Annotated in this window: 103 protein-coding genes and 1 tRNA gene (2 of these 104 only partly in view); 57 read left to right on the top strand and 47 right to left on the bottom strand. The window is 66.0% G+C overall.

Annotated features, from left to right (window positions below; genetic code table 11):
- From recO to ACQR1X_RS18525, 5 genes are all read left to right on the top strand, one after another.
- Nucleotides 1-109, top strand: partial view of a DNA repair protein RecO gene (gene recO, locus ACQR1X_RS18545; protein ID WP_434899335.1) — the final stretch only. Its footprint begins 632 nt before the window's first position; the window shows 109 of its 741 coding nt (coding positions 633-741); its start codon lies beyond the left edge, outside the window; it ends in the stop codon at nt 107-109.
- A 290-nt stretch (nt 110-399) separates the two neighbouring features.
- On the top strand, nt 400-2,148 hold the full coding sequence (locus ACQR1X_RS18540; RefSeq protein ID WP_434864195.1) for a phospholipase D-like domain-containing protein: 1,749 nt from the start codon (nt 400-402) through the stop codon (nt 2,146-2,148).
- A 30-nt stretch (nt 2,149-2,178) separates the two neighbouring features.
- Entirely contained in the window at nt 2,179-3,225 is a 1,047-nt protein-coding gene (locus ACQR1X_RS18535) for a DUF2278 family protein (protein WP_315803994.1), read from the top strand.
- Between the two features lie 154 nt (nt 3,226-3,379).
- Nucleotides 3,380-4,366, top strand: coding sequence for a glutathione S-transferase family protein (locus ACQR1X_RS18530; RefSeq protein ID WP_434899334.1), 987 nt, complete (start codon nt 3,380-3,382; stop codon nt 4,364-4,366).
- A gap of 9 nt (nt 4,367-4,375) precedes the next feature.
- Nucleotides 4,376-4,783 carry an ACT domain-containing protein gene (locus ACQR1X_RS18525; protein ID WP_315803992.1) on the top strand — a complete coding sequence of 136 codons (408 nt, stop codon included), beginning with the start codon at nt 4,376-4,378 and terminating at the stop codon, nt 4,781-4,783.
- A 21-nt stretch (nt 4,784-4,804) separates the two neighbouring features.
- Here ACQR1X_RS18525 and ACQR1X_RS18520 read toward each other — a convergent pair whose 3' ends face one another.
- Nucleotides 4,805-5,863 (bottom strand): LysR family transcriptional regulator, encoded by a 1,059-nt coding sequence (locus tag ACQR1X_RS18520; protein WP_316181916.1) that lies wholly within the window; start codon nt 5,861-5,863, stop codon nt 4,805-4,807.
- A gap of 155 nt (nt 5,864-6,018) precedes the next feature.
- Between ACQR1X_RS18520 and ACQR1X_RS18515 the strand changes: the two genes are divergently transcribed.
- The 3 genes from ACQR1X_RS18515 (at nt 6,019) to ACQR1X_RS18505 (ending at nt 10,018) form a co-directional block, all read left to right on the top strand.
- Nucleotides 6,019-7,680 carry an acetolactate synthase large subunit gene (locus ACQR1X_RS18515; protein WP_434899333.1) on the top strand — a complete coding sequence of 554 codons (1,662 nt, stop codon included), beginning with the start codon at nt 6,019-6,021 and terminating at the stop codon, nt 7,678-7,680.
- Between the two features lies 1 nt (nt 7,681).
- On the top strand, nt 7,682-9,283 hold the full coding sequence (locus ACQR1X_RS18510; protein ID WP_434899332.1) for an FAD-binding protein: 1,602 nt from the start codon (nt 7,682-7,684) through the stop codon (nt 9,281-9,283).
- Between the two features lie 111 nt (nt 9,284-9,394).
- Nucleotides 9,395-10,018 (top strand): glutathione S-transferase family protein, encoded by a 624-nt coding sequence (locus tag ACQR1X_RS18505; protein ID WP_434899331.1) that lies wholly within the window; start codon nt 9,395-9,397, stop codon nt 10,016-10,018.
- Nucleotides 10,019-10,021: 3 nt separating this feature from the next.
- Here ACQR1X_RS18505 and ACQR1X_RS18500 read toward each other — a convergent pair whose 3' ends face one another.
- The 6 genes from ACQR1X_RS18500 to ACQR1X_RS18475 form a co-directional block, all read right to left on the bottom strand.
- Nucleotides 10,022-10,810 carry an IclR family transcriptional regulator gene (locus ACQR1X_RS18500; protein WP_434899330.1) on the bottom strand — a complete coding sequence of 263 codons (789 nt, stop codon included), beginning with the start codon at nt 10,808-10,810 and terminating at the stop codon, nt 10,022-10,024.
- Nucleotides 10,811-10,841: 31 nt separating this feature from the next.
- Nucleotides 10,842-11,603 carry an SDR family NAD(P)-dependent oxidoreductase gene (locus ACQR1X_RS18495; protein WP_434893284.1) on the bottom strand — a complete coding sequence of 254 codons (762 nt, stop codon included), beginning with the start codon at nt 11,601-11,603 and terminating at the stop codon, nt 10,842-10,844.
- Nucleotides 11,600-13,333 carry an FAD-dependent oxidoreductase gene (locus tag ACQR1X_RS18490; protein ID WP_434893283.1) on the bottom strand — a complete coding sequence of 578 codons (1,734 nt, stop codon included), beginning with the start codon at nt 13,331-13,333 and terminating at the stop codon, nt 11,600-11,602. The genes ACQR1X_RS18495 and ACQR1X_RS18490 overlap by 4 nt, the downstream gene beginning before the upstream one ends.
- 10 nt (nt 13,334-13,343) lie before the next feature.
- On the bottom strand, nt 13,344-14,555 hold the full coding sequence (locus tag ACQR1X_RS18485) for an ABC transporter substrate-binding protein (RefSeq protein WP_434847099.1): 1,212 nt from the start codon (nt 14,553-14,555) through the stop codon (nt 13,344-13,346).
- A gap of 154 nt (nt 14,556-14,709) precedes the next feature.
- Nucleotides 14,710-14,928, bottom strand: a complete 219-nt coding sequence (locus tag ACQR1X_RS18480) for a hypothetical protein (protein WP_434893282.1) — start codon at nt 14,926-14,928, stop codon at nt 14,710-14,712.
- Between the two features lie 834 nt (nt 14,929-15,762).
- Entirely contained in the window at nt 15,763-16,593 is an 831-nt protein-coding gene (locus ACQR1X_RS18475) for an alpha/beta fold hydrolase (protein WP_316181554.1), read from the bottom strand.
- A 395-nt stretch (nt 16,594-16,988) separates the two neighbouring features.
- Here ACQR1X_RS18475 and parC point away from each other — a divergent pair, with 395 nt between their 5' ends.
- From parC to ACQR1X_RS18450, 5 genes are all read left to right on the top strand, one after another.
- The gene (gene parC / locus ACQR1X_RS18470; protein WP_315805841.1) at nt 16,989-19,241 is read left to right on the top strand and encodes a DNA topoisomerase IV subunit A; all 2,253 of its coding nucleotides are present in this window, start codon (nt 16,989-16,991) and stop codon (nt 19,239-19,241) included.
- An 83-nt stretch (nt 19,242-19,324) separates the two neighbouring features.
- Nucleotides 19,325-20,287 (top strand): cation diffusion facilitator family transporter, encoded by a 963-nt coding sequence (locus tag ACQR1X_RS18465; protein ID WP_315805840.1) that lies wholly within the window; start codon nt 19,325-19,327, stop codon nt 20,285-20,287.
- Nucleotides 20,288-20,331: 44 nt separating this feature from the next.
- Entirely contained in the window at nt 20,332-20,736 is a 405-nt protein-coding gene (gene arsC, locus ACQR1X_RS18460) for an arsenate reductase (glutaredoxin) (RefSeq protein WP_315805839.1), read from the top strand.
- A 37-nt stretch (nt 20,737-20,773) separates the two neighbouring features.
- Nucleotides 20,774-22,048 (top strand): adenylate/guanylate cyclase domain-containing protein, encoded by a 1,275-nt coding sequence (locus ACQR1X_RS18455; RefSeq protein ID WP_434899329.1) that lies wholly within the window; start codon nt 20,774-20,776, stop codon nt 22,046-22,048.
- A 62-nt stretch (nt 22,049-22,110) separates the two neighbouring features.
- Nucleotides 22,111-22,545, top strand: a complete 435-nt coding sequence (locus ACQR1X_RS18450; protein WP_315805837.1) for a universal stress protein — start codon at nt 22,111-22,113, stop codon at nt 22,543-22,545.
- Here the strand turns inward: ACQR1X_RS18450 and ACQR1X_RS18445 are convergent.
- Together ACQR1X_RS18445 and ACQR1X_RS18440 are read right to left on the bottom strand one after the other, a co-directional pair.
- On the bottom strand, nt 22,542-23,765 hold the full coding sequence (locus ACQR1X_RS18445; RefSeq protein ID WP_316181548.1) for an MFS transporter: 1,224 nt from the start codon (nt 23,763-23,765) through the stop codon (nt 22,542-22,544). The two genes, ACQR1X_RS18450 and ACQR1X_RS18445, sit on opposite strands and share 4 nt — an antisense overlap.
- A gap of 102 nt (nt 23,766-23,867) precedes the next feature.
- Nucleotides 23,868-24,659 (bottom strand): class I SAM-dependent methyltransferase, encoded by a 792-nt coding sequence (locus tag ACQR1X_RS18440; RefSeq protein ID WP_315805835.1) that lies wholly within the window; start codon nt 24,657-24,659, stop codon nt 23,868-23,870.
- A gap of 200 nt (nt 24,660-24,859) precedes the next feature.
- Here ACQR1X_RS18440 and ACQR1X_RS18435 point away from each other — a divergent pair, with 200 nt between their 5' ends.
- Nucleotides 24,860-26,242, top strand: coding sequence for an Nramp family divalent metal transporter (locus tag ACQR1X_RS18435; RefSeq protein WP_434899328.1), 1,383 nt, complete (start codon nt 24,860-24,862; stop codon nt 26,240-26,242).
- A gap of 82 nt (nt 26,243-26,324) precedes the next feature.
- Here the strand turns inward: ACQR1X_RS18435 and ACQR1X_RS18430 are convergent, their stop codons facing one another.
- The 3 genes from ACQR1X_RS18430 to hemB form a co-directional block, all read right to left on the bottom strand.
- Nucleotides 26,325-27,101, bottom strand: coding sequence for an arginyltransferase (locus tag ACQR1X_RS18430; protein WP_315720511.1), 777 nt, complete (start codon nt 27,099-27,101; stop codon nt 26,325-26,327).
- A 91-nt stretch (nt 27,102-27,192) separates the two neighbouring features.
- A complete protein-coding gene (locus ACQR1X_RS18425; RefSeq protein ID WP_434899327.1) occupies nt 27,193-27,726 on the bottom strand; it encodes an RDD family protein in 534 nt (177 codons plus the stop codon).
- A gap of 186 nt (nt 27,727-27,912) precedes the next feature.
- Nucleotides 27,913-28,974 (bottom strand): porphobilinogen synthase, encoded by a 1,062-nt coding sequence (hemB, locus tag ACQR1X_RS18420; RefSeq protein WP_434899326.1) that lies wholly within the window; start codon nt 28,972-28,974, stop codon nt 27,913-27,915.
- Between the two features lie 221 nt (nt 28,975-29,195).
- On the opposite strand from hemB, the gene ACQR1X_RS18415 reads away from it, so the two are divergent.
- The 13 genes from ACQR1X_RS18415 to ACQR1X_RS18355 all read left to right on the top strand — a co-directional run bounded on the left by ACQR1X_RS18415 (nt 29,196) and on the right by ACQR1X_RS18355 (nt 40,286).
- Nucleotides 29,196-29,663 (top strand): DUF6163 family protein, encoded by a 468-nt coding sequence (locus tag ACQR1X_RS18415; RefSeq protein ID WP_315711435.1) that lies wholly within the window; start codon nt 29,196-29,198, stop codon nt 29,661-29,663.
- Between the two features lie 359 nt (nt 29,664-30,022).
- On the top strand, nt 30,023-30,535 hold the full coding sequence (gene ldtR, locus ACQR1X_RS18410) for a transcriptional regulator LdtR (RefSeq protein ID WP_008962376.1): 513 nt from the start codon (nt 30,023-30,025) through the stop codon (nt 30,533-30,535).
- Nucleotides 30,536-30,750: 215 nt separating this feature from the next.
- Complete coding sequence (locus ACQR1X_RS18405; protein ID WP_315805831.1) at nt 30,751-30,975, top strand: hypothetical protein; 225 nt, start codon at nt 30,751-30,753, stop codon at nt 30,973-30,975.
- Nucleotides 30,976-30,993: 18 nt separating this feature from the next.
- Nucleotides 30,994-31,215: a hypothetical protein gene (locus tag ACQR1X_RS18400; RefSeq protein WP_006612770.1), complete on the top strand. Its 222-nt coding sequence runs from the start codon at nt 30,994-30,996 to the stop codon at nt 31,213-31,215.
- Nucleotides 31,216-31,395: 180 nt separating this feature from the next.
- A complete protein-coding gene (locus ACQR1X_RS18395; RefSeq protein WP_316181543.1) occupies nt 31,396-31,800 on the top strand; it encodes a hypothetical protein in 405 nt (134 codons plus the stop codon).
- Between the two features lie 186 nt (nt 31,801-31,986).
- Nucleotides 31,987-33,291, top strand: a complete 1,305-nt coding sequence (gene glyA, locus ACQR1X_RS18390) for a serine hydroxymethyltransferase (RefSeq protein ID WP_316181541.1) — start codon at nt 31,987-31,989, stop codon at nt 33,289-33,291.
- 14 nt (nt 33,292-33,305) lie between these two features.
- A complete protein-coding gene (gene nrdR / locus ACQR1X_RS18385) occupies nt 33,306-33,791 on the top strand; it encodes a transcriptional regulator NrdR (RefSeq protein WP_011927287.1) in 486 nt (161 codons plus the stop codon).
- The gene (ribD, locus tag ACQR1X_RS18380) at nt 33,788-34,939 is read left to right on the top strand and encodes a bifunctional diaminohydroxyphosphoribosylaminopyrimidine deaminase/5-amino-6-(5-phosphoribosylamino)uracil reductase RibD (protein ID WP_316181539.1); all 1,152 of its coding nucleotides are present in this window, start codon (nt 33,788-33,790) and stop codon (nt 34,937-34,939) included. Before nrdR ends, ribD begins: the two co-directional genes overlap by 4 nt.
- Nucleotides 34,939-35,547, top strand: coding sequence for a riboflavin synthase (locus ACQR1X_RS18375; protein WP_315805827.1), 609 nt, complete (start codon nt 34,939-34,941; stop codon nt 35,545-35,547). The genes ribD and ACQR1X_RS18375 overlap by 1 nt, the downstream gene beginning before the upstream one ends.
- A 182-nt stretch (nt 35,548-35,729) precedes the next feature.
- Complete coding sequence (ribH, locus tag ACQR1X_RS18370) at nt 35,730-36,221, top strand: 6,7-dimethyl-8-ribityllumazine synthase (protein WP_315711444.1); 492 nt, start codon at nt 35,730-35,732, stop codon at nt 36,219-36,221.
- A gap of 1 nt (nt 36,222) precedes the next feature.
- The gene (gene nusB / locus ACQR1X_RS18365; protein WP_316217821.1) at nt 36,223-36,732 is read left to right on the top strand and encodes a transcription antitermination factor NusB; all 510 of its coding nucleotides are present in this window, start codon (nt 36,223-36,225) and stop codon (nt 36,730-36,732) included.
- Between the two features lie 238 nt (nt 36,733-36,970).
- Nucleotides 36,971-37,963 (top strand): thiamine-phosphate kinase, encoded by a 993-nt coding sequence (gene thiL / locus ACQR1X_RS18360; protein ID WP_434899325.1) that lies wholly within the window; start codon nt 36,971-36,973, stop codon nt 37,961-37,963.
- A 202-nt stretch (nt 37,964-38,165) separates the two neighbouring features.
- Nucleotides 38,166-40,286: a sodium-translocating pyrophosphatase gene (locus ACQR1X_RS18355; protein WP_316181531.1), complete on the top strand. Its 2,121-nt coding sequence runs from the start codon at nt 38,166-38,168 to the stop codon at nt 40,284-40,286.
- A 74-nt stretch (nt 40,287-40,360) separates the two neighbouring features.
- Here the strand turns inward: ACQR1X_RS18355 and ACQR1X_RS18350 are convergent, their stop codons facing one another.
- The 3 genes from ACQR1X_RS18350 to ACQR1X_RS18340 all read right to left on the bottom strand — a co-directional run bounded on the left by ACQR1X_RS18350 (nt 40,361) and on the right by ACQR1X_RS18340 (nt 43,290).
- Nucleotides 40,361-41,443: a DUF2336 domain-containing protein gene (locus ACQR1X_RS18350; RefSeq protein ID WP_316237509.1), complete on the bottom strand. Its 1,083-nt coding sequence runs from the start codon at nt 41,441-41,443 to the stop codon at nt 40,361-40,363.
- A gap of 221 nt (nt 41,444-41,664) precedes the next feature.
- A complete protein-coding gene (locus ACQR1X_RS18345; protein WP_316217822.1) occupies nt 41,665-42,672 on the bottom strand; it encodes a Bug family tripartite tricarboxylate transporter substrate binding protein in 1,008 nt (335 codons plus the stop codon).
- A gap of 156 nt (nt 42,673-42,828) precedes the next feature.
- A complete protein-coding gene (locus tag ACQR1X_RS18340) occupies nt 42,829-43,290 on the bottom strand; it encodes an outer membrane protein assembly factor BamE (RefSeq protein ID WP_315805821.1) in 462 nt (153 codons plus the stop codon).
- Between the two features lie 129 nt (nt 43,291-43,419).
- Between ACQR1X_RS18340 and ACQR1X_RS18335 the strand changes: the two genes are divergently transcribed.
- The 9 genes from ACQR1X_RS18335 (at nt 43,420) to ACQR1X_RS18295 (ending at nt 50,466) form a co-directional block, all read left to right on the top strand.
- Nucleotides 43,420-43,956 carry a ubiquinol-cytochrome C chaperone family protein gene (locus ACQR1X_RS18335; RefSeq protein WP_315805820.1) on the top strand — a complete coding sequence of 179 codons (537 nt, stop codon included), beginning with the start codon at nt 43,420-43,422 and terminating at the stop codon, nt 43,954-43,956.
- Between the two features lie 4 nt (nt 43,957-43,960).
- Complete coding sequence (locus ACQR1X_RS18330; RefSeq protein ID WP_316237433.1) at nt 43,961-44,584, top strand: YceD family protein; 624 nt, start codon at nt 43,961-43,963, stop codon at nt 44,582-44,584.
- A 319-nt stretch (nt 44,585-44,903) separates the two neighbouring features.
- Complete coding sequence (gene plsX / locus ACQR1X_RS18325) at nt 44,904-45,965, top strand: phosphate acyltransferase PlsX (RefSeq protein WP_316181524.1); 1,062 nt, start codon at nt 44,904-44,906, stop codon at nt 45,963-45,965.
- Complete coding sequence (locus tag ACQR1X_RS18320; protein ID WP_434882651.1) at nt 45,962-46,936, top strand: beta-ketoacyl-ACP synthase III; 975 nt, start codon at nt 45,962-45,964, stop codon at nt 46,934-46,936. Before plsX ends, ACQR1X_RS18320 begins: the two co-directional genes overlap by 4 nt.
- A gap of 132 nt (nt 46,937-47,068) precedes the next feature.
- On the top strand, nt 47,069-47,425 hold the full coding sequence (locus tag ACQR1X_RS18315; protein ID WP_315740211.1) for an integration host factor subunit alpha: 357 nt from the start codon (nt 47,069-47,071) through the stop codon (nt 47,423-47,425).
- 132 nt (nt 47,426-47,557) lie between these two features.
- Nucleotides 47,558-48,121: a MerR family transcriptional regulator gene (locus ACQR1X_RS18310; RefSeq protein ID WP_315805816.1), complete on the top strand. Its 564-nt coding sequence runs from the start codon at nt 47,558-47,560 to the stop codon at nt 48,119-48,121.
- Nucleotides 48,122-48,346: 225 nt separating this feature from the next.
- Nucleotides 48,347-48,424 (top strand) — tRNA-Pro (locus tag ACQR1X_RS18305).
- A 183-nt stretch (nt 48,425-48,607) separates the two neighbouring features.
- The gene (locus ACQR1X_RS18300) at nt 48,608-49,483 is read left to right on the top strand and encodes a class I SAM-dependent methyltransferase (protein ID WP_434899324.1); all 876 of its coding nucleotides are present in this window, start codon (nt 48,608-48,610) and stop codon (nt 49,481-49,483) included.
- Nucleotides 49,484-49,584: 101 nt separating this feature from the next.
- On the top strand, nt 49,585-50,466 hold the full coding sequence (locus tag ACQR1X_RS18295) for an AraC family transcriptional regulator (RefSeq protein ID WP_434899323.1): 882 nt from the start codon (nt 49,585-49,587) through the stop codon (nt 50,464-50,466).
- 530 nt (nt 50,467-50,996) lie between these two features.
- On the opposite strand, the gene ACQR1X_RS18290 is transcribed toward ACQR1X_RS18295, so the two are convergent.
- The 8 genes from ACQR1X_RS18290 to ACQR1X_RS18255 all read right to left on the bottom strand — a co-directional run bounded on the left by ACQR1X_RS18290 (nt 50,997) and on the right by ACQR1X_RS18255 (nt 60,622).
- Nucleotides 50,997-52,556 (bottom strand): oleate hydratase, encoded by a 1,560-nt coding sequence (locus ACQR1X_RS18290; RefSeq protein ID WP_434838219.1) that lies wholly within the window; start codon nt 52,554-52,556, stop codon nt 50,997-50,999.
- A 114-nt stretch (nt 52,557-52,670) separates the two neighbouring features.
- Nucleotides 52,671-54,266 carry an oleate hydratase gene (locus tag ACQR1X_RS18285; RefSeq protein ID WP_434890251.1) on the bottom strand — a complete coding sequence of 532 codons (1,596 nt, stop codon included), beginning with the start codon at nt 54,264-54,266 and terminating at the stop codon, nt 52,671-52,673.
- Between the two features lie 302 nt (nt 54,267-54,568).
- Complete coding sequence (locus ACQR1X_RS18280; RefSeq protein ID WP_434874444.1) at nt 54,569-56,044, bottom strand: ABC transporter ATP-binding protein; 1,476 nt, start codon at nt 56,042-56,044, stop codon at nt 54,569-54,571.
- 50 nt (nt 56,045-56,094) lie between these two features.
- On the bottom strand, nt 56,095-56,778 hold the full coding sequence (gene biuH, locus ACQR1X_RS18275) for a biuret amidohydrolase (RefSeq protein WP_434899322.1): 684 nt from the start codon (nt 56,776-56,778) through the stop codon (nt 56,095-56,097).
- A gap of 14 nt (nt 56,779-56,792) precedes the next feature.
- Nucleotides 56,793-57,719, bottom strand: coding sequence for an ABC transporter permease (locus ACQR1X_RS18270; RefSeq protein ID WP_315775139.1), 927 nt, complete (start codon nt 57,717-57,719; stop codon nt 56,793-56,795).
- A 3-nt stretch (nt 57,720-57,722) separates the two neighbouring features.
- Entirely contained in the window at nt 57,723-58,832 is a 1,110-nt protein-coding gene (locus ACQR1X_RS18265; RefSeq protein ID WP_434899321.1) for an ABC transporter permease, read from the bottom strand.
- Nucleotides 58,829-59,938 carry a BMP family ABC transporter substrate-binding protein gene (locus ACQR1X_RS18260; RefSeq protein WP_434899320.1) on the bottom strand — a complete coding sequence of 370 codons (1,110 nt, stop codon included), beginning with the start codon at nt 59,936-59,938 and terminating at the stop codon, nt 58,829-58,831. The genes ACQR1X_RS18265 and ACQR1X_RS18260 overlap by 4 nt, the downstream gene beginning before the upstream one ends.
- Before the next feature lie 528 nt (nt 59,939-60,466).
- Nucleotides 60,467-60,622: a hypothetical protein gene (locus tag ACQR1X_RS18255; protein ID WP_315711478.1), complete on the bottom strand. Its 156-nt coding sequence runs from the start codon at nt 60,620-60,622 to the stop codon at nt 60,467-60,469.
- 224 nt (nt 60,623-60,846) lie between these two features.
- Here ACQR1X_RS18255 and ACQR1X_RS18250 point away from each other — a divergent pair, with 224 nt between their 5' ends.
- Complete coding sequence (locus ACQR1X_RS18250) at nt 60,847-61,815, top strand: SDR family NAD(P)-dependent oxidoreductase (protein WP_316181505.1); 969 nt, start codon at nt 60,847-60,849, stop codon at nt 61,813-61,815.
- 251 nt (nt 61,816-62,066) lie between these two features.
- On the opposite strand, the gene ACQR1X_RS18245 is transcribed toward ACQR1X_RS18250, so the two are convergent.
- The 3 genes from ACQR1X_RS18245 to ACQR1X_RS18235 form a co-directional block, all read right to left on the bottom strand.
- A complete protein-coding gene (locus ACQR1X_RS18245; protein WP_315799652.1) occupies nt 62,067-62,543 on the bottom strand; it encodes a GcrA family cell cycle regulator in 477 nt (158 codons plus the stop codon).
- 86 nt (nt 62,544-62,629) lie between these two features.
- Nucleotides 62,630-62,827, bottom strand: a complete 198-nt coding sequence (locus ACQR1X_RS18240) for a hypothetical protein (protein ID WP_006614936.1) — start codon at nt 62,825-62,827, stop codon at nt 62,630-62,632.
- Nucleotides 62,828-63,833: 1,006 nt separating this feature from the next.
- Nucleotides 63,834-64,775 carry an acetamidase/formamidase family protein gene (locus ACQR1X_RS18235; protein WP_316181504.1) on the bottom strand — a complete coding sequence of 314 codons (942 nt, stop codon included), beginning with the start codon at nt 64,773-64,775 and terminating at the stop codon, nt 63,834-63,836.
- 130 nt (nt 64,776-64,905) lie between these two features.
- Between ACQR1X_RS18235 and ACQR1X_RS18230 the strand changes: the two genes are divergently transcribed.
- Nucleotides 64,906-65,694, top strand: a complete 789-nt coding sequence (locus tag ACQR1X_RS18230) for a YdcF family protein (RefSeq protein WP_316181565.1) — start codon at nt 64,906-64,908, stop codon at nt 65,692-65,694.
- Here ACQR1X_RS18230 and ACQR1X_RS18225 read toward each other — a convergent pair.
- Nucleotides 65,691-67,538: a tetratricopeptide repeat protein gene (locus ACQR1X_RS18225; protein ID WP_434899388.1), complete on the bottom strand. Its 1,848-nt coding sequence runs from the start codon at nt 67,536-67,538 to the stop codon at nt 65,691-65,693. The genes ACQR1X_RS18230 and ACQR1X_RS18225 overlap by 4 nt on opposite strands.
- A gap of 186 nt (nt 67,539-67,724) precedes the next feature.
- Here ACQR1X_RS18225 and ACQR1X_RS18220 point away from each other — a divergent pair, with 186 nt between their 5' ends.
- Nucleotides 67,725-68,510: a DUF169 domain-containing protein gene (locus tag ACQR1X_RS18220; RefSeq protein ID WP_316181501.1), complete on the top strand. Its 786-nt coding sequence runs from the start codon at nt 67,725-67,727 to the stop codon at nt 68,508-68,510.
- Between the two features lie 125 nt (nt 68,511-68,635).
- Nucleotides 68,636-69,814, top strand: a complete 1,179-nt coding sequence (locus tag ACQR1X_RS18215; protein WP_434899319.1) for a saccharopine dehydrogenase family protein — start codon at nt 68,636-68,638, stop codon at nt 69,812-69,814.
- Nucleotides 69,815-69,846: 32 nt separating this feature from the next.
- Here ACQR1X_RS18215 and ACQR1X_RS18210 read toward each other — a convergent pair whose 3' ends face one another.
- From ACQR1X_RS18210 to ACQR1X_RS18200, 3 genes are all read right to left on the bottom strand, one after another.
- Complete coding sequence (locus tag ACQR1X_RS18210; RefSeq protein WP_434899318.1) at nt 69,847-71,085, bottom strand: O-antigen ligase family protein; 1,239 nt, start codon at nt 71,083-71,085, stop codon at nt 69,847-69,849.
- An 87-nt stretch (nt 71,086-71,172) separates the two neighbouring features.
- Entirely contained in the window at nt 71,173-72,702 is a 1,530-nt protein-coding gene (locus ACQR1X_RS18205) for an undecaprenyl-phosphate glucose phosphotransferase (protein WP_434874434.1), read from the bottom strand.
- Between the two features lie 153 nt (nt 72,703-72,855).
- Nucleotides 72,856-73,989 (bottom strand): glycosyltransferase family 4 protein, encoded by a 1,134-nt coding sequence (locus ACQR1X_RS18200; protein ID WP_315799658.1) that lies wholly within the window; start codon nt 73,987-73,989, stop codon nt 72,856-72,858.
- A 364-nt stretch (nt 73,990-74,353) separates the two neighbouring features.
- Between ACQR1X_RS18200 and ACQR1X_RS18195 the strand changes: the two genes are divergently transcribed.
- Nucleotides 74,354-76,651 (top strand): GumC family protein, encoded by a 2,298-nt coding sequence (locus ACQR1X_RS18195; RefSeq protein WP_434899317.1) that lies wholly within the window; start codon nt 74,354-74,356, stop codon nt 76,649-76,651.
- On the opposite strand, the gene ACQR1X_RS18190 is transcribed toward ACQR1X_RS18195, so the two are convergent.
- Nucleotides 76,648-77,886 (bottom strand): GNAT family N-acetyltransferase, encoded by a 1,239-nt coding sequence (locus ACQR1X_RS18190; protein ID WP_316237423.1) that lies wholly within the window; start codon nt 77,884-77,886, stop codon nt 76,648-76,650. The genes ACQR1X_RS18195 and ACQR1X_RS18190 overlap by 4 nt on opposite strands.
- Before the next feature lie 275 nt (nt 77,887-78,161).
- On the opposite strand from ACQR1X_RS18190, the gene ACQR1X_RS18185 reads away from it, so the two are divergent.
- Nucleotides 78,162-79,223 carry a polysaccharide deacetylase family protein gene (locus ACQR1X_RS18185; protein ID WP_434899316.1) on the top strand — a complete coding sequence of 354 codons (1,062 nt, stop codon included), beginning with the start codon at nt 78,162-78,164 and terminating at the stop codon, nt 79,221-79,223.
- Here the strand turns inward: ACQR1X_RS18185 and ACQR1X_RS18180 are convergent, their stop codons facing one another.
- Nucleotides 79,224-79,442, bottom strand: a complete 219-nt coding sequence (locus ACQR1X_RS18180) for a DUF2842 domain-containing protein (protein WP_316217837.1) — start codon at nt 79,440-79,442, stop codon at nt 79,224-79,226.
- A gap of 102 nt (nt 79,443-79,544) precedes the next feature.
- Between ACQR1X_RS18180 and ACQR1X_RS18175 the strand changes: the two genes are divergently transcribed.
- Complete coding sequence (locus ACQR1X_RS18175; protein ID WP_434899315.1) at nt 79,545-80,633, top strand: COX15/CtaA family protein; 1,089 nt, start codon at nt 79,545-79,547, stop codon at nt 80,631-80,633.
- An 859-nt stretch (nt 80,634-81,492) separates the two neighbouring features.
- On the opposite strand, the gene ACQR1X_RS18170 is transcribed toward ACQR1X_RS18175, so the two are convergent.
- Nucleotides 81,493-82,416 carry an amino acid ABC transporter substrate-binding protein gene (locus ACQR1X_RS18170; RefSeq protein WP_434899314.1) on the bottom strand — a complete coding sequence of 308 codons (924 nt, stop codon included), beginning with the start codon at nt 82,414-82,416 and terminating at the stop codon, nt 81,493-81,495.
- Nucleotides 82,417-82,588: 172 nt separating this feature from the next.
- Nucleotides 82,589-83,488, bottom strand: a complete 900-nt coding sequence (locus tag ACQR1X_RS18165) for a LysR family transcriptional regulator (RefSeq protein ID WP_434899313.1) — start codon at nt 83,486-83,488, stop codon at nt 82,589-82,591.
- 130 nt (nt 83,489-83,618) lie between these two features.
- Here ACQR1X_RS18165 and ACQR1X_RS18160 point away from each other — a divergent pair, with 130 nt between their 5' ends.
- Nucleotides 83,619-84,251: an RraA family protein gene (locus ACQR1X_RS18160; protein ID WP_434899387.1), complete on the top strand. Its 633-nt coding sequence runs from the start codon at nt 83,619-83,621 to the stop codon at nt 84,249-84,251.
- Nucleotides 84,252-84,368: 117 nt separating this feature from the next.
- Here ACQR1X_RS18160 and ACQR1X_RS18155 read toward each other — a convergent pair whose 3' ends face one another.
- Nucleotides 84,369-84,704 (bottom strand): hypothetical protein, encoded by a 336-nt coding sequence (locus tag ACQR1X_RS18155; RefSeq protein WP_434899312.1) that lies wholly within the window; start codon nt 84,702-84,704, stop codon nt 84,369-84,371.
- A 313-nt stretch (nt 84,705-85,017) separates the two neighbouring features.
- On the opposite strand from ACQR1X_RS18155, the gene ACQR1X_RS18150 reads away from it, so the two are divergent.
- Complete coding sequence (locus tag ACQR1X_RS18150; protein ID WP_315799668.1) at nt 85,018-85,212, top strand: hypothetical protein; 195 nt, start codon at nt 85,018-85,020, stop codon at nt 85,210-85,212.
- A gap of 229 nt (nt 85,213-85,441) precedes the next feature.
- Here the strand turns inward: ACQR1X_RS18150 and ACQR1X_RS18145 are convergent, their stop codons facing one another.
- The 3 genes from ACQR1X_RS18145 to ACQR1X_RS18135 all read right to left on the bottom strand — a co-directional run bounded on the left by ACQR1X_RS18145 (nt 85,442) and on the right by ACQR1X_RS18135 (nt 88,595).
- On the bottom strand, nt 85,442-86,725 hold the full coding sequence (locus ACQR1X_RS18145) for an O-acetylhomoserine aminocarboxypropyltransferase (protein WP_434899311.1): 1,284 nt from the start codon (nt 86,723-86,725) through the stop codon (nt 85,442-85,444).
- 225 nt (nt 86,726-86,950) lie between these two features.
- Nucleotides 86,951-87,535: a CoA-binding protein gene (locus tag ACQR1X_RS18140; protein WP_315799670.1), complete on the bottom strand. Its 585-nt coding sequence runs from the start codon at nt 87,533-87,535 to the stop codon at nt 86,951-86,953.
- A 238-nt stretch (nt 87,536-87,773) separates the two neighbouring features.
- Nucleotides 87,774-88,595: an enoyl-CoA hydratase gene (locus ACQR1X_RS18135; RefSeq protein ID WP_434846915.1), complete on the bottom strand. Its 822-nt coding sequence runs from the start codon at nt 88,593-88,595 to the stop codon at nt 87,774-87,776.
- 70 nt (nt 88,596-88,665) lie between these two features.
- On the opposite strand from ACQR1X_RS18135, the gene ACQR1X_RS18130 reads away from it, so the two are divergent.
- The 3 genes from ACQR1X_RS18130 to rpsI all read left to right on the top strand — a co-directional run bounded on the left by ACQR1X_RS18130 (nt 88,666) and on the right by rpsI (nt 90,201).
- Nucleotides 88,666-89,094 (top strand): PaaI family thioesterase, encoded by a 429-nt coding sequence (locus ACQR1X_RS18130; protein WP_315799672.1) that lies wholly within the window; start codon nt 88,666-88,668, stop codon nt 89,092-89,094.
- A 158-nt stretch (nt 89,095-89,252) separates the two neighbouring features.
- Entirely contained in the window at nt 89,253-89,717 is a 465-nt protein-coding gene (rplM, locus tag ACQR1X_RS18125; RefSeq protein ID WP_315799673.1) for a 50S ribosomal protein L13, read from the top strand.
- Nucleotide 89,718: 1 nt separating this feature from the next.
- The gene (gene rpsI / locus ACQR1X_RS18120) at nt 89,719-90,201 is read left to right on the top strand and encodes a 30S ribosomal protein S9 (protein ID WP_006611043.1); all 483 of its coding nucleotides are present in this window, start codon (nt 89,719-89,721) and stop codon (nt 90,199-90,201) included.
- A gap of 89 nt (nt 90,202-90,290) precedes the next feature.
- On the opposite strand, the gene ACQR1X_RS18115 is transcribed toward rpsI, so the two are convergent.
- Nucleotides 90,291-92,387, bottom strand: a complete 2,097-nt coding sequence (locus tag ACQR1X_RS18115) for a LamG-like jellyroll fold domain-containing protein (RefSeq protein WP_434899310.1) — start codon at nt 92,385-92,387, stop codon at nt 90,291-90,293.
- Between the two features lie 387 nt (nt 92,388-92,774).
- On the opposite strand from ACQR1X_RS18115, the gene ACQR1X_RS18110 reads away from it, so the two are divergent.
- From ACQR1X_RS18110 to ACQR1X_RS18090, 5 genes are all read left to right on the top strand, one after another.
- Nucleotides 92,775-93,998: a GGDEF domain-containing protein gene (locus ACQR1X_RS18110; RefSeq protein WP_316181459.1), complete on the top strand. Its 1,224-nt coding sequence runs from the start codon at nt 92,775-92,777 to the stop codon at nt 93,996-93,998.
- Nucleotides 93,999-94,067: 69 nt separating this feature from the next.
- Nucleotides 94,068-94,370: an antibiotic biosynthesis monooxygenase family protein gene (locus ACQR1X_RS18105; protein WP_315799676.1), complete on the top strand. Its 303-nt coding sequence runs from the start codon at nt 94,068-94,070 to the stop codon at nt 94,368-94,370.
- Nucleotides 94,371-94,406: 36 nt separating this feature from the next.
- On the top strand, nt 94,407-94,955 hold the full coding sequence (locus ACQR1X_RS18100) for an HD domain-containing protein (protein WP_434874423.1): 549 nt from the start codon (nt 94,407-94,409) through the stop codon (nt 94,953-94,955).
- A gap of 160 nt (nt 94,956-95,115) precedes the next feature.
- Entirely contained in the window at nt 95,116-96,285 is a 1,170-nt protein-coding gene (locus ACQR1X_RS18095) for a M20 aminoacylase family protein (RefSeq protein WP_434874422.1), read from the top strand.
- A gap of 273 nt (nt 96,286-96,558) precedes the next feature.
- Nucleotides 96,559-98,616, top strand: coding sequence for an acyltransferase family protein (locus tag ACQR1X_RS18090; protein ID WP_316181455.1), 2,058 nt, complete (start codon nt 96,559-96,561; stop codon nt 98,614-98,616).
- A gap of 41 nt (nt 98,617-98,657) precedes the next feature.
- On the opposite strand, the gene ACQR1X_RS18085 is transcribed toward ACQR1X_RS18090, so the two are convergent.
- Entirely contained in the window at nt 98,658-99,806 is a 1,149-nt protein-coding gene (locus tag ACQR1X_RS18085) for an AI-2E family transporter (protein ID WP_315799679.1), read from the bottom strand.
- Between the two features lie 240 nt (nt 99,807-100,046).
- Here ACQR1X_RS18085 and ACQR1X_RS18080 point away from each other — a divergent pair, with 240 nt between their 5' ends.
- Nucleotides 100,047-100,817 carry a gamma-glutamyl-gamma-aminobutyrate hydrolase family protein gene (locus ACQR1X_RS18080; protein WP_434899309.1) on the top strand — a complete coding sequence of 257 codons (771 nt, stop codon included), beginning with the start codon at nt 100,047-100,049 and terminating at the stop codon, nt 100,815-100,817.
- Between the two features lie 81 nt (nt 100,818-100,898).
- Nucleotides 100,899-101,510: a hypothetical protein gene (locus tag ACQR1X_RS18075; RefSeq protein ID WP_434840136.1), complete on the top strand. Its 612-nt coding sequence runs from the start codon at nt 100,899-100,901 to the stop codon at nt 101,508-101,510.
- A 56-nt stretch (nt 101,511-101,566) separates the two neighbouring features.
- Here ACQR1X_RS18075 and ACQR1X_RS18070 read toward each other — a convergent pair whose 3' ends face one another.
- The 3 genes from ACQR1X_RS18070 to ACQR1X_RS18060 all read right to left on the bottom strand — a co-directional run bounded on the left by ACQR1X_RS18070 (nt 101,567) and on the right by ACQR1X_RS18060 (nt 104,787).
- Nucleotides 101,567-102,481, bottom strand: coding sequence for an amidohydrolase family protein (locus ACQR1X_RS18070; protein WP_316217848.1), 915 nt, complete (start codon nt 102,479-102,481; stop codon nt 101,567-101,569).
- Entirely contained in the window at nt 102,474-103,760 is a 1,287-nt protein-coding gene (locus ACQR1X_RS18065) for an MFS transporter (protein ID WP_315799683.1), read from the bottom strand. Before ACQR1X_RS18065 ends, ACQR1X_RS18070 begins: the two co-directional genes overlap by 8 nt.
- Before the next feature lie 124 nt (nt 103,761-103,884).
- Complete coding sequence (locus ACQR1X_RS18060; protein ID WP_434899308.1) at nt 103,885-104,787, bottom strand: helix-turn-helix domain-containing protein; 903 nt, start codon at nt 104,785-104,787, stop codon at nt 103,885-103,887.
- A 200-nt stretch (nt 104,788-104,987) separates the two neighbouring features.
- Between ACQR1X_RS18060 and ACQR1X_RS18055 the strand changes: the two genes are divergently transcribed.
- Nucleotides 104,988-105,590, top strand: coding sequence for a hypothetical protein (locus ACQR1X_RS18055; RefSeq protein ID WP_315779418.1), 603 nt, complete (start codon nt 104,988-104,990; stop codon nt 105,588-105,590).
- Nucleotides 105,591-105,888: 298 nt separating this feature from the next.
- Here the strand turns inward: ACQR1X_RS18055 and glnA are convergent, their stop codons facing one another.
- Nucleotides 105,889-107,298 (bottom strand): type I glutamate--ammonia ligase, encoded by a 1,410-nt coding sequence (glnA, locus tag ACQR1X_RS18050; RefSeq protein WP_316181446.1) that lies wholly within the window; start codon nt 107,296-107,298, stop codon nt 105,889-105,891.
- Between the two features lie 223 nt (nt 107,299-107,521).
- A complete protein-coding gene (locus ACQR1X_RS18045; RefSeq protein WP_009027873.1) occupies nt 107,522-107,860 on the bottom strand; it encodes a P-II family nitrogen regulator in 339 nt (112 codons plus the stop codon).
- Between the two features lie 539 nt (nt 107,861-108,399).
- Here ACQR1X_RS18045 and ACQR1X_RS18040 point away from each other — a divergent pair.
- Nucleotides 108,400-109,899 (top strand): NAD(P)H-hydrate dehydratase, encoded by a 1,500-nt coding sequence (locus ACQR1X_RS18040; protein WP_434899307.1) that lies wholly within the window; start codon nt 108,400-108,402, stop codon nt 109,897-109,899.
- Nucleotides 109,900-110,077: 178 nt separating this feature from the next.
- On the opposite strand, the gene ACQR1X_RS18035 is transcribed toward ACQR1X_RS18040, so the two are convergent.
- Both ACQR1X_RS18035 and ACQR1X_RS18030 read right to left on the bottom strand, forming a co-directional pair.
- Complete coding sequence (locus ACQR1X_RS18035) at nt 110,078-111,160, bottom strand: enolase C-terminal domain-like protein (protein ID WP_434899306.1); 1,083 nt, start codon at nt 111,158-111,160, stop codon at nt 110,078-110,080.
- A 24-nt stretch (nt 111,161-111,184) separates the two neighbouring features.
- Nucleotides 111,185-112,342 carry the 3' portion of a multicopper oxidase domain-containing protein gene (locus ACQR1X_RS18030; protein ID WP_434899305.1) on the bottom strand. 153 nt of this gene lie beyond the right edge of the window, so 1,158 of the gene's 1,311 nt are visible here — the last part of the coding sequence; the start codon falls outside the window, past its right edge; the stop codon is at nt 111,185-111,187.

Here is a 112,342-nt window from a genome sequence, read left to right as displayed (position 1 = left end):
CGGCCTGTTCCTTCTGCGTCATGTGCTGGAGCCGCGCGGGCAGGGCCATTCCGACGCCCGCGAGGGCTTCATCAACGCGGTGACGCGGGCAAGGCCCGCCTTGCGATAGGGCTCGTTTTCGACGTTCGTCGTCATGTGCCCGCGCGCTCGTTCGCCAACGTCGAGACTGACGACACCACGGGCATCGCGGCAAAGCTGATCCCGATACCGTCTCCGATTGTGACGTCATTCACATCCGTCTTCACACGACCGACGCAGGATCATGCAACAATCCTGGTTGATGATAGTTCTCAGATCATTTTGAGGTTGCGTCGGCCGCGGGTCCTGGCGAAGATTACAGCCCTTCGACGAGATGCGTTTCGTGCGCGCCTTTTTTCATCATCGTGGGGCATTTCGATCATGAGCGATTTCGAGAACCGCAAATCCAGCAACGGGTTCACGTCCAAGCTGTGGCGTGGCGAGCGCATGACGATGATCGGCTTCGACGTTGCCGAGCCCGAACCCGACCTGGTCGGATTCTCGATCGAGGTGAAGTCGCCGGGCGCACGGGATTTTTCTCAGTTGCGCAACAGGATCGCGTTTTCCTACCCGGCCGGGGCCGACGCGGCGGTCGACGGCAACCGCAATTTCCCGTCGACCGAGGCGCCGTTCCAGAAATTCCGCTGGATCCATTTTCCCTACAGGCCCAAGGATGGAGTCTATACGTATCGTGTCGCCAAGCAGCACATGCGCAACGACGGCACGCTGGTGGCGGGGACCAGCCTCACGCTCGACATCACGCAGAGCGCCGTGACCTATGACGGCCTGGTCGACGTCGGTTTCACCCGCAACTTCGCCTCGTCTCAGGCCTATCGCGATCAGTTCGGCAACAATGCCGAGATCATTCCCGTCGAGAGCCGCGACGGGCCGGGCTTCGACAAGCTCGACCTCACCAACGAGGCCGGCGACAGCGTCTATGAGTGGCTGGGGTTCGAGGCCTACGACCTCCTGTTCGGCTTCTTGAAAGAGGCCCTGGCGGATCCCGGGCTCACGCTCGACGTGATGGCCTATGACCTCAACGAGCCCGATGTGATCGGCCAGCTCGAGCAGTTCGGTCCGCGGCTGCGGGCGATCATCGACGATTCCAATGCCAAGGATAACAGTCACAAGCTGCCGGGCAGCGCGGAGTCGCGCAGCGCCAAGCGCTTCAAGCAGGCGGGTGCTGCCGTGCTGCGCACGCATTTCAGCAACCTCCAGCACAACAAGGTCCTGATCACGCGCCGCGACGGCAAGCCCGAGAAGGTGCTGTGCGGCTCGACCAATTTCACCTTCCGCGGCCTCTATATTCAGGCCAACAACATGCTGGTCTTTCATTCGCCTGATGTCGCCGGGCTGTTCGGCGAGATGTTCGATATCGCCTTCGAGGACCCCTCGGTCTTCCGGAAGAATGATTTCTCCAAGAAGTGGCACGCCGTCCATACCGAGGGAAAGCCGACCGTACAGCTCTGCTTCTCGCCGCACCAGGCCACCGATCTCTCGCTCAATCCGATCCGGGCCGCGATCGATCAGGCCACCTCGTCGGTGTTCTACTCGGTCGCGTTTCTGAGCCAGCTCGGCGACGGTCCGACCAAGGACGCGTTCGACCGCGTGATGGAGCGGCCGATCTTCAGCTACGGCACGGTCGACAAGCGCGGCGCCCTGGAGCTGCGCAAGCCCGACGGCTCGATCGGTCTCGTCGATTTCGCCTATCTCGCGAGCAAGGCGCCGGAGCCGTTCCGCAGCGAATGGTCCGGCGGCAAGGGCCGCAACATCCATCACAAATTCCTGGTGACCGATTTCAGCCTGCCGACCGCGAAAGTGTTCACCGGATCGAGCAACTTCTCGCCGAGCGGAGAGAAGGGCAACGGTGACCATCTTATCATGATCGAGGACAGAAAGATCGCCACCTCCTATGCGATCGAGGCCACCCGCGTGTTCGATCACCTGCAGTTTCGCAACCGGATGCGCGACGCGTTCAAGGGCAAGTCCGAGCGGCAGCGCTCCGCGTCCGCGCCTGCGGCGATCACGCTGCGCAAGCCGACGGCGTTGTCCGGCAAGCCGGCCTGGTTCGAGCGCTTCTACGTCGACGGCTCGCAGGCCGAACGCGATCGATTGCTGTTCTCGTCCTAGATATCGTTACGGACAGAGTTGGAGACGACCATGCCATTGAACGACTATTCGCTTCTCAAGGGTCGGCCCATCAACAATCGTCTGGCGTCGGGAAGCAGTCCGCACTATCAGGTGCAGGTCTCCGCCGACGGTGAGCTCTATCGCATCGCCATCAATGTCCGCTCCCAGGATGGCAGCGAGGTCGAGTTCCTGGTCCGCTCGCGCTTCGAACACCCGATCGTCGACGGCCTGAAGGCGTTTTCGGAGGGGCTGCATCCATTGGAGAGCAAGCCCGGCGGCGTGGCGCTCGATTTCATCCGGGGCAATCTGATGCAGCCGTGGGAGCTCAAGCCGCTGCCGCTGTCGGCCGCGGGCCCCGACAACGATCTCAACGAGAAAATCGACGCCTACGTTCAGCGCGCCATGTCCGACGAGACGGCTCTCATTTATGCCTTCGGCGTCGCATGGGGACCGGAGGAGAAGGCCGACCGCTATTTCGGCTTCAAGCCCGGCCGCGGTATCCACGATATCCATTTCAACCAGGGCAATCCGGCCGGCAAATACGCCGGGGACAACGGTCCCTGGCAGGACGGTGGACTGATCTTCGAGTTTCCCGACCAGCAGCAATGGGTCGCCATCTTCCTGAAGTTCCAGACCCAGGCCTGGCATTCGGACGATGTCAGCGGCGGGGTCATCCTGCCGCCCGATCCCGATCACCCGAACGCGCCGCATACGCCGCCCGACCGCGACCACATTCCGCCGCTCGACGTGCCCGACGGGCTGGTGCGGATCATCGCGGCCTATGTCAACGACGTGCGCACGCCGGAGCACGAGACGGTCACGCTGCTGAACACCGCCGATGTCGACGTCGATCTCACCGGCTGGCAGATCAAGGACAAGCAGAAGAACGCCATGCAGCTCAGCGGCACGATCGCGCGCGGCGCCACCTTGGTGGTGCCCATCGTCGCGCCGGTCGCGCTGTCGAACCGGGGCGGCATCATCACGCTGTTGAATGCCGCAGGCGTGAAGGTGCACGGCGTCTCCTATACGCGGGAACAGGCGGCGCAGCCGGGCCGCACCATCCCGTTCCAGTCGTGACCGCGTGTCGCGCGGCGGAGCCGTCTCGTCGAAGCGTGGGCTCTCTGCTGGCGCAGAGGCGGGGTGACGTGTACTCCTGTCACGTAAGGGCCAAGGCAAGAGGGCGGCACATTGCTGCGCCCCCGCGCAGGTCACGGCGTGAGAGGAGAGCGTCATGGGAGTGCTGGTCGACGGCGAATGGCACGACGTCTGGTACGACACGGTGGCGTCCGGCGGCCGTTTCATCCGCAAGGATTCTGCATTCCGCAGCTTCGTCACGGCTGACGGCCGTCCGGGCCCGTCCGGCACCGGCGGCTTCGCGGCCGAAGCGGGCCGCTATCATCTCTATGTCAGCCTGGCCTGCCCGTGGGCTCACCGCACCCTGATCATGCGCGCCCTGAAGGGGCTCGATGACATGATCTCGGTATCGGTCGTGCACTGGCTGATGCGCGAGCAGGGCTGGACCTTTGCCGAGGGTCCGGGCGTCGTGGCCGACAGCGTCAATCACGCCGGCCTTCTGCACCAGGTCTACACCGCCGCAGAGCCGCATTATTCCGGCCGCGTCACCGTGCCCGTACTGTGGGACAAGCAGAAGCGCACCATCGTCAACAACGAGTCGTCCGAGATCATTCGCATGCTGAACTCGGCGTTCGACGGCGTCGGCGCCAGGCAAGGTGACTATTATCCGCAAGCCCAGCGTGACGAGATCGACGCCATCAATGCGCGCGTCTACGACACGCTGAACAACGGCGTCTACAAATGCGGCTTCGCGACCACGCAAGGGGCGTATGAGGAGGCGATCGGCCCGCTGTTCGCCACGCTCGACTGGCTGGAGGAGCGGCTGTCGGCGCGCCGCTTCCTGCTCGGCAACACCTTGACCGAGGCCGACATCCGGCTGTTCACGATCCTGATCCGCTTCGATGCCGTCTATGTCGGCCACTTCAAGTGCAACATCCGTCGCATCGCCGACTATCCGCATCTCGCAGCCTACACGCGCGATCTCTACCAATGGCCGGGAATCGCCGCGACAGTGAATTTCGAGCACATCAAGCGGCACTATTACGAGAGCCATCGCACCATCAATCCGACCGGCATCGTCCCGGTCGGGCCGCGGCAGGATTTCACCGCGCCGCATGGGCGCGAGCGCCTGGCGACGAATTGACGAGGATCCATGGCGGGTGAACGCAACCTCGATACGCTGCTGCGCACGATGGCTCCCGAGCTGCAGGACGGCGTTTTCGTGTTCTGCACTGTCGACACGCATCAGGACATCCCGGCCGGGCTGACGCCCCTCATGCTGTTCCGGGAGCGCGAAGCGATCACGCTCATCGTGCGGCGCGAGGAAGCAGAGCGGGCAGGGTTGCCCTGCCGGTTCGCCTCGCGCCTGATCACGCTCTCGGTGCTATCAGCGCTTGATGCGGTGGGTTTCCTTGCCGCGGTGACGACGAAGCTCGCGGCCGCCGGCATCAGCGTCAACGCGGTCTCGGCGTTTCACCACGATCATCTGTTCGTGCCGGAAGCACGAGGCAAGGAAGCCGTGCTACTCTTGCATGAGCTGTCTCGCAGCGCCGCCACCTAGCGATGGCAGGACGACGATCAGTCAGGCTTTGCTTCTGCCGACGTGATGCGATCGGCCTCGCCGGAGTCCACTCGGTTTCTTGCGTGTCGTGGCCGGCGACCGCTTCGTGTCACGCGCGGCGCGGGGGGCCGGAGGCCGGCGTGGCGCGATCAGCGTTCGCTCGGCCTGCGCGCGCACCAGGTCCATCAACATCATCGCTGCGGGCGACGGGGTCCGCCCCTTCAGCCGCAGGATGCCGAACTGCGCCATCAGCAGATCCGATGCGCGCGGCTCTTTCAGCTCGGCCACGTTGAGGCGGATCAACTGACCGGAGGCCAGCTCGTGGGTGAGAACGGCGTCGCCCGCGACGAGCACGATGTCGGAGCGAATGGCCATTTGCACCAGCAGGCTCGCGTTCTCGGATTCGAGCGCGACGTCGAAGCCGCGGCCCTCCGGCGCAGCGATGAGCGCTTCCAAGCGCCTGCTGAATTCCGGCGGCAGCGCAACGGAGGCGAAGTGCTGGCCGGCAAGTTCGCGTGCCGAAAGCTCCCGTCGGCGCGCCAACGGATGAGTCGCCCGACAGTAGAAGTATCCCGGAAGGCCGCCGAGCGGCTCGATGTCGAGGCTGTCGTCGGCGCGGATGTCGGTGATGTGCGCGAGGAAGAAATCGAGCTTGCCTTGCTGCAGCACCTCCATCAGGGCGCGCCAATTGTCCTGCACCACGATGATGCGCACGGACGGGTGCTCCGAATACAGCCGCGCCATGGCATCCGGCAGAAGCGTCAGCCCGGTGAAGGCGCCGACGCCCACCGTCACCTCGCCGGCATCTCCCGAGCGGAGCAGGCGCATCTCGCGGCCGAGATCGTCGGCGCCAGACAACAGCGACCGGGCCCGTGCCACCAGCCGTTCGCCGACCGGGGTGATCTCCACCGAGCGCGAGCTGCGGTCGAACAGCCGCATCCCGGCGGCGTCCTCCAAGGTCTGCAAGCTGCGGCTCAGCGCCGACTGCGTGACGTGGGCGCGCTGGGCCGCCCGGGCGAAATGCCGCTCTTCCGCGAGGTAGACCAACTGCTGCAGCTGGCGCAGGGTGGGGGTGTACATCGATGAGCCGAAATCATTGATCCAGCCATAACAATTCATTGGATTTCTGAGACCGTCAATTCCAAAATGGCGCAAATACAAACAGGGGAAATGCCATGGCGGGGCCGGCCAAGTCGCCCCGCGCTGCGGCAGTCTCCCGGCAACAGGCTTTTCTCATGCCCAACGGCGCGCAAGCTCTGATACGGACCCTGGTCAATTCCGGCATTCGGGTCTGCTTCACCAATCCCGGCACCTCGGAGATGCATTTCGTCGCGGCGCTGGATTCCGCGCCGGAGATGCGCGCCGTGCTGTGCCTGTTCGAAGGCGTGGCGACCGGCGCGGCGGACGGCTACGCCCGCATGACCGGCACGCCGGCGGCAACGCTGCTGCATCTCGGCTGCGGCCTCGGCAACGGCCTCGCCAATCTGCACAATGCGCGCAAGGGCAAGGTGCCCGTCGTGAACATCGTCGGCGACCACGCCACCTACCATGTCCCGTATGACGCGCAGCTCCAGTCCGACATCGAGACCGTCGCGCGCAACGTCTCGCCGGAATTCGTCTGGACCTCGCAGGTGACGTCGGAATTGTGCCGCGACGCGGTGGCGGCCGTGAAGGCGGCGTGCTCCTGGCCCGGACAGGTCGCGACCCTGATCCTGCCGGCCGACGTGTCCTGGGGGGAGGGCGGCGTCGCCGAGCCGGCGCCGGTGATCGAGCCGCCGGCGGCCGCCGACGATGCGACCGTGCAGGCGGTCGCCGAGGCGATCAAATCGGGCGGCCGCAGCGCTTTTCTGCTCGGTGGCACCGCGCTGCACGAGGAGTCGCTGCTGGCGGCCGCGCGCATCGCGGCGGCCTGCGGCGTGAAAGTCTACGCCGAGACCTTTCCGACGCGCATGCAGCGGGGAGCGGGCCTGCCGGCCGTCGAGCGCATCGCCTATCTCGCCGAGATGGCGCAGATCCAGCTCAAGGAGATCGACACCCTGATCCTGGTCGACGCCAAGGCGCCGGTGTCGTTCTTCGCCTATCCCGGCAAGAAGAGCTATCTGCCGCATGACGGCTGCAGGGTGCTGACCTTGTCGACGCCGGCGCAATGCGCCGCGGGCAGCCTGGTCAAGCTTGCGGCCGCGCTGGAGGCCAACAGCGCCACGCCGGCATTGTCACCGGCCTCGCGGCCCGGGCGTCCGCGCGGCAAGAAGCTCACCGCGGAAAAGGTCTGCAAGGCCGTGGGTCATCTCCTGCCCGAGAACGCCATCATCATCGACGAGGCCATCAGCTCCGGCCTGATGCTGTCGAAGTTCACCGCGGGCGCGCCGCGCCACGATCTGATCACCTTGACCGGCGGCGCCATCGGGCAGGGGTTGCCGAACGCGATCGGCGCGGCGATCGCCTGTCCGGACCGGCCGGTAATCGCGCTGATCGGCGACGGCAGCTCGATGTACACGATCCAGTCGCTGTGGACGATCGCGCGCGAGCGGCTCAACGTCACCGCCATCATCTTCAACAACGCCTCCTACTCCGTGCTCAATGTCGAGCTGGAGCGGGTCGGCGCCGAGGAGATCGGACCGAAGGCGCGGGCGCAGCTCGATTTGCACGGGCCGGTCCTGAAATTCGCACAGATCGCCGACGGCATGGGCGTGCGATCGACCCGCGTCACCACGCCGGACGAATTCACCAGCGCGTTGCAGGGGGCGCTGGCACGGCCGGGGCCGCATCTGATCGAGGCGATGGTGCCGCCGGCGCTGACCGGCCTCAAGCTGAAGCTCCTGCCGCATCTCCTGGGATCGCTCGACCGCGTCCCGCTGCCGGTGGCGCGGATGCTCAAGCGCAAGATCGCGCCGTGACATGAGCGCGACGCTGCAATCCGACCTCGTCATCGCCGGCGGCGGTCTCGCCGGCATCGTCACCGCGCTGGAGGCACTGCGCGCCGGCAAGTCGGTAACCATCGTGGACAGGGACACGCCGGAGCGGTTCGGCGGGCTGGCGTTGTGGGCGTTCGGCGGCATGGCGCTGATCGGCACGCCGTTGCAGGCGCGCATGAAGATCCCGGATACGCCCGAGATCGCGCTGCGCGACTGGATCAGGTTCGGCGAGCTCGACGCGGCCGAGCATTGGCCGCTGCAATGGGCGCGCTATTACGTCGAGCATTCGCGCGCCGGGGTCTACGATTGGCTGCTGTCGCATGGCGTGACCTTCATGCCGGCCGTGAACTGGGTCGAGCGCGGCCGGCAGGGTGACGGCAATGCGCTGCCGCGCTATCACATCGTCTGGGGCACCTCGCAGCGGCTGACGCGCGTGATGATCGCGGCGATGCGCGCGGCCGACAGTGGCGGCAGGCTGACGGTGCTGCACCGTCATCGCGTCGTCAGCCTCGATCGCGCCGGCGGCGCCGTGGCGGGCGTTGTTGCCGTCAACGAGCAGACGGGCGCGGAAATCCGCATCGCGGCGCCGCTGACGGTGCTGGCGATGGGCGGTCTCAATGGCAGCCACGCGGAGGCCCGCGCCAACTGGGTCAAAGGTCGGCCGCTGCCGGCGGCGATGCTCAATGGCGCGCATCCGTTCTCCGACGGCAAGTTGCATCACCTTGCGGCCGAGGCGCTGGGCGCTGAGATCACGCATGCCGGCGAGATGTGGAACTACGCCGCCGGCATCCCGCATCCGTTTCCGCATTTCGACGGCCACGGCCTGTCGCTGGTGCCGTGCAAATCGGCGCTGTGGCTCGACCATCGCGGCGAGCGGATCGGGCCCGAGCCGCTGGTGACCGGCTTCGACACCCATGATCTGTGCCAGCGCGTCGCGGCGCAGGAGAAGCCGTATACGTGGCATCTGTTGAACTGGCGCATCGCCGCCAAGGAATTCGCCATCTCCGGCGCCGAGCACAATCCGCGCATCCGCGACCGGCAGATGCCGATGTTCCTCAAGGAGACGCTGCTCGGCAATCATCGCCTGGTGCGGCAGATGCAGCGCGAGAGCCGGCATTTCCTGGTCGACGAGACGCTGGCTGGCCTCGCCGCCAAGATGAATGCGCTGACCGGCACCGGCGACGTGAAGCCGGAGGTGCTCCAGGCCACCGCCGACGCCTTCGACGCGAACTTTGGGAATGGCGACAAGCTCCACAACGACGACCAGTTGCGCCGCATTCTGCATGCGCGGCAATGGGGGCCGGACAAGCTCCGCACCTGCAAGCCTGCGCCGCTGCAGGCGCCGGGCGCCGGGCCGTACATCGCCATTCATATGCAACTCATCACCCGCAAGAGCCTCGGCGGCCTCAAGACCGATCTGCAGAGCCGGGTCCTCGACACCACGGGCGCGCCGATCGGCGGCCTCTACGCGGTCGGCGAAGCCGCCGGCTTCGGCGGCGGTGGCGCCTCGGGCAAGCGCTCGCTGGAAGGCACGTTCCTGCCGGGTTGCATTCTCACCGCACGGGCGGCGGTGCGCGCGATGTGACGGCTACGGGAACCGTACGAGTCCGCGGAACCGCCGCTGAATTATTGCTCGGTCACTGTCGATCCGGTGCTGCTACGTTCGTCTTCGAGGCACAGGAGAGGGAGACCCGTCATGAAGATCTACTGGATCAAGGCTCAGGCGCCGCGCCGCGTGCTGGCGCTGGTGAAGCATCTCGGCGTCCCGGCCGAGTTCATCGACATCACCGGCCAAATGAAGACGCCGGATTATGCCGCGCTCAATCCCAACATGAAGGCGCCGGTGCTGGTCGACGCCGAGACCGTGCTGTGGGAGTCGACCGCCATCATGGCGCACCTCTGCATCCGCGAGAGCTGCGACATGTGGCCCGCGCGCGATCCGCAGGAGCAGATCGAGGTGCTGCGCTGGCTGGCGTGGACCGATTGCCACTGGGCGCCCGCGGTCGGGCCGTTCTATTTCGAGCACATCGTGAAGAAGACGTTCGGGATCGGTGCGCCGGACCGTGCCGCGCTGGTCGCGAAGGTGCCGAACCTGAAGACGTTCGCCGCCGTGCTCGACGCGCATCTCAGGTCGCATAGCCACATTGCTTGCGACCGGCTCACCATCGCCGATTTCGCGGCCGCTTCGATGGCGACCGACTGGCGCGAGGCCGAGATGCCGATGGAGACGTTTCCGAACATCGTGCGCTGGCTCGACGGGCTGATGCGGCTGCCGGCGTGGGCCGAGCCGTGGCCGGAGAAGCGCTCGGTCGCGGCCTGAGGCTCACGGCTGCGCGATGCCGTGGCCGAGCTGCTTGGAGATCTCGGCCGCGCAGGCGCGCAGGCGGTTGGCGAGCGGCGATTGCCAGTCGGCATCGAAGGTGCCGGCTGGTCCCATCGCGGTGATGACCAGCGCGACGTGACCGGCGTGATCGAACACCGGCGCGGCGAAGGCATTGACGCCGGGCAGGGGATCGCCGACGGCGCGCGCCAGGCCCTGCGCGCGCACCTCGGCCAGCATCTCCGCCACTTTCGGGCTCCTCAGTGCGCGCTTCGGATTGTAGCCGACACCGAGACGGTCGAGGCCGGCGTCGAGCGCGGCCTTCACCGTCTTCGGCGGCAGGAACGCCGCGAAGGCGCGGCCGGTCGCCGTCTCCAGCAGCGCCATGATCGAGCCGACGCGCATCACGATGTGCACCGGATGGCTCGGCTCCTCCAGCCGCACCACGGTGGGGCCATTGGTGCCCCACACCGCGAGCGAGACCGCGTGATCGATGGCGCCGGCGAGCGCCGCGATCTTCGGAGTGGCGATCCGCACCGCCGACAGTCGCCGCAGGCTGATCAGGCCGAGCTCGAGCGCGAGCGGGCCGATCTCGTAGCGTCCGGTGGTTTCGTCCTGCTCGATCAAACCGATGCGCGAGAAGCTGACGAGATAGGGATGCGCCTTGGCCGGCGGCAGCCCGGCCTCGCGCGCGAGGTCGCGCAGCATCATCGGCTCGCCGCTGCGCGCCAGCGCCTGCAGCAAGGTGCCGCCGACCTCGATCGATTGGATGCCGCGGCTCTCTCGTCCCATGTCTTGTTGTGCCCCTGGTTCGGCGCCGTGCCTACACCGCCAGGAAGCCGCCGTCGACCGGCAGGGTCACGCCGTTGACGTAGGACGCCATGTCCGAGACCAGGAACGCCACTGGGCCGGCGAGCTCCTCCGGCTGGCCGACGCGGCCGAGCGGCGTGCGGCTCATGAAGCCGGCGAGCCGCTCCGGATCGTTGCGGGTCGTCTCCGTCATCGCGGTGGCGATCACGCCGGGCGCGATGGCGTTGACGCGGATGCCGTCGGCGGCGAGCTCGCGCGCCAGCGCCTGGGTCAGCGACTTCACGCCGCCCTTGGAGGGCGAGTAGCCGAGCGTGTTGCTGATGCCGATGAAGGAGGCGACGGAAGCGATGTTGACGATCGTGCCGCGCGTCGCGCGCAACGCGCCGAGAAACGCGTAGGTGACGTTGAACACGCCGTTGAGATTGACGTCGATCACCCGCTGCCAGTTCTGCGCGGCCCGCGGCGAGTCGATATTCTCTCGGATGATGATGCCGGCATTGTTGATGAGAATGGAAATCGGTCCGACCTCGGCGCGTAGCTGCGCGGCCAATGCCGCGCAGCCTGCGGCGTCGGTGACATCGAGCTTGTAGGCCCACGCCTTGCGGCCATGGCCGCGGATCTCGGCGGCGCAGCGCTCCGCACCCTCCATGTCGATGTCGGTGATCACGACATCGGCGCCGCGGCCCGCGAGTCCCAGCGCAATCGCACGGCCATTGCCATTGGCGGCGCCGGTGACCAGCGCCAGCTTTCCGGCCAACATCTGATGGTCGCTCATGCGGCGCTCCTTTGGCCCGCGCTTTCCGCGAGGTGCCGACCGGCAATGTAGCCGAAGGTCAGCGCCGGTCCCAGCGTGATGCCGGCACCCGGATAGTTGCCGCCCATGATGCTCGCCATGTCGTTGCCGGCGGCATAGAGCCCCTCGATCGGCTGGCCCTGGGCGTCGAGCGCGCGGGCATGCTCGTCGGTGCGGATGCCGGCATAGGTGCCGAGATCGCCGATCACCATCTTGATCGCGTAGAACGGCCCGTCCTTGATCGGTGCCACGCACGGGTTCGGCCCATGCAGCGCGTCGCCCTGATAGCGATTGTAGGCGCGCGAGCCCTTGCCGAACGTGGGATCCTGGCCCAGCGCGGCATCGGCGTTGAACGCGGCCACGGTTGCTTCGAGCCCCCGCGGATCGATGCCCGTCGTGCTCGCGAGTTCGGCCAGCGTCGCGCCGCGCTTGAGATAGCCGGTGCTCAGATGATGCCCGAGCGGCATCGGGAACGGCGGCACGCAGCCGAGGCCATAGCGGCGCAAGGAGCGGTGGTCGGTGATCAGCCAGGCCGCGATCTCGCGTCCCGGCTTGGCCGCCTTGACCATCGCCTGCACGAAGTCGTGGTAGGAGTTGCCTTCATTGGCGAAGCGCACGCCATCCGCGGTCACCGCGATCACGCCCGGCTTGGCGCGGTCGATGAAGTGCGGCATCACGCCCTTGCTGCCGTCCTTGCGCGTGGTGACGGAGACCGGCACCCAGGCCGCCGCATGCGGCAGGCCATCCTCGACCCGGCCGCCGACGGCTTCCGCGAGCCGCAGGCCGTCGCCGGTGTTGCCGACAGGGCCGGGCGACACATGCTCCTGTCCGGTCGGCGCATGCGGAAACATCGCCTTGCGCCTGTCGACGTCATGCGGGAAGCCGCCGCAGGCCAGCACCACGCCGAGCCGCGCATTGACGCGGATACGTCGGCCCTGGCGCATCACCACGGCGCCGCGCACGGCCTCGCCGTCGCGGATCAGCTCGGCCACCGGCGACGACAGCCACAGCGGAATCCCGAGATCGAATGCCGACTTCGCGAGCCGCCCCGCCAGCGCATTGCCGTTGGTCAAGGTCATGCCGCGGCCGTGGCGCAGCACGTCCAGCGCATGCTTCGACAGCCGCTTGGCGACGTAGAACGCTGACGCCAGCGACTTGGTCGCGCGCATGAAATGGATGATCTCCTTGCCGGAGCCGAGCATCATGCCGAACACGGTGAGCTCGGGCAGCGGCTGGCCGAGATCCTTGATGTGGTCGCCGAGTTCGCGACCGTCGAACGGCCGCGTGACCATCGAGCGGCCGCCTTGCGTGCCGCCCGGTGCCTCGGCGTGATAGTCCGGAAAGGTCAGCGGCATGTCGAACTTCAGCGCGGTCTTGCTGGTGAAGAAGTCGACCGCCTCCGGGCCCTTGCTCAGGAACGCGTCGACCCGCGCCGCATCGTAGCTGTTGCCGGCCTCGTGGCGCAGATAGCTGCGCGCCAGCTCGGGCGGTTCGTCGATGCCCCAGGCCTTGGCCAGCGACGTGCCGGGAATCCACAGCCAGCCGCCGGAGCGCGCCGTGGTGCCGCCGAAGCGCGGCTCCTTCTCGGTGACGACGACCTTCAGCCCGGCCTGGGCGGCGGTGACCGCCGCCGACAGCCCGGCGCAGCCCGAGCCGACCACCAGCACGTCGCAATCATGGGTTTCGCCGGCCTGGTGATCTGCTCCGCTCATGCGCGCGCTCCTACTTCTTCAGCAGCGGGCACTTGGATTCGGAGACCGGCCGGAACGCATCCTCGCCCTTTACGGTCTTGACGATCTCCAGGTAGTCCCACGGCTCCTTCGACTCCGACGGCTTCTTGACGCGGGCGAGATACATGTCGCGGATGACGCGACCATCCTCGCGAAGCTTGCCGCCGTGAACGAAGGTATCCTCGATCGGCAGCTCGCGCATCTTCGCCATGACAGCCTTGGGATCGTCTGTACCGGCCGCCTTGATCGCCTTGAGATAGTGCAGCACCGAGCCATAGACGCCGGTCTGGATCATCGTCGGCATCACCTTGGCGCGGGCGTAGAACTTCTTCGACCAGGCGCGGGTGGCATCGTCCATGTTCCAGTACGACGCCGTCGTCATGTAGGTGCCTTGCGCCGCCTCGAGCCCGATCGCATGCACGTCGGTGTCGAACATCAGGAGACCGACCAGCTTCTGGCCGCCCTTGACCAGGCCGAACTCGCCGGACTGCTTGATGGCGTTGTCCGTGTCCTGGCCGGCATTGGCGAAGGCGACGACGTCGGCCTTCGAGCTCTGCGCCTGCAGCGCGAACGAGGAGAAATCGGCGGTGTTGGTCGGATGCTTGACGCCGCCGAGGATGGTGCCGCCGAGCTCCTTGATGAAGCGCGTCGCGTCCTTCTCCAGTTGCTGGCCGAAGGCATAGTCCGCGGTGATGAAGTACCAGGACTTGCCGCCCTGGCCGATCACGGCGGAGGTCGTCACCTTCGACAGCGCATAGGTGTCGTAGGTGAAATGCACGGTGTTCGGGCTGCACAGCTCGTCGGTGAGCGAGCTCGCGCCCGGACCGGACAGCAGCGCGATCTTGTTGCGCTCGCGCACCATGTTGTGCACGGCAATCGCGATGCCGGAGTTGGGGATGTCCACGACGGCGTCGACCTTGCCGTTGTCGAACCAGTCGCGCACGACCGTGGTGCCGACGTCGGTCTTCATCTGGTGATCGGCGCTGATGATCTCGATCGGCTTGCCGAGAACGGTGGGGCCGAATTCCTCGACCGCCATCTTCGCCGCCTCGACCGAGCCCGGCCCGCTGTTGTCGCGTCCCCAGCTCGAGAGATCGGTGAGCACGCCGATCCGCACCACGTCGTCGGAGACTTGAGCCGATGCGTTGGTCGCAATGAATGACGTCGTTGCCAGGAACGCGCAGGCGAGCCACTGCCGTCGCATGAAGATCCTCCCCGTTTGCCCCGCTCTGTCGGCGGTGGCAGCGAGTTAGACATTGACGAATTAGTTTGTCAATTACGAATGGGTGCGATGCAGCGCACAACGACTGTGGAGGTCGTCGCGGATATCGGATGGCGGCTGGGGAGCGCGATGCGCCCTACACGCGCGGCATGATCTGCAATTCGAGCAGCGCCAGTCGTTGCATCGCGGCAGGATCCCGCTCTCCGGTCTTGGCGGCACGCAGCACCGATTCGGCAAGCAGGGTGACATGGGTCGAGCTCACCGGCTCGGGCAGCGCGGCGATGGCACCGTCGAGGGCCTGCGTCATCAGCACGATGACATCAGGCGAAAACGCAGCGTCTGAAAAATCCTTCATGCAGAACTGTCCGCAGCAGGGGCTTCAGTCGAAAATCGGTTGACGCAACGCGTGTTGATGTTGTCGGCAACGCGCCAGCCGCGGCTCCGGTTCCGGCTCTTCCGAGCTTCGGATCAGCAGAATCGCTGATCTGCCATGCGCAAACTGCCCGTCGAGCCAATCTGCCGCAGGCCGATCAGCTTGTGTCGTCGGGCAAATCAGGACGATGCTTCCGCCCATCCCGCCTCACCGAAGGGGCGTTACGCGCGATCGTCACGATACGCGAGGCGGGGAGCGGTGGCCTGTCGGATCGCAGCGTGCTCTATGCGCGTGGACGAACGAGTCCGGCAGGACGATGAAATCGCAGCGTCCTGGCGCCCCGATGCTGGCGTCAAGCCGGCGATGGATGCCTCAGGCATCGCGCTGACGACGGTGGCTAACAAGCCCGGACACCGGGGAGACTGCGTATAAATCGTAAGCCCATCGCGCAGGGAGGGCCGGGTCGTCCGGCTGACCTGTGGTACCTGCCGCCTGCATTTTTTTCGCAGGCGGGCCACGGGCCTCAGTCGAGGTCCGGCCTTCCCTGCGCCCTCTGATTGGAGAGGGTGATCGATGTGATAGCTCGGACGCTGATCGCGTCGCGAGAAGGTTTGACCATGTCTTCAGCAAAGGCATTGAAGCGATGGTGGACGAGGAGCTGCCACGCACTCGTCATGCCCGGGCTTGTCCCGGGCATCCACGTCGTTCGGCGTGCGCGGTGCAACGTGGATGGCCGGGACAAGCCCGACCATGACGTGCAAGACGTGAGGTCTGTCGCCTCACCGGCCTCCGGCTGCTCATTCACCAGAGCGCGAGCTACCCCTTGATGAACGCCAGCAGGTCCGCATTGATCACGTCGGCATGCGTCGTCGCCATGCCGTGCGGGAAACCGGGATAGGTCTTCAAGGTCCCATGCTTCAGCAGCTTGATGCCGATGCGCGCGGAGTCGTCGATCGGGACGATCTGGTCGTCCTCGCCATGCATCAGCAGCACCGGCACGTCGATCGCCTTGAGATCCTCGGTGAAGTCGGTTTCCGAGAACGCCTTGATGCAATCATAGTGTGCCTTGGTGCCGCCCATCATGCCCTGGCGCCACCAGTTGCGGATCACGCCTTCGGAGATCTTGGCGCCGTCGCGGTTGAAGCCGTAGAACGGGCCGGTCGGAATATCGAGGAAGAACTGTGCGCGATTGGCGGCGAGCGCGGCGCGGAAGCCGTCGAACACCTCGATCGGCAGTCCGCCGGGGTTCTTGTCGGACTTGACCATGACCGGCGGCACCGCGCCGAGCAGGGCGGCCTTGGCGACGCGGCCTTTGCCGTGCTTCGCCACGTAGCGCGCGACCTCGCCGCCGCCGGTGGAGTGACCGACGTGAACCGCGTCCCTGAGGTCGAGCTTGGCGGCGAGCGCCGCAACGTCGGCCGCGTAGGTGTCCATCTCGTTGCCGGTCTCGGTCTGGCTCGAGCGGCCATGGCCACGGCGGTCATGCGCGATGACGCGAAAGCCCTTGTCGAGGAAGAACAGCATCTGCGCGTCCCAATCGTCGGACGACAATGGCCAGCCATGATGAAAGACGATGGGCCGGCCCGAGCCCCAATCCTTGTAGAAGATCTGCGTGCCGTCCGATGTCGTCACGAATCCTGAGCTCATGGGATGTCTGCCTTTCTCACTGGATGGAATCTGCCGCGTTCAAGGCGCGGCGTGATGGCGCTCCTCGTCGCGTCGATACGCAACCAAGGATGTCCGCTGCTACCTTAGCGACGGAGGGTGACGATCTCAGCAACACAGACTCGTGTGCGACATCGTTGCATCTCAACGGGACGCGCGATGGCTGCCCAATCCTGAGCGTAGCGGCATGCGTCGGCGGCGCATGACCTGCATGATTTGCGGGCTGCTTTGCGGTTCCGCGGCCGGACACCCGGTTTTTCCTCCTGGAACCGGGCAGGGCCGTCATTGCGCCCCGGCGCGTCATCGCATAAAGCGTGTTCCCAAATCGTTCAATTCAGCTCAAGCTCCTGGGCTAACCCACTGAAAGCTCAACGCTAATGGGAAAATCACTGATTCCGCCGGAGCCGGCGGAGATTCACGAGGTCGCGCTGCGCGAGGCGCTGGAGGAGCGCTATCTCGCCTACGCGCTCTCGACCATCATGCACCGGGCGTTGCCGGACGCGCGCGACGGCCTCAAGCCGGTGCACCGGCGCATCCTTTACGGCATGCGGCTGCTGCGGCTCGATCCCGGCACCGCGTTCAAGAAGTCCGCCAAGATCGTCGGCGACGTGATGGGCTCGTTCCATCCGCATGGCGACCAGGCGATCTACGACGCGATGGTCCGCCTCGCGCAGGACTTTTCCTCGCGCTATCCGCTGGTCGACGGCCAGGGCAATTTCGGCAACATCGACGGCGATAATCCGGCGGCCTATCGCTATACCGAAGCGCGCATGACCGACGTCGCGCGGCTGCTGCTCGAAGGCATCGACGAGGACGGCGTCGAGTTCCGGCCGAACTATGACGGCCAGTCCAAGGAGCCGGTGGTGCTGCCCGGCGGCTTCCCGAACCTGCTCGCCAACGGCGCGCAGGGCATCGCGGTGGGCATGGCGACCTCGATCCCGCCGCACAACGCCGCCGAGCTGTGTGACGCCGCGCTGCATCTGATCGAGAAGCCCGACGCCAAGTCGCGCGCGCTGCTGCGCTGGGTGAAGGGCCCGGACTTCCCGACCGGCGGCACCGTGATCGATTCAAAGGAATCGATCATCGAGGCCTACACCACCGGCCGCGGCTCGTTCCGCGTCCGCGCCAAGTGGAAGCAGGAGGAGGGCAACCGCGGCACCTGGATCGTCGTCATCACCGAGATTCCCTATCTCGTGCAGAAGTCGCGCCTGGTCGAGAAGATCGCCGAGTTGCTCAACGAGAAGAAGCTGCCGCTGGTCGGCGACGTCCGCGACGAATCCGCCGAGGACGTGCGGCTCGTCATCGAGCCGAAGTCGAAGAACGTCGATCCCGCGCTGATGATGGAATCGCTGTTCCGGCTCACCGACCTCGAGAGCAAGATTCCGCTGAACCTCAACGTGCTGATCAAGGGCAAGATTCCGAAGGTGGTCGGGCTTGCCGAGTGCCTGCGCGAATGGCTCGATCATCTGCGCGACGTGCTGCTGCGGCGCTCGAACTACCGCAAGAAGCAGATCGAGAACCGGCTGGAGATTCTCGGCGGCTACCTGATCGCCTACCTCAACATCGACGAGGTGATCAGGATCATCCGCACCGAGGACGAGCCGAAGCCGGTCCTGATGAAGACGTTCAAGCTCACCGAGGTCCAGGCCGAGGCCATCCTCAACATGCGCCTGCGTAGCTTGCGCAAGCTCGAGGAAATGGAGATCCGTACCGAGGACAAGAACCTGCGCGGCGAGCTGAAGGGCATCAACGCGCTGCTCGGTTCCGAGCAGCTGCAATGGGCCAAGGTCGGCGAGCAGGTCAAGACCGTGCGCGACCTGTTCGGGCCGAAGACGCCGCTCGGCAAGCGCCGCACCAATTTCGCCGACGCGCCCGAGCATGACCTCGCCGCGATCGAGGAGGCCTTCATCGAGCGTGAGCCGGTCACGGTCGTCGTCTCCGACAAGGGCTGGGTGCGTACGCTGAAAGGCCACGTCGCCGATCTCTCGAACCTGCAGTTCAAGACCGACGACCAGCTCGGCCAGGCGTTCTTTGCCGAGAATACGTCCAAGGTGCTGCTGTTTGCGAGCAACGGCAAGTTCTACTCGCTCGACGTCGGCAAGCTGCCCGGCGGCCGCGGCCATGGCGAGCCGATCCGCATGTTCATCGATCTCGACCAGGATGCCTCGATCGTGTCGATGTTCGTCACCAAGGGCGAGCGCAGGTTCCTGGTGGCGGCGTCCGACGGCCAGGGCTTCATCGTCAAGGAAGAGGATTGCGTCAGCAACACCCGCAAGGGCAAGCAGGTGCTGAACGTGACCGCACCGGCGGAAGCGCGCGCGATCACCACCGTCCAGGGCGATCAGGTCGCGGTCATCGGCACCAACCACAAGATGGTGGTGTTCGGGCTCGACCAGGTGCCGGAGATGGCGCGTGGCCGCGGCGTCCGGCTGCAGAAATACACCAGCGCGCAGCTGTCCGACGTCACGACGTTCGAGCAGAAGCAGGGGCTCGCCTGGAAGGATTCCGCCGGCCGCGACCAGGGCCTGAGCTGGAAGGAATTGGCCGACTACCGTGGCAACCGCGCCGATGCCGGCCGCATCGCGCAGGGCCTGCCGAAGTCGAACAAGTTCAACCGGCCGATCGAGTAGCGACGTAATAGTATCCGTCCGGCGGCCGTCTATATCAGACAGCGGGCGATCGCGAGGTGCGCGATCGCCCGGAGACATGTTGGATGGCGCACTCGCATTCTCATCATCCCGACCATGATCATTCCCATGATCATGGCTCCCCGCACGCCCATGGCCACGCCGGCCACAGCCACGCGCCCGCCAGCTTCGGCACGGCGTTCGCGATCGGCGTGTCGCTCAACACGGCCTTCGTCATCGCCGAGCTCATCTTCGGCTATGCCGCGCATTCGCTGGCGCTGATCTCGGACGCCGTCCACAATCTCTCCGACGTGATGTCGCTGCTCCTGGCCTGGGGCGCGCTGTGGCTGTCGGGCCGGCGGCCGACCGACCGCCACACCTATGGCTATCGCCGCGCCTCGATCCTGGCCGCGCTGATCAATGCCGGCCTGCTGCTGCTCGTGGTCGGCGGCATCGCCGTCGAGGCCTTCGACCGCCTGCGCAATCCGGACGAGGTCGCCGGCACGACCGTGCTGTGGGTGGCTGCGCTCGGCATCGTCATCAACGGCGCCACCGCGATGCTGTTCATGCGTGGCCGCGACACCGACCTCAATATTCGCGGCGCCTACCTGCACATGGCCGCCGACGCCGCCGTGTCGTTCGGCGTGGTCATCGCGGCGCTGGTGACGATCTGGACCGGATGGCTGTGGGTCGACCCGGTGGTCAGCCTGATCATCGCGCTCGTGGTGCTCCTGAGCGGCTGGGATCTCGCCCGCGACAGCGTCAATCTGGCGCTCGACGCCGTGCCGCGCGACATCGCCCTGCCGGCGGTACGCGATTATCTCGCCTCCCTCGACGGCGTCAGCGAGGTGCACGACCTCCACGTCTGGGCGATGAGCACCAACGAGACCGCGTTGACGGCGCATCTGGTAAGGGCAGGCGGAACGGATGATGCCTTCCTGCATCGCGTCTGCGCTGAGCTGTCCCATCGCTTCAATATCCAGCATCCCACCCTGCAGATCGAGGCCGATGGCTGCGCCTGCAAGCTCGCTCCCGCCGACGTGGTGTGAGCAGTACGCGAATGTGCCCTCGGCACGCAACGACTGGACAGCCCATGCCCGTGACGATCTTCCACAATCCCGCCTGCGGCACGTCGCGCAACACGCTCGCAATGATCCGCGCCTCGGGTGAGGAGCCCGAGGTGATCGAATATCTGAAGACGCCGCCGAGCCGCGAGCAGCTGATCGCGCTGATCAACGCGATGGGCGTCAAGGTGCGCGACGTGCTGCGCGAAAAGGGAACGCCCTATGCCGAGCTTGGGCTGGGCGATCCCAAATGGACCGACGACCAGCTGATCGAGGCGATGCTCGCGCACCCCATCCTGATCAACCGGCCGATCGTGGTGACCAGCAAGGGCGCGCGGCTCTGCCGCCCGTCCGAACTCGTGCTCGACCTGCTCGATCATCCCGTCTCCTCCTTCACCAAGGAGGACGGCGAGGTGGTGAGCCGGCCTGGCTGAAGCTTTCCGGATCGTGACGCGTTGGTGAGTTGAAACCATGGATACGGCGACCCGTCTCGAAGTGGCGAACTGGCTCGTGGCTCAGAGCCTGACCGGCATGCCGGAAAACGAGATCCTGCGCGGCTTCTGCAAGCGCTGCCGCGCGGCCGGACTCGAATTGTCACGCAGCCTCGCGATCATCGACACGCTGCATCCGATCTTCGAGGGGCGTGGCTTCCGCTGGAACGATTTCGACACGAACGAGGCCGACAGCTTCGAATATGGCTCCAGCAATGAGGGAGAGGCGGCACAGAACTGGCGGCGCTCGGTCTTCCACCACATGCTGGAGAACGGCCATGACGAGTTCAGCATCGACTTCCTGAATTGTGCGCATCTCGATTTTCCGATCATCGAGGAGCTTACCGCACAGGGGCATCGGCACTATCTCGCCTTCGTGCACCGGTTCGGCGAAGCCGGCACGCTCGGCCAGATGGACTGCTTCTATTCGAACTGGCTGACGCGGCGTGACGGCGGCTTCACCGACACGCAGGTCGGCGCATTGCGCGACCTTGTCCCGCTGCTCGCGCTGACGATCAAATCCGCGCAGCAGGTCGACATCGTGCGAACCCTTGGCCGCGTCTATCTCGGCCGCGATGCGTCGGAGCAGGTGCTGCGCGGCCGCATCTCCCGCGGTGTCACCGAGCGCATCAATGCCGTGCTGTGGTTCTCCGACCTGCGCAGCTCGACCGCGATCAGCGAGAGCATCTCGCCGGACGAGATCATCCCGCTGCTCAACGACTATGCGGAGGCGTCGATCGACGCGATCTACGAGTCCGGTGGCGACGTGCTGAAGCTGATCGGCGATGGCGTGCTGGCGATCTTCACCGGCGGCGACATGGCCTCGGCCCGTCACGCCGCGCTGCGCGCCGAGCATCGCTTTCGGCTGAACATCCTGAAGCTGAACGCACGGCGCGCCGGCGAGGGACGGCCTATCACCTCGGCCTATGTCGGCCTGCATGTCGGTGAGGTGTTCTACGGCAATATCGGCAGCGAGGACCGGCTCGACTTCACCGTCGTGGGACCGGCCGTCAACGAGGTCAGCCGCATCGCCTCGATGTGCCGCTCGGTCGATCGCGAACTGTTGGCATCCTCCGAATTCTGCGAGGGGCTCGACGGCGAAGGTCGGCGCTATCTGGTGTCGACCGGGCGCTACGCGCTGCGCGGCATCGGCCGCGCGCAGGATCTGTTCACGCTGGATCCGGACATTGCCGGCAGCGCCTCGGCCACGCGGGCCTACGAGAACTACCTGGCGGACGAGATGTCGCACCCTTGACCCACGTCAATGCCCAGCAGAAGCGAGTCTGCCCAGCATTCTCCGCCGGGAGATGAAAGCTCATGTACAAACATATTCTGCTGCCGACCGATGGCTCCGATCTGTCCAAGGCCGCGATCAAGCACGGCATCGCGCTCGCCAAGGCGACCGGCGCCAAGGTCACGGCGCTGGTGGTGTCGACGCCGCTGCATTCGCTGGTCGTCGATCCCCACGCTGCGACCAAGGCGCTCGCGCAATACAAGTCGTTGGTGGCCGATCAGACCGCGAAATATCTCGATCATGTGAAGGACGATGCCGAGCAGGCCGGCGTGGCCTGCGCCACGCTGTGCGTCGAGCACGACAAGCCCTATGAGGCGATCGTCGAGACCGCGCGCAAGCAGCATTGCGATCTGGTGCTGATGGCCTCGCACGGGCTGCGCGGCGTGTCGGCGATCCTGGGCAGCGAGACCTTGAAGGTGCTGACGCATTCGACCGTGCCGATCCTGGTCTATCGCTAGGCGGGCTGCGGCTCCGGCTGGCGCGCGATCGCGACGACCGGCGAGGCGAGGATGACGAGCGCCTGCAGGCCGAAGATGGCGGCGACGAGGTAGAGACAGATGTCGGCGCCGTAGCGGCCGCCGACGACCGCGCCGAGCAGCGAGCCCAGCGGACGGGCGCCGTAGCTCAGGATGTTGATGGCCGAGACCCGCCCGAGCAGGCCGGCCGGCGTCACCGACTGCCGCAGCGTCGTGGTCGAGATCACCCAGAGGATCGGCCCGGCGCCGAGCAGGAAGAAGCTGAGCGCGGCCAGGAGAGGCGAAGGGACGACCGTGGTGAGCGCCATCACCAGCGCTGCGGTGAAGCCGGTGACGGGGCCGAGCCCGATGACGGTGCCGAACGGCAGAAGCCGCATGATGCGCGTCGCCAGCAGCGCGCCGCACACCATGCCGATGCCGAACATCGACAACACCGTGCCGACGCCTCCCGCCGACAGGCCAAGCCGGTGCACGGCATAGGGCACGAACACCGCGAGCAGCAGGAAATGCGCCGTGTTGAAGATGAATTGGGTCACGAACACCGGCCGCAGCAACGGATGATGCAGCACGAAGGCGGCGCCTTCCCTGATGTCGGCGAGCGGATGGCGGCGCGGCACGGGCGCGCGAGCGGGCTCGGCGATGCCGGCCAGGCAGATGGCTGCGACCAGCGAGAGCGCCGCGGCGCAGCCGAAGGCGGGCGCGCCGCCGATCCAGCCGACCAGCACGCCGCCGAGCGCAGGCCCCGCCGCAAAGGCGATGGTGCGGGCAAGCTCGATGCGCGCATTGGCAGGCGCCAACTGGGCCGGGGCGACGAGGCTCGGCACCACGGCCGGCGCGGCGACGCTGAACACGACCGTGCCGCACACCGCTGCGAATCCGAGCGCCGCCAGCAGCGGCAGCGTGAGCACGCCGGCCGCCAAGGCGATGAGGATCGCGAGCAGCGCCAGCGCGCGAAGCGTCTCGGCCATGGCCATCAGCAGCCGTCGCGGCATCCGGTCGGCGAGCAGCCCCGCAGGGATCGCGAACAGCACGAAGGGCGCGGTCAGCGCCGTCTGCAGCAACCCGGTCTCGCCCTCGCCGACACCGAGCGCGAGCACCGCGACGATCGGTGCTGCGGCGAGCGCGATCTGCTCGGCCGATTGCGCGGTGAGGTTGGACCAGGCGAGGCGGTGGAAGGCGGCGGGCAGGGCGGAGGGAGACATGAACAGGAACCTGTTGTGATGATGCGGCCATCATCACTGCGCCGCCTCCTTGCGCCCACCCGCTTCCTGATCTCCTGCATCGCCCCTCGCGCGGCGGACGGCCTATGCCGCGGTCGGTGCCTCGGCCAATCCCCATTCCGGAGGCAGCGTGCGGAACGCCAGATGCGTGCCCGCATTCAGCGGCGCCGTCTTGAAGCCGAACCGGTGCCAGGCCAGCGCCAGCGCATGCTGGGTGTAGATCGAGATGTGGCCGTTGCGCGGCGCGACGTACCACCAGGACATGCCCTGGCTGTCGAAATCGTCCGGCTGGGTCAATGTGGAGTAGAACACCGCGCCGGGCTCGGCCACGCAGGCCGCCATGGCTCCGATCGTCGCCAGCGGATCGGGCACGTGCTCGAGGGTCTCGAAGCAGGTCACGAGATCGAACTTGCGATCGGGGCGGGTCGCGTGCTCGGCCACCATCGGATCATAGGTGACCGCTTCGGCAAAGCCTTGAGCGCGCAGGCCGGTGCAGAACAGGTCGTTGCCGCCGCCGAAGTCGAGCACCCGCATCCCGGCCTTGTGCGGCGCCCAGAAGCGGGCCACGGCCGCCGCATTGTCGGTTGGCCGCTTGATCCGATAGTCTGGATCCACGGCTTCGTAGCCGTCGTTGTAAATGTGGGTCTTGAACTGCTCGATGCCCCAGTCGTCGAAGGCGTCCGTAAACAGGAAGCCGCAATCCGAGCAGCGCCGGTAGTAGATCGGCACGCCGGCCAGCGGCGGGCGATGTGCATGGGCCGTCTGGCAGGGGCGGTTCATGTCGACCACGCCGTAGAGAGAGGCAGGACCGTCACAGATCTTGCAGGGCACGGGCGCGTTCGTGACCGGTCGGAGACCGAGTTGGGGGGAGAGCATGTTGGATCCCGTCAGTGGGGCAGTGGCACCCGTCGCCGGCGGCACGCCGCGAGGGCCGCGCGCGAATCGGCAGCAACAGGCTCTCGCGATGATGAAGCGGTATCGGAGGATTTCCAGCCTCTCTGCGAGGCGCAGCCATAGGCGGGAGACGCACTTGCAAATAAGTTGCATTAAAGCTCGGTTTCGTCCAGGATGATGTCATGGACGCAAAATCGTCAGACCTTTCGCAACTGCACGCCATGGTTCCGCCGAGCGACCGCCTGATGAACGCAGGCTGGCGCGGCGAGCGCGGCGATCCGTCGCTCGGCGACATGTTCGCGACGGTACGAACCGCAACAAAAGGGTCGCTCTGGCGGAAGCTGCTGGCCTTTCTCGGACCCGGTTACCTTGTCGCCGTCGGCTATATGGACCCCGGCAATTGGGCGACGTCGCTCGCCGGCGGTTCCAAATTCGGCTACGTCCTGCTCTCGGTCGCGCTGCTGTCCAACCTGATGGCGATCGTGCTGCAGTCGCTCTGCACGCGGCTCGGCGTCGCCACCGGCCGCGACCTCGCCCAGGCCTGTCGCGACTCCACCCCGCGCTGGGTCTCGGTGCCGCTGTGGCTGTCGGCGGAGATCGCGATCACCGCCACCGATCTCGCCGAGGTGATCGGCACAGCGATCGGTCTCAGCCTGCTGTTCGGGCTGCCGCTGTCGATCGGCGTCTGCGTCACCGCGCTCGATGTCTTCCTGATCCTGGCGCTGCAGGCGTTCGGCTTTCGCTGGATCGAGGCCTTCGTGGTCGCGCTGCTCGGCATCATCGCGCTGTGCTTCGCGATCCAGATCGCGATGGCCGAGCCCGACTGGGCCGAGGTGGTGAAGGGCTTCGTGCCCAGCGGTCAGCTGATCGCCAATCCGGAGATGCTCTATCTGGCGCTCGGCATTCTCGGCGCGACCGTGATGCCGCACAATTTGTATCTCCATTCGGGCCTGGTCCAGACGCGCGGCTACGGCGACAGCCCGGAGGACAAGCGCGAGGCGATCACGCTTTCCACGATCGATTCCACCATCGCGCTGTGCCTGGCGCTGACGATCAACGCCTCGATCCTGATCCTGGCGGCGGCAACGTTCCACCGTACCGGACAGCGCGACGTGGCCGAGCTCGACCAGGCGCATTCCTTCCTGGCGCCGCTCCTGGGATCGACGCTGGCACCGACGCTGTTTGCAATCGCGCTGTTGTGTTGCGGCCTGAACTCGACGATCACCGCGACCCTGTCCGGCCAGATCGTGATGGAAGGCTTCCTCCACTGGCGGATCGCGCCCTGGCTGCGCCGGCTGATCACGCGCATGATCGCGATCTTGCCGGCGGTGGTGGTGACGATCTGGGCCGGCGAGAAGGCGACCGGGCAGCTCCTGATCCTCAGTCAGGTCGTGCTCAGCCTGCAACTGCCGTTCGCCATCGTGCCGCTGGTGCTGCTCACCGCGAGCCGCGCCAAGATGGGGCAGTTCGTCGCGCCGCGCTGGCTGACGGCGATTGCGAGCCTGATCGCGGTGGTGATCATCGCGCTCAATGCCAAGCTGGTGTGGGATCTGGCGATAGGTTGATGGAGGCGAGTAGCGAATAGGGAGTAGCGAATAGCGGTCGTTCAAATCCCTATTCGCTACTCCCTATTCGCCATTCGCTTCTTCATTCCTGCGGCTCCGGCGCGGTGTCGCCCTCGGCATCCACGCGGAGCCATCCGGCCGCCGCGAGCCGCTGCTGCGGCAGATAGCGGCTCTTGTAGTCCATCTTTTTCGAGCCCTCGATCCAGTAGCCGAGATAGACGTAGGGCAGGCCCTGGCGCCGCGCCCGGGCGATGTGGTCGAGGATCATGAAGGTGCCGAGCGAGCGCGTGGTCTCCGACGGGTCGAAGAACGAGTACACCATCGACAGGCCGTCGCTGAGCACGTCCGTCAGCGCCACCGCGACCAGCTCGCCACCGCGGGCGTTCGGACCGTTGCTCAGATTGCGGCGGCGGTACTCGATGATTCGCGTCTCGACATGGCTGTCCTCGACCATCATTGCGTAATCGAGCACCGTCATGTCGGCCATGCCGCCATGGCGATGGCGCTGATCGAGATAGCCGCGGAAGATCGAATATTGCTCCGACGTCGGCACCGCGCTGCGCTGCTCGCCGACCAGATCGGAATTGCGCGCGAGCACCTTGCGGAAGTTGCGCGAGGGGCGGAATTCGTTGGCGATCACGCGGACGGACACGCAGGCGCGGCACTGGTCGCAGGCCGGCCGGTAGGCGATCGACTGGCTGCGGCGGAAGCCACCATGGGTCAGGAGGTCGTTGAGATCGGTCGCCTTGTCGCCGACCAGATGCGTGAACACCTTGCGCTCCTGCCGGCCCGGCAGATACGGGCAGGGCGATGGCGCGGTCAGGTAGAATTGCGGGGTGTCACGCGAATGCTGGGTCAAGGAACGTCGTGAGCCTCCAAGGCGATCATCAACAGAATTGCGCTCCGGAGGCGGCCGGTCAATCGCTTTTGCTGCGCCACCTGACGTCTCATCACATGCGAGCCGGTTCAACCAGCTGCGAGCGCACCGACGTGTTGATCACGACGGTGCCGAGCACGAAGTCGTGCAGCAGCCGGCGGCGGCCGTTGAACAGTCCGATCAGCAGCACGAGCGGCGACAACACCGAGACCGAGATCCAGAAGCAGACCGCATGCACGGCACCGAGCACAAAGTAGCCCGGCGCGCCGTACCAGGTCCGGAGCTCCAGATCCATCACCCGCATGCCGATCGTCGCCGAGCTCGGGCCGCCGATCGTGGCGCCGTAGTAGACGATCGCCCAGATCACCGAGGCCGGCGACACCAGCCAGAACAACGCCCAGCCGAGGCCCAGCGTGACCAGGCCGAACACGGCGATGAAGATCACCGCCAGGATCACCGGGACGGAGAGCACCAAGAGATCGATCAGGAATGCAATCATCCGCCGCGTCAGCACACCGCGAAACAATTCCGGCTGCTGATAGGGGTCGTAGGCGTGCGGCCGGGCACCGGCACCGCCATTGCTATCGCCTGAACCCATATACGCCATGAAACTGCCCTCCGGATTGGCTCAGAGGACATGGGAACCCCACTTCCGCTTGCAAGAGCCGTTCGTGCATGGGGCGCGGCAAATTTCCGGCGATTTCGCGATTTGCAAGCCCGCTTGTAAGCCGGCGCGCGCGCATAGTCGGCGCGCCCGGAAGACCGCCGCAGACCCAGATCCCGAGGCGCCCGCTCAGCGCTGCTGCCGCAGCCGCTCGGCAGCCTGCGGGGCGAAATAGGTGAGCACACCGTCGGCGCCGGCGCGCTTGAAGGCGAGCAGGCTCTCCATCATCGCCCGGTCGCCGTCGATCCAGCCATTGTTGGCGGCCGCCGCGATCATCGCGTATTCGCCCGACACCTGATAGGCGAAGGTCGGCATGCTGAAGGTGTCCTTCACGCGCCTGACGACGTCGAGATAGGGCATGCCCGGCTTCACCATCACCATGTCGGCGCCCTCGGCGATGTCGAGCTCGACCTCGCGCAACGCCTCGTCGGAGTTGGCGCTGTCCATCTGGTAGGTCCGCTTGTCGCCGGTGAGCGTCTTGGCCGAGCCGATCGCGTCGCGGAACGGGCCGTAGAAGGCGGAGGCATATTTGGCCGCATAGGCCATGATCTGCACGTCGAGGAAGCCGGCCTGATCCAGCGCCTGGCGGATCGCGCCGACCCGGCCGTCCATCATGTCCGACGGCGCGATGATGTCGCAACCGGCCTCGGCCTGCACGAGGGCCTGGCGCACCAGCACCGCGACCGTCTCGTCGTTGAGGATGCGGCCGTCCCGGATCAAGCCGTCATGGCCGTGGCTGGTGAACGGATCGAGCGCGACGTCGCAGAGCACGCCGATCTCCGGAAACTCCTTCTTGATCGCGCGCACCGCCTGGCAAACCAGATTGTCCGGGTTGCAGGCCTCGGAGCCGTGCTCGTCGCGCAGCGACGGCTCGGTGTAGGGGAACAGGGCGATGCAGGGGATGTCGAGCTTGGCGGCACGTTCGGCATCGCGGACGATCTCGTCGACGCTGAGCCGTTCCACGCCCGGCATCGATGCGACCGTGCTGCGGGTCCGATCGCCCTGCACCACGAACAGGGGCCAGATCAGATCGTCCGTCGTGAGCACGTTCTCACGCACCAGCCGACGCGCCCACTCGGCCTTGCGGTTGCGGCGGGGGCGGATGGTGAGATCGAGCGCCGGTGTCGGTGCAGTGGCCGGGTTGCGCGCGCTGTCGCGCAGGTCGATCGGGCGCCCGAATTTGATCGCCATGGGGTGCTGGCTCCTTGAGCTGGCCGGCGAGCCGGAGGATTTGATTTGTTGTAATTCCAACAATCTGTAGCACTTCGGCCGCCGCCCGTCACTTGACCTGACGCAAGCGGCCCGGTTGATTTCCGGTCCGGTTGATTTCACGGTGCCGGCCGGCCAAGAATCGCCATGCTCCTGGTCTTGAGAGGCCCTAATGACGACCTGCCTGTTCTGCTCGAGCTGCCATGGCTGAGATTCCCTCGGCGCGAGATCTGGCGCGTGACAACGCCGCCATGTCGATTGCCGCCATGTCCTCGGATCGGCGCGAGAGCGACGATAATGTCTGGACGCGGCGGCTGGTGCTGTTCCTGCGGGTCATGGCCATGCTCTCGATCGCCAAGGGCCTTTATCATTGGGCCCAGGTGACCGGCTTCATCGGCGGCGAGGACGACGCGTTCGAGAACCAGGCGATGGCCTGGCAGGCGGCGACGGTCTATTTCGCGGTGATCGAACTCGTCGCCGCGGTCGGCCTGTGGCTGGCGACGCCGTGGGGCGCGGTGGTGTGGCTCACCACGGTCGTGTCGATGGCGGTCATCGAGCTGATGTTCCCCGGCATCTATGGCGGCAATCTGCTGGTGGTCGCGGGCGAGGCGATCATGCTCGCCGCCTACCTCGTGCTGGCCTGGATGGCGGCCCGCGAGCGGCCACCGTAGGTGGTGAGGAAAATTCGTTGCACGCTGTAAATCCTCTCAGCGCGATGCAAGTAATGTTTCGAACACCTTAAGAGCGCCTGCCACAGCCGTTACACAGACCTTAGCGGTGGGAACTGCACCTGTTTTGGAATGTGACAGGGGGTGAAACAGAGCGCGAACATTGCCCGTCGTCCGTCAACGGACCCTTGCAAAAGCCCCTGTAATCACTGGATTAAAAGAGGATTCACTCTCCGCGATTCATTCTCTCTTTATGCTCTTATTTAAGGCGATCTTCAAAGCACGCCCCTTAAGTTCGTTCTATCAGACGGGACAAAAGTTTCGTCGAATAAGTCGACAAAAACGACGACAGGGGAAGTGTCATGATGAAAGCCGTTGCGACGGCCGTGGAGACTGCTGCGCCGGGCCAGGGCGGCACCGTCCAGTCGCTCTATCTGGAAGCTCTGACGCTGGTGGAGCGGCTGCATCGCCGCCTGCTCGACGTCATCAAGGACGAGTTCGACCGCCGTGGTCGTTCCGACATCAATTCGGTCCAGGCGCTGCTGCTCTATAACATCGGCGACAAGGAGCTGACCGCGGGCGAGCTGCGCACGCGCGGCTACTATCTCGGCTCCAACGTCTCCTACAACCTGAAGAAGCTCGTCGAGCTCGGCTTCCTTGATCACCAGCGCTCGCGCGTCGATCGCCGCTCGGTCCGCATCCGCCTGACCCCCCAGGGCCAGGAGATCCGCCGCATCGTCGACTCGCTGTATCAGAAGCACGTCAAGACCGTGGAGCAGGTCGGCGGCATTTCGAGCGAGGAGTTCTCAACGCTCAACAAGTCGCTGCACCGCCTCGAGCGGTTCTGGACCGACCAGATCCTGTATCGTCTCTGAGCCGGCTTCATCGTTTCGGCTGATCCGGCCTCAGACATCGAGAGCCAAGACCGGACAGCCCTCGATCCTCTGAGTTCGACCTTGCGTCGGCCCCTGCTGGGGCCGGCGCTTTTTTCTTTTGTCGTGGCTCACTTCGTTCGCTGTTGCGAAAAACATCCACTCCGAACTGGAACCAATATCGCCTCCTCGGACTTGTCTCCCGCGGAGGTCGGGTGATGCTGCACGATTACGGAATGCAGGTCATGAACGTGGAGCTGGTGAGCGACGCCTATGCGATCGCGGCCAACTACCTGCGGTTGTCGGGGGCGATGACGGATACCATCACGCCGAACGAGCAGCTCGTCGACATGATCGTACAGCTGATTCACCGCGGAGAATTCAACAAGCTCAGACTCGCGAACAAGGCGATCTCGATGTTCGAGATGGCCTCTGCGGCCTGACCATCAAGAGGGGATGATATGGAAGCTGCCATCGATCGGATCATGCATACCTACGACCTGCTGGCGAACCGCACCGCGGCGGCCAGCGAGGAAGCGCGGCGCAAGGTCAGCGCCTACATCCAGACCTTGTTCGAAGCCGGCGAGCGTGACCCGCATCGTCTCACGGTGTGCGGCCTGACCTACCTGCGCCAGCTCGACGGCCGCGTCGATCCGGTGAAGGCCGGCTACACCGGCCTCTGATGTCATCGGCGCGCGATGGCTCGCGCGCTTGCCTCATGATACCGACAACCTGTATGAGACCGTCAGGTTTCATGCAGGTTGTTTATTTTTGGGGGATCGATGCGTTTGGTGTCCCGAGTTATTGCCACGGTGGGACTCTTGGCCTTCGCGTGCGGCGAGCTGAGTCTGCCCACGAGGAGCATGGCTGAGACGGTCTGGCCCCAGAAGGGACCGAACAGTCGAGAAGCGCTGGCCAGAGTTGCAGCCTGCGCGGAGACGACGATCACGAAAATTGCTGGTCGGTTCGATGAGCCGCTGTCGCCGACCCCGTTCAAGCTCGGCGAGAAGCTCGACGAGTATGGTGAGCCCATAATGGATCAGGGCGTCCACGTGCTGTACCAGAACGGCGCCGAGCAGATCGACTCGGCATGGAATGCCGCCGTCGCGCATTCCAAACTGGGCGATCCCGTGCGGCTCTGCACCGTCTGGAAGCCGAAGAAATGCCCGCCCGGCGATGACCGGGGACGAATCTACAAGGCGACCAATCTCCGGACCAAGAAAACCTGGCAGATGTCGGAAAGCTGGCACTCCTGTGGCGGGGCCTGAGCAGGGGGCTTGCTCCAGCGGCCGTCCACCATATCTGGCGCAAATATCCGGTTTGACCCGCAACCGCTTGGTCTGTCCCTTGGCCTGCCGCCGCCCGTATGGTAAGGGCAGGGGTCTTTTCCGACCGCCTTCACTGAACCGACCGCCGGCCGCCCAAGGCCTTGCGGACGTGGAGATATTCCGCCGATGACCGCTTCCAGCGCCAAGCCCGCCTCGTCAGTCGATTCCTTCTTCTCCGCCACCCTGGCCGAGGCCGATCCCGAGATCGCTGCCGCCATCAAGGGTGAACTCGGTCGACAACGACACGAGATCGAGCTGATCGCTTCGGAGAACATCGTCAGCCGCGCGGTCCTGGAAGCCCAGGGCTCGGTGATGACCAACAAGTATGCCGAGGGCTACCCGGGCGCGCGCTATTATGGCGGCTGCGAATGGGTCGACGTCGCCGAGAACCTCGCGATCGACCGCGCCAAGAAGCTGTTCGGTGCCAATTTCGCCAACGTCCAGCCGAACTCGGGCAGCCAGATGAACCAGGCGGTGTTCCTGGCGCTGCTGCAGCCCGGCGACACCTTCATGGGCCTCGACCTCGCCGCCGGCGGCCATCTGACCCACGGTTCGCCGGTCAACATGTCCGGCAAGTGGTTCAAGGCCGCGCACTACACCGTGCGCCGCGACGACCACCTGATCGACATGGATGCGGTCGCCAGGCAGGCCGAGGAGGTCAAGCCGAAGCTGATCATCGCTGGCGGCAGCGCCTATTCGCGCCCGTGGGATTTCAAGCGCTTCCGCGAGATCGCCGACAGCGTCGGCGCCTATCTGCTGGTCGACATGGCGCACTTCGCCGGTCTCGTTGCGGGTGGCGTCCATGCCTCCCCAGTGCCCTACGCTCACGTCACCACGACCACCACGCACAAGTCGCTGCGCGGTCCGCGCGGCGGCCTCATCCTGTGGAACGACGAGCAGTTCACCAAGAAATTCAACTCGGCGATCTTCCCGGGCCTGCAGGGCGGCCCGCTGATGCACGTGATCGCGGCCAAGGCGGTGGCCTTTGCCGAGGCGCTGCGGCCCGAGTTCAAGGTCTACGCGAAGAACATCGTCGAGAACGCGAAGGCGCTGGCGGAATCGCTGCGCGCCCAGGGCTTCGACATCGTCTCCGGCGGCACCGACAACCATCTGATGCTGGTCGACCTCCGGCCGAAGAGCCTGAAGGGCAACGTCTCGGAGAAGGCGCTGGTCCGCGCCGGCATCACCTGCAACAAGAACGGCATTCCGTTCGACCCCGAGAAGCCGTTCGTCACCTCCGGCCTGCGACTCGGTACGCCGGCCGCGACCACCCGTGGCTTCGGCGTCGCTGAATTCCAGCAGGTCGGCAGCCTGATCGCCGAGGTGCTGAACGCGATCGCGCAGGCGCCGGACGGCAGCGCGCCGCTGGTGGAAGCTGCGGTCAAGGCGAAGGTGAAGGCGCTGACCGACCGGTTCCCGATCTATCAGTAAGGCTTGAAGCCACGATGCGCTGCCCGAGCTGCAACAGCCTCGATACGCAGGTGAAGGACTCCCGCCCCACCGAGGATTCCTCGGTGATCCGGCGGCGGCGGGTCTGCGTCACCTGCAACTTCCGCTTCACGACCTTCGAGCGGGTGCAGCTGCGCGAACTCACCGTCATCAAGCGCAATGGCCGCCGCGTGCCGTTCGATCGCGACAAGCTGATGCGCTCGGTGCAGATCTCGCTGCGCAAGCGCTCGGTCGATCCTGAAAGGGTCGAGAAGATGGTCTCGGCGATCGTGCGCGAGCTCGAGAGCGGCGGCGAGTCCGAGGTGTCCTCGGAGGCGATCGGCGAGATCGTGATGGAGCATCTGCGCGATCTCGACGACGTCGCTTATGTCCGCTTCGCCTCGGTGTACCGCAATTTCCGGGAGGCCAAGGACTTCGAGGCCGTGCTCGGCGAGCTCTCGGCCGAGGACGAGACGCCGCGGCTGGCGCCGGTCCGCAAATGATCTTCCGGGTCCTGGTCGATCAGGTCGGCGAGAAGCTGAAGGCGCAGAAGGACGCCGACCGCCGCTTCATGCAGCTCGCGCTGTCGCTCGGCCGTCGCGGGCAGGGGCGGACCTGGCCTAACCCGGCGGTCGGCGCCGTCGTGGTCAAGGACGGCGTCATCATCGGCCGCGGCTGGACCCAGCCCGGTGGACGCCCTCATGGCGAGCCCGAGGCCTTGAATCGCGCCGGCAAGGCCGCGAAGGGCGCCACACTCTATGTGACGCTGGAGCCATGCTCGCATTTCGGCAAGTCGCCGCCTTGCGTGGACGCCGTCATCGCAGCCGGAATCAGCCGCGTCGTGTCGGCGATCGAGGATCCCAATCCGGAGGTCGCAGGGCAGGGGCATGCCAAGCTCCGCGCTGCCGGTATCCAGGTTGAAGTCGGCCTCTGCTCGGCGGACGCCAAGCGCGACCATGCTGGCCATTTCCGGCGCATCCGCGATGGCCGGCCGCATGTGATCCTGAAGCTTGCCGTCTCGGCCGACGACAAGATTGCAGCCGCGGGCAACAAGCCGGTCGCGATCACCGGCGAGGCGGCGCGGACGCGCGTGCATGTGTTGCGTGCCCAGAGTGACGCGATCCTGATCGGCGTGCGCACCGCGATCGCCGATGATCCGCTGCTGACCTGCCGGCTGCCCGGCATGGAGGCCCGCTCGCCGGTACGCGTGGTGCTCGATCCGATGTTGCGGCTGCCCATGACCAGCCGTTTGGTGCAATCAGCGCGAACCACGCCGCTCTGGATGGTCGCGTCAGCGCTTGCCGAGCCCGCGGCGGCGACCAAGCTCGGTGCTGCCGGTGCCCAGGTGATCCGCGTGCCGCCGCAGGCCGAGCCCTCGGCGCTGGAGCCCCCCGCCGTGCTCAAGGCGCTGGCTGAGAAGGGCATCACCCGCCTGATGATCGAGGGCGGCAGCCGCGTCGCCTCATCCTTCATGGCGAGTGGCCTGGTCGATGAAATCTGGCTGCTGCGCGGTCCCGGCGAGATCGGGGCCGACGGCATCGCTGCGCTGGACGCATTGCCGCTGACCGCAATCACGCAGTCGCCGGCCTATCGCGTTCGTGCTAGCGAAACGCTCGATCCCGACACCCTTACGATTTACGAGCGCGCGTAATGTTTACCGGCATCGTCACCGACATCGGCGAGATCGCCAGCCTGACGCCGCGGACCGAGGGCAAGCTGCACCGGCTGCGCATTGCCTGCCATTATGACCAGGCCAGCATCGCCGATGGCGCATCCATCGCCAACAATGGCGTCTGCCTCACGGTCGTGCAGTCCGGCGTCACCGATGGGAAGACCTGGTTCGAGGTCGACGCCGCAGCAGAGACGCTGGCACTGACCACGGCCAAGCACTGGCGCGTCGGCACAAAGCTGAACCTCGAGCGGGCCCTGAAGATCGGCGACGAGCTCGGTGGCCACATCGTCGCAGGCCATGTCGACGGCATCGCGACCATCGTCAGCCGCGACGACCTGCCGGATATGGCGCGGTTCGTGCTGAAGACAACGCGGGATCTGGCGCGCTTCATCGCCACCAAGGGCTCAGTCACCCTCGACGGCGTCTCGCTCACGGTCAACACGGTCGACGAACTGGCCTTCTCGGTGCTGATCATTCCGCATACGCTGTCGGTCACGACGCTGTCGTCCTGGCAGGCCGGCGGCGAGGTCAATCTCGAGGTCGACCTGATGGCGCGCTATGCCGCGCGCCTCACGGAAATGAAGTAGCCTCGAAGGGGGCTTTCCGTCTTGGCTTTGCGGGCGCCCGCGCCTACAAGGCCAGCCCTCGTGGCGAGGAGGCGCCGATGTGTCGTCTCGCGGCATGAGGCCGATTTCATCTCGCCCTTCGCGACGCGGCCGGATCGCCGCTCCCTTGGGGCGAGGCACCTGAAGACAATGGAAACAGAACCATGGCAGACGCACGGCGCGCGCCGCTCAAAGACCAGACCGACATCTCCGGCGCCCGGGCGCTGATCGTCGAGGCCCGCTTCTACGACGACCTCCAGGACGCCCTGCTGGAGGGCGCCACCGCCGAGCTGAAGGCGGCGGGCGTGGGCTATGATGTTCTCACCGTCACCGGCTCGTTGGAGATTCCGGCGACTATTGCCATTGCGCTCGATGCTGCCGCCAAGAACGGCAAGCCTTATGATGCGGCGATCGCGCTCGGCTGCGTCATCCGCGGCGACACCATCCATTTCGAGATCGTGTCGCAGGAGTCCTCGCGAGCCCTGATGGATCTGTCGGTGGCGCGCGGCCTGCCGCTCGGCAACGGCATCCTCACCGTCAACAACGAGGACCAGGCGTGGGCGCGCGCCCGCGTCTCCGAGATGAACAAAGGCGGTGATGCCGCCCGCGCCGCGCTTGCCGTGCTGCGCATCAAACGCCGTCTGGCGCGAGGCTGACATGGCCGAGAGCAGCAACAGACCGTTCAAGGGCCCGGTCCGTGCCGGCGACCGCAAGGCCAACCGCCGTGGCGCGGCGCGGCTCGCCGCCGTCCAGGCGCTCTACCAGATGGACATTGCTGGCGCCGGCATCAACGACGTGCTGGCCGAGTTCGAGAGCCATTGGCTCGGCAACGAGGTCGAGGGCGAGCAGTATCTGCCGGCGGAGGCTGCCTTCTTCCGCGACATCGTCTCCGGCGTGGTGCGCGACCAGACCAAGATCGATCCGGTGCTCGACGCGGCGCTGGAGCGCGGCTGGCCGCTGCAGCGGATCGAGGCGATCCTGCGCGCCGTGCTGCGCGCCGGCGCCTATGAGTTGGAGCGGCGCAAGGACGTGCCGGCCAAGGTCGTCGTGTCCGAATATGTCGACATCGCCCATGCCTTCGTCGAGCGCGACGAGACCGGCATGGTCAACGCCGTGCTGGAGCAACTCGCCCGGCAATACCGCGGCGACGAGATGGGGCCGAAGTAGCGATGGGGGGCGCCGGAGCACGATCGCTGCGAACCGGTGCGATGCCAGTCTCTTTCCTCGACTGTCATCACCCGCCAAAGCGGGTGATCCAGCATTCCAGAGACGAGCGCGGCGTACTGGATCGCCCGGTCCCGCCTTCGTCTATCGGCTCCGGCGCGGCGACGAATGCAAGGGCGCGCCGAAGCTTTAGCGAAGGCGGCAAGCCGGGCGATGACAGCGGAGAGCGGGGAGGGGGGCTGTGACCCAAAACCCCTCCGGCGAAGACTCCCTCATTGCCCGCTATTTCAAGCCGCTGGCGACCGACCCCGGCGCGTTCGGTCTCGTCGACGACGCTGCGATCATTCCCGCCGATGGGGACGACATCGTCGTCAAGACCGACGCCATCGTCGAAGGCGTCCATTATCTCGCCGACGATCCCCCCGACACCATCGCGCGCAAGGCGCTGCGGGTGAACCTGTCCGATCTCGCCGCCAAGGGCGCCGTGCCCGCTGGCTTCGTCCTGACGCTCGCGCTGCGCGAGAAGGACGACGCCTGGCTGTCGCAGTTCGCGCGTGGCCTCGGCGAGGACGCCGCCGCGTTCGGCTGTCCGCTGCTCGGCGGCGACACCGTGTCGACGCCCGGTCCCGTGATGATCTCGATTGCGGCCTGGGGGCGGGTGCCCAGGGGCCGGATGGTGCATCGCTTCGGCGCGCGTCCCGGCGACCGGGTCATGGTCACCGGGACGATCGGTGATGCCGCGCTCGGTCTGCGCATGCTGACGGGCACAGCCGAGGCTACGGCGCTGGCCGACGATCCCGCCGCGCGGGATATGCTGATCGGTCGTTATCGCACGCCGCAGCCGCGCAATGCACTGGCGGCGGCCGTGAGAGACTGTGCGACCGCCTCGATGGATGTCTCTGATGGCCTCGCAGGCGACCTGACCAAGCTCTGCGCCGCCTCTTCCGTGAGCGCCGACATCGCGCTGTCCCACATTCCACGATCGCCGGCAGCGGCGAAGCTGCTTGCTGTCGGGGCCGCGCAGCTTGAAAGCGTGATCTCGGGCGGCGACGATTACGAGATCCTCTGCACTGTTCCCGCAGCGCGATGCGCAGCGTTCCGTGCTGCAGCCGAGACGGCGGGCGTTGCCGTCACGGACATCGGCGCCATCGTCGAAGGGGCGCGAGCCCCGCGCTTCCTGGACGGGCAGGGCCGTCCCGTCACACTGACGCGTTTGTCCTTCAGCCACTTCTGACACCTATTTGCACCGCACAATGCGACCAAAGAAGCGTCTGAATTTGGAGCGGTTCAGGCGTCGCGGCGTTGCGTCATCATGGCGATTTTGGCAAGCTTCATGATGTTCGAGGCGGCTCCGCCCGGAGCGGCCTGATAGGGGGCGTGCGTCGCACCATCGCGGCGTGACGTAGTTCAAAAAAGCAAAGAGCCGAGGAAACTAAATGTCAGCTTTATGGGTGATCGTGCTCTGCGGAGCGCTGTCGATCGTCTATGCGATCTGGGCCACTTCATCGGTCCTGGGTGCGGACGCCGGCAATGCGCGCATGCAGGAAATTGCGGCGGCCGTGCGTGAGGGCGCGCAGGCCTATCTCCGCCGCCAATATACGACGATCGGAATCGTCGGCGTCGTGATCTTCGTGCTCCTTGCGTATTTCCTCGGCATGCTCGTGGCGGTCGGCTTTGCGATCGGCGCGATCCTCTCCGGCGCCGCCGGCTTCATCGGCATGAACGTGTCGGTGCGCGCCAACGTCCGCACCGCGCAGGCTGCGACCACCTCGCTCGCAGGCGGCCTCGAGCTCGCCTTCAAGGCCGGCGCCATCACCGGTCTGCTCGTCGCGGGTCTGGCGCTGCTCGGCGTCACGATCTACTTCGGCGTTCTAACCGGCTTCATGAAGCTCGCGCCCGACAGCCGCACCGTGATCGACGCGCTGGTCGCGCTCGGCTTCGGCGCATCGCTGATCTCGATCTTCGCCCGTCTCGGCGGCGGCATCTTCACCAAGGGCGCCGACGTCGGCGGTGACCTCGTCGGCAAGGTCGAAGCCGGCATTCCCGAGGACGATCCGCGCAACCCCGCGACCATCGCCGACAACGTCGGCGACAACGTCGGTGACTGCGCCGGCATGGCCGCCGACCTGTTCGAGACCTACGCGGTGACCGCGGTCGCTACCATGGTGCTGGCTGCGATCTTCTTCGCCAAGTCATCGCTGCTCGCCAACATGATGACCCTGCCGCTCGCCATCGGCGGCATCTGCATCATCACCTCGATCGCCGGCACCTTCTTCGTCAAGCTCGGCGCCAGCCAGTCGATCATGGGTGCGCTGTACAAGGGCCTGATCGCGACCGGCGTGCTCTCGCTCGCCGGCGTCGCGATTGCCATTGCGTGGCTGATCGGCTTCGGCAAGCTCGATGGCGTCGACTACACCGGCACCGCGCTGTTCGTCTGTGGTGTCGTCGGCCTCGTCGTGACCGGCCTGATCATCTGGATCACCGAATACTACACCGGCACCGACTTCCGCCCGGTGAAGTCGATCGCTTCGGCCTCGGTCACGGGTCACGGCACCAACGTGATCCAGGGGCTCGCGATCTCGATGGAATCGACCGCGCTGCCCGCGATCGTGATCATCGCCGGCATCCTGGTCACCTACAGCCTCGCCGGCCTGTTCGGCATCGCGATCGCGACCACGACGATGCTGGCGCTGGCCGGCATGATCGTCGCGCTCGACGCCTTCGGTCCAGTCACGGACAATGCCGGCGGCATTGCCGAAATGGCCGGCCTGCCGAAGGAAGTCCGCAAGTCGACCGACGCGCTCGACGCGGTCGGCAACACCACCAAGGCGGTCACCAAGGGCTACGCGATCGGCTCCGCCGGTCTCGGCGCGCTGGTGCTGTTTGCGGCCTATAACCAGGACCTGCAGTTCTTCATCGCCGACTCCGCGAAGCATCCTTACTTCGCCGGCATCAAGCCGGACTTCTCGCTGAACAACCCCTACGTCGTGGTTGGCCTGCTGTTCGGCGGCCTGCTGCCATATCTGTTCGGCGCGATGGGCATGACCGCGGTCGGCCGTGCCGCCGGCGCGATCGTCGAGGAGGTGCGCCGGCAGTTCCGCGAGAAGCCGGGCATCATGCAGGGCACCGACAAGCCGGACTACGGCAAGGCTGTCGACCTGCTGACCAAGGCGGCGATCAAGGAGATGATCATCCCCTCGCTGCTGCCGGTGCTGTCGCCGATCGTCGTCTACTTCCTGATCTACGCGATCGCGGGCGGCGGCGCGGCCGGTAAGTCGGCGGCGTTCTCCGCCGTCGGCGCCATGCTGCTCGGCGTCATCGTCACCGGCCTGTTCGTGGCGATCTCGATGACCTCGGGCGGCGGCGCCTGGGACAACGCCAAGAAGTACATCGAGGACGGCCACTTCGGCGGCAAGGGCTCGGATGCCCACAAGGCGGCGGTGACGGGTGACACCGTCGGCGACCCCTACAAGGACACGGCCGGCCCTGCCGTGAACCCGATGATCAAGATCACCAACATCGTGGCCCTGCTGCTGCTTGCGATCCTCGCGCACTGAGCGGAGCAATTGTCCTGACGAATAAAGACCCCGCGGCGTGAGCCGCGGGGTTTTTCATGAGACTGTGTTGTTTGCTACTCGGCTGCGCGCTGCCGCGTGCGATACGACTGCAACGTGCTCTGAGCGGTTCGCGGCTGCATCTGCGAGAAGCTCGCCAGATGCTGATCGAGCTGTGGGCGTGCGCTGCCGCTGGCGCCGGCCTGCATGAACAGCAGCGTCGTCGTCGTAACCCAGGACAGGTCCAGCGCCTTGGCGAGCACCAGGAGCTGGTCCGGCTGCTTGCGCACGAAGGCGCGCTCGACCACGTCGAGCGGCAGCTTGCACATCAGCGCCAGCGCCAGCGTGACCTTGTCGAAGCTGCCTTCCTTGGCGAAACCGTGCAGTTGCGCCTCGTGGAGCTGGCCGGTCGCGTGCAGCAGCTCGACATAGTCCTTGGCGGTGACGAAATCGGCCGAGCGCGTCCGCGCTGCCGCCTGCAGTTGGTCCGATGCCTGCGCAACGGCGCGTTCGACGATCTCGGCGCGCGCCGCGTCGGCGCTGGCGAGCTGGCTGCGCACCGCGTCGGAGGCTTCGACGAACAGCCGCACCAGCACCTCGCGCGGACTGTCGGGCCGGCTCCAGAGTTTCAAGGCGAGGTTGGGATCGTCGGACGCCTTCGTCACCAGGCCGTAGAAGCCGTGATCGGAAAAGCGCGCGCCGCCATTGTTGGCGGTGTTCGACACCACGGCCTGATTGCCGCGATCGACCAGAACATCGGTGACGGACTCGGTCAGGATCTTGCGGTCGGAGATCGCGAGCAGATGCTCCTGGCCCCGGGTCTGCGCGGTCGCGACCAGGGTCTCCTCGTCGAGCCGATCGCTCTGGCGCAGCACGGGACCTGCCACCGCGATCGTCTCGTCGCTCGCGAGCAGTCGGAGCAGGCGTAACGGTGCGTCGGGCAGCCCCGCGAGCCGGCTGCCGAGCTGCGCCCGCGCCGCAATGGCGACGTTGTCGAGCAGCTTGAACAGCACGTGGTCGAACAGATCGACATGCTCTTCGTTGAACTTGCCCGAACCGAAGACGAACAGGTCGGTGACGCGCTCCAGAATCTCCGCGCGCCGCGAGACGTAGCGGCTGGCGAGAATGTCTTCGAGCTGGTGGAGGACGTCGTTGGGCAAGGCACGGCTCATGCGATGGACATCGCCGGCGCCTGCCCCTCGGACGGTGCTCGGACCGCATCCACGCGAAGGTGGTCGGCCAGGCATCCGCTTGACGGTATCTCAGGACCAGATCAAAGGCGCGCGGCCGCCATCTATCGCACCATCCCGCTTAAGGTGCCGTTACACCACGAGCCGTGTTGCAATACTCCGCTGCGACGTGGCCGGCCGGGCTCCGAGGGCTACTGCACATCCATCTGCAGGCCTTCCTTCTGGATGATCGAGGCGAATTTGGCTGTCTCGGCCTGGACGAAGTCGCCGAACTGCTGCGGCGTGCCGTAGTCGGCCCGCGCGCCCATGGCCGCGATGTTCTTGGCGATGTCCTCGCGCTCCAGCATCGCCTTGACCTGCAGGTTGAGCGCGCTGACGATCTCCGGCGGGCAGGCCTTGGGCAGGAATACGCCGAACCAGGACGACACGTCGAACTTGGCGAGCTCCGGCGCGCTCTCGCGCATCGTCGGCAGCTCCGGCGCATTGGCGCTGCGCTCCGGTGTCGTCACGCACAAGCCGGTGAGCTTGCCCTCCTGGACCTGCGGCAATGACGGAAACAGATTGTCGAACAGGATCTGGACGTCGCCCGCCAGGGCAGCCTGCAGCGCCGGGCCGGCGCCGCGGAACGGGATGTGCGTCATCTTCAGCCCGGTGAGCTGCAGGAACCAGGCGCCCGTCAGATGCGGACTCTGGCCGACGCCGGACGAGGCGTAGTTGAGCTTATCGGGATTGGCCTTGAGATAGGCGATCAGCTCGGGAATCGACTTGATGCCGGTGGAGGGATGCGCCGAGACGATGTTGGGGATGCGGATCATGTTGGAGACCGCCTGCAACTGATCCGGCTTGTAGGCGAGGTTGCGGAAGATCGAATAGGCGATCGCGTTCGGACCGGGGTTGCCGATCAGGACCGTATGGCCGTCGCCCTTGGTGTTGCGCGCGACCTCGGCGGCGCCGATCGTGCCGCCACCGCCGGAGCGATTCTCGACCACGGCCGACTGTCCCCAGGCGGTCTGCAGATGCGCCGCGAGCAGCCGGCCCATGACGTCGGTGCTGCCGCCGGGCGCAGCGGGCACGATCAGCTTGATCGTCTCGGTCGGGCGCCAGTCGGCGAGACTCGCGCGCGGCAGGATGGCGGCGGTGGACAGCGCCGCGGCGCCGGACAAGAGCTTGCGGCGCGACAGCGCGATGCGATGAGCCAATGATTCCTCCCTGCTGATGTTTTCCAGCAGGGTAGGGAAGATTGCAGCGCCAGAGCAAGCCGGCGAATTGCGCACGGGCTGCGCCAATCAGCGCAGCGGTCCGGCTTTGTGCCGTGGCCCGGAATCATATTCCGGGCTGCGGCGATCGGGTCGGGATCAGTTGAAGCTGAGCAGCTTGAACAGCGGCGTCAGGTAGCTGAGCTCCTGGCCGGAGGTCGGCGTGGTGCGGCTGACGAAGTCGAAGATCTTGCCGTCCTTCATGCCGTAATTGGCGAGCCGGCGGACCTGGCGGTTCTTGTCGAAATAGATCGCGATGACGCGCTGATCGACCACCTTCTGGTTCATGAAGGCGACCGGGCGCTCGGCGCGCTGCGAGATGTAGTAGAACACCTCGCCGTCGAGCGTCGCCACCGTCGATGGCGTGCCCATCACGATCAGCACCTGGTCCTGGCTGGCGCCGATCGGAATCTGCTCCAGCGCGCCCGGCGGCATGATGTAGCCCTTCTGGAACTGCTCGCCGGTGCAGGCGCCGAGCGCCAGACAGGTCAGCGCGATCGCACCAAGGGTGCGCAGACGGGGGCTCAGGCCACGGGTGAGCAGGCGGGCAGTCGTTCGCATTGTCTGGGTCATCTTCTTCAGATCGGATCCCGTCCCCTTGCGTCGGGCAGGGCGTTGACGTACCGGGCAAACTTGCGGATTGCAACATGCCCCTGAACAGGGTCAGGGAAACTCGACCGCGGAACCGTCATGCTCTGGCCATTCAACCATCTCAGGAAATCCCGACCGTCCCCGCGCGGGACCATCGAGCCGATCTATGGCGCGATCGTGGCACAAACCCGAGACCCGTTGTTTTATAGACACTTGAATGTCCCTGACACGGTGGAAGGACGGTTCGATCTGCTGATTCTGCATCTCTGGCTGGTGCTGCGGCGGCTGCGCGGGGTGGGGTCGGCGCTGTCGCAGGCCCTGTTCGACCGGTTCTGCGACGACATGGACGACAATCTCCGCGAGATGGGGGTGGGTGATCTGACCGTTCCGAAGCGCATGCAGAAGTTCGGCGAGGCGTTCTATGGCCGCACCGCCGCCTATGATCTGGCCTGGTCGGAGAGCGAGGCCCGGCTGGCGGAGGCGCTGCAGAAGAATATCTTGAACGGCGAGCATCCCGACAGCGCGGCCGGACTTGCCGCCTATGCGGCCCGGGTGGCGGCCGACCTCGCCGCCCTCGACGACAACAGGCTGCTCGGCGCCGGCTGGAGCTTCCCGCGGCCGGTTCAGCAGGACTAGCGACATGACCAGAGACAGAGACACGTCGCGCGAAACGGCGCGAGACCCTTCCAAGGACCCCTGGCGCGCGCCGCCGGTGATCGTGGCGCAAATCCCGGACGCCGGCCTGCATCGCGAGATCGAGGCCGATCCGGCCACGCGCCGGGCGTTGGCAGAGATCGCCGATCTGCGCGAGGTGCTTTCGGCCAAAGCCTCGTTCGACGTGGCCCTGAAGCGTGACGGCAAGGTGCATGTCGAGGGCCGGGTGCGCGCCCGGATCGGCCAGACCTGCGTCGTCACGCTCGATCCGATCGAGACCGAGATCGACGAGCCGATCGACCAGATGTTTGCCCCGCCGGAGCAGATTCCGGAGCTTGCCGACCTGGTCGAGGACGACCCGAACAGCGAGGTCGAGACGGCCGATCCGCCCGAGCCGATCGTCGGTGGGCAGATCGACCTCGGCCGGCTCGCCGCCGACGCGCTGTTCCTGGGGATCGATCCGTATCCGCGCAAACCGGGCGCGGTGTTCGAGCAGCCCGCCGAGGCCTCCGATCCGGCGGACCATCCCTTCGCCGCGCTGAAGGCGCTGAAGCCGGCAGATGCCGTCGGGCCGGGCGCGGTCAAAGCGAAGAAAACGGGTGAGGATTGACGCGCAATTGTGCAGGCCGCTGCCGCGCGATCCTGTCACAAAGCTTGTCAAAATTCTCTCAAGCCGCTGATTTCGAACGAAAAGACGGGGCGCTACCGGTCCCGGACCGGCGCGGCGGTTGCAAAATGCATCGCTCCCGGGAGGTTGTTTCGACACGGAGAGACGCTATTGTCGCGCCCGGGTCGGGGTGCGACGAAAAGGCCCGGACGGCCTCTGGCCTGTCCATCGGCCGCGCAATGCCTCTGAACGACCGCCAAACACGGCCAACCAAATCACGGCCAAGACGAGACAAAGCTCGAGATCAGGTTTCCGGGACGTCATGCCTCAAAAGGTTCGAATCGCGCTGGACGCCATGGGCGGGGATTTCGGCGCGGCCGTCGTCATCCCCGGTGCCGCGATCGCGCTGAGCCGCCATCCGGATGCGGAGTTTCTGCTGTTCGGCGACAGTGCCAAGATCGTTCCCGAACTCGACCGGCATCCGCGGCTGAAGGCAGTCTCGCGCGTCGTTCACACCGATGTCGCCGTCAGCATGGAGGACAAGCCGAGCCAGGCGCTCCGGCGCGGCCGCAAGACGTCGTCGATGTGGCTCGCGCTCGAGGCGGTGAAGAAGGGAGAGGCCGACGTCGCCGTGTCCGCAGGCAACACCGGCGCGCTGGTGGCGATGGCGCGCTTCTGCCTGCGCACGCTGGACGGGATCGACCGGCCGGCTCTGGCCGCGATCTGGCCGACTGCGCGCGGCGAATCGGTGGTGCTCGACCTCGGCGCGACGATCGGCGGCGACGCCCACCACCTCGTCGCGCTGGCAGTGATGGGCGGCGCGCTGGCGAGCGTGCTGTTCAACAAGCCCAGGCCGACCGTCGGCCTCCTCAACATCGGTGTCGAGGAGATCAAGGGCCATGAGGAGATCCGCGAGGCGGCCGAGCAGCTCCGTGCGATGAACCTGCCGCAGCTCGACTATATCGGCTTCGTCGAGGGCGACGGCATCGGCAAGGGCGCCGCCGACGTGGTCGTGACCGAGGGCTTCAGCGGCAACATCGCGCTGAAGACAGCCGAGGGCACGGTGCGCCAGGTCACGGATTTCCTGCGCGGCGCGATCCAGGCCAGTCTGCTGGCCCGGGTCGGCTACGTGTTGGCACGCGGCGCGTTCGCCGCCCTGCGGGCCCGGCTCGACCCGCGCAAATCCAACGGCAGCGTGGTGCTCGGGCTCAAGGGGATGGTGGTCAAGAGCCACGGCGGAACCGATGCCGAGGGCTTTGCCTCGGCGGTCAGGGTTGGCTATGAGATGGCCCGCTACGATCTCCTGACCAAGATCAATCAAACACTCAATCCCGACGGCGGCGCACCGGCGTCCGAACCCGTCGCCCAGGAGGCTGTCTCGTGACAATTCGTTCGGTCGTGCTCGGCTGTGGCTCCTACCTCCCGCAGCGGGTCGTGACCAATGCCGAGCTGGCAAGCCGCATCGAGACCTCCGACGAGTGGATCGTGCAGCGCACCGGCATTCGTGAGCGCCACGTCGCAGCCGACGGCGAATTCACCTCGCATCTCGCGATCAACGCGGCTCGTGCCGCGTTGGCCGCGGCCGATGTCGATCCGCAGTCTATCGATCTGATCGTGTTGGGCACCTCGACCCCGGACAACACCTTTCCGGCGACGGCCGTGGCGGTGCAGAACGGCCTCGGCATCCATCATGGCGCGGCGTTCGACCTGCAGGCGGTGTGCTCGGGCTTCGTCTATGCGCTCGCGACCGCGGATAATTTCCTGCGCAGCCGCCAGTTCAAGCGCGCGCTGGTGATCGGCGCCGAGACCTTCTCGCGCATCCTCGACTGGAACGACCGCACCACTTGCGTGCTGTTCGGCGACGGCGCCGGCGCGCTGGTCCTCGACGCTCAGGAGCAGGGGGGGGCCTCGGCCGATCGCGGCGTGCTCACGACTCACCTGCGGTCCGATGGTCGCCACAAGGCCAAGCTCTATGTCGATGGCGGACCGTCCTCGACCCAGACCGTCGGGCATCTGCGGATGGAAGGCCGCGAGGTGTTCAAGCACGCGGTCGGCATGATCACCGACGTGATCGTCGACGCCTTCGATGCCACCGGCCTGTCGGCCGAGACCATCGACTGGTTCGTGCCGCACCAGGCCAACAAGCGAATCATCGATGCTTCGGCGCACAAGCTGCACATCGCGCCGGAGAAGGTGGTGCTGACGGTCGATCGGCATGGAAATACCTCCGCTGCCTCGATCCCGCTGGCGCTCGACGTGGCCGTCAAGGACGGTCGCATCAAGAAGGGCGACGTGGTTCTGCTGGAGGCGATGGGTGGCGGCTTCACCTGGGGCTCGGCTTTGGTGCGCTGGTGAGCCTGCCGCGCGGCGGGATTACGCCTTAGATCGGCATGAGGGCCCGTACTTCTATTCACGCTGCTGTTGACCACCGCCGCTTAACCTCTTAATTTCCGGAGCGAATTATTCGCCGAGAGTTTGGGGCAGGCGATGGCGGGAACCGGAAAAACAGTCACACGCGTCGATCTCTGCGAGGCAGTCTACCAGAAGGTGGGGCTGTCGCGGACGGAGTCGTCTGCGTTCGTCGAGCTGGTCTTGAAGGAGATCACCGACTGCCTCGAGCGCGGCGAGACGGTCAAGCTATCGTCGTTCGGGTCGTTCATGGTGCGCAAGAAGGGTCAGCGCATCGGACGTAACCCGAAGACGGGCACGGAAGTGCCGATCTCGCCGCGGCGGGTCATGGTGTTCAAGCCGTCCGCGATCCTCAAGCAGCGCATCAACGGCCAGCAGGGCAACGGCAAGATGAACGGCGAGGCTAGCGCCGAGTTCGGCGCCGAGCCGGAATAGGGCCGGGCTAGCCCGCCGCATCGTCCGGCGAGGCCGTATCGACGCGTTACCTTCGTCCCGCGTGCAGTTCGTCCAGTCGAATCAGCGTAGTCTCCCACTTTCTTGGCAGCACGGTCGAAGGGGAACGGGCATTTGGACAAGGCGCCGGATGCGTTTCGGACGATCAGCGAGGTCGCGCAGGAGCTCGACATCCCGCAGCACGTGCTGCGGTTTTGGGAGACGCGGTTCGCCCAGATCAAGCCGATGAAGCGAAGCGGCGGCCGGCGCTATTACCGGCCCGACGACGTCGATTTGCTCAAGGGCATCCGCCGCCTGCTGTACGGCGAAGGCTACACCATCAAGGGGGTGCAGCGGATCCTCAAGGAGCACGGCGTCAAGTCGGTCCAGGGACTAGCCGACAGCTCCGCCGCGGTCTCGTTCGGCGCGATGGAGGAGACCCTCGGCCAGGCGATGATGGAAGAGGAGCCGATCGGCGAGGCCGAGGTCGAATCGGAGGACGAGGAGGAGGAGGCTTCCGACGAGGAGGGCATCGACTTCCGCTTCGTCGACACCGAGGACGACATCCTCGACACCTTCCGCGTCGGCCCGCCCACCCGCGCCGGGATGAAGCCGGAGGAGCGTGACAAGCTCCAGGGCGTGCTCAAGGACCTGCTCGACTGCCGCGCGCTGCTCGACCGCGCGATGAAGGACGTCTGAGGCGCACAGCGCGCGTCACTGAGAATTCGCCGGGCACGGCCGGTGATCCCGCGTTGTAACCCACCCCGAGAGCCGCAGGTCGGCTGCGCTCCCGTTCCCCTTGCGGGGAGGGGTTGGGGGTGGGGGTCCCCGGTCTCCGTTCAATCTGGCAGCCCCATGCCCCCCAACGAAACCCACCCGCCGTGCCTTGCATCGGGCTCGGATCACGGCTACAGGAACGGCCATCGGAGCGTGGCGCAGCCCGGTTAGCGCACTAGTCTGGGGGACTAGGGGTCGTGGGTTCGAATCCCGCCGCTCCGACCATTTCTCAAATCGCTGCATTTGACATTGGCCGATGCGTTTTTGCGTGCCCCTGCCGCGACCGCTTTGTCCGTGAGACTGGCTTTTCAAGCCGCAGACCGCCCCCTAAACTCCCGAACAGGGCCTGCTGGACGCTGATCGAGCCGGCTCGTTTCATTTGTGACCTTTGTTGTCGAGATTTCCCGCATGGACGCCGCCATCGCCGACACCTCCTTTGGGCATTTCGAGAACGCCGAGCAGATCGCCTTCTGGAACGGTGCGGGCGGCGGGCGCTGGGTCGCGCGCCGCGCCGAGATCGATGCGATGCTGGCGCCGGTGCAGGAGGCGCTGCTGGAGCGCGCGGCGATCCAGGCGGGCGAGCGGGTGCTGGACATCGGCTGCGGCTGCGGCGCGACCTTGATCGCGGCGGCCGAGAAGGTCGGCCCAGGCGGCAGCGTGCTCGGCCTCGACGTCTCCGCGGCCATGCTGACCGCGGCCCACGAACTCGCCCCGGCCGAGGCGCCGGTGAGCTTCGTGCAGGGCGACGCCATGGTGCACCACTTCAAGGCCGCCAGCGCCGATCTCGTGATCTCGCGGCTCGGCGTCATGTACTTCGCCAATCCGGTGCGCGCCGTGCTCAACATCCGCAATGCGCTGCATTCGGAAGGGCGCGTCGCGTTCGCCTGCTGGGGCGAGCTGCGCGACAACCCGTGGGCGCTGGAGCCGTTGCAGGCGGCCTATGACCACGTGCCGAAGCTGCCGGGCTTGCCGCCGCACGCGCCGGACGATTTCGCGTTCGGTGCTCCCGAGTGGATGGAGAAGGTGACGACCGATGCCGGGCTGCGCCGCATCCGGCTGGAGCGCCACGACATCGTGCTCGACGTCGGCGCGGGCGCCGGCCTCGACAGCGCGGTGCAGACGGCGCTCGCGATCGGGCCCGCCGGCCGTGCGGTGGCGGGGCAAACGACCGAGGCCATGGAGGCCGCGACGGCCGCGGTAAGGAAGGCGCTGGCGCGCTACGCCAAGGGGACGGGCGTCATGGTGCCCGCCTCGTTCTGGACCGTGACGGCCGTCGATCCGTGAAAGTCGGTCTTGATCGCTGAACCCCGTGACAAAGCCGCAAGATCGGTCGAGCGCGTCATGCCCGCCTGCGCTTAGCTGATGCCGCCACGGAGCACGGAACGATGAAGGCGGCGCTGCGAAACTACCATGCGCGGATGCAGCGGGTGCTGGATCATATCGACCGGCATCTGGAGGATGATCTCGATCTGGACGCGCTGAGCAGCATCGCGGCCTACTCGAAATATCATTTCCACCGGCAGTTCACGGCGACCTTCGGTCTATCAGTGCATCGCTACATCCAGCTCGCCCGCATGAAGCGGGCGTCCTATCAGCTGGCCTACAGCGATGCCCAAAGCGTCACCGAGGTCGCGATGGAGGCCGGCTACGATGCGCCCGATGCCTTCGCCCGCGCCTTTCGGCAACGGTTCGGGCAATCGCCGTCTTCGTTCCGGAAATCTCCCGACTGGGAGCCGTGGCTTGCGGCCTTCGGGCCTCTCGACGACGCGAGGAGCAAGCTGATGCGGACGACCTATACCCCTGACGACGTGACGATTCGCGAGGTGCCGGCCACGCCGGTGGCGATCATGGAGCATCGCGGCGACCCGGCGACGCTCGGCGCGACCATCCAGCGCTTCATCGCCTGGCGCAAGGCGGCCGGCCTGCACCCCAGGACCCATCCGACCTTCACGGTCTGGCGCTCCGAGCGGCGCCCCGCTTCGCCTGCCGACTACAGCGTGGATCTCTGTGTCGGGACCGATCAGCCGGTCGAGACGGACGACGCGACGATCAGAGCCGGCGTGATCCCCGGAGGACGCTGCGCCGTGCTGCGCGTCGTCGGCAACACCCACAATCTGGAGCCCGCCGCGCTGCTCCTCTATCGCGACTGGCTTCCAGCCAGCGGCGAGGAGGTGCGTGACTTCCCGATCTATTGCCAGCGGCTGAATTTCTTCCCGGAGGTTCCCGAGCACGAGACGGCTGCGGACCTGTTCCTGCCGCTGAAATAGCGCCCGGCGGCCGGATCCATCCTAAAACCTGCAGCCAGGAGCCTTCTCAACCTTGAGTTCCGCCAGGAAGGGGGCTCTGAGGGGGAGAGCGGCCTACTTTGGAGCGGTTCCAGTTCCCATCCGGGAACCACGAGCGGCCGTGTCCGTTAACAATGAAGCAGCTCAATCAGGGCCCCACACCCTGACATTGAACCTTTGCGCGCACGCGCGCACCAAACCTGTGTTCGGCTCGTTGTGGAGCCGGTTCCAGGAAATTTCAGACTGACATCGGGGTTCACCTCGATGTGCTGTTCATTGTCGTTGAAGGAGGCGCGTATGGTCCTCAGGACTTTGAAAGTTTCGCTGTCCGTTTTTGCCGCTGCAACCTCGGTCGTATCGCTGTTTGCCGTCAGCTGGGTTGGTCTCGCGCTGCTCGGCTACTGACAACTCACGCAAGACGCATGGAGGCGCCATCTGTGCCTCGCGAGACGGAAAGCGCGCCCGGATCGAGCCTGATCCGGGCGTGTTCGTTTTTGCGGATGCGAGAGGCGTCAGGCGAAGGCCTTCTCCATCGTCTCGATCAGCACGCGGAACGACTTGTCGTGCCGCGTGATCGGTGGAATCGCCCTGGTGATACCGAGCAACTGATAGACCGCCATCTGCGCGGCACGCACTGAATATTCCACCGTGAACACGACGTCGTCGGGGATCTCGACGAACTGGCTGACGAAGGCGAGGTTCTTCGAATTCGCCGGCACCGGCAGCGGCCGGTCGGCCTTGTTGCGCGGCATGAACATGCTGGTGATGTAGGGCAGGCGGCATGGCACGCAGGTCGCCTGGTCGAACACCGCAAGGTCGAAGTTGAGGTGGCCGCACAATTCTTTGAGGATGTCGGCGCCGCCGCAATCGGCCATCGCCTTGCCGACGAAATTGCCGATGCGGTCGGGATGCAGTGCATAGCCCCAGAACACCTGTACGTCGGCGGGCTGGCCGGCGAAATGCGGCTGGTGATACAGCACGACCGACATCAGCCAGTTCGACTCGGTGAAGGTGACGAGCCCGCCGGTGCCCGCGGCGTTGCCGCTGAACGCTTCCATCGCGTCGAAGAACCGCGGATTGCGGCAGGTGACGGTGAACGACTCCCAGCAGGATTCCGGGATCGATGAGTTGAACGCGGCGGGATTGCCGAATTCGGGGCGGCCCTTCGCGATTGTCTCCCACAGCGTCCAGCCCTGGCTGTCCTGCTTGGTGAGCCGCGGCGGCGGCGCATCCTGCGTGCCCAGGCTGGTCGCGTCCGTCATCGAGCCGTTCTGCAGGAAGACGAGATCGTCGCTCGACAGCGCGACCGTCTCCGGCTTTCCGCTGCGATCCAGCGTGAGGCGCTTGACCACATGCTTGCCGGCTTCCGTCGCGATCTCCATGTCGGTGACATCGACGCCGCCGGCGAAATTCACGCCGTGGCCTTCCAGCCATTTGACGAGCGGCACGACGATCGCATCATACTGGTTGAACACGGTGCGCTTGACGCCGGCCAGCGTCTCGATGCGAGGAAACTCGTTCATGAAGCGATGCAGATAGCGCTTGAACTCGACCGCGCTGTGCCAGGGCTGGAACGCGAACGTCGTCTGCCACATGAACCAGAAATTCGTGGTGAAGAACGGCGGCGACAGCCAGTCGGTGATGCGGGAGTTGCCGAGCTTCTCCTCGGAGGCCTCGGTCAGCCGCACCAGTTCGAGCCGGTCCTGCATGGTGAAGCCCATGGTGGAGACGTCGATCTTGTGCCGGTTGCGATCGACGAGGCGCGCCTGCGAATGCGCGACATGGGCCTTGTTGAAGGCAATCGTCTCGTCGCGCACGGTGCGGCGGGGATCGCTGGCATCGGGGATGGTGGAGAGCAGGTCCCACGTGCACTCGTAGTGATCGGTCGTCAGCATGCGGCCGCCGCGCAGCGAATAGGAGCCGTCGGGCAGCCGCGCGCCATCGAGACTGCCGCCATAGGGCAGGTGCTTCTCGTAGATCGTGATGTCGCGGCCCGCGACGCCGCCGTCGCGGATCAGGAACGCCGCGCCGGCCAATGCGCCGATGCCGCTTCCGATGAAATACGCCTTCATGATGGTTCACCCGGATCGTGTGTTACGATCCGGGGCTTAGCTGCTGGGTTCCCTCGTGGAACTGATCCAGGTCAAGCGCTGCGGCGCGCGGTGATCACGATCTCGCGTGGTCCGTCAAGCGAATGATTTCACCACCGACTGCAGCAGCATTTTCAGCGATTTGTCATACGGCGTGACCGGCGGAATGGCGCGGTCGATCTTCAAGAGCTGATAGACAGCATGCATGGCCGCGCGCACCGAATATTCGATCGTGAACACGGCATCCTCGGGCAGCTCGACATATTGGCCGATGAAGGCGAGATTCTGCGAGGTGAGCGGCACCGGCAACGGCCGGTCGCCATAGCTGCGCGGCATGAACATGCTCATGATGTAGGGCATCCAGCACGGCACGCAGGTCGCCTCGTCGAACACGTTGAGCGGAAAGCGCAGATGCCCGCACAGCTCCTTCAGGATTTCGGCGCCGCTGCACTCGGACATCGGCTTCCCCACGAAATTGCCGACGCGATCGGGATGGAGCCCATAGCCCCAGAAGATCTTGATGGTGCCGGGCTGGTCCGGAAAGTATGGCTGGCTGTAGAGCACGATCGACATCCGCCAGTTCGAATCCTTGAACGTGACGAGCCCGCCGGTGCCGGCGACGTTGCCGGTGAAAGTCTGCATCGCGTCGAAGAAGCGCGCATTGCGGCAGGTGACCGTGAAAGATTCGAAGCTCGACTCCGGAACCGATGAGTTGAACGCGGCCGGATTGCCGAATTCCGGGCGGCCCTGTGCGAGCTTCTCCCAGAGAGTCCAGCCTTGGCTGTCCTCCTTGGTGAGCTGCTTGGGCGGACTGTCGTGGCTGCCGAGGCTGGTCGCGTCCGTCATCGAGCCGGCGGTGTAGAACACGAGGTCATCCGCCGCGAGATCGATGCTGCGGCCGACGAAGTCATGTTCCAGATCGAGGCGCGTGGCGCGATGCTTGCCGTTCTCGGTGACGAGCGCGATGTCAGTGACGTCGGCGCCGCCGACGAAGTTGACACCGTGGCCTTTCAGCCAGCGCATCAGCGGCTTGACGATCGAGTCATTCTGGTTGTGCACCGTCCGCTTGACGCCGCCGAGCGTATCCATCATCGGGAATTCGTTGATGAAGCGGCGCAGATAGCGCCTGAACTCGACCGCGCTGTGCCAGGGCTGGAAGGCGAAGGTCGTCTGCCACATGTACCAGAAGTTCGTCGTGAAGAACGGCGGCGACAGCCAGTCCGAGATCAAGGACTTGCCGAGCTTCTCCTCCGAGGCCTCGGTGAGCCTGGTCATCTCGATGCGGTCCTGCATCGAGAAGCCCATGGTGGAGACGTCGACCTTGTGCCGGTTGCCATCGACCAGCCGCGCCTGCGCGTGGGTGACGTGGAGCTTGTTGAACGCCACGGTCTCCTGGAGGATGGTCTGCTGAGCGTCGGTTTCGCAGGGAATGGTCGACAGCAGGTCCCAGGTGCATTCGTATTGCTCGGTCGTCAGCATGCGCCCGCCGCGCATCGAGTAGGAGCCGTCCGGAAGACGCGCGCCGTCGAGGCTGCCGCCATAGGGCAGGCGCTTTTCGAAAATGGTGATGTCCGATCCGGAGACGCCGCCGTCGCGGATCATGAATGCTGCGCCGGAGAGCGAACCGATGCCGCCACCGATGAAATAGGCCTTCATGAGATCGACCTGTCGAGCAAGGGATTGAAACGAGATAAAGGAAAATGTCGCCAGGACGGCCAGGCGGCCGCAACCAGCACGCACTCGCCGCGATGTTACCTCAGCGGGATGAATTAGTCGTCAACAGCTTGAGGTCGTTTACCCCTGGTGTGGCGCAATGTCCCGCGGAGCGGGCCCAACTCCCTCCACCGTCATTGCGAGCGCAGCGAAGCAATCCAGTGCCGAGCAAGGATTCTGGATTGCTTCGCTGCGCTCGCAATGACGCGGTGAGAGCCGGGTTCGCCGTTAACCGCGCGGCAGCCGGCTTGTTTCGTTGTCCGGCGCAGTCGACGTCGGCCTCAATGCCCCGCCATGTGGCGGCCGATTTCGGTGAGATCAGCATCGCTGCCGCGGGTCTCGTAGACCAGCTGGCCGTGGAACATCACGACCAAGCGGTCCGACAGCTCCAGCAGCTCGTCGAGATCCTCGCTGACCAATAGCACGGCGGCGCCGCGATTGCGCGCGGCCATGATCTCGGCGTGGATCTGCGCCACCGCCGCGAAGTCGAGGCCGAAGCAGGGATTGGCGGCGATCAGCACCTCGACGTCGTGACCGAGCTCGCGCGCGAGCACGGCGCGCTGCACGTTGCCGCCCGACAGTGCCGAGATCGGCGTATCCGGCGTGCGGGTCTTGATCTTGTAGCGGTTGATCTTGGTTGTCGCGCCCTGGCGGAAGGCAGCCTTGTTCAGCCACCAGCCGCCGCGGGCGAACGGCGCGCGGTCGAACTCACGCAGCGCGATGTTGTCGGCGACGCTCATGCCGCCGACGCAGGCGTTCTTCAGCGGCTCCTCCGGCAGCAGCGACATCTTGTGCCGGCGCATCTCCTCGCGGCTCGCCACATAGGCCTCGCCGGAGACCCGGATTGCGCCGCTCTCGGCCTCGCGCTGGCCGGCGAGCACCTCGACCAGTTGGCGCTGGCCGTTGCCGGAGACCCCGGCAATGCCGACGATCTCGCCGGCGCGCACGGTGAGCGACAGGTTGTGCACAGCGAGGCCGCCGGAATCGTCGCGCGCCACCAGCTTCTCGACCTCGAGCCTGACGTTGCCGGCCTCGCCGGTGCGCGACGGCTGCACCGTGAGCTGCTCGGCGCCGATCATCATCCGTGCCATGTCGTCGGGCGTCAGTTCGGTGACCTTGCCGCGGCCGGCGAGCTTGCCGCGCCGGAGGATGGTGACGTCGTCTGCGAACGCCATCACCTCGCGGAATTTATGCGTGATCATCAGGATGGTCAGCTCGCCGGCCTCGACCATCTTGCGCAGCATGCCCAGGACCTCGTCGGCCTCGCCCGGCGTCAGCACCGAGGTCGGCTCGTCCAGGATCAGGAAGCGGCGCTTGAGATAGAGCTGCTTGAGGATCTCGCATTTCTGCCGTTCGCCCGCGGAGATGTCGGAGACCTTGGCGTCGAGCGGCACGCGGAACGGCATCCGCGCCAGGAAGGCCTCCAGCTCCTTCTTCTCCTTCGCCCAGTCGACCACGGCTGGCACGTCGTCACGCGCCAGCACCAGGTTCTCGGCGACCGTCATCGCCGGCACCAGGGTGAAGTGCTGATAGACCATCCCGAGGCCGAGCGCGTGCGCGTCCCTGGGATTGTTGATGGCGCGCTCGCGCTCGGCGATCAGCACGTCGCCCTCGGTCGGGCGGTAGTAGCCCATGATGCATTTGACCAGCGTCGACTTGCCGGCGCCGTTCTCGCCGAGCAGCGCGTGGAACGAGCCAGGCCTGACCTTCAGCTCGACATTGTCGAGCGCGGTGAACGCGCCGAAGCGCATCGTCATCGCGATGGCCTCGACGCCGAACGCGCCTGATGGCGTCGGATCGTCGCCGATCACGACAGCGCCTCGATCAGCGCCGCGGAGGTCGCGACCGCGCCGAACACGCCGCCCTGCATCTTGATCATCTTCAGCGCGTGATCGTGGTTGCCCTTGTCGGTGGCACCGCAGCAGTCCGACAGCAGCACGCATTCGAAGCCGCGGTCGTTGGCCTCGCGCATCGTGGTGTGGACGCAGACGTCGGTGGTGATGCCCGTCAGTACGATGTTCTGGATGCCCTTGAGGCGCAGGATCAGCTCGAGGTCGGTGGCGCAGAACGAGCCCTTGCCGGGCTTGTCGATGACGATCTCGCCCGGAGCCGGCGCCAGCTCGGGGATGATCTCCCAGCCTGGCTCGCCGCGCACCAGGATGCGGCCGCACGGGCCGGGGTCACCGATGCCGGCGCCGATCTGCTGCGAGCGCCAGCGCTTGTTGGCGGGCAGGTCGGACAGATCGGTGCGGTGGCCCTCGCGGGTGTGGATGATGCAGAAGCCCTGCGCGCGCATGACGCCGAGCAGGGTCTTGATCGGCTCGATCGGCGCCCGTGTCAGCGACAGGTCGTAGCCCATCTTGTCGACATAGCCGCCGACGCCGCAGAAATCGGTCTGCATGTCGATCACGATCAGCGCGGTGTTCTCAGGGCGAAGATCGCCGTTGTACGGCCAGGCATAGGGCTCGGAGCGGATGGTGCGCGCGGTCATGATGGACTCCGAAATCAGCGGGTGATGGACAGCTCGGCCGGCGCGCCGCTCAAGGTGCGCTTCGGCGAGCAGGTGATGATCATGATGAGCAGCGTCAGGATGTAGGGCGCGGCGTTGAAGAGATGATAGCCGGAGGTGACGCCGACCGATTGCAGCGCCGGCCCGAGCGCGGCAGCACCGCCGAAGGCCAGCGAGGCCCACAGGCACAGCATCGGGTCCCAGCGCGCGAAAATCACGAGCGCCACCGCGGTGATGCCTTGGCCCGAGGAGAGGCCCTCGTTCCAGCTGCCGGGATAGAACAGCGACAAAAACGAGCCGCCGATGCCGGCGAGGAAGCCGCCGGCCATGGTGGCGCGCAGCCGGATCATCAGCACCGAGTGGCCCATCGCGCGCGCCGCATCCGCGCTCTCGCCGGCGGTGCGGATCAGCAGGCCCCAGCGGGTGGTTCGGAATGCCCACAGCAATAGCGGCGCGAGCACGACGCCGAGCAGGAAGAGGACGTTGATGCGCAAGGCCGCGCGGACCTGCGGCACGTCGCTCCACCAGCCGAAATCGATCGCCGGAAGCCGCGCCGCGGTCGGCTCGATCAGCGGCTTGCCGAGGAAGAAGGCGAGCCCGGTGCCGAACAGCATCAAGGAGATTCCCACCGCGACGTCGTTGACGCGCGGCAGCGAGCAGATGCCGGCATGCAGGGCGCCGAGCAGCGCGCCGGTGAGGCCGGCGGCGAGCACGCCTGCCCACGGCGATCCCGTGAGATAGGAGATGCCATAGGCGCTCATCGCGCCCATCACCAGCGTACCCTCGAGGCCGAGATTGATGCGACCGGAGCGCTCGGTGATGCATTCCCCCAGGCTCACGAACAGGAACGGCGTGGAGACGCGGATGGCGCCGCCGAGCACCGCCAGCGGCACGGTCCAGAGCCCGATATTGCCGTCAGCCATGGATCAGGACTTTCCCTTGAGGACACCGATGCGGCCATAGAGCGCGTCGCTCGCCAGCACCGAGATGAAGATGATGCCCTGCAGCACCAGCACCGAGGCGTCGGGCAGGCCGAGCCTTCGCTGCAAGAGGCCGCCCGAGGCATTGATGCCGCCGAGCAGGATCGCGACCGGAATGATTGCCAGTGGATTCTGCCGCGCGAGGAAGGCGACGAGGATGCCTGTGAAGCCGTAGCCGACGGCGAGATTGGCATTGGTGCGCCCCTGGACCGCGGCGACCTCGACCATGCCGGCCAGGCCAGCGCAGGCGCCGGCGAGGAAGCAGACCGTCAGGATCAATTTGCCCACGGAGAGGCCAACGATCTTTGCGGCCCGGATGTTGCCGCCGGCGACGCGCGCGGCGAAGCCGAACGTGGTGTGATAGATCAGCACGTAGGACGCGATCGCCGCGATCAGGCCGAACACCAGGCCCCAATGCACGTCGGTGCCGGGAATGCTGCCGATCATGTTGGCGGCGCCGATCTCGCGCGTCGACGGCTTGTTGAGGCTCGCCGGGTCGCGCATCGCGCCTTCGACGAGATGGTTGAGGATCGCGAGCGCGATGTAGACCAGCAGCAGGCTGGAGATGGTCTCGTTGACGCCGCGATACTGGCGCAAGGCGCCGGACAGCAGGATCCACAATCCGCCGCCGGCCATGCCGGCGATCACCATCGCGATCTGCACCACCAGCGGCGGCATGCCCTGCAAGGCCAGCGCGGCCGAGGTCGCCGACAGCGCGCCGATCAGCAGCGCGCCTTCGCCACCGATGATCACCATGCCCAATTGCGCAGGCAGGGCAGTGCACAGCGCCGTCAGGATCAGAGGAGCCGCGCGCGTCAGCGTGTTCTGCCAGGAGAACCAGGTGCCGAACGCGCCGTAGTACATGTACCAATAGAGATCGAGCGGGTTCTTGCCGAACAATGCGACGAAGATGCCGAACACCAGCAGCGCGGCGACCAGCGCCGCGCCCGGAATGAGAATGTATTCAATGCTCGCGCCGTAGCGCTGCAGGAAACCTGCATCCGCGGCCGGCGCGATGGCGGCCGCATCAACCGGATCGGCCGCCTCCGTGGTCATGACGTCGCTCCGATCACGCCCTCGACCAGGTAGTCCATCTTCTCGAGCTCCGGATCCTTCTGGCCGCGCTCGGTGCCGGCGGTGATCACGGTGTTGCCCTTGTTGTCCTTGATCGGGCCCTTGAAGATCGTATAGCCCTCGCCGAGGAACTTGCTCTTGATCTCGTCGGCGTGCTTGCGCGCCTGCTCGGACACCGCCTCGCCATACGCCGAGATCTTGACCACCTCTTCCTTGAGGCCGCCGCGATAGAAGTTCGGAATGCTCTCGCCGGCCTGGAGCATCTTGACGAACTTCGGATACAGCGCTTCCCAATTCCACTCGGCGCCCGTCAGATAGGCCTTCGGCGCCAGCGGCGACTGGTTGACGTGATAGCCGGTGACGAACGCGCCGCGGCGCGCGGCGTTCTCGACCATCGTCTTCGGACCGTCGACATGGCAGGTCAGGACGTCGATGCCCTGGTCGATCAGGCTGTTGGTCGCCTCGGCCTCCTTGACCGGCATCGACCAGTCGCCGGTGAAGATCACCTGCGTGGTGGCCTTGGGATTGGCAAGCTGCGCGCCGAGGGTGAAGGCGTTGATGTTGCGCAGGACCTGTGGGATCGGCTTGGCGGCGACGAAGCCGAGCCTGCCGCTCTTGCTCGTGTAGCCGGCGACGATGCCGGCGATGTACTGCGCCTCGTCGATATAGCCGAAATAGGAGCCAGCGTTCTTCGGGTCCTTCTCGCTCCAGAGGCCGCCGCAGTGCTCGAAGCGCAGCTTCGGGTACTTCGCCGCCATCTTGATCATGTGCGGATTGTAGTAGCCGAACGAGGTCGGGAAGAGCAGGGTGGCGCCGTCGAGATTGATCATCGACTCGATCGTCTTCTCGACCGCGTCGGTCTCCGGCACCTTCTCCTCTTCGATCACCTTCAGCCCGGGCAGCTTCTTCAGCGCCGCCGCACCCTGCGCATGCGCCTGGTTGTAGCCGTAGTCGTCGCGCGAGCCGACATAGATGAAGCCGATCGTTGTCTCCGCGGCGAAGGCCGGCCGCAGGCCCGCGGCCGCGCCGAGCGTCAGCGCCGCGCCACCCTGCAACAGATGCCGTCGTGAAATCCTGCCAAAGTCCATTGGTGAGCTCCCTCGGCGGGTCGATCCGCCCGCGCTGTCATCTCGGCTTCACCGCCACACGGCGGAGCCTCGAAAGGGAGTGATCGCAAGCTTTGTGCCAGCGGCTTTCAGCGCGGCCGAGGAGCTAAGTCACTGAAGTGTTTGTGTTTTGTGGCTGACTGCAAACTGGGCAGTAGCGTGACACGGCAATCATTAGCCTATTAATTGATCAATCGACTGCAATTGTATGCAATGAGTTCGGCCGGGCGGGACCCCCAGACGGTCAGCCGCGCGCCTTCGCGAAGCGCGGCGGTCAGATCCCGGGCGTGAATGCCGACGTCTTGGGGGAGGCGCCAGGCTCTCTGGGAAACAGTCGGCTCTCTCCACGTCATTGCGAGGAGCGCAGCGACGAAGCAATCCAGTGTCCCGTCCACAGCGCTGGATTGCTGCGCTGCGCTCGCAATGACGGATGAGAGCGCAGAACGCAGCAGGGCTCAGAGGCCACGCTTTGCATGGCGTCCTATTGCATGAGAATTCGTCGCGCCGCTCTCAGATCCCGAGCAGCCAGACCGCGACGATGGTGCCGATCACGGCGAGCCCGCTGATCGTCCACCCCGTCACATAGGCGCCGTCGTCCGATCCCGCGGGATCGACCATCGTGTCGCGCCAGCCTTCGTCCTGCCAGTGCCCCTGTTGGTACGCCATGCGAACCTCCTCGAGCCTGCCTCCCCATGGAATAAGTCGGACGCCCCTCGAGAAGGTTCAACCCCAAGCTGAAATCTTCGTTGCATGCGCTGCAACGCAAATCTCCGACATCCCCTCTGGTCAGGCCGGCGAAACGTCCTAAGCTCGCAAACGCGTTCCACGAAGAGAACGAGCAGTCGCCGGGGCGGCATGGCCGTCCCGCAGCAGGGAAGGAAGATCATCCGATGAAGGATTTCGCCGGCAGGATCGCCGTGATCACCGGGGGCGGCACGGGCATGGGCCGCGAGCTCGCGCGCCAGCTCGTCGCCGAAGGCTGCAACGTCGCCATGTGCGACGTCTCGACCGAGGCGATGGCCGAAACCAAGCGGCTGTGCGAGGCCGAGAAGCTGCCGCAGGGCCTGCGCGTCACCACCCATGTCGCCGACGTCTCGATCGAGGCGCAGCTCCAGCGTTTTCGCGATGAGCTCGCCGAGCAGCAGGCCACCGACAAGATCCAGCTGCTGTTCAACAATGCCGGCATCGGCGGCGGCGGCAGCCTGTTCACCAATTCAAGAGAGCAATGGGAGCGCACCTTCAACATCTGCTGGGGCGGCGTCTATCTCGGCGTCCGCACCTTCCTGCCGATGCTGCTGAAGGCGGACGAGGCTCATATCGTCAACACCTCGAGCGTCAACGGCTTCTGGGCCTCGGTCGGCATGGGTGTTTCGCACACCGCCTACAGCGCCGCAAAGTTCGCGGTGAAGGGATTTACCGAAGCGCTGATCAACGACCTCCGCCTCAACGCGCCGCACATCAAATGCTCGGTCGTGATGCCCGGCCATATCGGCACCTCGATCGTGTCGAACTCGCGCAAGGTGCAGAGCGGCACCGAGTCCGACGAGCTCAGCGAGACCGAGATCGGGCTAGCGCGCCAGCGCATGAAGGGCATGGGCATCGATGTCTCCGCCATGAGCGACCAGGACATCCAGGCCGCCGCCCGCGAGCGCGCCCGCAGCTTCCTCGAAGACGCGCCGACGACGGCGGCGCAGGCCGCGAAGATCATCCTCGACGGCGTCAAGGCCGACCAGTGGCGCATCCTCGTCGGCGAGGACGCCAAGCTGCTCGACATGCGCGTCCGGCAGTCGCCGGAGCAGGCCTACGAGCCGGAGTTCTTCCAGCGCTTCGCGCAGGAGGCGGGCTGGAAGCTGGGGTAGGGTTGGCGTACGCACGCCTCGACGGTGCCAGTGATTGCGCCCTCTCCCCTTGTGGGAGAGGGCTACGCTGATATCAGCGTCGTGCTCACTTGGGTGAGGGGTTGTATCCACAGAATCGCCGCCCGTATGGAGAGAGACCCCTCACCCGGATTCGATGCTACGCATCGAATCCACCCTCTCCCACAAGGGGAGAGGGTGCACCGTCCGTGCGGCGAGACACGACTTTCAACTAATTAGTCGGCCGCTGAGTTTTACCTCGACGACGCCACCCGGTACGCCATCCGCGTGTGGCTCGGGCAATAGGGCAGGCCCTCGATCGGCTTGGAGCCGCAGAAGCAGAAATCGTCGGCGCCGGGGGTGGAGATCGGCCAGCGGCAGCGCTCCTTGGAGAGTTCGAACAGCGAGCAGCCGTTCTCGACCGTGCCGACCGGCTCCTCGACAACGATCGGCGGCGGATCGTTCTGGACCGCGCGCAGGATGCGGCGGCGCAGCTTCGGCACGGGACGGCGGGCGCCATCGCGTGTCGTCTCGGCGCGAACCACGCGCCTGGTGTCGCCGCCATTGTCGCGCGTCAGCGCCAGGCGGGAGATCTTGCCGATCACGGCGTTGCGGCTGACGCCGAGCTCGGCGGCGATCTCTCGGCAGGTCAGCCCGGCCTCAAAGTGCTGCTTCAGGGCCTGGAGCCGTTCCTCGGTCCAGGTGGGGAGTGTCTGTCGTTCGGCGGGCATTGTTGTCGCTTCCAAGTTTGATCCGTCCTGGATCGTCCTGGCCGACGGCTGCACCGAAACTGTTGTCCGCGCTGCGTGTCCCTAGCTTACGCCCGTCCGTTGTCGCGAATCGACAGCAGCCCATCCTTGATGGCGAGCCGGATGCCTTCTTCAATCAACGTTCTGCAGACACCCGGAACGCTGGTGCCGTGGGTTCCCTGTTTCACGAGCTTTTCGAGATAGCCGATGGTTGCCAGGGCTAGGGTTACGGGGATGCGGTCAGTTTCGGCTTTTTCCGTCGCCATGCCTAAAAGCTAGTCCGTAACCGATGTACAGAAAAGTAACTTTTTAGACTCTATTAGGAATCGGATTGGTTGTACAGCGGCTTGGGGATAACTGGTTAAGATATTGAATTTTATGGAAATATGACGAATCGGGCTGGTCGCGGCGGTGACTCTCCGCCCGCTCGGCGAGTCCGGGCCCGGAATGGTACGGGAAGCACGGGCCGGGAAGATTCGCGTGGGCCGCGGTGTCCGATGGTTTCTTCAACCGCCGCCGTGCCGCGGGGCACCTGATCGGGGAGCCCTGGCGGAATTGTCGGCTGAAGAGGCGGACGGTCGCTCGCGGCTTTTCCGGTCGGTGCGAGAAAATTCGTCATTCCAGAAATAACACTTTCGCTTTTCCGGAAACTGTGCTTTAGTGCCGCCATCCCGCCTCACTCGGAAGGGGCGTTGCGCGCGATCGTCACGACACGCGAGGCGGGGAGCGATGGCCGCGATGGAGCCGCAGCGTATCCGCGAGGATGCGCGGACGAACGGCTCGGCGCGGACGTGAAGTCGCAGCGTGCTGACACCCCGACGCTGGTGTCACGTTCGCGACGGCGCTTGCGCGCCGCGCGGGCAATGGTGGCCAACAAGCCCGGCGCACCAGGCAGACTGCGTATAAGCGTGAACACCATCGCGCAGGGAAGGCCGGGCGTTCTCGGCTGCACCTGTGGTACCTGCCGCCTGCATTTTTCTCGCAGGCGGGCCGCAGGCGCCAGCCGGCGCCTGGCCTTCCCTGCGCCCTCCGACTTTTGAGAGGGTGAGATGATGGCATGACTCGGCGCGAGCGGCGCGCGAGGATGATAGATCGTGTCTCTTGGAGTGAACGAGGGTTGCACTTCAAATTCGGTCGTCATCCCCGCGAACGCGGGGGATCCAGTACGCCGCGGCCTGTCGAGGACTTACGCCTGCCTCTGGATAATGGGTCGCCCGGTCGAGCCGGGCGACGGCAGCGGGGCGAGCCGCGCCAGCGTGCCCGACACAAACCTCACCCGTGCACGACGGCCTTCGCGATCATGCAATGAATGCCCTTGGAGCCGTTGACGGTCTGGGTCACCCGCAGGTCGGCGGCGAGGCTGCACAGCGTGTAGGCGTCCTCGCGCGACAGGTTGCGCTTCTCGCCGAGCAGCACGATCATGTCGCGCAGTGCCCGCACCGCGCATTGGTCGAGATCGGGGTCCATCGCCATCGTCATGTAGTGCGTGGCGGTCTCGGCGCGTGGATAGTCGAACTTGAGATCCTTGCGCACGGTGAGGCGGAAGCGGCCCTGCAGCGCGGTCTCGATCGCCGTGACGCAGACCTCGCCGTCGCCCTGCACGCCATGGCCGTCGCCGCAGGAGAACAGCGCGCCCGGCACGAACACCGGCAGATACAGCTTGGCGCCGGCACCGAGCTCCTTGTTGTCGAGATTGCCGCCCATCGCGCGCGGGATCAGCGAGGTGATGCGGCCCCAGGCGGGCGGCGGCGCCACACCCATCACGCCGAAGAACGGCGCCAGCGGCAGCTCGAGCCCCCACGGCAGCTTGCCGACCATCCGTTCCTTGTCGAGCGGGATGTTCATCAGCCGGCTCTCGTGGAAATCGTCGGGCAGGGTGCCGGCCAGCGGGCGGATGAAATTATAGCCCCAGTCCTGGCGCAGCTGGACGTCGAGAATGTCGACCTCGAGCACGTCGCCGATTTCGGCGCCGTTGACCGCGATCGGCCCGGTCAGGATGTGGCCGGGCACCATGCGCTCGCTGCGGGCGTGGACGTCGAACAGCTCCGGCGGCACGTGGAACTTGCTGGTATCCGGCACCACGTCGGGTCCGCCGCTGATCGAATCGATCGTGACCTCGTCACCGCTGTCAACCGTGAGCACCGGCTTCAGCCGGGATTCGAAGAAGCCCCAATGGCAGGTCTCGGGGCTGGCGTGCAGATGATGGTGGGCCATGATGCTCTCGTTATTGCCGGTTCGAGCCTGAGCATAGCGCATCACATGGCGTTCGCAGAGAGATGGCAACGCATGGCGGCTGTCGTGTATGAGGGCGGCCGTGGCACTTCACCCCGCGCCGGAGCTCGCAATGTTCTTTGTGCTGTCGAAGACGCTCGGCCTGCTGGCACTGCCGACCAATTTCATGATCGCGCTGGGCCTGCTCGGTGCCATCCTGATGCTGACCCGGTTTGCCGTGCTGGGGCGCAGGCTGGTCGTCTCGGCCATGCTGCTACTGGCGATCGTCGGCCTGACGCCGCTCGGCAGCCTGATGCTGTATCCGCTGGAGAGCCGGTTTCCGAAATGGGATCCGGCGAACGGTGCGCCGGACGGCATCATCGTGCTCGGCGGTCCGGTCGATTCCGATCTGTCGGCAATGTACGGCATGCCGGTGACGGTGGCGGGCGCGGACCGGGTGATCCAGGCGGCCGCGCTGGCGCGGCGCTACCCGACTGCACGCATCCTGTTCACCGGCGGCAGCGCCAATCTGATCGCGACCGAGGCCAAGGAGGCCGATGTCGGCGCCGAGATCCTGCTCAGCCTCGGCGTGCCCAGGGAGCGGCTGCTGCTGGAGCGGCAGTCGCGCAACACCTACGAGAATGCGATCTTCTCCAAGGCGATGATCTCCCCGAAGCCGGGCGAACGCTGGCTGCTGGTGACCTCCGCGTATCACATGCCGCGCTCGGTCGGGCTGTTCCGAAAAGCGGGCTTTCCGGTCGAGCCCTATCCGGTGGACTGGCGCGTCGGCCGCGTGCTGGATTTCGACGGCATCTCGCTGCTCGGCCTGCGCCGCGCCGACATCGCCGTGCGCGAATGGGTCGGGCTCGTGGCCTACCGCCTCCGCGGCCGCATCGACGATCTGTTTCCCGGGCCGGCCTAGGCGGTTGTTGTGCCGAAGCCCGCCGCTTTCGCTGCCAGCTCGCCGCGCACGCGCGCGACGACCGGCTCGTAGCGACAGCTCGAATCCTGCCGGAACAGGCGCGCGCTCGGATACCACGGGCTGTCGTCGCGATCCCTGAGCCAGCGCCAGTCGGCCAGGTAGGGCAGCATGATCCAGGTCGGCCGTCCGAGCGTCGCGGCGAGATGCGCGACGCTGGTGCAGACGGTGACGACGACGTCGAGGCAGGAGATCAGGGCGGCCGTCTCGACGAAGTCGGTCAGCTCGGCGGTGAGGTCGCGGATGCCGCTCTGCTGCGCCAGCATCGTCCTGTCCGCGGGCCGCAGCTCCTTTTGCAGGCTGATGAAATCAGCGTCGACATCGAGCAGCGGCAGCAAGGTCGACAGCGGCATCGAGCGGTTGCGGTCATTGCCCTGGTGCGGGTTGCCGGACCAGACCAGCCCGACGCGCAGCCGGTCATGCGACCCCAGCCGCTGCTCCCAGGCCGCGATGCGCTCGGCCGGGAGCGGCGGCAGATAGCCAGCGGGCGGGATGGTGGCGAGCGTGGTGCCGAAAGCGAGCGGCAGGCTCATCACCGGGCAATGCATGTCGAAGGCGGGTCGCTGCAGCTCCGGCGCGTACGCAAGACATTGCGACACGCCTTCGACACCGGCCAGCAGCGGCCGCAGCGCCTCGCGGACCACCAGGATCACCCTGGCGCCGCGCGCGGCGAGCATCGGCAGGTAGCGCGCGAACTGGATGGTGTCGCCGAAACCCTCGTCCTCCTCGATCAGGACGGTCTTCCCGGCGATATCCTCTTTGCCCAGCCATTTCGGCTCCGCAAAGCGCGGATATTCGGGCGAGAAATCCGGCATGTTCCAGCGCGCTTCGCGCCGTGCCCAGCCAGCGGCGTAGTCGCCACATTGCAGCTCGACATGGGCAAGCTGCCAGGCCGCCTTGGCGTTGCTGGGCTCGATCGCGAGGATCTCGCGGTAGACCGCGGCCGCCTCCTCGAAACGCAGCGCTTGCAGCAGCGCGAAGCCCTTGTTGTGCAGCACGTCGACAAAGCCCGGCCGCAGCGCCAATGCCTTGTCGAACCAGACCAGCGCCTCGTCGATCCGGCGCAGGCAGACGAGGGCGTCACCGAGATTGTTGCAGGTCAGCACATCGGTCGGCGCCAGCGCCTGCGCGCGTTCGCAATCCGCCAGGTAGTCGTCGTAGCGCTTCAACCCGCGCAGGCAGCGGGCGCGCATCTGCAGCGACTGCAGGTCGCCCGGCTGCTGCGTCAGGCAGATCGTGAAGGCCTGGGCGGCTTCCTCGTAGCGCTGCTGCTGATGCAGCAGCAGGCCGCTCTGGAACGCGGCCTCACGGTGCACGGGATCGATCGTCAGCGCGTGCTGATAGCTCAGCAGCGCCTCGGCGCCGCGGTCGAGCGCCAGCAGTACGCCGCCCATGTGCTTCCACAGCTCGGCGTCGTCGGGCTTGAGCTGGATCGCCTTGTCGAACACCGCGAGGGCGTCGTCGAGCCGGCCCATCTGCTTCAGGGTGAAGCCCAGGCTGGTGAGATAGTCGATCTTCGGCGTCTGCCGGATCGCGCGCGAGAACCACGCCACGGCATGGTCGTGCTGACCGGTTTGCAGCGCAATAATGCCCATCAGCGCAAGGCTGTCGGCATGGGTCGGGTCGGCGGCCAGCGCCTGCTCGCAGCACATCTGGGCATCGAGCAGACGTCCTCCGCCGAGGTGATGCAGTCCCGCCTCGTAGAGCGCGGCGGGCGACAGCGCGGGCGTTCCGCCGGGGCCGGCCGTTGCGCTCTCGGCGCCTTCCTTCCGGTCGCTGCGGGTCATCGTCTGGTCCTGTCCGAGGATCGAAAATTCATAAGTGATTCCCGCGATATCGAGAAGGATCACGGTATGGCGGGTGAGCCCGGACGGCGGAAATACTGGCATCATCAGGTGCGACGGTCTAACAAGCCGCCCGAAGCCGAACCACACGCGGCGCGGACGCCCGGTGCGGCAGGGAGGGAACGCCACATGCAACAGCCGAACGCGGCAGACAGGCTGGACCTGGCGGCCATGGTCGCCGATCTCAACAGCCTGCTGCGGCTGAAGACGACCGTGATCGGCATCAAGATGTTCGCCCGCGTCGAGGACATGGAAGCGATCGAGAAGATCCGCCGTCCCAACGCGGTGCACACCACCGACCAGATCGTCAGCATGGCGTCGCGGCTCGGCTGGACCGTCGGCATCACCGGAGATGATCTGGTCGGCGCGCAGTGCCGCGCGGTGATCGGGCTCGGCCCGCAGGACGAGGCCTGGCTCGACGGCGCGAACTATGTCGGCGTCTGGCACGGCACGGCGGAGGATGCGCGCAAGCGGCAGGAGGCGCTCGACGTGGTGCCGTTCGGCCGCTACCAGGCGATGGCCGTGAGCCCGCTGGCGAGCGGCCGGCTGGATCCGCCGGACATCTGCCTCGTCTATGCGACGCCGGGACAGATGATCATCCTGATCAACGGCCTGCAATATGTCGGCTACAAGAAGTTCGAATGGGGCGTCGTCGGCGAGACCGCCTGCGCCGATTCCTGGGGCCGCGCGCTGAAGACCGGCGAGCCGAGCCTGTCGCTGCCCTGCTTCGCCGAGCGCCGCTATGGCGGCGTGCCGGACGAGGAGATGCTGATGGCGCTGAAGCCGTCCGATCTCGCCAAGGCGATCGCCGGCATGAAGCAGCTCGCCAGGAATGGCTTGCGCTACCCGATCGCCCCTTACGGCATTCAGAACGACGTCCGCGCCGGCATGAGCGTGTCTTATGGAAAGAAATAGAACCACATCCGCCGTCATTGCGAGCGAAGCGAAGCAATCCAGAGTCCTGTCCGCAGCCCTGGATTGCTTCGCTTCGCTCGCAATGACGGAGCAACTGATTTGCAGCTGATCTCCAGGGAACACCAATGACCTCATCGAAATTCGATCTCGTCGTCTACGGCGCCACCGGCTTCACGGGCAAGCTCGTGGCTGAATATCTCGCCACGCAATATCGCGGCGACGCCTCGCTGCACTGGGCGATGGCCGGCCGGAGCCTGGACAAGCTCGCTTCCGTGCGGGACGAGATCGGCGCGCCCACCGACACGCCTCTCATTGCCGCCGACGCCTCCGATCCGGCGTCGCTGCAGGCGATGGTGGCGCAGACGAAGCTCGTGCTGACCACCGTCGGTCCGTATCAGCTCTACGGCAACGAGCTCGTCGCCGCCTGCGCCGAAACCGGCACCGACTACGTCGATCTCTGTGGCGAGCCGGTGTGGATGCGGCAGATGATCGACAAGCATCAGGCGACCGCCGAGAAGAGCGGCGCGCGCATCGTGTTCTCCTGCGGCTTCGATTCCGTACCGTTCGAGCTCGGCGTCTACTTCGTGCAGCAGCAGGCGAGACGCGTGCTCGGCGCGCCGGTCGCGCGCGTGAAGGGCCGCGTCCGTGGCATGAGCGGGACCTTGTCGGGCGGGACGGCGGCCAGCGCCAAGGCGACATTCGATGCGGTCGCCAAGGATCTGAGCCTGGTAGCGATCCTCAAGGACGCGTTCGCCCTGACGCCCGGCTTCAAGGGGCCGAAGCAGCCGTCAGGCAACAAGCCCGTCTATGAGGAGGATCTGCAGTCCTGGACGGCGCCGTTCATGATGGCGCTGATCAACACCCGCAACGTCCACCGCTCCAACATGCTGATGGGTTTCCCGTACGGCCAGGACTTCGTCTATGACGAGATGGTGCTGACCGGTCCGGGCGAGAAGGGCGAGGCCAACGCCAAGAAGGTGATGGCCGCCAATGCCGAGAAGACCGGACCGAACGCGCCGAAGCCGGGCGAGGGGCCGTCGAAGGAAGAGCGCGAGAACGGCTACTACAATCTTCTCTTCGTCGCGATCGCCCCCGACGGCCGCCAGGTCCGCGCCTCCGTGAAGGGCAACCGCGACCCCGGCTACGGCTCGACCTCGAAGATGATCAGCGAATGTGCCGTCGGCCTGTTGCGCGACGGAGCTGGCGTGAAGGGCGGTTTCTGGACTCCGGGCGCGGCGCTCCAGGACAGCCTGATCAAGCGGCTGGTCGACCATGCCGGCCTGACGTTCGCGGTGGAGGACTAGGAGGCTGCGATGTGCGGACCGATCCCTGCGGATCAGCCCGCGTCGACCTGGTGGGCGCGGGTGGCGGCGATCATGCCCCACATCGTGCCGAGCATCAGGAAGAAGTGCCGCCAGTGATCGGTATCGATGATGAAGCTTTCGCCGACGGTGCCGAGGAAGGCTGCGAAGATTGCGATGTAGGTGCGCTGCCAGGGCACGCGCACGAGCAGATAGCGGAAGCCGAGGACGACGGTGGTGAAGACCAGCGCAGGATAGCAGATGCCGGACAGCCAGCCGCCCGACATGAAGGCGTTCAGATAGGAGTTGTGGGTGTCCTCGGGGAAGTAGTTGTGGAATTGCAGCGGCCCGATCCCGAACGGCAGGTCGAGCGCCATGTCGGCGCCGAGGATGTGGCGGCCGAACCGGCCGAACCGGCCTTCGTCGTAGCTCTGGTCGAAGCTCGCCCGCTGCTTGAACATGTCGGCGATGGAATCGATCGAGAGCAGTACGCCGATCAGGACTAGGCCGGCCACGGCAGCCGCGAGCGTCATGACGATGATGCGGGAGCGCTCGCGGGGCGAGGTGCTGGTCAGTACCATCAGCGCCAGCATGAAGGCCGCCGTGAGAACGAGGCCGCCCCAGGCCGCGCGCGAGAAGGCGAGCAGGATGGCGAGCGCCATCACGCCGAGGGCGAAGCTGGCGCGCAGCGTCGCTGCGAAGCGGGCGGTGACGACATTCTGCAGCGCCAGCAGCGCCGGCAGGATCAGGAATGCGCCGAGAACGTTCGGGTCCTTGAACGTACCACGCGCGCGGCCATACAAGGTGAGGAGATCGTAACCGCCCGGCACCAGATGGAAGTAGCCGGCGACACCTGCAAGGGCCGCGATCGCGCCGCCCATCACGAGGCCGCGCCGGAGCATGTCGAGCCGCGCTTCGGTGTCGTCCGATACGAGCATGGCGATGAAGATCGCCGTGAACGCCATGTACCAGGAGGTGGCGATCCAGGTCGAGATCTTGGAATCGTCGAGCAGCGGTATGGCGCTGATCGTGTAGCCCAAATTGACCAGGACGAGCAGCAGCAGCAGCGGGACGAACACGAGACGCAGCCTCATGCCAGTCGCAATGAACACTGCTGCGGACGCGAGTGTCACGAGCTCGTAAGGGCTGGGTTCGATAAAGACGATAGCGCCGGACGCGCCGACCAGCCAGACCAACGCGCGCTGCAGGGCGACGACGCCCGGAGGGGCCATCGGCCTGGATGCGAACTCTCCGGCTGCCGCCGTCATGGCCATCGCGAACTCACACTCATACGCAACGCAGGGCGGGATCGGCCGGACACACGCGCGGAGAGGGCCTGCGCCCGCTCCGGATCCCCGCAATCAATAAGCGTTCTCGCTCTTGGTCATCAACGCCAGCGGCGTCTTGAGCAGGATGTAGAGGTCGAACAGCACGGACCAGTTCTCGATGTAGTAGAGGTCGAACTCGACTCGCTTCTGGATCTTCTCCTGGTTGTCGATCTCGCCGCGCCAGCCGTTGATCTGCGCCCATCCGGTGATGCCGGGCTTCACGCGGTGGCGCGCGAAATAGCCGTCGACGGCCTCGTCGAACATCCGGTTCTGCAGCTTGCCCTGAACCGCGTGGGGCCGCGGGCCGACCAGCGACAGGTTGCCCTTGAACACCACGTTGAACAGCTGCGGCAGTTCATCGAGGCTGGTCTTGCGGATGAAGCGGCCGACGCGGGTCACGCGCGGATCGTTCTTGGTGACGACCTTGGACGCCGTGGGATCAGCCTGGTGGTGATAGAGCGACCGGAACTTGAACACGTCGATGCGCTCGTTGTTGAAGCCGAACCGCTTCTGCCGGAACAGCACCGGTCCCGGGCTGTCGAGCTTGATCGCGAGCGCGACCAGCGCCATCACCGGCAGTGCGAGCAGCAGGATGAGGCCGCCGACCAATCGGTCAAACAGCATCTTCATCACCAGATCCCAGTCGGTGATCGGCGCCTCGAACACGTCGAGCGTCGGGACCGCACCGAGATAGGAATAGGAGCGCGGGCGAAAACGCAATTTGTTGGTATGGGCCGAGAGGCGGATGTCGACCGGCAGCACCCACAGCTTCTTCAGCATGTCGAGGATGCGGGTCTCCGCCGAGATCGGCAGCGCGAACAGCACGAGGTCGACGCGGGTTCGGCGCGCGAACTCCACGATATCATCGACCTTGCCGAGCTTCGGCGCGCCGGCACAGGTCTCGAGCGAACGGGAGTCGTTGCGGTCGTCGAACACGCCGAGGATCTCGATCTCGGAGTCGTCCTGCGCCTTCAGCGCACGTACCAGATCTTCGCCGCTCTGGTCGGAGCCGACGATGATGGTCCGTCGATCGAGGCGCCCTTGTCGGGCCCAGCTGCGGATCAGGTTGCGCAGTACGACGCGGCTCGCGATCAACGCGCCGAGTCCCACGAAGAAGAACGCGGCGAGCCAGAGACGGGAAACTTCGCTGCCGATCTTGGCGAAGAAGGACAGTCCGATGAACAGCAGGAACACGAAGCAGTAGGACGAGATCATCCGAGTCATCTGCCTCACCTGGGCGCGGAAGACCTGGATCTGGTAGATGTCGGCGGCCTGGAAGCACACCACCGCGCTCACGGCGAGGCCGACGATGGCAACGAGATACTCCCAATGGAAGCCGCTGAGCGGAACCACGTAGCCGAAATAGACGGCGCTACCGACGACACTCAACAGCACGAAATCGGTGATGCGGACGATGCCGGCGAGGACGATCGGAGAATAGGCGCGGTGAACCTTCTGATTGGCGACCGCCAGGGCCGCCGGCGACAGGCGACGACGGCGTTCAACGGCCGGCTTGCCTGCCGCGGCCGTGGATGCGGCCGCGGCCGCAGCAGCATCCAACATCGAGCGAGCGTTGATCGGTTCCACAGTCGTACAAGCCCGGATTATGTTTGTTAGTATTTGTGGTCATGTAAGCGCTGATAGCGCCGGGGGAAATTCCCTACCGGCGGGATTACGGGCCAAATCGGAAGAAACGGTTAGCGATGGTAAATGACGTCAGGTCTTGGTAAACGCCTCGCGGTAGCTGTCGAGCACGCCCTCGACCATCGCCTTCTGCGAGAAATGCTGGAAGACGCGCTCGCGCAGCGCCTTGGCGCGGAGCTGCGCGGTGGCCGGATCGTCCAGTGCGGCTGCAATTGCGTCGGCCAGCGCGGTCGCATTGCCCGGCATGAACAGCGCGTCGTTATGCGGTCCGAAGATTTCCGGAATGCCGCCGACTCTGGCCGCGATCATCGGAACCCCGGCGGCACCCGCTTCGATCACGACATAAGGCATGGAATCGCCACGCGAGGGAACGACGAGCAGGCTTCCCTTGGAAAATCCGTCGCGCGCCTTCACATGGCCGATGAAGCGCACCGCGGCCGTAAGACCGAGGCGTTCGACCTGAGCCTTGAGCTTCGACATCTCTTCGCCGTCGCCGCCCAACGTCAGCGTCAGCGGCCGGCCACGGGAGCGCAACAGCGCGACGGCGTCGATCAGCAGATCCGTGCCCTTGATGTGCCGGAATTCGCCGACATAGGCCAGGTCGGTCTGGTCCTGGGCCGGCGTGACCGGGTCGAATTCGCCTGCAGTGACGCCGTTGAAGACGCAATTCACCAATCCCCTGGGATGGCCGATCATGCGCTCATAGGTATCGCGGGCGAAGGCGCTCTCGAACAGGAAGAGGTCCGTCCGGTTCATCAGCGCACGTTCAAGCCGCCCGTACAGCGCGCCTTTGAGCGTGTCGAGCGGGTAGTGCAGCGAGCCGCCGTGAGGCGTGTAGATACGGATCGTTCCTGGCCGATGCGGCAGCAGGCGGACGAACGCGCCGGCCTTCGCGCCGTGGCCATGCAGCACGTCGGGGGCGAGCGCGCGGGAGAGGCGATGGAACCGGCTGAGTGCCAGAATGTCGCTCGGCCAAGGCTCCCGGTGAATGGGAATGCGGTGCACGCCGAGTGTCAGGCGGGGCGCGATCTGGGCCAGCGCGGCATCGGCGCGTTCGCCGCCGGTCAGGCTGTCCGCAATGATGCCGACGTCATGCCCGTGATCCACTTGACCGTTGGCAAGGTCAAGGATGTGCCGAAAGATGCCGCCGACGGGAGCTCTGACGGCGTGAAGGATTTTGAGAGGTTTGGTCTGCGACGGTGCCATGTCGAACTCGCCCGCGCCATCGGGTTGCGCGTGGTTTCGCCAGGCTCCGCCGCGGGTGCTCATCTCACGACTGGCGGATAGAGGAAGCACGGGCGCCTCTCGTCGCTGAATATTGATAGCTCCAACCTCGATAGAGGCTTGATGGTTAACAAAGTCTCACTTGTCGTCGCTGCCGGGCGAGCTCGCTCCAACATTGTGACGATCTGGCGCAAGCCTACTTGTAGCGAGCAGCATATGGCGAAGGATGACGATTGTTCGATAGGGCGAGGTTGCAGGCGCTCCGGTTAACCCGTCAGCAACCTTAATGGAGTGTAATTGTACCACGTATGGTAGCGGCGTGGCGTAGGTCTCGCGGGAGTGGATGATGCGGTTGGCGTTCTGGCGTGCCGGCAAGACGACACAGGTTGACGGAGCTTCCGTCCGACCCGTGACTGGCTCGCCATCGTCGGCCGAGCCGGGCCCGGCCGGCGATCTCGATCTCCGGCTGGTCGGCCGCGCCTTGGCACGAAAGCGCGGCTTCATTCTTTTGCCGACGCTACTCGCTCTCGTTCTGTCGATCACCGCGGTCAACATGATCACGCCGCGCTACAAGTCCGAAGCGCGGATCCTGATAGACGGCCGCGAAAACGTGTTCGTGCGGCCGAACGGCGAGCGTACCGAGGAGCGAACTGCACTCGATCCCGAGGCGGTCACCAGCCAGGTGCAACTGGTGCTGTCGCGCGATCTGGCGCGCGACATCATCAGGAAGAACAAGCTTGGTGAGCTGCCCGAGTTCGATCCAGTCCTGCGCGGCGTGTCGCCGCTGAAGTCGGTCTTGGCGATGGTCGGGCTCGTGAAGGATCCGCTTGCCATGACGCCGGACGAGCGCGTCATGGATGCCTATTACGAGCGCCTGACGGTCTACGCCGTCGACAAATCGCGCGTCCTCGTCGTCGAGTTCCAGTCGCAGGATCCGGCGCTCGCGGCACAGGTCGCGAATTCGATCGCGGACGGCTATCTCGTGGTTCAGCAGAACGCCCGCCAGGCGCAGGCGAAGTCGGCCAGCCAGTGGCTGGCCGGGGAGATCCAGGGGCTGCGCAAGAAGGTCGAGGAGGCGGAATCGCGGGTCGAGGAGTTCCGCGCCAAGTCGAATTCGTTCATGGGGACCAACAACACCTCGCTGTCCAACCAGCAGATGGGCGAGGTCAACACCCAGCTCAACAACGCCCGCGCCTTGAAATCGGACGCCGAGACCAAGGCGCGGCTGATCCGCGAGATGCTGCAGAGCGGCCAGCCGATCGAGGCATCCGAGGTGCTCAATTCGGAACTGATGCGACGCTTGTCGGAGCAGCGCGTGAGCCTGCGTGCGCAGCTCGCCGAGCAGTCGTCGACGCTGCTCGACAATCATCCGCGCATCAAGGAATTGAAGGCGCAACTGGCTGATCTCGATCGCCAGATCCGCGACGAGGCCGGCAAGATCTCCCGCTCGCTCGACAGCGACGCGCGCATCGCCGACGGGCGGGTGCAGATGCTGAGCCAGAGCCTCGAGCAGGCCAAGAAGCAGGCCACCTCCACCAATGGCCTCGATGTCCAGCTGAGGGCGCTGGAGCGCGATGCCAAATCGCAGCGCGACCTGCTGGAATCGTATCTCGCCAAATACCGCGAGGCGAACACCCGCGAAACGCTCGACACGCCGCCGGCGGATGGACGGATCATCTCGCGGGCGGTGGTGTCGAATACGCCGGCCTATCCGAAGAAGCTGCCGATCGTGCTGATCGCGACGCTGGCGACCCTGATGCTGACCTCAGGCGTGGTCATCACCGGAGAGCTGCTGCGCCTCACGGCGCCGCGCGCGGCGGGCCCCACCGCCCCGGCCATGGGCAGCATGGCCGACGTCATGGTGCTCGCGGCGCGGGTCGAGCCGATGATCGCCCCGCGGACGGTTTCCGCATCGCCGGCCGTTGCACCACCTTCGACGCCGGCGCCGGTTGAGGCCACGCATCCGGCTTTCGTACCGCCGCCCGTCACGGCCATGCAGGCGGTCGAGGCGCCGTCGGCCGAGCCGATCAAGCCAGCGCCGATGAACGAGCTCGAGCAGCTCGCATCCGATCTGCTCGCCGCGGGCGAGGGCGCCCGCAAGGTCACCGTGCTCGGCACGGCCGGCGGCGATGCCGTCACGTCCACCGCGCTCGCGATCGCCCGCACCATGGCGGCGCAGGCGCGCGTGGTGCTGGTCGACCTCGCCGGCAGCCCGCAATTGCTTGCAGGCGTCTCGGTCGATCCGGCCGCGCCCGGCCTGATCGAGCTGATGCTGGGCGAGGCGTCGTTCGCGTCCATCATCACCAAGGACCAGACCTCGCGGCTGCACATCGTCAACGCCGGCCGCCCGGGCGCGGACCGCAGCCAACTGCAATCGCCGCGGCTCGCGCTTGCGATCGACGCGCTGCTGCGGGTCTACGACCACGTCCTGCTCGACGCCGGCAACGCCTCCGACCTGCCGGCCGAGCTGTTGACCGCGGGCGCGCGCGCCGTCGTCGTGCCCGATCCCAACATGGCTGCCGAGGCGCGCAGCCAGATGAGCGATCAGCTGCGCGAGGTCGGCTTTGGCGCCGTGACGATGCTGAAGGCACCGGGCGGAGGCGCGAACCGCAACCAGCCGGGGCCGCGCGGCGTCGCCGCCTAGTCTTCAGCCTTCTCGTTCTCGTTGGCCTTGGCGACGCCGCCACGCGATTGCAGCGCGCCGCGCAGGCGCTGCGCCAGACGGAGCAGGGCAGGGCTGTGCTTGACGGCATGCTTGGCCCGGCTGACCGCAGCCATCGTCGTTGCGGCAACGCGGCCCCGCGCGGTCAACGGCATGAAGCTGTCGAAGATCGGCTCGTCGTCCTTGCAGAACATCCGCTTGTAGTCGTCCGATCCGATGCCGAGATCGAGGGCGCGAAAATCCTGTTGCGCGTAGTGATCGATGATCGAGCGCATCAGGATCAGCCCGGGGCTCCAGCGCGCATTCTCCGATAGCGTATAGGTGTTGAACATCATCGAGAAGCGCGCCCCGTCGGCGACGCCGGCAAACAGCGCGATGATCTCGGCATCGCAGCGCAGCGCATGGATATCGATGGCGCGATGTCCGCAGCCGAGCTTGGCCATGCAGGCGCTGCGCACGAAGGCCTCGACACCTGCTTCCGCGAACACGTTCGGAAGCTTCTGCTCGGCCATGCGGATCGGCTTGGTGCGGAAGAACCAGTCGAGCAGCTCGGCAATCTCGGCGTCGCTGCCCGCGACCATGTAGCGATAGCCGGGCAGCGCCTGCAGCTTCTTTTCCTTGCTCTTGAGCCGCTTGCGGAATGAATTCGACAGCAGCGCCGTCGGCGCGGCGCCCGGCGGCATCAGCAGCACCGGGCAGTCGTTCACCGACGGCTGGTGCGGCCATTGCGCCAGCGGATTGGCGACATCGCCCCAGCGCTGCGGCTGCTGCGTCAAGGCGAGCACGTCGACACCGCCGCGGTCGCGCAGCCCTGCGAGCAGGACGTCGAGATCGCCGGCGCCGGCGCGCGCGGCGAATTCGCCATCCATCAGTGGCATGTTGAAGGTCGTATGCTTGCCGCCCATGAAGCTGGCGATGCGCATGCCGCAAGCGTGCCGCAACGTCAAAGGCAACAGCAGCAGCGGACGTTGCTCGGCATCACGCCCGATGACGATGAACGGCGTCGCATGCTCGCGTGCGCCGACGTCGCGCTGCCATGCGCCGAGCAGGTCGAAGCGCTGGTAAGGCGTCGAGACATGGGCGGGATCTTCGAGCGCGCGCCAGACCGGCTCGGCGGCCGCCAGATCGGACACGATGTCGACCCGCGCGAGCCCCGACGGCAGCCGCCGCGCGGGCGCCTGCGCCGTCCGGCTCTCGATCACGGCGGCCATGGTCATCGCGCAGCTCGCGTTGTCGTGGAATTTTGTTGCTTGACGTCGGGAGACCCTCGCAAAGAAGTCTCAACAAAGGGTAATGGCAATGACTTCGTCCCAAATCGGGAATGACGCAAACAAAGACCTGTTCAAATCGGCAGCGGCCACGCGATCTTGACGGCGGATGATCGCTATCATCGGATGGCGGTGATCATGACGCGATCGCGCCATGGTCTGTCCGCATCAGGTGGGCGCAGACGGTCTGGTTTCAAGTGGGATTTTCGGAAGGGGCGCGGGAATTGTCGTCGGACAACAGGTGGCTGCGCAGCGCCCGGCTCGAGCTGGCCTATTTCAGCGGTCGCACGCTGCTCGCCTCGCGAGCCGCGGCCGGCGCCGGTGCCGTACTGCGGTTCGAGCGGGTGCGGCCGCGGCGCAAGGGCGCGTTCCAGCCGCTGACATGCGCGGAGATCACGCCCGTCTTCCTCGACAAGGTGATCCGGGCGCTGAAGCGCTGGGGCTACGAGATCGTCTCGCTCGACGAGGCCTGCGGCCGGTCGGTCCGGCTGCCCGACAGCCGTCGCTTCGCCTGCCTGAGCTTCGACGGCGCCGCGAAGGACCTGATCACGCACGCCTATCCGGTGCTGGCGCACCACGGCGTGCCGTTCACCGTCTACGTGCCCTCGGCCTTTCCTGACGGGCTCGGCGAAGCCTGGTGGCTGGCGCTGGAGGCCGTGATCGCGCGCGAGGCCCGCATCAGCCTCGTGATCGATCATCGTGAGCAGCGCTTCAACGTGTTTACGCCGGCGGAAAAATACGAGCTGTTCGCGTATCTTTCGGCGTGGCTGCGCAAGCTGCCGCCAGCCGAGTTGTCGATCGCGATCCGCGACCTCTGCTCGCGCCACTCGGTCGATCTCACCGCGCTGAGCCGCGAGTCCGCGATGGACTGGGCCGACATCGCCCGGCTCGCCGCCGACCCCAACGTCACGATCGGCAGTGCCACCGTGCATTATCCCGTGCTCGCCAATCTCAGGGATGCCGACGCCCAGCGCGAGATCACGATGGGCAGGGCGGTGCTGGAGACGGCGCTGCGCCGCCCGGTCCGGCACATGGCGTATCCGTTCGGCGACCGCTCCTCGTTCCGCCGCAGCGATGTCGTGCTCGCGGAGCAGGCGGGTTTCGTCAGCGCGGCCTCGGCGATGTCAGGCGTCGTGCAGAGCGAGGGCCGCACCCATCTGCACATGCTGCCGCGCATCGCCTGGGACGGCCGCTCACGCTCGCTGCGCGCCCTGAAGGTGCTGATGGCCGGGGTGACCCTGCCGCGGGAGAAAGTCGCGCAGCCGTCGAAGCTCGATCTCGGCTGATCAGCCCTGCTGCTCCCGATCGGGGCGCAGCATCCAACTGACGATCGGCATCGCCGGCAGCACCCAGCCCATGCCGACGACGACGTAATACACCGCCTGCAGCCAGCCGGAATTGGCGATCAGGGGAAATTGCGCCATCACCATGCCCATCATCGACCAGGCGAAGGCGAGCAGGAGCAGCGCGACGGCGCCGATCAGTTTGCGGGTGCGGATCGTCATGACGGGATTGTCAGCCTCGGCTGGGGGCGGCGCGGCTTGCGCGCGATTTCCCCGGGATTATAAGGGCCTGTCAGCCCCGGTTCAATCGAGCGTTCAACGTCCATGACCACGGTTCCCGCTACCCGCGATCTCGCTGCGATCCGCATCTGGCTTCTCGTCGTGGCCGGCCTGATCGCGCTGATGGTGCTGGTCGGCGGGGCGACGCGGCTGACCGAATCCGGGCTGTCGATCGTCGAATGGAAGCCGGTCACGGGCACCCTGCCGCCGCTGTCCGAGCAGGCCTGGAGCGACGCCTTCGAAGCCTACAAGACCATTCCCCAGTACCGGCAGATGAACGCCGGCATGACCCTGCACGAGTTCAAGACCATCTTCTGGTGGGAATGGAGCCATCGGTTGCTCGGCCGCGTCATCGGCATGGTCTATCTGCTGCCGTTCCTGTGGTTCCTGTGGCGTGGCGCGGTCTCCGGGCCGCTCGGCCGCAGGCTGTGGCTGATCTTCGGCCTCGGCGCGCTGCAGGGCGCGGTCGGCTGGTGGATGGTGGCATCGGGCCTCACCGAGCGCACCGAGGTGGCGCCGGTCCGGCTGGCGACGCATCTCGCGCTGGCGCTGCTGATCTACGCGTCGATCGTCTGGACCCTGCGGCGGCTCGCGCCGCGCGAGGAGGCCGAAGTGCCGGCGCGGCTGCGGCTGACGGCCTGGGTGCTGGTCGGAATCACCTTCGTGCAGCTCTATCTCGGGGCGCTGGTCGCGGGCCTGCGCGCCGGCCTCGTCTACAACACCTGGCCGGAAATCGACGGCGGCCTGATCCCGAAGGCGGCCAATCTGTGGATCCATTCGCCGTGGTGGATCAATCTGTTCGAGAACGATCTGACGGTGCAGTTCATGCATCGCATGACCGCCTACACGCTGCTGGCGCTGGCGGCGTGGCACGCCTTCGACGTGATGCGCGCGGGCGCCGGCCGCAACGTCGTGCGCGGCGCGCACCGGCTGCTGGCGGCGATCCTGGTGCAGGCGGTGCTGGGCATTCTCACCTTGCTGGCGCTGGTGCCGATCTCGCTGGCGCTGCTGCATCAGGGCACGGCCATCATCGTGCTGACGCTCGCCGTGATGCAGGCCGAACGCCTGTCGCCGCGGCGTGTGGCGGCGGTTGCCGTGCCGCAGGCGGCGGTCGCTGCGGGGCAGGTGGGGTAGAGGCGCACGGCCTCTTCTCCTTCATTGCGAGCGAAGCAATCCGAAGTCCGGCCTACGATCCTGGATTGCGTCGTCGCTACGCCTCGCAATGACGTGGAGACATTTGTGACTTTCGTCGTCCGCCATCGTGCTGCGCTCACGCGCCAATCTCCGTGGTCATTCCAGGCTCGCCCTGCGGGCGCCCCGGAATGACGCGTGGAGAGATCCGGGCAAGCCATTCCACTCATCGCGTGCAGGACCGTGAAGACATGAACTCTCATCCTCGCGCGCTTGCGCGCCGAGCTATGCCGATCAACTCACCCCCGAAAAACGCGAGGGCGCGGGGAAGGCCGGATGCCTGGCCGGCACCCATGGCCCGCGTGCAAAGAAAAAAGCACGCGGCGGTCACCACAGGTACGGCCTGGAAACACCCGGCCTTCCCCGCGCGATGGTTTTAACGCTTATACGCGATCTCCCCGGGGACCGGCTGTCTTGCCCCCGTCACCTCGCGCGATGCTGAAAGCACCGACACGAGACTTGGCGCCAGCACCGGGGCGCCAGGACCACGCGATTTCGCCGTCCATGACCGACCGCTCGTCCGCGCAGACTTTCGTCCACGCACGGCCCGCCACGTCCACCGCATTCCTGCCCTACGCAACTGGACGATCCGGAAGCGCCCCTCGGCTGGACAGGAACAAAGCCAGAATATGCTGATTTGCCGAAGTTGGCAAGGGTGACGTTGCGAGGAGCCGCAAGACAATCTGCCGTCAGGAGCGCCGTCGCCGCTGATTTTGGCAATATCCGATGGTCGTCTGTCGCAGGCGACCGCGGCGGATGAGGCCAGTCTCCGCCGTTGCTGTTGGCACGGATATCGCGAGCTTCAATCGGGCGCATACGCGTCCGGGTCGGGACTGCTGCTGGGCGACTTGAACGCCGCTCGTAAAGAGGCGGGCATCTGGTAGTTGAAGTTGATTCCGGTCGGCGGCACCGGTGATTCAAACCACTTCTTGTAGAGCGTCTCGATGGCGGGGCTCTGATAGAGCTCGGCCGTGACACGATCGGCGATGGCCTTGAACGGCGCATCGTCCTTGCGCAGCATGATGCCGAAGGGTTCGGGCTTGGAGAATGCGTCGTTGCTGATCATGAACGCCGCCGGGTCCTTCGACCGCGCGATGGCGACCGCGAGCTGGACGTCATCGAGCACATAGGCCTGGGCCCGGTCGGTCTCCAGCATCAGGAACGCCTCGGCCTGGTCCTTGGCCGGGACGATGTTGATGCCGAGCTTGCGTTCAACATTGACCTTGTTCAGCTGTGCGATGTTGGTCGATCCAGCAATCGCGACGGCCGTCTTTCCTTTCAGGTCGTCGATCGTCTGGAGCGAGAGCGACTTCTTGGCCGCAAAGCGTGTGGCGCTGAGAAAGTGCGTATTGGCAAAGGCCACGAGTTTCTGGCGCTCGGCGTTGTTGGTGGTGGAGGCGCACAAGAGGTCGATCGTGCCGTTCGTCATCAGCGGTATGCGATTGGAGGACGTCACCGGAACGGTTTCGATCGTGAGGTTAGGAAGCCCTAGCTCCTTTTTGACCGCATCCGCGATCCGGGCGCAGATGTCGAGCGCGTAGCCCACCGGCTTCTGGTTGCCGTCGAGATAGCTGAAAGGCACCGACGATTCCTGGAAGCCGATCGATATCCTGTTCGTCTCCTTGACCTTTTGGAGCGTGCCCGTCAGTTCCTCGGCGGCGGCGGCGGCGGCGGCGGCGGCGTTTGCAGCGAGCGCTGCCGTCAGCAGAAGTCCCCAAATGCGCATCAAAGCCTCTCCTCGCAGCAACCCTCTTCGCGCGTGCAGCGTTGCCCGCGCAGCGGTGATGCAGCCTCGCTGCGTACGGCCTGGATGAAAAGGGATAAAACCGCCTTCTTTCTCATTCCTGGAGGTGATGGATCGCCGCGCCCGGCGTCGTCGCCGGGTTCACCTGCCCGGTCTAACCTTCGAGTTGACGGCCGAAATCGCAGGTCTGGCGCGCCAGATCCGCTACGGCGGCCGTGAAGGCCGAGGGTCTGTCGTTGCGATACATGGCCGCATAGGGCACCGCCGGCAGCGTCGGCTTGACGGGCAGGATGACCAGCTTCTTCTGCTCGAAGAGAGGACGAAAACAGCGTTGCGGAAGATAGCTGATGCCAAGGCCGGCCACGGCGAGCCCGACCAGCGCAGTCAGATTGTCGACTGAGATGGCGCGCTTGAAGGAGACGCCGTTGGCCGCGAGCCATTTGTTGACGAAGAGGCCGGAGCCCGAGCGACGGCCCTGCATCAGAATCGTATGATGACCAAGCTCGTCGAAATCGAGGTTCCGGCGCGATCTGACCAGGCCGGGGCGCGCCGTCCACACGTTCTGCACTTCGGCAAGCCGCACGGACGTCACCTCCGGGTCAGAGAAGACGTCCGGGATGACGACGAGATCGAGGCTGCCCTCGATCAGCCGATCGTAGAGGCTTCGGGAGGTTTCGACCTCAGGCTCGATCATCACCGCCGGATAGGCTTCGCGAATGGTCGAAACCAGACGCGGCAGCCATGTCAGCGCTGACAGCTCCGTCGTCCCAAGCCGCAGACGGCGGGCCGGTGACTGCCGGCCGTCCTTCAACTCTAGGATCTGGTCCTGCAACGCCAACATCTGTCGGCCAAGAGCAAGAATCTGCTCGCCACGTTCGGTCAGACGAGCCCCGCGCTGGCTGCGATCGAACAGCGGAACGCGCGCGGAGGCCTCCAGCTCCTGGATGCGCTTCGAGATCGCCGATTGCGTCGTGTTCAGCTTGGCTGCGGCGCGTTCGAACGTGCCGAGCTCCGAGATCCAGTTCAAAGCTTCTAGCTGCTTCAGGGTGACCATTTTTCGCATTCAAAAAAGAGATGGATTGATATCTCCATTTATCGGTTTTCTGAATTCAAGACGAGTCCTACACCGCCGAGGCGGGTCGCTATCGGGCGACGCTCTGGACTGTGCAAGACGGGGAGCGAGAATGGGTGAGGGACAAGCGCAGCCTCGGGCGCCGATCGATGCCGCGGTCATCGCCGCGTTCAAGAGCGTTTCCACGGCTGTGATCAGTGACAATCTGCAACGGTTGGCTGGTGCGGCCAATCTGCGGCCATTCTATACGGGCTCGCCAATGGCCGGGATCGCGCTGACCGTGAATACGGCACCGGGAGACAACCTCTTCATTCATCGCGCGCTCGATCTCATCACGCCTGGCGACGTCCTCGTCGTCAATGGCGGCGGCAACGAGACACGGGCATTGGTCGGCGAGATCATCGCCGCCATCGCGAGGGAACGCGGCGCGGCCGGAATCGTCGTCGACGGTGCGATCAGGGATTCCGGCGTGCTGATGAATTCCGACTTCCCCGTGTTCGCGCGTGCGGTCAATCACCGTGGCCCCTACAAGAACGGTCCGGGTGCGATCAACGTGCCGGTGTCGATTGGCGGCATGATCGTCACGCCAGGCGATATCGTGGTTGCCGACGCCGACGGAGTGGTTGCTTTCGCGCCGGCGATCGCGTCCGAACTGCTCGAATCCGCCCGCGCGCAGGAGCAGCGTGAAGCCGAAATCCTGGCGAGCATCCGCGCGGGGCGCTATGGCGGTGCCTACGCAAAATAGGCGTCTATTGCGGTCATCCGTACGAGCCTTGGCGGTATGCGGGACCTCGTCCTTGTCGTCCCGGATGTCGCTTCGCTCATCCAGGCGACAACCATGCGAACAGAATCGCTCTCCCGCTCAGCAATACCCGTACACGCCACAAGCATACGGCAGGCGGAACATGTAGTTGGTGTAGCCCTCGCCGCCGTAATAGGGGCCTTGGTAGTCGTAGGAGAAGGCGCGGCCGTAATAGCCGGGGAGCTCCTGGCGGCCGAGCAGGAGCGGGGTCGAGGGCCACATTGGGGAGATCAGCGAGTCCTGGTCCTTGACGACGACGATTGCGGGCGGCGCCTTGACGGCGCGGCGGGCCTTATAGTGGACGAGCTTGTCGTGGACGGCCGGCAGGTCGGCTGCGAGCACGACGCCATTCGCCGCGATGGCCGCCAGCAGCATCATGATCACCAACGTTCGCATTCTGCTCTCCTTGCAGCTCCGGGACGGCCGGCGTGATGCCATGCGACATCGGTGCTGTTGGCTGCACCGGAGCGATTCCATGGCCGGCAGGATGGGCCCTGTATGGTTAACGAAAACCTTCCAGCGCGCGGAACGGGGCTGCAATCACCCGTAGAAGGACGGGCTTTTTCAGCTTTTGTTAAGTTCTGCGGGTGCAAGGTTACGGGTGCCGGCGATTTTGAAGGCCGGCTGGACGCAAACCAGCACTGTCTGCGTCCGGGATGAAAATCTCTGCTGCATTTCCATCAGAGTGTCAGACCAGAAGGGTTCGCGCATGTCGGTCATCGTGATGTCGGCGTCCGCACGTCTCAGGCTGCTGTCCAGGACTGAAGCGTCGCAACCGCATCTTGCCATCGCCGACGAGGTCGCCGCCTGTCGCCAGGCGCTGACGGCGCGCCGGTCGATCGCGACCGCCGCGCTTCCGCTGACGAGCCCCGCGCAGGCGAGCCTGCTGGTGCTGCTGAGCTAGATCCGGAGTTAACGAGGGCGCGGTCCGAGACGCCGGCAACGGCATGACCGTGGGACGAAAGAGAGCGCGGAAGGCCAGGGGAGGCCTGTCGCGCTCTCTTTTTTTTCGAGGCCCGGATCGCCATCTCGGTCTCAGCCGTTCGTCAAGCCCCGGGCATGACGTCGATGGCGATATGCGTGTGCAACTCGCGTCTGAGATCGCCGCACGTTCAGCGCAGCTGCCGACCCGCCTACGCGCTCAGCGCCTGCTCGAGGTCGGCGATCAGGTCTTCCTTGTCCTCGATGCCGACGGAGATGCGGACGATGTCGGGGCCGGCGCCGGCCTTGATCTTGGCGGCATCGTCGAGCTGGCTGTGGGTGGTCGAGGCCGGGTGGATCACCAGCGAACGGGTGTCGCCGACATTGGCGAGATGCGAGAACAGCTTCAGGTTCGACACCAGCTTGACCCCGGCATCGTAGCCACCCTTGAGCGAGAAGGTGAACACGGCGCCGGCGCCTTTCGGGCAGTATTTGCGGGCGAGCGTGTGATACTTGTCCTCGGGCAGGCCGGCGTAACTCACCGACGCCACGGCGGGATGCCTGCTGAGATATTCGGCGACCGCCTTGGCGTTGTCGCAGTGCTTCTGCATGCGCAGCGGCAGCGTCTCGATGCCCGTCAGGATCATGAAGGCGTTGAACGGCGACAGCGCGGGGCCGAGATCGCGCAGGCCCAGCACGCGGCAGGCGATCGCGAAGGCGAAATTGCCGAACGTCTCGTGCAGGCGGATGCCGTGATATTCGGGACGCGGCTGCGTCAGCATCGGATATTTGTCGCCACCGCCGGCCCAGTCGAAGGTGCCGGCATCGACGATGACGCCGCCGATCGAGTTGCCGTGGCCGCCGAGGAACTTGGTCAGCGAGTGCAGCACGATGTCGGCGCCGTGATCGATCGGGCGGATCAGGTAGGGCGAGGCCAAGGTATTGTCGACGATCAGCGGCACGCCCGCCTTGCGCGCGACCTGCGCGACCGCCTCGATGTCGGTGATGGTGCCGCCGGGATTGGCGAGCGACTCGATGAAGATCGCCTTGGTGCGCGGCGAGACCGCGGCCTCGAAGCTCGCGACGTCATCGGTGTCGGCCCACACCACGTTCCAGCCGAAACTCTTGAACGCGTGCGTGAACTGGTTGATCGAGCCGCCATAGAGTTTTCGCGCGGCAATGAATTCGTCGCCCGGGGCCAGCAACTGCTGCAGCGCCACGACCTGCGCGGCATGGCCCGAGGCAACGGCCAGCGCGGCGGTGCCGCCCTCGAGCGCGGCGACGCGCTCCTCCAGCACGGCGTTGGTCGGGTTGCCGATGCGGGTGTAGATGTTGCCGAACGCCTGCAGCCCGAACAGCGAGGCGGCGTGGTCGGCATCGTTGAACACGAAGGACGTGGTCTGGTAGATCGGCGTCGCCCGCGCGCCGGTGGTCGGGTCGGGCTGGGCGCCGGCGTGAATGGCGAGGGTGGCAAATCCCGGGGCACGTTCGGTCATGGTGTTTCCTCTTGGCTTGATCCGTTGCGCGCCGGCGCCGGCTGGCGCAGGGATCGATGATGGGAGACGGTGTCGATAGCGCGCATCGTGCGCCTCCGCGTCATCCCGGCGGAGGACATTTGCCAGCGGCCAGGATGGCGTCAAGGCTGCCGGCGCGGATCGCTCCGATTTGAAATGCGCTGCTGTGTCGCGCCGTCGTCGCGACACGTTCCTTTCGCAGATGCGTCAGGTGGGATCGCTTCTGTCCTTCGCGGCGCGGTCGGCCGCGGCCGTCGCGCCGCCGCCGACGCTGGTGCGGTTCAGCGACAGCCGCATGCCCTGGGTCGGGATTGGCGCGCGCTTGGCGCTGATGGTGCGGGAGTTGACGCCCATCCACGAGATCTCCGACGACAGCCGGCCATACTCGATCTTGGGGCATCGGTTCATCACGACCTTCAGCCCGGCGGCCTCGGCCTTCTCGGCCGCCGCATCGTCACGCGCGCCGAGCTGCATCCAGATCACCTTCGGCAAGGGTGAGAGCTTCAGCGCCTCGTCGACGACGGGCATGATGTGCTGCGAGCTCCGGAAGATGTCGACCATGTCGATCGGGCGGCCGATGTCGGCGAGCGAGGCGACGAAGGGGCGGCCCATCAGGCTCTTGCCGACATGGCCGGGATTCACCGGGATCATGTCGTAGCCGCGTTGCACCAGATATTTGAAGGCGAAGAAGCTCGGCCGGATCTCGGACGGCGAGGCGCCGACCATCGCGATCACCTTCACACCGTTGAGAATGCCGCGGATGTAGTCGTCGGGGTAGGTGTCGTGATTCATGGGCGTGCACTTCTATTAGTTGCCGTCATTCCAGGGCGCCCGGAGGGCGAACCCGGAATCTCGAGCTGAGTTCGACCAATTCGAGATTCCGGGTTCGATGCTTCGCATCGCCCCGGAATGACGAAGTTGCTGAAACCGTCATTGCGAGGAGCGACAGCGACGAAGCAATCCAGGGGCTCGGGTGGGACTCTGGATCGCGGCGCTGCGCTCGCGATGACGGCGGAGAGAGCGTCGGTGCTCACTCATCCCGCCACGTCGGCGTCCGCTTTTCGATGAAGGCGCCGATGCCTTCCTCCGCGTCGCGGGCGAGCATGTTCTGCGTCATCACCTCTGCCGCATAGCGATAGGCGTCGGCAAGGCTCATCTCGGCCTGGCGGTAGAATGCCTCCTTGCCGAGCTTGATCGTATAGGCCGATTTGCGCGCCACTTGTTGTGCCAGCGCAATCGCGGTGTCGCGCTCCGTGCCGGGCGTGACCACGCGGTTGACGAGGCCCAATTCGCGGGCGCGGACAGCGGGAACCGGCTCGCCGGTCAGCAGCATCTCCATCGCCTGCTTGCGGGGCACGTTGCGCGACAGCGCCACCATCGGCGTCGAGCAGAACAGGCCGATGTCGACGCCGGGCGTGGCGAACGAGGCGCGCTCGGAGGCGACGGCGAGATCGCAGCTCGCGACCAGTTGGCAGCCGGCGGCGGTGGCGATGCCCTGCACGGACGCGACAACGGGCTTCGGCAGATGCACGATCGCCTGCATCATCGCACTGCAGGCATTCATCAGTTTGGCGAAGAAGGCGCGGCCGCGGTCGGCGTCGCCGCGATGCGCGGTGAGTTCCTTGAGGTCATGGCCGGCGCAGAACGCCGGGCCATTTGCTGCGATCACCACGGCGCGCACGGCCTTGTCGGCGCCGATCTCGGCCAGGGCCTGATGCAGCTCTGCGATCAGCGGCTCCGACAGGCTGTTGCGCTGTGCCGGGCGGTTGAGCGTGAGCACGGCGACGGCGCCCGCCATCTCGCGCAACAAAATCGGCGTATCGGCGGCGTCGGCGAGGGCAGGGGCGGACATTGCGATTTCCATATGGGCGCGTCGATGCAGCTAATGTAACAGATGAGCGACGACGAGAGCAGGGGGAGACATGACGGCGAAGATGACCATCGCGGAGCTGGAAGCGTTCCTGCACGCGGAATTTCCCCAGGCGTTCCGCACCGGCGGCGACATTTCGATCGAGAGCGCCGATGGCAAGAGCTGCCGGATGCGCCAGCGCTTCAACGAGCGCATGTTGCGCCCAGGCGGCACCGTCTCCGGGCCGACACTGATGGCGCTGGCCGATTTCGCGATGTACGTGGTGCTCTTGTCGGCGATCGGCCCGGTCGGGCTCGCCGTGACCACGAATCTCAACATCAACTTCCTGCGCAAGGGCGCGGCCGGCGCCGACGTGCTGGCGGAGGCGCGGCTGCTCAAGCTCGGCAAGCGGCTTGCGGTCGGCGAAGTCACGCTGTTGTCAGGGGAATCGCCTGATCCGATCGCCCATGTCACGGCGACCTATTCCATTCCGAATGCGTAGGGTTTTTGAGGGTATTATTGCACCATATTTTTAAGTCGCTGTTTTTATTGCATTAATTTCGCGTGGATGGCGTTGACGAATGCAGGCCGCTTCTCTAGAAGCTGCGACCAGTTCGGCGCGTCACCCGCGCCGCATTCTCCCTGTCACGGATATCTCTCATGAAAACCTTTTCGGCAAAGCCGGCCGAGGTCCAGAAGAAGTGGGTCGTCATCGACGCCAAGGGTCTGGTCGTCGGTCGTCTCGCCACGCTGGTCGCGATGCGGCTGCGGGGCAAGCACCTCCCGATCTATACCCCGCACGTCGATTGCGGCGACAACGTCATCATCGTCAATGCCGCGCATGCCGTGCTGACCGGCCGCAAGCGCGAGCAGAAGACGTACTACAAGCACACCGGCTATGTCGGCCACGTCAAGGAGCGCACCGCGCGCCAGATCCTCGAGGGCCGCTTCCCCGAGCGCGTGATCGAGAAGGCCATCGAGCGCATGATCCCGCGCGGCCCGCTCGGCCGCGTGCAGATGGGCAATCTGCGTGTCTATGGCGGACCTGATCATCCGCACGAGGCGCAGAACCCCGAGAAGATCGACATCGCCAAGTTGAACCGCAAGAACACGAGGGCCGCATAAGATGGCCGAAAGCATCCAGTCTCTCGATCAGCTGTCGCAGCTCAAGGGCGCCGTCACGGCCCCGGACGCTCCGAAGTATGAGAAGAAGGTCGACAAGTTCGGCCGCGCCTATGCCACCGGCAAGCGCAAGGACGCGGTCGCCCGCGTCTGGATCAAGCCGGGCTCCGGCAAGGTCACCGTCAACACCCGCGACATCGAGGTCTACTTCGCCCGTCCGGTGCTGCGCATGATGATCGAGCAGCCGATGGTCGTCGCCGCCCGCAAGGGCCAGTACGACGTGATCTGCACGGTCGCCGGCGGCGGCCTGTCCGGCCAGGCCGGCGCGGTGCGTCACGGCCTGTCCAAGGCTCTGACCAATTTCGAGCCGGAGCTGCGCAGCGTCCTCAAGAAGGGCGGCTTCCTGACCCGCGACTCGCGCGTCGTCGAGCGTAAGAAGTACGGCAAGGCCAAGGCCCGCCGCTCCTTCCAGTTCTCGAAGCGCTGATCTCCTGGGTCCGGCTGCGGCCGGATCCGTCAGCTACCAATACGAACGGGCGCCCTCGCGGGCGCCCGTTTTGCTTGGAGGTTGTGTGATCAGGCGCTGGCGCGGCGCGCGGTCAGCCATTGGCTCGGCGCCAGCGGCTTCGACACCACGCGGACCTCGCCGATGCTGCCGATGAAGCCATCGGACGGCGCGCGGTCCCACCAGCCGCAGCCGAGCGCCCAGGGCTGGGACGCTGCGACGCTCGCGATGCCGTTGCCGCCGATCACGCTGCGCACGACCGGCGCGCCCTCGATGTAGAGCACGGTGGAGTTATCGGTGGGGTCGTTGACGATGGCGAGATGGTACCAGGTGTCGAGCATGATCTCGCCGGACCAGTCGGTCTGCGGCTGCGCGGTCGCGCTCGACGGCACGATCTCCCACTGCACCTCGCGGAGATTCGAGATCGCGAACAGGATCGGCGGTGACTCCGGGTCGCCGCCGGCATAGCCGGGCAGCCAGCCGCGGTTGCCGAAGCGGGTCAGGATGTTGCACCAGGCGTGATCGGCCGCCTTCCAGTTCGGATCGATCTTGATGAAGGCCTCGACCGTGTAGCCGGATGCGAAGGTCGCGGCATTGATCGGCGCGTTGGCCGCCGTCGTGAACCAGCTGAAGCGGCCGGCGCCTTGCTTGGTGGTGTTGAGGAACTGAACGCTCCCCGGCGCGGACGACAGGCGGTGCTTGTCGGCGGTGAAGGCCACATCGGCGACCTCCGCGGCACCGGCGAGCGATGCGCGCTGCATTGGGTTGGCGGCGGTGAGGTCCGACAGCGCGGTGCCGGCGGCCACCGCCTTGCCGATCGCCGACGACGCGATCCGCCAATGCGCTGTTGTCTCGGCGATCAGCGGATAGTCCTGTTCGTTCGCGGGTGGCACCACCACCGGCTCCGGCGCCTCGGTGTAGTTGGCATAGAGATCCTGCTTCACCCGCGGCAGGATCGGCGTGCCGGCGAAGGCCGGCAGATGGCAGAAATTGGTGAAGCGTGAAAAACGCCGGCGGAAGTCGATGGCAATCGAGAACTCGTGGTTGTCCTCCGTCAGCCAGGCGCGGTCGAACTGCTTGAGACTGTCCTTCGGCTTCTCGACCACCCAAGGCGAGAACGAGGCGACGTCGATCTTGTTGGCCGTGAAGTCGAACTCGTAGAGCCGCATCAGGCCGTTGCCGCCCTGATAGGCCATCTGATAGTCGACCACCATCTGGTGCACGGGGTTATGGAAGTCGTTGATCTTCGTCAGCAGCGCGCCGCCATGATAGTGGCCGTTGAGCGTCATGAAGATCTGGTCGTTGCTGCGGATCAGCTTCTCCCAGAGGTATTGACCGTAGGCGACCTCGAGCGGGCTCGTGCCGTCATTGGCGATGTTGAGCAACTGGTGGTTGGCGAGGATGACCGGCAGCATCGGGTGCCGCGCGATCATGCTGCGCGCCCAGGCGACGGCGTCGTCCGAGGCACGCCACGACAGCGACAGCACCATGAAGCTGACGCCGCAGGCGTGGAACACATGCGCCTCGTGCCAGCCGCTCGGATGCCGCTCCAGGAAGGTCCGCTGCTTCGCCGCGCGGCTGGCCGGAAACCAGGACAGATACGGCTCCGATGAACCGCGCTGCGCATCGGTGCCCGCGCTCTGGCTCGCCGCGCTCTCGAACTCCAGCGCCGACAGCACGTCGTGATTGCCGGCCAGCACCGAATACGGCCGGCCGGCATTCTCCAGCAGCTTCATTGCGGCGTCGGCGACGGCCCATTGCTGCGGATGCCTGGACTGGTCGACGACGTCGCCGAGATGGATCGTGAATGGGATGTGATATTTCGCGGCGTTGTCGACAATGAACTGGGTCTGCGCCGGATAGGGCGTGCTGCCATATTGCCGCTGATAGGCCTGGCCTTCCTCGGAGGTCGCATAGCGCGAGTAGAACTGCGTATCGGGGAGGACGGCGAGCGCGAAGCTGGTGGTGACGTGGTGATGACGGTGGTGCATGCGCCAATGCGCGTGCGCGGCCTGGCCCGGCAACAGGCTGGCACCGAGGCCGAGCGCCGAGACGCCCATGGCATTGCGCAGCAGCGTGCGGCGATCGACGCCCTGGGTTGCTTGCGGATCGCGCGACGGATGATTTGGTGCGGCCTGGCTGTCGTATGAATCGTCGTCGAAAGACATTCTCGTCCCCATCGCATGCGACCGATCGCGCTGCTGTCGCGCCGTGGTAGGGAGAGATGATCTCAAATTTGAGAAGGTTTCTTATCGTTTCCATGAGTGTTCGGTGCGGAGCGGGAAACGATTGATTCCACATGCTCAGTTCCGCAACTCTCAATAATGAGCTGCATTTCGTGCAATCAAGGCGGGCGCGCATGGTGCCTGGCGCGATCGGTTTTGAATCCTGTTTGCAGCATTTTGCGCAGCAATTTGCCGACGAGTTGTGCCGAGCTTTTCGAGAAAACTTGGTATCCCAGGCAAACCTCTTTCGAACAGACCGCTCGCTAGGTTGATCGCGACAAGGCCGCGCTAACCAAAGTCTCCGCGCCGCCGCAGCAACCGAGGTGACGGATGGCACTCGACAGCATGACGCTCGACATCGTAGCGACCATGGTCGCGGCGCTGCTTGGCGCCATGTTGCTGCACTTCGGACGGCAGGAGAACACGCCGGCGCTGCGCTGGTGGGGCGCGGCCTATGTCCTCGGCGCGGTCGCGATCGCGCTGTGGACGTTGATCGGGGAGCTCTATGGCGAGGTGGTGTCGCTGTTCCTGAGCTCGATCGGCCTGATCGCCACCGCCATGGTGTGGAACGCCGCGCGCGTGTTTCATGGCAAGCGGCCGAGCGTGCCCGGACTCGTGCTCGGCGCCATCGTCTGGATCGCCAGCGGCATGCTGCTCGATCCCTCGGCGCAGGCGCTGCGGCTGACGATCGGCGCCGCGATCGTCGTGATCTATGCCATGCTCACCGCGGCCGAGCTGTGGCAGGAGCGGCGGCGGTCTCTGCACAAGCGCTGGCCGGCGCTGATCGTGCCGGTGATGCACGGCTTCGTCCTGATGCTGCCGATCCTGCTCGGCAACATGCTGCGCGAGTCCGACGGCGCCTTCGCCGGGGCCTGGGTCACGATCTTCTCGATCGAGCTCGTGCTCTACGCTGTCGGCACCGTGTTCGTGATCTTCATGCTGGTGTCGGAGCGCATCGTCAGCGCCCACAAGCGCGCGGCGACCACCGACCCGCTGACGGGCCTGCTCAATCGGCGCGGCTTTGCCGAGTCCTGCGCGCAACTGATCGAGCGCGAGGCGCGCGAGCAGCGGCCGGTCAGCGTGCTGATCTTCGACATCGATCATTTCAAGTCGATCAACGACCGCTTCGGCCACGCCGAGGGCGACGAGGTCCTGAAGATCTTCGCAGACGTCGTGGTCAACAATCTGCGCCTCACCGATCTCTCGGGCCGGATCGGCGGCGAGGAGTTCGCAGCCCTTCTGCCCTGTTCCATCGAAGAGGCCATGGTCGCCGCCGAGCGTGTCCGCGAGGCGTTCGCGGCCTCCGGGGTGGTGCGCGAGGACCAGCCGGTGGACACCACCGTCAGCATCGGCGTCGCCGGCGGGCCGGGCGGGACCGAACTCGACGTGCTGCTCGCGGCCGCCGATACCGCGCTCTACAAGGCCAAGCGCTCCGGTCGCAACCGGGTCGAAGCGTCGGAGGAGCTGCCGCTGTCGCTCGACCGCTACCGCCGCCAGCGCGCCGCCGCTTCTGCCAGCCTGCCGCAGTCGGAACAGGCGGTATTGTCGAGCTGAGGCGCGGCTTTCGCTCTCCCGAGGTCTGGGCTAGACAAGCGGTCCAACGCCAGGGGAGGCCGACAGACCATGATCACGGAAATCGCTCAGATCGACGTCAAGCCGGGCACGGAGAAGGATTTCGAGGCCGCCGTCGCGAAGGCGCGCGCTGCCTTCGGCCGCTCCAAGGGCTTTCACGGCTTCGAGCTGCACAAGTCGATCGAGAAGCCGCAACGCTACCGCCTGATGGTGAAGTGGGAGACGCTCGAGAGCCACACGGTCGATTTCCGTGGCTCGGAGAACTTCACCGAATGGCGCGGCCTGGTCGGGCAGTATTTCGCCAGCCCTCCGGATGTCGAGCACACCGAGACGGTGCTGACCTCGGCCGGCTGAGCAGCGCGTAGCCGCTGCTGCCGACGGAACGCCACCATGACGCATGACGATCTGGTCGAAGCCTACTCCGCGGCGGGACGGCACTACCATGATCTTCGCCACATCCAGGACTGCCTGGCCCAGCTCGCTCGCGTTGCGGACCTCGACGCCCGCGACCGCGAGATCCTGACGCTCGCGATCTGGTGGCACGACGTCGTGTATGATCCGACGCGGTCCGACAATGAGGAGCAGAGCGCCGTCCTTGCCGAGCGTCATGTCGCGGCCGATCTGCGCGACGAGGTCGGACGCCTGATCCGGCTGACCCGCACCCACGATGTCGCGCCCGGCGATCGGCTGGGCGCGCTGCTCGTCTCGATCGATCTCGCCATTCTCGGCAGCGACGAGGCCAGCTACGACGCCTATGCCGATGCGATCCGGCGCGAATATGCTGATGTGCCGGACGACGCCTACCGCGCCGGGCGCGCGGCGGTGCTGGAGCGCTTCGCAAGCCGCCCCGTGATCTATCCGGATGCGGGCTTTGCCGCCGCGCTCGACCGGAAGGCGCGGAGCAATCTCGCCCGCGAGCTGCGCGGCCTTCGATCCTAAGCGGATCAGCTCAGGCGTTTTTGAACGGCCGCATCAGCGCGGCAATGCAGCCTGCGCAGCATCGCATGAGCGAATGTGGCTTGTGTTTTGCCGTCGCGCGACATGCAATGAGATGACACGCGCGTCGCCACGGCGTGCTCTCATTTTCCGGAACTCCGTCATGCCGATCATCAACCGCGCCGCCGAGCTCGCCGAAGACGCCAAGGTCTGGCGCCGCGACTTCCACCAGCATCCCGAGCTGCTCTACGAGGTGCATCGGACGGCCGCGCGCGTTGCCGAGCTGCTGAGGTCGTTCGGCGTCGACGAGGTCGTCGCCGGTATCGGCAGGACCGGCGTGGTCGGCGTCATCCGCGGGCGCGAGCCGTCGCAGCGTGTCATCGGCCTGCGCGCCGACATGGATGCGCTGCCGCTGCAGGAGGTCGGCGACATCCCGCACAAGTCCACCATTCCCGGCCGGATGCACGCCTGCGGCCATGACGGTCACACCGCGATGCTGCTGGGCGCGGCGCGCTATCTCGCCGAGACGCGCAACTTCGCCGGCACCGCCATCGTCATCTTTCAGCCGGCCGAGGAGGGCGGGGCCGGTGGCCGTGCGATGGTCGAGGACGGCCTGATGGAGCGCTTCGGCATCGAGGAGGTCTATGGCCTGCACAACGCGCCGGGTCTTCCGCTCGGGACCGTCGCGACGCGCACCGGCGCGGTGATGGCCGCCGCCGACACCTTCGAGGTGCGCCTGAAAGGCCTCGGCGGCCATGCCGCGCGGCCGAACAAATGCGTCGATCCGATCATCGCCGGCGCGCAGATCGTGACCGCGCTGCAGACGATCGTGGCGCGCAACGTCGATCCGGTCGAGAGCGCGGTGCTGTCGATCACGCGCTTCCACGCGGGGACGACCGCCGACAACATCATTCCGCAGACCGCGATCATCGGCGGCACCGTGCGCACGCTCGACGAGGACATCCGCCGTTTGATGGACGAGCGCTTCAAGGGCCTCGTGACGGCGCTCGCGAGCGGCATGGGCGTCGAGGCGGAGATCGATTACGAATGGGGGTATCCGGTCGTCATCAACCATGCGGAGCAGACCGCGTTCGCCGCCGACGTGGCGCGCAGCGTCGTCGGGCCGGATCAGGTCATCACCGACATGCCGCCCCGGCTCGGCGGCGAGGACTTCGCCTACATGCTGCAGGCGCGGCCCGGCGCGTTCGTCTTCATGGGCATCGGCGATGGCGCCGGCGTGCATCACCCCGAATATGATTTCAACGATGACGTGATCCCGCACGGCATCAGCTATTGGGCCAAGCTCGTCGAGACCGCGATGCCGGCCGGCTAGACTTCTTAGTTGATAGTTTGGGAAGTGTTCTGGCTGCGTTCGGACGTGAATTACGGCGCAATGGTGGCTTTGAAGCGGCGATCGTTCGCCGTCTCGCCTACGTTCGGTTCACGCACCGAAATTCGGTCATCAGCCACGAAAAGGCTGTTCAATAGGCTTTGGCGCGCTGGAGTGCGGCGACTTGGTCACACCATGTCATGCTTAGTTCCAATGATTGTTTCTGAATGTTGAGTTTCGTTTCCATGCGTGTCACCGGTAGCCCGGTAGGCCAAGTTGGCCTCGCCGATGCGGGTTGTCAGTGTGAGCGTTTCGGGGCGTTTGGAGTATCGCGCGGACATCGATTGTCTGCGCGCGTTCGCCGTCATTTCGGTGATCGGATTTCACTATGAGCTGCCGGGATTCGGCGGCGGCTTCGTCGGCGTCGACGTCTTCTTCGTCATCTCTGGCTACGTGATCTCCCGGTTGATCTGGGCGGGACTTGCCTCCGACTCGTTCTCGTTCCTGGCGTTCTACGAGCGCAGGGCAAGGCGCCTGCTGCCGGCGCTTTACCTGATGATCGGCGTGACGGGGATCGTCGGCTATTTCCTGGTGCCGCCGGGCGACTACCGAACCTTCTTCGGAAGCGCGATATCGACGCTGCTGTTTTCGTCGAACGTGTTCTTCTGGATGGAGACCGGTTACTTCGATCTCCCGACGATGGGCAAGGTTCTGATTCATACCTGGTCACTGTCCGTCGAAGAGCAATTCTACTTCTTGTTTCCGGTCATCACGTGGGTCTGGAGCAAGCTCTTTCGCGATCCGGCGTCGAAGTCCTCGCTCTCTCTCGTCATATCCGGCACGCTGGCGCTGTGTATTCTCGACGAGCTCCTGATCAAGAATTCGGCCTCCGCCGCGTTCTACCTTGCTCCTCTGCGCGCCTGGGAATTCCTGATCGGAAGCGTCGCCTTTTTTCTCCATCGCTGGTCGCCGGTCAGGTTCGTGGCGCGCTGCGTCTTTGGGGTGGTCGGCCTGGCGCTCGTCGTGATTCCGGTGGTCATGTTCCGGTCCGAGACCCGCTTTCCGGGGCTGCATGCCCTCATCCCTTGTCTCGGCGCGGCTCTCTCCATCATCGCCTTCAATCGGGAGGAGGGCCGGCCCCGGCTTCCGTTCGAGGATGCGGGGGCGCTTGTGGGGCGGCTGTCGTACTCGCTCTATCTCTGGCATTGGCCGGTGTTTGTTCTCGGGAGGGCGGCACTCCCGCTCGACGTCGCAAGTTCGAATGTCGGGACGGTGGCGTTGCTGGCGTCGGTCGTGCTGCTTGCGTACGTGTCCCATGTTGCGGTGGAGCGGCCCATCCGGGCGCGCATGACCTGGAACGGCCTGCGGGTCTCAGGATTGACTGCCGCCACGGCCGTCGTCCTGCTTGCGGTCGGGGTGCACGGCGTCATGCACGAGGGCTATGCAGGACGTTTCCCGCCGTCGCAGGAGCGGATGCTGCGCTACAATGCCCAGACTGTGACCCCGTTCTACCGGACGCACAGCTGCTTTCTGGGGCCCGAAGAACCGTTGTCGAGCTACGATTTCGGCGCGTGTCTCACGCCCGTGGCAGACAAGCGCAACATTCTGCTCGCCGGAGACAGCATCGCTGCCCATTATTCCTGGGGGCTGCGTGACTACCTTCCAGCGGACAACTATCAACTGATGCAGCTCACCACGGCTGCGTGCGCTCCCTTTGTCGAGTTGCAGCAGGGGTTTTCGCGAAACTGCAATGACGCCAATCGTCTGCTGCGCGAGCAGATCAAGGCGCGGACTCCCGCGGCGGTGATCATTTCGGGCAATTGGCGCTGGTACGTGGAAGCCTATGGCCGATCGGGCGCGCCGCGCTTCGACACCTATCTTGGTGCGTTGCTGAAGGAGGCGGAAGACGCGGGCGTTCCGGTTCTGTTGCTCGGGCCGTCGCTGGAATTCCCGGCGCCGCTGGCTGAGACCCTGTTCAAATACGAACGGACGCATCTGCCGGTGGGCAACGCGCTCACGCCCGTGGAGGCATCGTTCAAGGCCGACGACGTTCTCCGGGACATCGCGCGCGCTCATCCTGGCGTTCAGTACGTTTCGGTGCTCGATGCCATCTGCAGCGTGAGGAATTGTCCAACGAAGATTGATCCGGAAACGCCGATCATCTGGGACATCATTCACCTCACGCCGGAAGGCTCCAAGTTCGTGGTGTCGAAATTGAAGCCGCAACTGGATGCCTTCCTGGGCAGGCTGGGTCGCCCGTCGGAAGCCAGGCTTAAGGAGTTCGTAGCGGGCGACTCGACGGGTCATCAGGACGCTCCGTCTCGCATGCGATAGCGGAGCAGGGGCCGTATGACCGATCGCTCCCGGCCGACGTCTCAGATCGCGGCGGCGGCGTCCTCGGTGCGGTGGTCGCTCTTGAAGTAGTCGATCATGACCTTGGCGATCGCCATCAGCGGCAGCGCCAGGGTCAGGCCCCAGACGCCGAACACGATGCCGAGCAGGATCTGGAACGCGAACAGCGTGGCCGGCGGGATGTCCAGCGCCTGGCGCTGGATCAGCGGCGTCAGCACATAGCTCTCCATCGCGTGCACGCCGAGGAACAGCACGAAGGCGCTGACCGCAGCGACCCAGCCGGAGGCAAGGCTCGCCAGCACCACGATGACGCCGGCGATGATCGCGCCGACGGTTGGAATGAACGCCAGCAGGCCGGCCTGGATGCCCAGGATGAACGAGCTCTGCACGCCGATGATGGCAAGGCCGATCCAGGTGACCAGGAAGACCGCGAACATCGTCGTGATCTGGGCGATCAGCCAGCGCTCCAGCGTGTAGCTGATGCGGTCGACGATCACGGTGGCCTGGTCGCGGTACTTCGCCGGCGCCAGGAACAGCAATCCGCTGCGGTAGACCGCCGGCTGGGCCGCGAAGGCCAATCCTAAGAACAGCACGATGAAGAAGTTGCCGACGGCGCTGACGGTGCCGAGCAGCAGCTTGAAGGTCTGGCTGACGATGGCGCCGCCGGAGGAGGCCAGCGCGCTCGGCGAGGGCAGGCCGCCCGGCAGGCCATGGGACGGCGTCTGGGTCGGTGTGGTCGAGCCGCCATCAGGTGCGGCAGTGGCCGTGTTCGCAGCGTTGAAGTCGAAGAAGCTGGTGTCGATGCCGTTGCGGTCGAGGAAGCCCTTGATGTTGCCGAGCTGCGACTTGATCGTATCGCTCAGCACCTTGGCCTGCTCCGCGATGGTGGTGCCGCCCAGGAAGACGATGCCGACGAGCACGGCCGCGAGCGCCACGCAGACGATGACGAGCCGCGCCGGGTGCGGCCAGGGCAGCACGCGGCCGAGCAGGCTGGTCATCGCATTGAGCGCGACACCGAGCAGCATGCCGGAGAACAGCAGGAACAGCGCCGCAGCGTAATACCAGCTGAAGGCGAGCGCGGCCATGAACAGGATCACCCCGATGCCGCCCACGGCGATGGCCCAGGCCAGGTCGCTGCGGGCCTGGAGGCGCGGGTCGGCGGGGGCGGTCATGGGGCGTCCTCTGTGCTGATCGGCCCCACACATTGGCGAAAACGGCTGGCGGATCAAGCGCAGGCTTGGGATCGGGGTGCGGCGGGGCGCTTGCGGGGTTGTCCGGAATTGGCATTGGCGACCCGCGCCGCCATATGTTGATCCGGCTTTGCGACACAGGCATGATTTGTCGAGGCATGATCTGTGCCTCCGGGCTCATTGGAGATCGAGCCTGGGCTCCCAGGGAGAGAAACGAGGGCCATGAAGCGTCCGGTCGTCGGCGTGATCGGCAACAGCCATCGCGTCGAGAACAGGTTCACCGTACAGATGGTGGGCGAACGCAACCTGAGCGCCGTGGCCGAGGTCGCAGGCGCGCTGCCGCTGATGTTTGCCGGCGTTCCCGAGATCACCGACATCGCCGCGCTGCTCGATGTCGTCGATGGCGTGGTCCTGACCGGCGCCCGTGCCAACGTGCACCCGACCCGCTTCAACACCGAGCCCAGTCTCAAGCACGAGCCCTACGACATCCATCGCGACGAGGTCGCGCTGCAATTGACCGAGGCGTGCGTCGCCCGGGGCATTCCGCTGTTCGGCATCTGCCGCGGCCTGCAGGAGATGAACGTTGCCTTCGGCGGCTCGCTGCATCCGGAGATCCGCGAGATCCCCGGCCGCATGAACCACCGTATGCCCCGGCTCGAGAATGGTGAGATCCATCCCGATCCGACCGTCATCTTCGCCGACCGCCACGAGGTGCGGCTGACGCCCGGCGGCGCCTTCGCCGGCATTCTCGGCTGCGACAGCATCAAGGTGAACTCGCTGCACGGCCAGGGCATCCTCGAGCCCGGCGACCGCGTCGTCATCGAAGGTATCGCCGAGGACGGCACCATCGAGGCCATCCGTATCGCCGACGCGCCGAGCTTCGCATTGGGCGTGCAATGGCACGCCGAATACGATCCGCAGAAGAACCCGATCAACCGCAAGCTGTTCGAGGCGTTCGGGGATGCCGTGAGGAAGCGGCGGCAGTCGTCGTGACGTCGGCCTGAACCCGAGATGCGGCGAAACAGACCTAACGATGCTGGCCGCGTTGTTTCGCAGTCTCACAAGGGTTCATTGATGCGCCATGTCTTGACCACCGTCCTTGCGCTGGCTGTGGCCAGTCCTGCTTCTGCTCAGACCGCGCCGCCGACCGAAGGGCCGATCACCTGCGCGCTGCCCGTGGCCGCGACCGACACGGCGAAGAGTCTGAAGCAGCGCTATGGCAGTGAAGCCGTGATCGAGGATCTGCCGGGGGCGGAGGGGGAGACCTACAAGGGCCTCGTGCTGTTTCCCCGCGCGATGGACCGCCGCATCGAAGTCGCCTTCATCGAAGACAAGACGGCCACGGTGTCCGGGCTGACCCTTCGCGACACCGCCAAGACCAGCCGCTGGACCGTGGCCGGCATTTCGATCGGCGCGAGCCTCGCTGCGGTCCAGAAGGCCAACGGCAAGCCGTTCGTCGTCGCGGGCTTCGGCTGGGACTATGGCGGCTATGTCACCGACTTCAAGAACGGCGCCCTCGGGCGCATGCTGCCGGGCGGCTGCTCGGTGACCGTGCGGTTCGGCACCGAGAAGGATACGCCGCGGGCGCTCTCCGGCGATGGCGTGAAGGTGTCGTCCGACAATCCGGCGCTGCTGAAGCTCGCGCCCGTGGTGACCGAGATCGGAGTCAATTTCGCTGCGAAGTAATCGGAGTCATCCCTCGGCGCCGGCTGAGACCGGTGATCGTCACCACCATTGATCGATCACGATGAGTGTCTGCCTCCGCTCGGCGGAAACCCGTACAGCCGCTGGGCGTTATCGGCGAGGACGCGGTTGCGGGCGGCGGCATCGGGCACCCAGTCGGCCAAGAGGTCGAGCAGCTCGCCGACGTTCATCATGTGGCCGCGGTGCGCGACGTGCGGCCAGTCGGAGCCCCAGACGCAGCGGTCGGGGGCGGCCGCGTGGAGGCGGCGGACGAAGGGGACCGTGTCGGCATAGGGCGGTCCGGCGACCGTGTTGCGGTAGGCGCCGGACAGCTTGACCCAGGCGCCGTCGCGCACCAGCGAGACCAGCGTCTGGAAGCCGGGATCGGCTGTCCCGCGCGACACCGGGAAGTGGCCCCAGTGATCGATCACGATCGGCACCGCGAGCCCTTCCAGTCGCGGCGCCAGGGCCGGCAGGTCGGCGGCGTCGATCAGGAACTGCAGGTGCCAGCCGAGCTCGCGGGCGAGCGCGGCGTAGTCGTGCAGCTGATCGAAGCCGATGCCGCCGCCATAGAGAACATTGAGGCGCAAACCGACCACGCCGGCCTGCTGCAACGCCGCCAGCTCGCGGTCCGGCAGGCCGAGCGGGATCACCGCGATGCCGCGCAGCCGCTCGCGGTTGGCGCCCAGCGTCTCGACCATCAGGCTGTTGTCGGTGCCGTGGACGCTGACCTGGACCAGCACGCCATAGGTCATGCCGGTGGCATCGAGCATCGCCAGATAGGAGGCCGCGGTGGCCTCCGGCGGCGTGTAGCTGCGCTCGGCCACGAAGGGATGGCGCGGCGGCAGCCCGATGACATGGGCGTGGGTGTCGACCGCGCCTGGCGGCACGATGAAGCGGGAGGCCCTGCGCGGATGCGGATCGGGCCCCGCGCAGGCGGGAGCCCGATCGGCGTCGGGTGCGATCTCACGCATCGGCGTGCAGCACCTTGCCGCGCGTCTCCGGCAGCGCATAGGCGGCGACGAAGAACAGCGCATAGGCGAACAGAGCGAACAGGCAGATCGCGGTGGCGAGCGAGGTCATCTGCGACAGATAGCCGACCAGGAACGGAAACAGCGCGCCGATGCCGCGGCCGAAATTGTAGCAGAAGCCCTGGCCGGAGCCGCGCAAGCGCGTCGGATAGAGCTCGGTGAGGAACGCGCCCATGCCGGAGAAATAGCCCGAGGCGAAGAAGCCGAGCGGAAAGCCGAGCAGCCACAGCAGCTCGTTCGACAGCGGCAGCTGGGTGTAGGCGGCGACCACGACCATGGCGCCGAGCGAGAACACCAGGAACAGGTTGCGCCGGCCGAAACGATCCGCATACCAGGCGCCGACGAGATAGCCGATGAACGAGCCGATGATGAGAGCGGCGAGATAGCCGGTCGAGCTGACGATCGAGAGCTTGCGCTCGGTGGTGAGGAAGCGCGGCACCCAGAAGGTGATCGCGTAGTAGCCGCCCTGGCAGCCGGTCGCCACCAGCGAGGCGAGAATGGTGGTCTTCAGGATCGGTCCCTGGAAGATCTCCAGGATCGAGGGGCGGTCGCCGGCGGCGGCGACCTTCGCGCGGGCGGCGGCGGCGACCTCCGGCTCCTTCACGAAGGCGCGCAGATACAGCACCAGCAGCGCCGGCAAGGCCCCGATCGCGAACATCCACCGCCACGCCTGATCGGCCGGCAGCAGCGAGAACAAGGCGGCTTGCGCCAGCACCGCGAGGCCCCAGCCGACGGCCCAGCCGGACTGCACGCTGCCGACGGCGCGGCCGCGATACTGGGCGCGAATGGTCTCGCCCATCAGCACCGCGCCGGCCGCCCATTCACCGCCGAAGCCGAGTCCGAGCAGGGCTCGCAGCACCAGCAATTGCTCGAAGTTCTGCGCGAACGCGCACAGCAGCGAGAACAGCGAGAACCAGATGATGGTGAACTGCAGCGTCCGGACGCGGCCGATGCGGTCGGCGAGATAGCCCGCCGCCCAGCCGCCGAAGGCCGAGGCGAGCAGCGTCACCGTGCCGGCGAGGCCCGCGGTGCCGGCGTCAACCTTCCACAGCGCGATGATCGTGCCGATCACCAGCGGGTAGATCATGAAGTCCATGCCGTCGAGCGCCCAGCCCGTGGCGCAGGCCCAGAAGGTGCGCCGTTCGGCCGTGGTCATGCCATTGTAGAAGCCGGTGAGGCTCGTATCCTCGATCGGCACCACCGTGTCTGCAGCTGTCGACATCCTCGCCTCCCATGCGCCGCTCTTGTTGAACGGTCGATCCGCGGCAGAGTTCGCTGAAAGATCCGGCGGTGTCTGTCAGAAAATCGTCAGGATCGGCGCTGCTGCGTGCAGCCTTGTCAGGAAATCACCGGCCGCCGCGCTGCATGCGGCGATAGCGCGCCGGACTCTCGCCGGTCACCGCCCGGAACGCGGCGCCGAAATGCGATTGCGAGGAGAAGCCGAGCGACAATGCGATCTCGACGATCGGCAGATCGGAGGTCGAAAGCAGCCGGCGCGCGGCCAGCACGCGCTGCTCGACGACGAACCGATGCGGCGTCGTTCCGGTCGCCTGCTTGAAGCTGCGGAGGAAGGAGGACGGGCTCATCCCCGCCACCTCCGCCATCGCGGCCAGCGTGACCGGCGCACCGGGATCGGCGCGAACGAACTCGGTGACGCGCGCCCGCATCCGGTCGTCCAAGGGCCGCGTCTGCTCCAGTCCGGGTGGGCGCTGCACTGCGTAGCGGTCCGAGACGTGCAGCGCGAGCGTGTAGGCGAACTGTTCGGCGAGCAGTCGGCTTGGCCTTTCGCCGCCACCGCAGCTCTCGACCAGCCGCGTCGCCGCAGCTTCGAGCATCGGATCTTCGGTGTCCCAGGCCTGGTTCGTCAGGGTGACCGGCGCCGCAGAGCCGCGGGCGGCCGCGACCTCCTTCAGCAGGGCATCGCCGAGATACAGAATGAGCAGCGGGCCCGAGCGGACCTCCGGCACGGCATCGACCACCACGCTGCAGCCGGGCTGGCCGATCCGGAAACGCCCGGCGCTGACCGGCGCATCGCGCCGCACCTTGCCATCCTCGATCAGGACGTGACGCCGGACGTCATATAGCGTGATCGCCACCGTCGGGACCGGCAGCTCGCCATACTCGTAAAGATGCGGCCCGGTGACCTCGCTGACAGCCGCGGCAAACCCGGCCGTCGACCACAGGTCGATCAGCGCCGACTGCCGGCGTCCGGTGACGCGCTCGGCATGACGAAGGGGATTGAGCTGCATGGGGAGGGACGTCTGGCTGAATGGCTGCCATAAATTTTAGCATTGTCTTGCCGGGCTGGCGACTTCCGGCAGGCAGGGCGCGGCGTTCTCCAACCTCGTGGGTCGATGTCGCCTCAAGGCCGCCTGATTATCGGCAAATATTATCCGGGTGATATTTGCTGTGCAGCGGTAGTAGCGTCGCACAGGAGTGAGGAGACGCCGTGCGCAATTCCATCGTTCTCTTGATGCTGCTTGCCGCGCCGGTATCGGCGCAGACGGCGCCTCCGGCCGACGGGCCGATCACCTGCACCTCCCCGGTGTCGGTCGGCGATTCCGCCAAGAGTCTGATGCAGCGCTATGGCGGGGAGGCGGTGGTCGCGGAGGATCTCTACACTGGCGTGGAGGACATCACGTATCGAGGCGTGGCCCTGCTGCCGCAATCTCCGGACTGGCGCATCGACGTGTTCTTCGCGGATGATGCGATGACCCGCGTTGCACGATTGACGGTGCGAGATGCCAAGACCAGTCACTGGAACGTGGCTGGGGTGACGATCGGTTCGACATTGGCACAGGTTCAGAAGATCAACGGCAAGCCCTTTCTCGTCACCGGGATCGACTCGGATTTCAGCGGTTTCGTCATCAACTGGAAGGGCGGCGTGCTAGGTCGTCCGTTGGCGGGCGGATGCGAAATCGTGGTGCGCTTCGGGCAGGGCAAGGACGTCAGAGGCGCGCCCGATGGCGATCCGGTTGCATCCGACAACGCCACGATGCGTAAATGGGGACCGGTGGTCGAGCAGATCGAGGTTCGCTTCCCCGAGAAATAGCAGCTGCTGCGTTAACGAGCGGGCCTCATGGTTCGAGACGGCGCGCATCTGCCAACAGCGCTTTCACCGGATGACCTGCGCGCGTCTCCTCACCATGAGGAGATGCATCTGACACCACGCGAGATCTCCCACCTTGCGTCTTCTGCGCGAGCTCCATCTCCTCATCCTGAGGAGCTTGGCGAAGCCAAGCGTCTCGAAGGACGAGGCCCGTGATCTTTTTTCAACAAACAACGCGCCATTTAACAAAAAGGCGCCCCGCGAGGGGGCGCCTTCGTGATCCGCCGATCGTGTCGGGCGATCAGCCCGAGTAGTACATGTCGAACTCGACCGGGTGCGGGGTCATTTCGAAGCGCTCGACCTCGGTCATCTTCAGCGCGATGTAGCTGTCGATGAAGTCGTCGTCGAACACGCCGCCGGCCTTCAGGAAGGCGCGGTCCTTGTCGAGGTTCTCGAGCGCCTCGCGGAGCGAGCCGCAGACGGTCGGGATCTGCTTCAGCTCTTCCTTCGGCAGGTCGTAGAGATCCTTGTCCATCGCCGGGCCCGGATCGAGCTTGTTCTTCACGCCGTCGAGGCCGGCCATCAGCATCGCGGCGAAGCCGAGATAGGGGTTGGCCATCGGATCGGGGAAGCGGACCTCGACGCGCTTGGCCTTCGGCGAGGAAGTGTAGGGGATGCGGCACGAGGCCGAGCGGTTGCGCGCGGAGTAGGCGAGCAGCACCGGCGCCTCATAGCCCGGGACCAGACGCTTGTAGGAGTTGGTCGACGGGTTGGTGAAGGCGTTGATCGCCTTGGCGTGCTTGATGATGCCGGCGATGTAGGACAGGCAGGTCTCCGACAGGTCGGAATACTTGTTGCCTGCGAACACCGGCTTGCCGTCCTTCCAGATCGACTGGTGGACGTGCATGCCCGAGCCGTTGTCACCATAGACCGGCTTCGGCATGAAGGTGGCGGTCTTGCCGTAGATGTGCGCGACCTGGTGGATGCAGTATTTGTAGATCTGCATCTGGTCGGCCATCAGGGTCAGCGTGTCGAACTTCATGCCGAGCTCGTGCTGGGCGGAAGCGACCTCGTGATGGTGCTTCTCGACCTTGACGCCCATGCGCGCCATCGCGCCGAGCATCTCCGAGCGCATGTCCTGCACCGAGTCCTGCGGCGGCACCGGGAAGTAGCCGGCCTTGGTGCGGATGCGGTGGCCGAGATTACCGCCCTCATACTCGGTGTCCGAGTTGATCGGCAGCTCGGAGGAGTCGAGGCGGAAGCCGGTGTTGTAGGGCGAGGAGCTGTAGCGGACGTCGTCGAACACGAAGAACTCGGCCTCCGGGCCGACGAACACGGTGTCGCCCACGCCCATCGACTTCACCATCGCCTCGGCCTTCTTGGCGATGCCGCGCGGGTCGCGATTGTACGGCTCGCCGGTGGTCGGCTCGAGCACGTCGCAGGTGATGATCATGGTGGTTTCGGCGAAGAACGGATCGATCGTCGCGGTCACCGGGTCGGGCATCAGGCACATGTCGGATTCATTGATCGCCTTCCAGCCGGCGATCGAGGAGCCGTCGAACATGGTGCCTTCGGCAAAAATGTCTTCGTCGATCATGCTGACGTCGAAGGTGACGTGCTGCCACTTGCCCCGCGGGTCGGTGAAGCGGAGGTCGACATATTTGACGTCGTTGTCCTTGATTGCTTTCAAGACGTCCTTGGCGGTCTTCATGAATACCCCTCTTGGCTTATAACGTCACGGCCCGGCGCGGGACGGCGTCCGCGGGTCATGCTCCATTAGCCTCGCGCGGGGACCAAGACAATATCGGAAACGCCAAAACGGCCGCGTGCAAGCGCCTCGCAGAGGACGCCTGAGCTGCCGTGAGGGCTGCTGGCGCAGCAAACGTTCTGTGCAGGGCCCGGAGCGGACGGTCCGTTCCAGGCCCCGGGTCAGGCTAGATCGCGTCCAGACCGGATTCGCCGGTTCGGATGCGGATCGCTTCCTCGATATTGGACACGAAGATCTTGCCGTCGCCGATGCGGCCGGTCTGGGCGGCGCGGCGGATCGCCTCGATCGCACGCTCGACCAGGTCGTCGCCGATCACGATCTCGATCTTCACCTTGGGCAGGAAATCGACGATGTATTCGGCGCCCCGGTACAGCTCGGCATGACCCTTCTGCCGGCCAAAACCCTTGGCTTCGGTGACGGTGATGCCCTGAAGTCCCACTTCCTGAAGCGCCTCCTTCACCTCGTCGAGCTTGAACGGCTTGATGATGGCTTCGATCTTCTTCACTGAGCGCCTCCCGGGCATTCCGCTATAAACAACAGGTGGGTCATCGTCAGGCTGCGCCCACGCGCAGGTCGTTCGATCATTTCGCTACCGGGCCCGACACTCTCCGGCGGAGGCCCGGTGATTGACTGCCCGACTTGCCCCGTGCCGAAGTGGCTCCACAAAAGCAGGGTCTATGCCAAGTCGTTAACGGGCCCAAATAGGGCCGATAATCAGGCATTTCACGAGCGCCCTGACGATTCCCTCAAGGAACGTCTAGAATACCGGAGCCTTGAGATTAGGCAAATAGACCAAACGTTGTGCAGACATCGACGATCCAGACGCGCGCTGTCCGAAATGCCCAGGGAAAAGGCGACATGCCGGGTTTCGTCGCGTCTTGCCAGACGCGCAGCGCCCTTGGAAGTTGCGGGCCGGCGCGGCAATAGGAAGCGCGGGATTCGCGCGCGCCGGCTCCTCGGGACGGGGCGCCGACGCCCGCTGAGACGCGATGGGGACGATATCACGCAGCCGGCGCTAGACGGCGGCTGGGGACGAGAGCGGCGATGGAAATCTTGACCACGAGCGAAATGGAGCGCGCCGACCGGCTGACGATCGCAGCCGGCACGCCGGGCTTTTCGCTGATGCTGAGCGCCGGCCAGGCAGTGGCCGAGGCGGCCATGGACCTGGTCGAGACCGGGCCGATCGTGGTGGTCTGCGGGCCGGGCAACAATGGCGGCGACGGCTTCGTTGCCGCGGCCGAACTCGCCGCGCAGGGCAGGGACGTCTCGGTCATCCTGATGTGCGAGCGCGACGCGTTGCACGGCGACGCGGCCTCCGCCGCCAAGGGGTGGAAGTTTCCGGTGCTGCCGTTCACGCCGCAGGCGATCGGCAGGCCGGCGCTGATCATCGACGCGCTGTTCGGCGCCGGCCTCAGCCGGCCCGTCACCGGCGAGCCTCATGACGTCATCGCAGCGATCAACGGCAATGGCGCGCCGGTGCTCGCGGTCGACCTGCCGAGCGGCATCAACGGCACCACGGGCGCGGTGATGGGCATCGCAGTCCGCGCCACCGAGACGGTGACCTTCTTCCGCAAGAAGCCGGCGCATCTGCTGCTGCCGGGCCGCCAGCATTGCGGGCGCGTCCGGCTCGCCGACATCGGCATCGCTCCCCAGGTGCTCGCGGAGATCAGGCCGCAGGCCTTCGAGAACGATCCCGAGCTGTGGCAGGGCCATTTTCCGGTGCCACGCATCGACGGCCACAAATACGCCCGCGGGCACGTGCTGGCGATGTCCGGCGACGTCACCGCCACGGGCGCGGCGCGGATGGCCGCGCGGGCCGCGTTGCGGGCCGGCGCCGGCCTCGTCACGCTGGCCTCGCCGCGCGATGCGCTGGCGGTCAATGCCGCGGCGCTGACGGCGGTGATGGTGCGCGCCGCCGACACCGCGATCGCGTTCGGCGAATTGCTCGGCGACAAGCGCTACAACACCTGCATCATCGGGCCCGGCACCGGCGTCAGCGAGCGCACGCGCGACCTCGTCTACACCGCGCTCACGGCGCAGCGTCACCTCGTGCTCGATGCCGACGCGTTGACGAGCTTCGCCGACGCGCCGGAGCGGCTGTTCGAGCAGCTCAGGGCGATGGCCGAGGCGCAGATCGTGCTGACACCGCACGAGGGCGAATTCCCCCGGCTGTTCTCCGATCTCAGCAACAAGCATCCCGGCCGCTCCAAGCTGGAGCGCGTCCGCGCGGCAGCGGTGCGCTGCGGCGCCGTGGTGCTGTTGAAGGGCGCCGACACGACGGTGGCCGCGCCCGACGGCCGCGCCGCAATCGCCGCCAACGCGCCGCCCTGGCTCGCCACCGCCGGCGCCGGCGACGTGCTCGCCGGCATCATCGCCGGCCTGCTGGCCCAGGGCGTGCCGGCGTTCGAGGCCGCCTGCATCGGCGTGTGGATGCATGGCGAGGCGGGATCGGAGGCAGGGCCGGGGCTGATCGCGGAGGACCTGACGGAGACGCTGCCGGCGGTGTTTCGAAGGCTCTATGACAGGTTCGGGATTGAATACTGAGGGCGTGCTGTGACCCAGCAACCGCTGTCATGCCCGCGAAGGCGGGCATCCAGTACGCCGCGGCCCCTCGATTCAATCACAGCCGTCTCGGCGTACTGGATCGCCCGGTCAAGGGCCGGGCGATGACAGCGGAGTTTGTGGTGGCGTCCGCGCGTCTCGCTCACAAATCTAGACGCACTCACGTCACCTGATACTTCGCCACCGCGTTCTCGTTCCAGGCGAGGCCGAGGCCCGGGCCTTTCGCCGTGACCTTGCCGTCGACCACCCGCAGCGGCTCGGCGAGGATGGCTCCCGCGAGATCCAGCACCTCCAGGAAATGAGCGGTCGGCGTCACCGCCAGCACGTGCGCGCTCGCTTCGGGCAGGATGTGGCTCGACATCGGGATCGACGCGGCATCGGCTTGCCCAGCGACATTGAGCCAGCCGGTGATGCCGCCGACCTTCATCAAATCGGGCATGATGAAGTCGGAGGCGCCGGCGGCGATCGCCTCGGCAAAGCCGCGCGGAAACCACCAGTTTTCGCCGGCCTGGATCGAGATCTCCGAGCGCTCGCGGACGGCGGCATGGCCGGACAGATTCTCCTGCGGCACCGGCTCCTCGATCCAGGTCAGGTCGCAATCGGCCAGGCGCGCGATTCTGCGCGTGGCCTCAGCGGGATCGAGCGACTGGTTGAAGTCGAGCATCAGCGCGATGTCGGGGCCGAGAAGCGCGCGCAGGCTCTTGATCATCGCCTCGTCGGTGGCGAGGTCGCCATGGCCGCCCTTGGTCTTGATGGCGCGGAAGCCATGCTCGTCGCGCGCCGTGCGCAAGGTGCGCTCGTCGTCCTTGGCATCGAGCACGCCGTAGCTGTCATAGGCGGGAATCGGCCGTGCGCTGCCGCCGAGCAGCTCGACCACGGGCTTGTTCGCGATCTGGCCGAGCGCGTCCCAGAACGCCATGTCGAGACCCGAGACGGCCATGCCGACCAGACCCTGCCAGCCAAGCAGGCGGAATTTGGCGTCCATCACCTTCATGAGGTCGAACGGGACCAGCGGCTTGCCGGCGAGCTCGCGGCCGATCTCCTCGACGAGGTGCACCAGCGGCTTCAGCGCGAGCCTGGTGTAGGCAAACAGGTAAGAGTGCCCCGTAACCCCCTGATCGGTCGTGACGTCGATCAGCACCAGCGGCCCGGTGTCGATGACGCCGAAGGCGTTGCGAAGCGGGCGCTTCATCGGGGTGACGACGGCACGCGCGGTGACGCCGGTGATGGCGGCTGTGGTCATGGGAGTTCTCCCTGGTTCGTTTCCTCAGCCGATCTCATACCACCGCAAGAGTCGCGGCGCTGCCCAGTTCGCGGCCATGCTCTCCAGCAGGAACCGGCCGGGCTGTTGGGCGAGAAACGCGATGCGCTGGGTCTGGCCGGCCTCGAGCGCCAGGGTGTCGAGCCAATAGGGCTTCCAGCCGTCGTCGAGCCGGTCGAGCAGCCGGAACGGCTGGCCGTGCAGATGGACGACGTTGGAACCGCCGGTCTTGTTGGCGAGGGCCAGCACGACGACGCGGCCGGCCTTGGCCTGGAAGGCAGGCGCGCTCGTCGCGCTGAACTGCACCGCCGGGCGCCAGTCGGGGCCGTCGAGCGCGAGGTCCACGCGCACAGCCTTTCCCAGATCGAGCTTGTCCGGCAGACCGTTCGCGGGGAGGGGCGGCGCCGGCGGCAGCGGCGCAGCCCGCAGCGGTGGCTCGCCCGACGTCGCGAGCCGTGCGATCGGACGCGCAGCCGTACCGTCGTGCAGCAGCACCTGGAGCGGCGCCTTGGCCGCGGGCATGTCGATGAAGACGTCGGTGCGGCCGCCCGGCGGCAGCACCACGGCGCCGTTGCGGGCGAGGAACGGTTCGGCGGGCTGGCTGTCGATCGCCATGACTCGGACCGCGTCGAGGTCGGCGATTTTGATCGCGATCACAGCGCGATGGCAGCCATTGATGATGCGGAGCCTGACCCGCGCATGGGTCCGCAGCGCGATCTCCGGCTGGATCTGGCCGTTGACGGCGTAGATCAGCTCGGAATCCTTTGCCTCGGTGCCCGGTGCCAGTGCGCTGCCATCCGGCCTCAGCCGGAAGTCTTCCACCAGGAAAACCTCGTCGCGGTCGACACTTGACGGCTGGGCCTCATCGACGATGACAGGTAGCGGCCGGATCGGGAGAGCCGCATGCTCGGTCAGCAGCCGCAGGTCGAGCAAGCCGGTGCCGGCCCGTGCCGCGGTCGCGGCGATGCTGGCCCGTCCGCCCGGGCCGACCGCCGGCTGCCCCAGCAGCGGGGCCGGCAGCACGAGGCCGCGGCCGGCAAGGGCCGCGGCGACGGACAGCCCGTTCGAAAAACCGAGGTCGAGCGCCGCGTCACGGGCAAGCCGGACCAGCGGGGCGGGGGCCGTCAGCCGCCAGACCTGGCTGGGCGCGCGGCCCGGGCCGAG

The organism is Bradyrhizobium sp. HKCCYLRH3073 (assembly GCF_051167995.1).
Lineage (GTDB): Bacteria > Pseudomonadota > Alphaproteobacteria > Rhizobiales > Xanthobacteraceae > Bradyrhizobium.
This window is presented reverse-complemented; position numbering and strand designations above follow the sequence as displayed.

Coding starts and splice junctions, on each gene's coding strand:
- ACQR1X_RS18540 (WP_434864195.1), top strand. CDS start 400: ATGAGCGATTTCGAGAACCGCAAATCCAGCAACGGGTTCACGTCCAAG.
- ACQR1X_RS18535 (WP_315803994.1), top strand. CDS start 2,179: ATGCCATTGAACGACTATTCGCTTCTCAAGGGTCGGCCCATCAACAAT.
- ACQR1X_RS18530 (WP_434899334.1), top strand. CDS start 3,380: ATGGGAGTGCTGGTCGACGGCGAATGGCACGACGTCTGGTACGACACG.
- ACQR1X_RS18525 (WP_315803992.1), top strand. CDS start 4,376: ATGGCGGGTGAACGCAACCTCGATACGCTGCTGCGCACGATGGCTCCC.
- ACQR1X_RS18520 (WP_316181916.1), bottom strand. CDS start 5,863: ATGTACACCCCCACCCTGCGCCAGCTGCAGCAGTTGGTCTACCTCGCG.
- ACQR1X_RS18515 (WP_434899333.1), top strand. CDS start 6,019: ATGCCCAACGGCGCGCAAGCTCTGATACGGACCCTGGTCAATTCCGGC.
- ACQR1X_RS18510 (WP_434899332.1), top strand. CDS start 7,682: ATGAGCGCGACGCTGCAATCCGACCTCGTCATCGCCGGCGGCGGTCTC.
- ACQR1X_RS18505 (WP_434899331.1), top strand. CDS start 9,395: ATGAAGATCTACTGGATCAAGGCTCAGGCGCCGCGCCGCGTGCTGGCG.
- ACQR1X_RS18500 (WP_434899330.1), bottom strand. CDS start 10,810: ATGGGACGAGAGAGCCGCGGCATCCAATCGATCGAGGTCGGCGGCACC.
- ACQR1X_RS18495 (WP_434893284.1), bottom strand. CDS start 11,603: ATGAGCGACCATCAGATGTTGGCCGGAAAGCTGGCGCTGGTCACCGGC.
- ACQR1X_RS18490 (WP_434893283.1), bottom strand. CDS start 13,333: ATGAGCGGAGCAGATCACCAGGCCGGCGAAACCCATGATTGCGACGTG.
- ACQR1X_RS18485 (WP_434847099.1), bottom strand. CDS start 14,555: ATGCGACGGCAGTGGCTCGCCTGCGCGTTCCTGGCAACGACGTCATTC.
- ACQR1X_RS18480 (WP_434893282.1), bottom strand. CDS start 14,928: ATGAAGGATTTTTCAGACGCTGCGTTTTCGCCTGATGTCATCGTGCTG.
- ACQR1X_RS18475 (WP_316181554.1), bottom strand. CDS start 16,593: ATGAGCTCAGGATTCGTGACGACATCGGACGGCACGCAGATCTTCTAC.
- parC (WP_315805841.1), top strand. CDS start 16,989: ATGGGAAAATCACTGATTCCGCCGGAGCCGGCGGAGATTCACGAGGTC.
- ACQR1X_RS18465 (WP_315805840.1), top strand. CDS start 19,325: ATGGCGCACTCGCATTCTCATCATCCCGACCATGATCATTCCCATGAT.
- arsC (WP_315805839.1), top strand. CDS start 20,332: ATGCCCGTGACGATCTTCCACAATCCCGCCTGCGGCACGTCGCGCAAC.
- ACQR1X_RS18455 (WP_434899329.1), top strand. CDS start 20,774: ATGGATACGGCGACCCGTCTCGAAGTGGCGAACTGGCTCGTGGCTCAG.
- ACQR1X_RS18450 (WP_315805837.1), top strand. CDS start 22,111: ATGTACAAACATATTCTGCTGCCGACCGATGGCTCCGATCTGTCCAAG.
- ACQR1X_RS18445 (WP_316181548.1), bottom strand. CDS start 23,765: ATGTCTCCCTCCGCCCTGCCCGCCGCCTTCCACCGCCTCGCCTGGTCC.
- ACQR1X_RS18440 (WP_315805835.1), bottom strand. CDS start 24,659: ATGCTCTCCCCCCAACTCGGTCTCCGACCGGTCACGAACGCGCCCGTG.
- ACQR1X_RS18435 (WP_434899328.1), top strand. CDS start 24,860: ATGGACGCAAAATCGTCAGACCTTTCGCAACTGCACGCCATGGTTCCG.
- ACQR1X_RS18425 (WP_434899327.1), bottom strand. CDS start 27,726: ATGGCGTATATGGGTTCAGGCGATAGCAATGGCGGTGCCGGTGCCCGG.
- hemB (WP_434899326.1), bottom strand. CDS start 28,974: ATGGCGATCAAATTCGGGCGCCCGATCGACCTGCGCGACAGCGCGCGC.
- ACQR1X_RS18415 (WP_315711435.1), top strand. CDS start 29,196: ATGGCTGAGATTCCCTCGGCGCGAGATCTGGCGCGTGACAACGCCGCC.
- ldtR (WP_008962376.1), top strand. CDS start 30,023: ATGATGAAAGCCGTTGCGACGGCCGTGGAGACTGCTGCGCCGGGCCAG.
- ACQR1X_RS18405 (WP_315805831.1), top strand. CDS start 30,751: ATGCTGCACGATTACGGAATGCAGGTCATGAACGTGGAGCTGGTGAGC.
- ACQR1X_RS18400 (WP_006612770.1), top strand. CDS start 30,994: ATGGAAGCTGCCATCGATCGGATCATGCATACCTACGACCTGCTGGCG.
- ACQR1X_RS18395 (WP_316181543.1), top strand. CDS start 31,396: ATGGCTGAGACGGTCTGGCCCCAGAAGGGACCGAACAGTCGAGAAGCG.
- glyA (WP_316181541.1), top strand. CDS start 31,987: ATGACCGCTTCCAGCGCCAAGCCCGCCTCGTCAGTCGATTCCTTCTTC.
- nrdR (WP_011927287.1), top strand. CDS start 33,306: ATGCGCTGCCCGAGCTGCAACAGCCTCGATACGCAGGTGAAGGACTCC.
- ribD (WP_316181539.1), top strand. CDS start 33,788: ATGATCTTCCGGGTCCTGGTCGATCAGGTCGGCGAGAAGCTGAAGGCG.
- ACQR1X_RS18375 (WP_315805827.1), top strand. CDS start 34,939: ATGTTTACCGGCATCGTCACCGACATCGGCGAGATCGCCAGCCTGACG.
- ribH (WP_315711444.1), top strand. CDS start 35,730: ATGGCAGACGCACGGCGCGCGCCGCTCAAAGACCAGACCGACATCTCC.
- nusB (WP_316217821.1), top strand. CDS start 36,223: ATGGCCGAGAGCAGCAACAGACCGTTCAAGGGCCCGGTCCGTGCCGGC.
- ACQR1X_RS18355 (WP_316181531.1), top strand. CDS start 38,166: ATGTCAGCTTTATGGGTGATCGTGCTCTGCGGAGCGCTGTCGATCGTC.
- ACQR1X_RS18340 (WP_315805821.1), bottom strand. CDS start 43,290: ATGCGAACGACTGCCCGCCTGCTCACCCGTGGCCTGAGCCCCCGTCTG.
- ACQR1X_RS18335 (WP_315805820.1), top strand. CDS start 43,420: ATGCTCTGGCCATTCAACCATCTCAGGAAATCCCGACCGTCCCCGCGC.
- ACQR1X_RS18330 (WP_316237433.1), top strand. CDS start 43,961: ATGACCAGAGACAGAGACACGTCGCGCGAAACGGCGCGAGACCCTTCC.
- plsX (WP_316181524.1), top strand. CDS start 44,904: ATGCCTCAAAAGGTTCGAATCGCGCTGGACGCCATGGGCGGGGATTTC.
- ACQR1X_RS18315 (WP_315740211.1), top strand. CDS start 47,069: ATGGCGGGAACCGGAAAAACAGTCACACGCGTCGATCTCTGCGAGGCA.
- ACQR1X_RS18300 (WP_434899324.1), top strand. CDS start 48,608: ATGGACGCCGCCATCGCCGACACCTCCTTTGGGCATTTCGAGAACGCC.
- ACQR1X_RS18295 (WP_434899323.1), top strand. CDS start 49,585: ATGAAGGCGGCGCTGCGAAACTACCATGCGCGGATGCAGCGGGTGCTG.
- ACQR1X_RS18290 (WP_434838219.1), bottom strand. CDS start 52,556: ATGAAGGCGTATTTCATCGGAAGCGGCATCGGCGCATTGGCCGGCGCG.
- ACQR1X_RS18280 (WP_434874444.1), bottom strand. CDS start 56,044: ATGACGATGCGCTTCGGCGCGTTCACCGCGCTCGACAATGTCGAGCTG.
- biuH (WP_434899322.1), bottom strand. CDS start 56,778: ATGACCGCGCGCACCATCCGCTCCGAGCCCTATGCCTGGCCGTACAAC.
- ACQR1X_RS18270 (WP_315775139.1), bottom strand. CDS start 57,719: ATGGCTGACGGCAATATCGGGCTCTGGACCGTGCCGCTGGCGGTGCTC.
- ACQR1X_RS18265 (WP_434899321.1), bottom strand. CDS start 58,832: ATGACCACGGAGGCGGCCGATCCGGTTGATGCGGCCGCCATCGCGCCG.
- ACQR1X_RS18260 (WP_434899320.1), bottom strand. CDS start 59,938: ATGGACTTTGGCAGGATTTCACGACGGCATCTGTTGCAGGGTGGCGCG.
- ACQR1X_RS18255 (WP_315711478.1), bottom strand. CDS start 60,622: ATGGCGTACCAACAGGGGCACTGGCAGGACGAAGGCTGGCGCGACACG.
- ACQR1X_RS18250 (WP_316181505.1), top strand. CDS start 60,847: ATGAAGGATTTCGCCGGCAGGATCGCCGTGATCACCGGGGGCGGCACG.
- ACQR1X_RS18245 (WP_315799652.1), bottom strand. CDS start 62,543: ATGCCCGCCGAACGACAGACACTCCCCACCTGGACCGAGGAACGGCTC.
- ACQR1X_RS18240 (WP_006614936.1), bottom strand. CDS start 62,827: ATGGCGACGGAAAAAGCCGAAACTGACCGCATCCCCGTAACCCTAGCC.
- ACQR1X_RS18235 (WP_316181504.1), bottom strand. CDS start 64,775: ATGGCCCACCATCATCTGCACGCCAGCCCCGAGACCTGCCATTGGGGC.
- ACQR1X_RS18230 (WP_316181565.1), top strand. CDS start 64,906: ATGTTCTTTGTGCTGTCGAAGACGCTCGGCCTGCTGGCACTGCCGACC.
- ACQR1X_RS18225 (WP_434899388.1), bottom strand. CDS start 67,538: ATGACCCGCAGCGACCGGAAGGAAGGCGCCGAGAGCGCAACGGCCGGC.
- ACQR1X_RS18220 (WP_316181501.1), top strand. CDS start 67,725: ATGCAACAGCCGAACGCGGCAGACAGGCTGGACCTGGCGGCCATGGTC.
- ACQR1X_RS18215 (WP_434899319.1), top strand. CDS start 68,636: ATGACCTCATCGAAATTCGATCTCGTCGTCTACGGCGCCACCGGCTTC.
- ACQR1X_RS18210 (WP_434899318.1), bottom strand. CDS start 71,085: ATGGCCATGACGGCGGCAGCCGGAGAGTTCGCATCCAGGCCGATGGCC.
- ACQR1X_RS18205 (WP_434874434.1), bottom strand. CDS start 72,702: ATGTTGGATGCTGCTGCGGCCGCGGCCGCATCCACGGCCGCGGCAGGC.
- ACQR1X_RS18200 (WP_315799658.1), bottom strand. CDS start 73,989: ATGGCACCGTCGCAGACCAAACCTCTCAAAATCCTTCACGCCGTCAGA.
- ACQR1X_RS18195 (WP_434899317.1), top strand. CDS start 74,354: ATGCGGTTGGCGTTCTGGCGTGCCGGCAAGACGACACAGGTTGACGGA.
- ACQR1X_RS18190 (WP_316237423.1), bottom strand. CDS start 77,886: ATGACCATGGCCGCCGTGATCGAGAGCCGGACGGCGCAGGCGCCCGCG.
- ACQR1X_RS18180 (WP_316217837.1), bottom strand. CDS start 79,442: ATGACGATCCGCACCCGCAAACTGATCGGCGCCGTCGCGCTGCTCCTG.
- ACQR1X_RS18175 (WP_434899315.1), top strand. CDS start 79,545: ATGACCACGGTTCCCGCTACCCGCGATCTCGCTGCGATCCGCATCTGG.
- ACQR1X_RS18170 (WP_434899314.1), bottom strand. CDS start 82,416: ATGCGCATTTGGGGACTTCTGCTGACGGCAGCGCTCGCTGCAAACGCC.
- ACQR1X_RS18165 (WP_434899313.1), bottom strand. CDS start 83,488: ATGGTCACCCTGAAGCAGCTAGAAGCTTTGAACTGGATCTCGGAGCTC.
- ACQR1X_RS18160 (WP_434899387.1), top strand. CDS start 83,619: ATGGGTGAGGGACAAGCGCAGCCTCGGGCGCCGATCGATGCCGCGGTC.
- ACQR1X_RS18155 (WP_434899312.1), bottom strand. CDS start 84,704: ATGCGAACGTTGGTGATCATGATGCTGCTGGCGGCCATCGCGGCGAAT.
- ACQR1X_RS18150 (WP_315799668.1), top strand. CDS start 85,018: ATGTCGGTCATCGTGATGTCGGCGTCCGCACGTCTCAGGCTGCTGTCC.
- ACQR1X_RS18145 (WP_434899311.1), bottom strand. CDS start 86,725: ATGACCGAACGTGCCCCGGGATTTGCCACCCTCGCCATTCACGCCGGC.
- ACQR1X_RS18140 (WP_315799670.1), bottom strand. CDS start 87,535: ATGAATCACGACACCTACCCCGACGACTACATCCGCGGCATTCTCAAC.
- ACQR1X_RS18135 (WP_434846915.1), bottom strand. CDS start 88,595: ATGTCCGCCCCTGCCCTCGCCGACGCCGCCGATACGCCGATTTTGTTG.
- ACQR1X_RS18130 (WP_315799672.1), top strand. CDS start 88,666: ATGACGGCGAAGATGACCATCGCGGAGCTGGAAGCGTTCCTGCACGCG.
- rplM (WP_315799673.1), top strand. CDS start 89,253: ATGAAAACCTTTTCGGCAAAGCCGGCCGAGGTCCAGAAGAAGTGGGTC.
- rpsI (WP_006611043.1), top strand. CDS start 89,719: ATGGCCGAAAGCATCCAGTCTCTCGATCAGCTGTCGCAGCTCAAGGGC.
- ACQR1X_RS18115 (WP_434899310.1), bottom strand. CDS start 92,387: ATGTCTTTCGACGACGATTCATACGACAGCCAGGCCGCACCAAATCAT.
- ACQR1X_RS18110 (WP_316181459.1), top strand. CDS start 92,775: ATGGCACTCGACAGCATGACGCTCGACATCGTAGCGACCATGGTCGCG.
- ACQR1X_RS18105 (WP_315799676.1), top strand. CDS start 94,068: ATGATCACGGAAATCGCTCAGATCGACGTCAAGCCGGGCACGGAGAAG.
- ACQR1X_RS18100 (WP_434874423.1), top strand. CDS start 94,407: ATGACGCATGACGATCTGGTCGAAGCCTACTCCGCGGCGGGACGGCAC.
- ACQR1X_RS18095 (WP_434874422.1), top strand. CDS start 95,116: ATGCCGATCATCAACCGCGCCGCCGAGCTCGCCGAAGACGCCAAGGTC.
- ACQR1X_RS18085 (WP_315799679.1), bottom strand. CDS start 99,806: ATGACCGCCCCCGCCGACCCGCGCCTCCAGGCCCGCAGCGACCTGGCC.
- ACQR1X_RS18080 (WP_434899309.1), top strand. CDS start 100,047: ATGAAGCGTCCGGTCGTCGGCGTGATCGGCAACAGCCATCGCGTCGAG.
- ACQR1X_RS18075 (WP_434840136.1), top strand. CDS start 100,899: ATGCGCCATGTCTTGACCACCGTCCTTGCGCTGGCTGTGGCCAGTCCT.
- ACQR1X_RS18070 (WP_316217848.1), bottom strand. CDS start 102,481: ATGCGTGAGATCGCACCCGACGCCGATCGGGCTCCCGCCTGCGCGGGG.
- ACQR1X_RS18065 (WP_315799683.1), bottom strand. CDS start 103,760: ATGTCGACAGCTGCAGACACGGTGGTGCCGATCGAGGATACGAGCCTC.
- ACQR1X_RS18060 (WP_434899308.1), bottom strand. CDS start 104,787: ATGCAGCTCAATCCCCTTCGTCATGCCGAGCGCGTCACCGGACGCCGG.
- glnA (WP_316181446.1), bottom strand. CDS start 107,298: ATGAAGACCGCCAAGGACGTCTTGAAAGCAATCAAGGACAACGACGTC.
- ACQR1X_RS18040 (WP_434899307.1), top strand. CDS start 108,400: ATGGAAATCTTGACCACGAGCGAAATGGAGCGCGCCGACCGGCTGACG.
- ACQR1X_RS18035 (WP_434899306.1), bottom strand. CDS start 111,160: ATGACCACAGCCGCCATCACCGGCGTCACCGCGCGTGCCGTCGTCACC.